General features: G+C 60.7%; 113 protein-coding genes and 2 tRNA genes (2 of these 115 cut by a window edge). 64 read left to right on the top strand and 51 right to left on the bottom strand.

The window, feature by feature from the left end; translation table 11 throughout:
* On the bottom strand, positions 1-410 hold the start of the coding sequence (locus tag ACMVPR_RS14390) for a porin (protein WP_416883436.1). The gene continues 574 nt to the left of window position 1, outside the view; 410 of the gene's 984 nt are visible here — the first part of the coding sequence; it begins with the start codon at positions 408-410; its stop codon lies beyond the left edge, outside the window.
* Positions 411-686: 276 nt separating this feature from the next.
* On the opposite strand from ACMVPR_RS14390, the gene ACMVPR_RS14385 reads away from it, so the two are divergent.
* Positions 687-1,196, top strand: coding sequence for a DUF3576 domain-containing protein (locus ACMVPR_RS14385; RefSeq protein WP_416883435.1), 510 nt, complete (start codon positions 687-689; stop codon positions 1,194-1,196).
* A 52-nt stretch (positions 1,197-1,248) separates the two neighbouring features.
* Here ACMVPR_RS14385 and ACMVPR_RS14380 read toward each other — a convergent pair whose 3' ends face one another.
* Positions 1,249-2,511: a glycosyltransferase gene (locus ACMVPR_RS14380; protein WP_416883434.1), complete on the bottom strand. Its 1,263-nt coding sequence runs from the start codon at positions 2,509-2,511 to the stop codon at positions 1,249-1,251.
* Between the two features lie 148 nt (positions 2,512-2,659).
* Between ACMVPR_RS14380 and leuS the strand changes: the two genes are divergently transcribed.
* From leuS to ACMVPR_RS14350, 6 genes are all read left to right on the top strand, one after another.
* Entirely contained in the window at positions 2,660-5,245 is a 2,586-nt protein-coding gene (gene leuS, locus ACMVPR_RS14375) for a leucine--tRNA ligase (protein ID WP_416883433.1), read from the top strand.
* A complete protein-coding gene (gene lptE, locus ACMVPR_RS14370) occupies positions 5,232-5,726 on the top strand; it encodes an LPS assembly lipoprotein LptE (RefSeq protein WP_416883432.1) in 495 nt (164 codons plus the stop codon). The genes leuS and lptE overlap by 14 nt, the downstream gene beginning before the upstream one ends.
* Entirely contained in the window at positions 5,723-6,748 is a 1,026-nt protein-coding gene (gene holA, locus ACMVPR_RS14365; RefSeq protein WP_416883431.1) for a DNA polymerase III subunit delta, read from the top strand. The genes lptE and holA overlap by 4 nt, the downstream gene beginning before the upstream one ends.
* Before the next feature lie 38 nt (positions 6,749-6,786).
* Positions 6,787-7,371, top strand: coding sequence for a glutathione S-transferase family protein (locus tag ACMVPR_RS14360; RefSeq protein WP_416883430.1), 585 nt, complete (start codon positions 6,787-6,789; stop codon positions 7,369-7,371).
* 226 nt (positions 7,372-7,597) lie between these two features.
* On the top strand, positions 7,598-10,366 hold the full coding sequence (gene fdhF / locus ACMVPR_RS14355; protein WP_416883429.1) for a formate dehydrogenase subunit alpha: 2,769 nt from the start codon (positions 7,598-7,600) through the stop codon (positions 10,364-10,366).
* 152 nt (positions 10,367-10,518) lie between these two features.
* Positions 10,519-11,718 (top strand): Zn-dependent hydrolase, encoded by a 1,200-nt coding sequence (locus ACMVPR_RS14350; RefSeq protein WP_416883428.1) that lies wholly within the window; start codon positions 10,519-10,521, stop codon positions 11,716-11,718.
* Between the two features lie 10 nt (positions 11,719-11,728).
* Here the strand turns inward: ACMVPR_RS14350 and ACMVPR_RS14345 are convergent, their stop codons facing one another.
* Complete coding sequence (locus ACMVPR_RS14345; RefSeq protein ID WP_416883427.1) at positions 11,729-12,979, bottom strand: PAS domain-containing protein; 1,251 nt, start codon at positions 12,977-12,979, stop codon at positions 11,729-11,731.
* A gap of 230 nt (positions 12,980-13,209) precedes the next feature.
* Here ACMVPR_RS14345 and ACMVPR_RS14340 point away from each other — a divergent pair, with 230 nt between their 5' ends.
* Complete coding sequence (locus tag ACMVPR_RS14340; RefSeq protein WP_416883426.1) at positions 13,210-13,371, top strand: hypothetical protein; 162 nt, start codon at positions 13,210-13,212, stop codon at positions 13,369-13,371.
* Positions 13,372-13,373: 2 nt separating this feature from the next.
* Here ACMVPR_RS14340 and ACMVPR_RS14335 read toward each other — a convergent pair whose 3' ends face one another.
* Genes ACMVPR_RS14335 through ACMVPR_RS14320 form a run of 4 tightly spaced genes read right to left on the bottom strand, consistent with a single transcriptional unit; the run spans position 13,374 to position 17,011 of the window.
* Positions 13,374-13,841, bottom strand: coding sequence for a GNAT family N-acetyltransferase (locus ACMVPR_RS14335; protein WP_416883425.1), 468 nt, complete (start codon positions 13,839-13,841; stop codon positions 13,374-13,376).
* The gene (locus ACMVPR_RS14330; RefSeq protein ID WP_292265665.1) at positions 13,832-14,533 is read right to left on the bottom strand and encodes a response regulator transcription factor; all 702 of its coding nucleotides are present in this window, start codon (positions 14,531-14,533) and stop codon (positions 13,832-13,834) included. Before ACMVPR_RS14330 ends, ACMVPR_RS14335 begins: the two co-directional genes overlap by 10 nt.
* Complete coding sequence (locus tag ACMVPR_RS14325) at positions 14,530-16,428, bottom strand: PAS-domain containing protein (RefSeq protein WP_416883424.1); 1,899 nt, start codon at positions 16,426-16,428, stop codon at positions 14,530-14,532. The genes ACMVPR_RS14330 and ACMVPR_RS14325 overlap by 4 nt, the downstream gene beginning before the upstream one ends.
* Positions 16,421-17,011: a 2-hydroxychromene-2-carboxylate isomerase gene (locus tag ACMVPR_RS14320; protein WP_416883423.1), complete on the bottom strand. Its 591-nt coding sequence runs from the start codon at positions 17,009-17,011 to the stop codon at positions 16,421-16,423. The genes ACMVPR_RS14325 and ACMVPR_RS14320 overlap by 8 nt, the downstream gene beginning before the upstream one ends.
* A gap of 215 nt (positions 17,012-17,226) precedes the next feature.
* Between ACMVPR_RS14320 and ACMVPR_RS14315 the strand changes: the two genes are divergently transcribed.
* The 9 genes from ACMVPR_RS14315 to ACMVPR_RS14275 all read left to right on the top strand — a co-directional run bounded on the left by ACMVPR_RS14315 (position 17,227) and on the right by ACMVPR_RS14275 (position 27,917).
* Complete coding sequence (locus tag ACMVPR_RS14315; RefSeq protein ID WP_416884659.1) at positions 17,227-19,191, top strand: AMP-binding protein; 1,965 nt, start codon at positions 17,227-17,229, stop codon at positions 19,189-19,191.
* Between the two features lie 136 nt (positions 19,192-19,327).
* On the top strand, positions 19,328-20,140 hold the full coding sequence (locus ACMVPR_RS14310; RefSeq protein ID WP_292265671.1) for an ABC transporter ATP-binding protein: 813 nt from the start codon (positions 19,328-19,330) through the stop codon (positions 20,138-20,140).
* Positions 20,141-20,150: 10 nt separating this feature from the next.
* Complete coding sequence (locus tag ACMVPR_RS14305; RefSeq protein ID WP_416883422.1) at positions 20,151-21,104, top strand: branched-chain amino acid ABC transporter permease; 954 nt, start codon at positions 20,151-20,153, stop codon at positions 21,102-21,104.
* Between the two features lie 76 nt (positions 21,105-21,180).
* Positions 21,181-21,420: a hypothetical protein gene (locus tag ACMVPR_RS14300; protein WP_416883421.1), complete on the top strand. Its 240-nt coding sequence runs from the start codon at positions 21,181-21,183 to the stop codon at positions 21,418-21,420.
* Positions 21,420-22,649: a branched-chain amino acid ABC transporter permease gene (locus ACMVPR_RS14295; RefSeq protein ID WP_416883420.1), complete on the top strand. Its 1,230-nt coding sequence runs from the start codon at positions 21,420-21,422 to the stop codon at positions 22,647-22,649. The genes ACMVPR_RS14300 and ACMVPR_RS14295 overlap by 1 nt, the downstream gene beginning before the upstream one ends.
* Before the next feature lie 61 nt (positions 22,650-22,710).
* Entirely contained in the window at positions 22,711-24,009 is a 1,299-nt protein-coding gene (locus ACMVPR_RS14290; protein WP_416883419.1) for an ABC transporter substrate-binding protein, read from the top strand.
* 72 nt (positions 24,010-24,081) lie between these two features.
* A complete protein-coding gene (locus ACMVPR_RS14285; protein WP_300588772.1) occupies positions 24,082-24,906 on the top strand; it encodes an ABC transporter ATP-binding protein in 825 nt (274 codons plus the stop codon).
* A 46-nt stretch (positions 24,907-24,952) separates the two neighbouring features.
* Positions 24,953-26,152: a phenylacetate--CoA ligase family protein gene (locus ACMVPR_RS14280; protein WP_416883418.1), complete on the top strand. Its 1,200-nt coding sequence runs from the start codon at positions 24,953-24,955 to the stop codon at positions 26,150-26,152.
* 100 nt (positions 26,153-26,252) lie between these two features.
* Positions 26,253-27,917: a peptidoglycan-binding protein gene (locus tag ACMVPR_RS14275; RefSeq protein ID WP_416883417.1), complete on the top strand. Its 1,665-nt coding sequence runs from the start codon at positions 26,253-26,255 to the stop codon at positions 27,915-27,917.
* A 10-nt stretch (positions 27,918-27,927) separates the two neighbouring features.
* Here ACMVPR_RS14275 and ACMVPR_RS14270 read toward each other — a convergent pair whose 3' ends face one another.
* Complete coding sequence (locus ACMVPR_RS14270; protein ID WP_416883416.1) at positions 27,928-28,236, bottom strand: DUF4389 domain-containing protein; 309 nt, start codon at positions 28,234-28,236, stop codon at positions 27,928-27,930.
* A 233-nt stretch (positions 28,237-28,469) separates the two neighbouring features.
* Between ACMVPR_RS14270 and ACMVPR_RS14265 the strand changes: the two genes are divergently transcribed.
* On the top strand, positions 28,470-29,219 hold the full coding sequence (locus ACMVPR_RS14265; protein WP_416883415.1) for a GNAT family N-acetyltransferase: 750 nt from the start codon (positions 28,470-28,472) through the stop codon (positions 29,217-29,219).
* Between the two features lie 202 nt (positions 29,220-29,421).
* Here the strand turns inward: ACMVPR_RS14265 and ykgO are convergent, their stop codons facing one another.
* Together ykgO and ACMVPR_RS14255 are read right to left on the bottom strand one after the other, a co-directional pair.
* Positions 29,422-29,547, bottom strand: a complete 126-nt coding sequence (ykgO, locus tag ACMVPR_RS14260) for a type B 50S ribosomal protein L36 (protein WP_109464916.1) — start codon at positions 29,545-29,547, stop codon at positions 29,422-29,424.
* 82 nt (positions 29,548-29,629) lie between these two features.
* Positions 29,630-29,704 (bottom strand) — tRNA-Val (locus tag ACMVPR_RS14255).
* A gap of 146 nt (positions 29,705-29,850) precedes the next feature.
* Here ACMVPR_RS14255 and ACMVPR_RS14250 point away from each other — a divergent pair.
* A complete protein-coding gene (locus tag ACMVPR_RS14250) occupies positions 29,851-30,714 on the top strand; it encodes an N-formylglutamate amidohydrolase (RefSeq protein WP_416883414.1) in 864 nt (287 codons plus the stop codon).
* A 3-nt stretch (positions 30,715-30,717) separates the two neighbouring features.
* Here the strand turns inward: ACMVPR_RS14250 and lpxK are convergent, their stop codons facing one another.
* From lpxK to ACMVPR_RS14225, 5 genes are all read right to left on the bottom strand, one after another.
* Entirely contained in the window at positions 30,718-31,710 is a 993-nt protein-coding gene (lpxK, locus tag ACMVPR_RS14245; protein ID WP_416883413.1) for a tetraacyldisaccharide 4'-kinase, read from the bottom strand.
* Complete coding sequence (locus ACMVPR_RS14240) at positions 31,707-32,933, bottom strand: 3-deoxy-D-manno-octulosonic acid transferase (protein WP_416883412.1); 1,227 nt, start codon at positions 32,931-32,933, stop codon at positions 31,707-31,709. The genes lpxK and ACMVPR_RS14240 overlap by 4 nt, the downstream gene beginning before the upstream one ends.
* A gap of 4 nt (positions 32,934-32,937) precedes the next feature.
* The gene (locus tag ACMVPR_RS14235) at positions 32,938-33,174 is read right to left on the bottom strand and encodes a DUF4170 domain-containing protein (RefSeq protein WP_292265689.1); all 237 of its coding nucleotides are present in this window, start codon (positions 33,172-33,174) and stop codon (positions 32,938-32,940) included.
* Positions 33,175-33,237: 63 nt separating this feature from the next.
* Positions 33,238-33,858: an enoyl-CoA hydratase/isomerase family protein gene (locus ACMVPR_RS14230; protein ID WP_416883411.1), complete on the bottom strand. Its 621-nt coding sequence runs from the start codon at positions 33,856-33,858 to the stop codon at positions 33,238-33,240.
* Positions 33,855-34,607 carry an SDR family oxidoreductase gene (locus ACMVPR_RS14225; protein ID WP_416883410.1) on the bottom strand — a complete coding sequence of 251 codons (753 nt, stop codon included), beginning with the start codon at positions 34,605-34,607 and terminating at the stop codon, positions 33,855-33,857. Before ACMVPR_RS14225 ends, ACMVPR_RS14230 begins: the two co-directional genes overlap by 4 nt.
* Positions 34,608-34,732: 125 nt before the next feature.
* Between ACMVPR_RS14225 and ACMVPR_RS14220 the strand changes: the two genes are divergently transcribed.
* Complete coding sequence (locus ACMVPR_RS14220) at positions 34,733-36,259, top strand: DUF2125 domain-containing protein (protein WP_416883409.1); 1,527 nt, start codon at positions 34,733-34,735, stop codon at positions 36,257-36,259.
* Positions 36,260-36,322: 63 nt separating this feature from the next.
* Here the strand turns inward: ACMVPR_RS14220 and ACMVPR_RS14215 are convergent, their stop codons facing one another.
* Together ACMVPR_RS14215 and ACMVPR_RS14210 are read right to left on the bottom strand one after the other, a co-directional pair.
* Positions 36,323-37,072 (bottom strand): SDR family NAD(P)-dependent oxidoreductase, encoded by a 750-nt coding sequence (locus ACMVPR_RS14215; RefSeq protein ID WP_416883408.1) that lies wholly within the window; start codon positions 37,070-37,072, stop codon positions 36,323-36,325.
* A gap of 67 nt (positions 37,073-37,139) precedes the next feature.
* The gene (locus ACMVPR_RS14210) at positions 37,140-38,357 is read right to left on the bottom strand and encodes a UbiH/UbiF/VisC/COQ6 family ubiquinone biosynthesis hydroxylase (RefSeq protein WP_416883407.1); all 1,218 of its coding nucleotides are present in this window, start codon (positions 38,355-38,357) and stop codon (positions 37,140-37,142) included.
* An 88-nt stretch (positions 38,358-38,445) separates the two neighbouring features.
* Here ACMVPR_RS14210 and ACMVPR_RS14205 point away from each other — a divergent pair, with 88 nt between their 5' ends.
* The 4 genes from ACMVPR_RS14205 (at position 38,446) to ACMVPR_RS14190 (ending at position 44,741) form a co-directional block, all read left to right on the top strand.
* Entirely contained in the window at positions 38,446-39,774 is a 1,329-nt protein-coding gene (locus ACMVPR_RS14205) for an amidase (protein WP_416883406.1), read from the top strand.
* 110 nt (positions 39,775-39,884) lie between these two features.
* Positions 39,885-41,075, top strand: a complete 1,191-nt coding sequence (locus ACMVPR_RS14200; RefSeq protein ID WP_416883405.1) for an aminotransferase class I/II-fold pyridoxal phosphate-dependent enzyme — start codon at positions 39,885-39,887, stop codon at positions 41,073-41,075.
* Positions 41,076-41,086: 11 nt separating this feature from the next.
* The gene (locus ACMVPR_RS14195; RefSeq protein WP_416883404.1) at positions 41,087-44,041 is read left to right on the top strand and encodes a DNA translocase FtsK 4TM domain-containing protein; all 2,955 of its coding nucleotides are present in this window, start codon (positions 41,087-41,089) and stop codon (positions 44,039-44,041) included.
* A gap of 103 nt (positions 44,042-44,144) precedes the next feature.
* The gene (locus ACMVPR_RS14190) at positions 44,145-44,741 is read left to right on the top strand and encodes a LolA family protein (RefSeq protein ID WP_416883403.1); all 597 of its coding nucleotides are present in this window, start codon (positions 44,145-44,147) and stop codon (positions 44,739-44,741) included.
* A gap of 39 nt (positions 44,742-44,780) precedes the next feature.
* Here ACMVPR_RS14190 and ACMVPR_RS14185 read toward each other — a convergent pair whose 3' ends face one another.
* A complete protein-coding gene (locus ACMVPR_RS14185) occupies positions 44,781-45,440 on the bottom strand; it encodes a hypothetical protein (protein WP_416883402.1) in 660 nt (219 codons plus the stop codon).
* Positions 45,441-45,617: 177 nt separating this feature from the next.
* On the opposite strand from ACMVPR_RS14185, the gene ACMVPR_RS14180 reads away from it, so the two are divergent.
* The gene (locus ACMVPR_RS14180) at positions 45,618-46,832 is read left to right on the top strand and encodes an FAD-dependent oxidoreductase (protein ID WP_416883401.1); all 1,215 of its coding nucleotides are present in this window, start codon (positions 45,618-45,620) and stop codon (positions 46,830-46,832) included.
* A gap of 88 nt (positions 46,833-46,920) precedes the next feature.
* On the opposite strand, the gene ACMVPR_RS14175 is transcribed toward ACMVPR_RS14180, so the two are convergent.
* Positions 46,921-47,511: a lytic transglycosylase gene (locus ACMVPR_RS14175; RefSeq protein ID WP_300588732.1), complete on the bottom strand. Its 591-nt coding sequence runs from the start codon at positions 47,509-47,511 to the stop codon at positions 46,921-46,923.
* 228 nt (positions 47,512-47,739) lie between these two features.
* Between ACMVPR_RS14175 and hspQ the strand changes: the two genes are divergently transcribed.
* Positions 47,740-48,066, top strand: a complete 327-nt coding sequence (gene hspQ, locus ACMVPR_RS14170) for a heat shock protein HspQ (RefSeq protein ID WP_292264555.1) — start codon at positions 47,740-47,742, stop codon at positions 48,064-48,066.
* A 61-nt stretch (positions 48,067-48,127) separates the two neighbouring features.
* Here hspQ and ACMVPR_RS14165 read toward each other — a convergent pair whose 3' ends face one another.
* From ACMVPR_RS14165 to ACMVPR_RS14125, 9 genes are all read right to left on the bottom strand, one after another.
* Positions 48,128-49,177: a threonine aldolase family protein gene (locus ACMVPR_RS14165; RefSeq protein WP_416883400.1), complete on the bottom strand. Its 1,050-nt coding sequence runs from the start codon at positions 49,175-49,177 to the stop codon at positions 48,128-48,130.
* Complete coding sequence (locus tag ACMVPR_RS14160; protein ID WP_416883399.1) at positions 49,177-49,650, bottom strand: YcgN family cysteine cluster protein; 474 nt, start codon at positions 49,648-49,650, stop codon at positions 49,177-49,179. Before ACMVPR_RS14160 ends, ACMVPR_RS14165 begins: the two co-directional genes overlap by 1 nt.
* Positions 49,647-50,579, bottom strand: a complete 933-nt coding sequence (locus ACMVPR_RS14155) for a bifunctional riboflavin kinase/FAD synthetase (RefSeq protein ID WP_416884658.1) — start codon at positions 50,577-50,579, stop codon at positions 49,647-49,649. The genes ACMVPR_RS14160 and ACMVPR_RS14155 overlap by 4 nt, the downstream gene beginning before the upstream one ends.
* A 114-nt stretch (positions 50,580-50,693) precedes the next feature.
* A complete protein-coding gene (locus tag ACMVPR_RS14150; RefSeq protein WP_292264551.1) occupies positions 50,694-51,137 on the bottom strand; it encodes a MaoC family dehydratase in 444 nt (147 codons plus the stop codon).
* 104 nt (positions 51,138-51,241) lie between these two features.
* The gene (locus tag ACMVPR_RS14145; protein WP_416883398.1) at positions 51,242-52,114 is read right to left on the bottom strand and encodes a TIGR01459 family HAD-type hydrolase; all 873 of its coding nucleotides are present in this window, start codon (positions 52,112-52,114) and stop codon (positions 51,242-51,244) included.
* Positions 52,115-52,193: 79 nt separating this feature from the next.
* Entirely contained in the window at positions 52,194-52,523 is a 330-nt protein-coding gene (locus tag ACMVPR_RS14140) for a DUF1294 domain-containing protein (RefSeq protein ID WP_416883397.1), read from the bottom strand.
* Positions 52,524-52,534: 11 nt separating this feature from the next.
* Positions 52,535-53,455: a manganese-dependent inorganic pyrophosphatase gene (locus ACMVPR_RS14135; protein WP_416883396.1), complete on the bottom strand. Its 921-nt coding sequence runs from the start codon at positions 53,453-53,455 to the stop codon at positions 52,535-52,537.
* 113 nt (positions 53,456-53,568) lie between these two features.
* Positions 53,569-55,032, bottom strand: coding sequence for a capsule biosynthesis protein (locus ACMVPR_RS14130; RefSeq protein WP_416883395.1), 1,464 nt, complete (start codon positions 55,030-55,032; stop codon positions 53,569-53,571).
* Positions 55,033-55,167: 135 nt separating this feature from the next.
* On the bottom strand, positions 55,168-55,827 hold the full coding sequence (locus tag ACMVPR_RS14125; protein WP_416883394.1) for an ABC transporter ATP-binding protein: 660 nt from the start codon (positions 55,825-55,827) through the stop codon (positions 55,168-55,170).
* 552 nt (positions 55,828-56,379) lie between these two features.
* On the opposite strand from ACMVPR_RS14125, the gene ACMVPR_RS14120 reads away from it, so the two are divergent.
* From ACMVPR_RS14120 to ACMVPR_RS14095, 6 genes are all read left to right on the top strand, one after another.
* The gene (locus tag ACMVPR_RS14120; RefSeq protein ID WP_300588718.1) at positions 56,380-57,489 is read left to right on the top strand and encodes an ABC transporter ATP-binding protein; all 1,110 of its coding nucleotides are present in this window, start codon (positions 56,380-56,382) and stop codon (positions 57,487-57,489) included.
* Between the two features lie 108 nt (positions 57,490-57,597).
* On the top strand, positions 57,598-58,710 hold the full coding sequence (locus ACMVPR_RS14115; RefSeq protein WP_416883393.1) for an extracellular solute-binding protein: 1,113 nt from the start codon (positions 57,598-57,600) through the stop codon (positions 58,708-58,710).
* Between the two features lie 58 nt (positions 58,711-58,768).
* Complete coding sequence (locus ACMVPR_RS14110; RefSeq protein ID WP_416883392.1) at positions 58,769-59,056, top strand: DUF1330 domain-containing protein; 288 nt, start codon at positions 58,769-58,771, stop codon at positions 59,054-59,056.
* Positions 59,057-59,059: 3 nt separating this feature from the next.
* Entirely contained in the window at positions 59,060-60,757 is a 1,698-nt protein-coding gene (locus tag ACMVPR_RS14105; RefSeq protein WP_416883391.1) for an ABC transporter permease, read from the top strand.
* A 3-nt stretch (positions 60,758-60,760) separates the two neighbouring features.
* The gene (locus ACMVPR_RS14100) at positions 60,761-61,951 is read left to right on the top strand and encodes an ABC transporter permease (protein WP_416883390.1); all 1,191 of its coding nucleotides are present in this window, start codon (positions 60,761-60,763) and stop codon (positions 61,949-61,951) included.
* A 432-nt stretch (positions 61,952-62,383) separates the two neighbouring features.
* Positions 62,384-63,199, top strand: coding sequence for a helix-turn-helix domain-containing protein (locus tag ACMVPR_RS14095; RefSeq protein WP_416883389.1), 816 nt, complete (start codon positions 62,384-62,386; stop codon positions 63,197-63,199).
* 12 nt (positions 63,200-63,211) lie between these two features.
* On the opposite strand, the gene ACMVPR_RS14090 is transcribed toward ACMVPR_RS14095, so the two are convergent.
* Positions 63,212-64,081 carry a branched-chain amino acid aminotransferase gene (locus ACMVPR_RS14090; RefSeq protein WP_300588711.1) on the bottom strand — a complete coding sequence of 290 codons (870 nt, stop codon included), beginning with the start codon at positions 64,079-64,081 and terminating at the stop codon, positions 63,212-63,214.
* Between the two features lie 162 nt (positions 64,082-64,243).
* Between ACMVPR_RS14090 and ACMVPR_RS14085 the strand changes: the two genes are divergently transcribed.
* Genes ACMVPR_RS14085 through dxs form a run of 6 tightly spaced genes read left to right on the top strand, consistent with a single transcriptional unit; the run spans position 64,244 to position 69,499 of the window.
* Complete coding sequence (locus tag ACMVPR_RS14085; protein WP_292264539.1) at positions 64,244-64,753, top strand: MarR family winged helix-turn-helix transcriptional regulator; 510 nt, start codon at positions 64,244-64,246, stop codon at positions 64,751-64,753.
* Between the two features lies 1 nt (position 64,754).
* Positions 64,755-65,456, top strand: a complete 702-nt coding sequence (locus tag ACMVPR_RS14080) for a response regulator (protein ID WP_300588710.1) — start codon at positions 64,755-64,757, stop codon at positions 65,454-65,456.
* 51 nt (positions 65,457-65,507) lie between these two features.
* Positions 65,508-66,434: a histone deacetylase family protein gene (locus ACMVPR_RS14075; RefSeq protein ID WP_416883388.1), complete on the top strand. Its 927-nt coding sequence runs from the start codon at positions 65,508-65,510 to the stop codon at positions 66,432-66,434.
* The gene (locus ACMVPR_RS14070; protein ID WP_292264536.1) at positions 66,431-66,673 is read left to right on the top strand and encodes an exodeoxyribonuclease VII small subunit; all 243 of its coding nucleotides are present in this window, start codon (positions 66,431-66,433) and stop codon (positions 66,671-66,673) included. The genes ACMVPR_RS14075 and ACMVPR_RS14070 overlap by 4 nt, the downstream gene beginning before the upstream one ends.
* A 9-nt stretch (positions 66,674-66,682) precedes the next feature.
* A complete protein-coding gene (locus ACMVPR_RS14065) occupies positions 66,683-67,552 on the top strand; it encodes a polyprenyl synthetase family protein (protein ID WP_416883387.1) in 870 nt (289 codons plus the stop codon).
* A 21-nt stretch (positions 67,553-67,573) separates the two neighbouring features.
* Positions 67,574-69,499: a 1-deoxy-D-xylulose-5-phosphate synthase gene (gene dxs, locus ACMVPR_RS14060; RefSeq protein WP_416883386.1), complete on the top strand. Its 1,926-nt coding sequence runs from the start codon at positions 67,574-67,576 to the stop codon at positions 69,497-69,499.
* On the opposite strand, the gene ACMVPR_RS14055 is transcribed toward dxs, so the two are convergent.
* From ACMVPR_RS14055 to ACMVPR_RS14040, 4 genes are all read right to left on the bottom strand, one after another.
* Entirely contained in the window at positions 69,496-70,128 is a 633-nt protein-coding gene (locus ACMVPR_RS14055; RefSeq protein WP_416883385.1) for an exopolysaccharide biosynthesis protein, read from the bottom strand. The two genes, dxs and ACMVPR_RS14055, sit on opposite strands and share 4 nt — an antisense overlap.
* Positions 70,125-70,988 carry an SDR family oxidoreductase gene (locus tag ACMVPR_RS14050; protein ID WP_416883384.1) on the bottom strand — a complete coding sequence of 288 codons (864 nt, stop codon included), beginning with the start codon at positions 70,986-70,988 and terminating at the stop codon, positions 70,125-70,127. The genes ACMVPR_RS14055 and ACMVPR_RS14050 overlap by 4 nt, the downstream gene beginning before the upstream one ends.
* Before the next feature lie 69 nt (positions 70,989-71,057).
* Complete coding sequence (locus ACMVPR_RS14045) at positions 71,058-71,813, bottom strand: class II aldolase and adducin N-terminal domain-containing protein (protein WP_416883383.1); 756 nt, start codon at positions 71,811-71,813, stop codon at positions 71,058-71,060.
* 68 nt (positions 71,814-71,881) lie between these two features.
* A complete protein-coding gene (locus ACMVPR_RS14040) occupies positions 71,882-72,301 on the bottom strand; it encodes a VOC family protein (protein ID WP_416883382.1) in 420 nt (139 codons plus the stop codon).
* A 100-nt stretch (positions 72,302-72,401) separates the two neighbouring features.
* Here ACMVPR_RS14040 and ACMVPR_RS14035 point away from each other — a divergent pair, with 100 nt between their 5' ends.
* Positions 72,402-73,886: an AMP nucleosidase gene (locus tag ACMVPR_RS14035; RefSeq protein WP_416883381.1), complete on the top strand. Its 1,485-nt coding sequence runs from the start codon at positions 72,402-72,404 to the stop codon at positions 73,884-73,886.
* A 185-nt stretch (positions 73,887-74,071) separates the two neighbouring features.
* Positions 74,072-74,359, top strand: a complete 288-nt coding sequence (locus tag ACMVPR_RS14030; protein ID WP_292264528.1) for an HU family DNA-binding protein — start codon at positions 74,072-74,074, stop codon at positions 74,357-74,359.
* A gap of 60 nt (positions 74,360-74,419) precedes the next feature.
* Here ACMVPR_RS14030 and mnhG read toward each other — a convergent pair whose 3' ends face one another.
* Genes mnhG through ACMVPR_RS13990 form a run of 8 tightly spaced genes read right to left on the bottom strand, consistent with a single transcriptional unit; the run spans position 74,420 to position 81,050 of the window.
* On the bottom strand, positions 74,420-74,785 hold the full coding sequence (gene mnhG / locus ACMVPR_RS14025) for a monovalent cation/H(+) antiporter subunit G (RefSeq protein ID WP_416883380.1): 366 nt from the start codon (positions 74,783-74,785) through the stop codon (positions 74,420-74,422).
* On the bottom strand, positions 74,778-75,077 hold the full coding sequence (locus ACMVPR_RS14020; RefSeq protein WP_416883379.1) for a monovalent cation/H+ antiporter complex subunit F: 300 nt from the start codon (positions 75,075-75,077) through the stop codon (positions 74,778-74,780). Before ACMVPR_RS14020 ends, mnhG begins: the two co-directional genes overlap by 8 nt.
* The gene (locus ACMVPR_RS14015) at positions 75,077-75,556 is read right to left on the bottom strand and encodes a Na+/H+ antiporter subunit E (protein WP_416883378.1); all 480 of its coding nucleotides are present in this window, start codon (positions 75,554-75,556) and stop codon (positions 75,077-75,079) included. Before ACMVPR_RS14015 ends, ACMVPR_RS14020 begins: the two co-directional genes overlap by 1 nt.
* Positions 75,553-77,049 carry a Na+/H+ antiporter subunit D gene (locus ACMVPR_RS14010; protein WP_416883377.1) on the bottom strand — a complete coding sequence of 499 codons (1,497 nt, stop codon included), beginning with the start codon at positions 77,047-77,049 and terminating at the stop codon, positions 75,553-75,555. Before ACMVPR_RS14010 ends, ACMVPR_RS14015 begins: the two co-directional genes overlap by 4 nt.
* On the bottom strand, positions 77,046-77,405 hold the full coding sequence (locus tag ACMVPR_RS14005; RefSeq protein WP_416883376.1) for a Na+/H+ antiporter subunit C: 360 nt from the start codon (positions 77,403-77,405) through the stop codon (positions 77,046-77,048). The genes ACMVPR_RS14010 and ACMVPR_RS14005 overlap by 4 nt, the downstream gene beginning before the upstream one ends.
* Positions 77,405-77,824, bottom strand: a complete 420-nt coding sequence (locus ACMVPR_RS14000; RefSeq protein WP_416883375.1) for an MnhB domain-containing protein — start codon at positions 77,822-77,824, stop codon at positions 77,405-77,407. The genes ACMVPR_RS14005 and ACMVPR_RS14000 overlap by 1 nt, the downstream gene beginning before the upstream one ends.
* On the bottom strand, positions 77,821-80,079 hold the full coding sequence (locus tag ACMVPR_RS13995; protein WP_416883374.1) for a putative monovalent cation/H+ antiporter subunit A: 2,259 nt from the start codon (positions 80,077-80,079) through the stop codon (positions 77,821-77,823). Before ACMVPR_RS13995 ends, ACMVPR_RS14000 begins: the two co-directional genes overlap by 4 nt.
* Entirely contained in the window at positions 80,079-81,050 is a 972-nt protein-coding gene (locus ACMVPR_RS13990; RefSeq protein ID WP_416883373.1) for a universal stress protein, read from the bottom strand. Before ACMVPR_RS13990 ends, ACMVPR_RS13995 begins: the two co-directional genes overlap by 1 nt.
* A gap of 105 nt (positions 81,051-81,155) precedes the next feature.
* Here ACMVPR_RS13990 and ACMVPR_RS13985 point away from each other — a divergent pair, with 105 nt between their 5' ends.
* Positions 81,156-82,088, top strand: coding sequence for a hydrogen peroxide-inducible genes activator (locus ACMVPR_RS13985; RefSeq protein WP_292264518.1), 933 nt, complete (start codon positions 81,156-81,158; stop codon positions 82,086-82,088).
* Between the two features lie 5 nt (positions 82,089-82,093).
* Here the strand turns inward: ACMVPR_RS13985 and ACMVPR_RS13980 are convergent, their stop codons facing one another.
* The 4 genes from ACMVPR_RS13980 to ACMVPR_RS13965 form a co-directional block, all read right to left on the bottom strand.
* Entirely contained in the window at positions 82,094-83,632 is a 1,539-nt protein-coding gene (locus ACMVPR_RS13980) for an asparagine synthase-related protein (protein ID WP_416883372.1), read from the bottom strand.
* A gap of 196 nt (positions 83,633-83,828) precedes the next feature.
* Positions 83,829-84,857 (bottom strand): hypothetical protein, encoded by a 1,029-nt coding sequence (locus ACMVPR_RS13975; protein ID WP_300588675.1) that lies wholly within the window; start codon positions 84,855-84,857, stop codon positions 83,829-83,831.
* 145 nt (positions 84,858-85,002) lie between these two features.
* Positions 85,003-85,078, bottom strand: a tRNA-Ala gene (locus ACMVPR_RS13970).
* A gap of 68 nt (positions 85,079-85,146) precedes the next feature.
* Positions 85,147-85,464 (bottom strand): TIGR02300 family protein, encoded by a 318-nt coding sequence (locus tag ACMVPR_RS13965; protein WP_292264228.1) that lies wholly within the window; start codon positions 85,462-85,464, stop codon positions 85,147-85,149.
* Between the two features lie 104 nt (positions 85,465-85,568).
* On the opposite strand from ACMVPR_RS13965, the gene ACMVPR_RS13960 reads away from it, so the two are divergent.
* Both ACMVPR_RS13960 and ACMVPR_RS13955 read left to right on the top strand, forming a co-directional pair.
* Positions 85,569-86,261: a M48 family metallopeptidase gene (locus ACMVPR_RS13960; protein WP_416883371.1), complete on the top strand. Its 693-nt coding sequence runs from the start codon at positions 85,569-85,571 to the stop codon at positions 86,259-86,261.
* 30 nt (positions 86,262-86,291) lie between these two features.
* Positions 86,292-86,942 (top strand): GntR family transcriptional regulator, encoded by a 651-nt coding sequence (locus tag ACMVPR_RS13955; RefSeq protein ID WP_085628340.1) that lies wholly within the window; start codon positions 86,292-86,294, stop codon positions 86,940-86,942.
* An 8-nt stretch (positions 86,943-86,950) separates the two neighbouring features.
* Here ACMVPR_RS13955 and ACMVPR_RS13950 read toward each other — a convergent pair whose 3' ends face one another.
* The gene (locus tag ACMVPR_RS13950) at positions 86,951-87,790 is read right to left on the bottom strand and encodes a universal stress protein (protein ID WP_300588669.1); all 840 of its coding nucleotides are present in this window, start codon (positions 87,788-87,790) and stop codon (positions 86,951-86,953) included.
* Positions 87,791-87,990: 200 nt separating this feature from the next.
* On the opposite strand from ACMVPR_RS13950, the gene ccoN reads away from it, so the two are divergent.
* Genes ccoN through ccoP form a run of 4 tightly spaced genes read left to right on the top strand, consistent with a single transcriptional unit; the run spans position 87,991 to position 91,406 of the window.
* Positions 87,991-89,601: a cytochrome-c oxidase, cbb3-type subunit I gene (gene ccoN, locus ACMVPR_RS13945; RefSeq protein WP_416883370.1), complete on the top strand. Its 1,611-nt coding sequence runs from the start codon at positions 87,991-87,993 to the stop codon at positions 89,599-89,601.
* A gap of 13 nt (positions 89,602-89,614) precedes the next feature.
* Positions 89,615-90,343 (top strand): cytochrome-c oxidase, cbb3-type subunit II, encoded by a 729-nt coding sequence (gene ccoO, locus ACMVPR_RS13940; RefSeq protein WP_416883369.1) that lies wholly within the window; start codon positions 89,615-89,617, stop codon positions 90,341-90,343.
* 11 nt (positions 90,344-90,354) lie between these two features.
* A complete protein-coding gene (locus ACMVPR_RS13935; RefSeq protein ID WP_292264233.1) occupies positions 90,355-90,540 on the top strand; it encodes a cbb3-type cytochrome c oxidase subunit 3 in 186 nt (61 codons plus the stop codon).
* On the top strand, positions 90,537-91,406 hold the full coding sequence (ccoP, locus tag ACMVPR_RS13930) for a cytochrome-c oxidase, cbb3-type subunit III (protein WP_416883368.1): 870 nt from the start codon (positions 90,537-90,539) through the stop codon (positions 91,404-91,406). The genes ACMVPR_RS13935 and ccoP overlap by 4 nt, the downstream gene beginning before the upstream one ends.
* A 201-nt stretch (positions 91,407-91,607) precedes the next feature.
* Here ccoP and ACMVPR_RS13925 read toward each other — a convergent pair whose 3' ends face one another.
* Positions 91,608-91,748 (bottom strand): hypothetical protein, encoded by a 141-nt coding sequence (locus tag ACMVPR_RS13925; RefSeq protein ID WP_416883367.1) that lies wholly within the window; start codon positions 91,746-91,748, stop codon positions 91,608-91,610.
* 98 nt (positions 91,749-91,846) lie between these two features.
* On the opposite strand from ACMVPR_RS13925, the gene ACMVPR_RS13920 reads away from it, so the two are divergent.
* From ACMVPR_RS13920 to ccoS, 5 genes are all read left to right on the top strand, one after another.
* A complete protein-coding gene (locus ACMVPR_RS13920) occupies positions 91,847-92,725 on the top strand; it encodes a LysR family transcriptional regulator (RefSeq protein WP_416883366.1) in 879 nt (292 codons plus the stop codon).
* 96 nt (positions 92,726-92,821) lie between these two features.
* Positions 92,822-94,258, top strand: a complete 1,437-nt coding sequence (gene ccoG, locus ACMVPR_RS13915; RefSeq protein ID WP_416883365.1) for a cytochrome c oxidase accessory protein CcoG — start codon at positions 92,822-92,824, stop codon at positions 94,256-94,258.
* Positions 94,258-94,719: a FixH family protein gene (locus ACMVPR_RS13910; protein ID WP_300588657.1), complete on the top strand. Its 462-nt coding sequence runs from the start codon at positions 94,258-94,260 to the stop codon at positions 94,717-94,719. The genes ccoG and ACMVPR_RS13910 overlap by 1 nt, the downstream gene beginning before the upstream one ends.
* Before the next feature lie 3 nt (positions 94,720-94,722).
* Entirely contained in the window at positions 94,723-96,909 is a 2,187-nt protein-coding gene (locus ACMVPR_RS13905; RefSeq protein WP_416883364.1) for a heavy metal translocating P-type ATPase, read from the top strand.
* 13 nt (positions 96,910-96,922) lie between these two features.
* A complete protein-coding gene (gene ccoS, locus ACMVPR_RS13900; protein WP_300588653.1) occupies positions 96,923-97,081 on the top strand; it encodes a cbb3-type cytochrome oxidase assembly protein CcoS in 159 nt (52 codons plus the stop codon).
* Between the two features lie 11 nt (positions 97,082-97,092).
* Here ccoS and ACMVPR_RS13895 read toward each other — a convergent pair whose 3' ends face one another.
* Both ACMVPR_RS13895 and ACMVPR_RS13890 read right to left on the bottom strand, forming a co-directional pair.
* Entirely contained in the window at positions 97,093-98,691 is a 1,599-nt protein-coding gene (locus ACMVPR_RS13895) for a serine hydrolase (protein WP_416883363.1), read from the bottom strand.
* A 157-nt stretch (positions 98,692-98,848) separates the two neighbouring features.
* The gene (locus tag ACMVPR_RS13890; protein WP_416883362.1) at positions 98,849-99,547 is read right to left on the bottom strand and encodes an HAD family hydrolase; all 699 of its coding nucleotides are present in this window, start codon (positions 99,545-99,547) and stop codon (positions 98,849-98,851) included.
* 85 nt (positions 99,548-99,632) lie between these two features.
* Between ACMVPR_RS13890 and clpS the strand changes: the two genes are divergently transcribed.
* The 5 genes from clpS (at position 99,633) to ACMVPR_RS13865 (ending at position 103,424) form a co-directional block, all read left to right on the top strand.
* The gene (gene clpS, locus ACMVPR_RS13885) at positions 99,633-99,992 is read left to right on the top strand and encodes an ATP-dependent Clp protease adapter ClpS (RefSeq protein ID WP_416883361.1); all 360 of its coding nucleotides are present in this window, start codon (positions 99,633-99,635) and stop codon (positions 99,990-99,992) included.
* A 24-nt stretch (positions 99,993-100,016) separates the two neighbouring features.
* Positions 100,017-101,030, top strand: a complete 1,014-nt coding sequence (locus tag ACMVPR_RS13880; protein ID WP_416883360.1) for a class I SAM-dependent methyltransferase — start codon at positions 100,017-100,019, stop codon at positions 101,028-101,030.
* A gap of 12 nt (positions 101,031-101,042) precedes the next feature.
* Positions 101,043-101,846 (top strand): SDR family NAD(P)-dependent oxidoreductase, encoded by an 804-nt coding sequence (locus ACMVPR_RS13875; protein WP_300588646.1) that lies wholly within the window; start codon positions 101,043-101,045, stop codon positions 101,844-101,846.
* A gap of 88 nt (positions 101,847-101,934) precedes the next feature.
* On the top strand, positions 101,935-102,828 hold the full coding sequence (hemF, locus tag ACMVPR_RS13870; protein ID WP_300588644.1) for an oxygen-dependent coproporphyrinogen oxidase: 894 nt from the start codon (positions 101,935-101,937) through the stop codon (positions 102,826-102,828).
* A 134-nt stretch (positions 102,829-102,962) separates the two neighbouring features.
* On the top strand, positions 102,963-103,424 hold the full coding sequence (locus ACMVPR_RS13865; protein ID WP_416883359.1) for an SRPBCC family protein: 462 nt from the start codon (positions 102,963-102,965) through the stop codon (positions 103,422-103,424).
* Between the two features lie 13 nt (positions 103,425-103,437).
* Here ACMVPR_RS13865 and ACMVPR_RS13860 read toward each other — a convergent pair whose 3' ends face one another.
* Positions 103,438-103,983: a pseudouridine synthase gene (locus ACMVPR_RS13860; RefSeq protein WP_300588640.1), complete on the bottom strand. Its 546-nt coding sequence runs from the start codon at positions 103,981-103,983 to the stop codon at positions 103,438-103,440.
* A complete protein-coding gene (locus tag ACMVPR_RS13855; protein WP_416883358.1) occupies positions 103,980-104,441 on the bottom strand; it encodes a nucleoside deaminase in 462 nt (153 codons plus the stop codon). The genes ACMVPR_RS13860 and ACMVPR_RS13855 overlap by 4 nt, the downstream gene beginning before the upstream one ends.
* Before the next feature lie 63 nt (positions 104,442-104,504).
* Here ACMVPR_RS13855 and ACMVPR_RS13850 point away from each other — a divergent pair, with 63 nt between their 5' ends.
* The 7 genes from ACMVPR_RS13850 to ACMVPR_RS13820 form a co-directional block, all read left to right on the top strand.
* Positions 104,505-105,329 carry a pseudouridine synthase gene (locus ACMVPR_RS13850; RefSeq protein ID WP_300588636.1) on the top strand — a complete coding sequence of 275 codons (825 nt, stop codon included), beginning with the start codon at positions 104,505-104,507 and terminating at the stop codon, positions 105,327-105,329.
* A gap of 53 nt (positions 105,330-105,382) precedes the next feature.
* Complete coding sequence (locus tag ACMVPR_RS13845; RefSeq protein WP_300588634.1) at positions 105,383-105,580, top strand: hypothetical protein; 198 nt, start codon at positions 105,383-105,385, stop codon at positions 105,578-105,580.
* Complete coding sequence (locus tag ACMVPR_RS13840) at positions 105,580-106,434, top strand: hypothetical protein (RefSeq protein ID WP_300588632.1); 855 nt, start codon at positions 105,580-105,582, stop codon at positions 106,432-106,434. Before ACMVPR_RS13845 ends, ACMVPR_RS13840 begins: the two co-directional genes overlap by 1 nt.
* 172 nt (positions 106,435-106,606) lie before the next feature.
* The gene (locus ACMVPR_RS13835; RefSeq protein ID WP_416883357.1) at positions 106,607-107,509 is read left to right on the top strand and encodes a 5-bromo-4-chloroindolyl phosphate hydrolysis family protein; all 903 of its coding nucleotides are present in this window, start codon (positions 106,607-106,609) and stop codon (positions 107,507-107,509) included.
* Between the two features lie 29 nt (positions 107,510-107,538).
* Entirely contained in the window at positions 107,539-108,738 is a 1,200-nt protein-coding gene (locus ACMVPR_RS13830; protein ID WP_300588628.1) for a toxic anion resistance protein, read from the top strand.
* 4 nt (positions 108,739-108,742) lie between these two features.
* Positions 108,743-109,714, top strand: coding sequence for a DUF2927 domain-containing protein (locus ACMVPR_RS13825; protein ID WP_416883356.1), 972 nt, complete (start codon positions 108,743-108,745; stop codon positions 109,712-109,714).
* Between the two features lie 17 nt (positions 109,715-109,731).
* On the top strand, positions 109,732-110,795 hold the 5' portion of the coding sequence (locus tag ACMVPR_RS13820; RefSeq protein ID WP_416883355.1) for an SPFH domain-containing protein. Its footprint extends 61 nt past the window's final position; the window shows 1,064 of its 1,125 coding nt (coding positions 1-1,064); the start codon lies at positions 109,732-109,734; the stop codon falls past the right edge of the window.

Raw genomic sequence — 110,795 nt, 5'->3', positions numbered from 1 at the left:
TGTACGGTGTGGTCGTCGTTGATCGCGCCGCCGATTGCGGTTTCGGTCAGACGTGCGTCGAATGCGGAGTCGGTGTCACCAACTGTCAGGCGCATCGGGCCGTATGCCATGAAGATGGTCGCGTCGGGCAGGCGTGCCGCGTCGTCGATGTTCGGATCGCCGATACCGACTTCGTCGATGTCGATGGACGCACCGAAGGACAGGCCACCGTCGGTTTCGCCGGACATCGAGAAGGTGATGTCGATGTCAGAGAAAACGCGGACTTTTTCGAGATCACCGGTCGAACCGTCGCCGGAAGCGTTTTCGTTCTGGAAGATACCCAGTTCAGCGGAGCCGGAGATCGAGACTTCTGCAGCTGCGATACCAGCGGTTGCGACCAGCGCTGTGGAAGCAAGAAGAAGAGTTTTCATTTTTTTCCCTCATGTGTTCGTAAGGCACGTACCAAACCGGATGGTCCGGATTAGCTGAAAACTCTATGCTCTTTGGCAGGGCGTGTTTGCAAGCCAAGCGGCCCAAGGGGCGGCAACTTCGCCATCTGTGATGCGCATTTGCCACAAGCCTTTCTACAGGTTTTTCAGAGTGGAAGATCACGGCGTTACGCCATCGGCTTCAAGTTCGGCTTGTCGTTGTGGGGATCGGCTTGTATGCAAAGCACAAGGCAAACAGGCATACGAGGGCAGTCTCACATGGACCTTACACGTTTCAGGACCGGTTTTGGCATTGCTCTTGTCGCCGCTTTTGTGTCGGGATGCGGGTTCTTCGGGGGAAATTCCAACCGGGCGCCTGTTGAAACACCTGCTGCCGAAGACATCGTTGACGAGATTTTGCTGGAGCGGAATCCCAACCGGCCGCAGTCGTCCATTTTCGACTTTTTCAGAAATCGCGGTGATGCAGGCGAGCTTGGCGCGGTCAACAAATACATCTGGAATGCTGCGCTTGAAACGCTTGATTTCCTGCCGGTCGAGTCGGTCGATCCGTTTACGGGTGTGATCACGACCGGGTTTGGCACGCCTCCGGGCGGTGGTCAGGCCTATCGCGCGACCATTCTGGTCAACGATCCGGCGCTTGATGCGCGGTCGCTGAACCTTGCCTTGATGACGCGCTCTGGCCCGGCCAGCGCCGCGACCGTGCGGGCGGTCGAGGATGCGATCCTCACGCGCGCCCGCCAGTTGCGTCAGCAGGACAGCCGTCTCTGATCAAAGGCTGATTTGCCGCCGTTTTATCTATCTGACTGGTTTTACGGCCGGTTCAGTCCCGCGGGGATCGCACCGGGTAGACTGCTGCAAGATCGTCGACCCATTTCAACTGTCTTGGCAAACAGACGCGTTTGAGGTCGTAGCGCTCGCGTGCGAATCGGCGGGCGTTTGACCCGAGAAAGTCGCGGCGCTCGGGCGAGTCGAGGAGGGCACAGGTTTCGCTGATGAGTTTCTCCTGATCGAAGAAATCGACCAAGACGCCGGTCTGCCCGCCAATGATCGCCTCTCGTACCGGGGCGGTGTCTGACGCGACGATGGCGCATTTCGCGCTCATGGCTTCGATCAGAGACCAGGACAGAACAAACGGGTAGGTCAGGTAGACGTGCACTGTGCTGACCTGAATCATCGACAGGAAGGTCGGGTAGGGGACACGGCCCATGAAGTGCACCCGCGCCCAGTCGGCATCTGGGATCTGGCCGCGCACTTCGTCGATGAAGATCTGTTTCCAGGTTTTGCCCGCCGGGGGTTTTGCGCCGTAGCTGGTTTCATCGCCGCCCAGAAGAACCACGTTCGCCTGCGGACGGCGGCGCAGCAATTCCGGGAGGGCGCGCATGAAGCGGTGATAGCCGCGATACGGTTCGAGGTTGCGGTTGATAAATGTGATCACCTCGTCCCGCGCGGTCAAAGTCTTGCCTTTGGGCAGGTCCAGCGTCGCATCAGGATTCGCGTTGATCGCATCAGTGTCGACGCCGTCATGGCTGATCGTGATGCGGGACTGATAACTGTCCGGGAACGTGCCCGCCTGGAAATGCGTCGGGCTGATCCCGGCATCCATGACCTCTTCATGCAGGCGGTTGTTGATGTTCTTGAGGCGCAGGCGCAGGGCGTCGCGGTCGGGTGTCGGGCTTGGGAATTCCGGATCGAACCCGGTCTCGGCCTTGCCGGAGCGATGGTAGAGTTCGCAATAAAGACCCAGTCGGGCGTCGGGCCAGACATCCTTGAGAAACAGGCTTTCACCCCAGCCATGATGGGCAAGGATCACGTCAGGATCAAAGCGCTTTTGCTTGAGCGCGAGCGCCGCATCATAACAGCTTGTCCCTCGGAAAATCTTGGTCTCGAAGTCGGCCAGCCACGGGTGAATGCCTTGTGTGGTTGATCCCTTGACGACGTAAGGAAGGATCGTGACGCCTTTCCACTTGGTCGCTTCCTTGACCTTGGGGGTCAGCACGACCACCTGATCGCCGCGTTCGGCCAGAGCCGGGCCAAGGTGCTTGAATTGTGCGGGAAAGTTCTGGTGGATCAGGAGTATTTTCATCTGCCCGGACGTATTGCCTTTGGTTTTACAGGGTATGACTGCAAAAATCCGGCATCACAATGGCGCAGATAGGGGCGGGACTGGACGATCCTGTGGCATCGGCCTATCACCCTGCCAACAGAAGATGCACACCCGAAGGACCCATTCCATGTCGCGTTACGACCCCTCTGTCATCGAACCCAAATGGCAGGCCGTCTGGGAAGAGAGTGAAACGTTCCGCGCCGTGCGGTCGGACGACAAGCCGAAATACTACGTGCTAGAGATGTTTCCCTACCCGTCGGGGCGCATCCATATCGGCCATGTGCGCAACTACACGATGGGCGACGTGATCGCGCGCTACAAGCTGTCTACCGGGCATAATGTGTTGCATCCCATGGGGTTCGACGCCTTCGGCATGCCGGCCGAGAACGCCGCGATGGCGTCGGGCGGGCATCCCAAGGATTGGACCTATTCCAACATCGACACGATGGTCAGCCAGATGAAGCCGCTGGGCTTTGGTCTGGACTGGAGCCGCATGTTCGCGACCTGCGATCCGGAATATTATGGTCAGCAGCAGGCGCTGTTCCTCGACATGCTGGAGGCCGGGCTTGTCTACCGCAAGAACGCGGTGGTGAACTGGGACCCGGTCGATATGACCGTGCTTGCGAACGAGCAGGTGATCGACGGCAAGGGCTGGCGGTCCGGTGCCGAGGTGGAGCGGCGCGAGCTGACGCAGTGGTTCTTCAAGATTTCGGATATGTCCGAAGAATTGCTCGACGCTTTGGACACGCTCGACGATTGGCCCGCCAAGGTGAAGCTGATGCAGGCCAACTGGATCGGCAAATCGCGGGGACTGCAATTTGCGTTCTCGACCATTGACGCGCCGGATGGGTTCGACCGGATCGAGGTGTATACGACCCGTCCCGACACGCTGATGGGGGCTTCCTTTGTCGGTATCTCGCCGGATCATCCGCTGGCCAAGCATCTGGAAAAGGACAACGCCGATCTCGCCGCGTTCAATGCCGAGTGTCGCAAGGGTGGCACCACGGAAGAGGCGCTAGAGAAGGCAGAGAAGAAGGGCTTTGACACCGGGCTGCGCGTGCGCCATCCCTTTGATACGGCGTGGGAATTGCCGGTCTATGTGGCGAACTTCATCCTGATGGATTACGGCACCGGCGCGATCTTTGGCTGCCCGGCGCATGACCAGCGCGACCTTGATTTCGCGCGGAAATACGACCTGCCTGTGCAGAGCACCTTTGTGCCCGCGATGGGTGAGGATGCGTTCATCCTGCCCGAAGACGGTGGCCCGGCTTATGTGCCGCCGAAACCCGAGACCGTCCGTTATATTCGTGGCTTCGCCGGAGAAGAAGCGCAGACTGGCAACGAGGCCATCGAAGCCGCCATCGACTTCTGTGAAGAGAACGGTGTCGGCCATGGCGTAACCAAGTTTCGCCTGCGCGACTGGGGTCTTTCGCGCCAGCGCTATTGGGGCTGTCCGATCCCGGTGGTGCATTGCGATGCCTGCGGCGTGGTGCCCGAGAAGAAAGAGAACCTGCCGATCGCGCTGCCATATGATGAGGACGGCAACGCGATTGATTTCTCGATCCCCGGCAACCCGCTGGATCGTCACCCAAGCTGGCGCAATTGCCCGTGCCCGTCTTGTGGTCAGCCTGCCAAGCGCGAGACCGACACGATGGACACATTTGTCGATTCGTCGTGGTACTTTGCCCGCTTCACCGCGCCGCGTGCGGACACGCCGACGGATATGGCGGATGCGGACTACTGGATGAACGTCGACCAGTATATCGGCGGCATCGAACACGCGATCCTGCACCTGCTTTATTCGCGCTTCTTTGCCCGCGCGATGCACATCACCGGGCATTTGCCGGAACGCTGCAAGGAGCCGTTTAACGCGCTCTTCACGCAAGGCATGGTAACGCACGCGATCTACAAAACCACCGGGCCGGATGGACGCCCGGTCTATCACTACCCGGAAACGGTGGAACTGCGGGACGGCAAGGGCTTCCTGAAAGACGGCACCGAGGTCGAAATCATCCCCTCGGCCAAGATGTCTAAGTCGAAGAACAACGTGGTCGATCCGGTCGCGATCATCCAGCAATACGGCGCCGACACTGCACGTTGGTTCGTGCTGTCCGACTCGCCCCCCGAACGCGACGTGGAATGGACTGCCTCGGGTGCCGAAGCGGCAGCGCGTCACTTGGGCCGGGTCTACCGCATCGCGGCCGAAGTGGCCGAGGCGAACGAGGCAGCTAATGCCGAGGATGAAGCGCTGCTGCGCGAGATGCACAAGGCGATCCACGACGTGACCGTGGGTGTTGAAAGCTTTGGCTTCAATGCCTCGATTGCGCGGCTGTACGCCTTCACCAATGCGCTGTCGAAATCCAAGGCTGGCTCTGATGCGAAACGTCAGGCGGCCAAGACGCTGGCGCAGCTCATGTCGCCGATGACCCCGCATTTGTCCGAGGAAATCTGGGCGCTTCTCGGCGGTGAGGGTCTGGTTGCCAATGCGCCCTGGCCTAAGGCGGATGAGGCGATGCTGGTCGAAGACACGGTTACCTTGCCCATTCAGGTGAATGGAAAGCGCCGGGACGAGATCACCGTGCCCAAGGACATGGACAAAGCCGAGGTTGAAAAGCTGGCGCTGGCGACCGATGGTGTGAAACGTGCGCTGGATGGCGCAAGCCCCAAGAAGGTGATCGTTGTGCCGGGTCGGATCGTGAATGTGGTTGCATAGACGCCAGACGCTTTTTGCGTTGTCCGCGCTTGTCGCGGGCGCGGCCTGCGGGTTCACGCCCGCCTATGGGCCGGAGGGTGGCGCGTCGGTGTTGCAGGACAACCTGCGCGTCGCGGCACCCGAGCGGCGGGACGGCTTCCTGATCGCGCAGCGGCTTGAGGACCGGTTTGGGCGGAATGACGGGGGGCGCTACGTGCTGACCGTGACGCCGACGATCCAACGTCAGGGGCTGGCGACCTCGGTCGAGGGGACGACAAACCGGTTCCAACTGACGGGCCGCGCGGATTACGCGCTGAAGGACACAGAGAGCGACAGCGTGGTGCGTCAGGGCCGCGTGATTGATTTCACCGGGTTTTCCGCAACGGGATCGACGGTGGCGACGCTCGCCGCCGAGCGGGATGCCGCCGCGCGGTTGATGGTGATTCTGGCCGATCAGATCGTGGACCGTCTGGTCATTTCGGCCAGCGGCCTGCCCGCATGAAGCTGCCCCCGCGCGAGGCGTCGGGGTATTTCGCCCGACCCGACCCCGCCAAGCTCGGCATCCTGATCTATGGCGAAGACGCGATGCGGGTCGCTTTGAAGCGGCAGGAGTTGATCGCGGCGTTGATCGGGCCGGAGGGCGAAGGCGAGATGCGGCTCACGCGCATTCAGGCCGCTGAGCTGCGCAAGGAACCCGCACTTCTGGGCGATGCGATCAAGGCGGTCGGGTTCTTTCCGGGGCCACGCGTGGCCTTTGTCGAGGACGCGAATGACACGGTGATCAAGCCCATCGAAGCGGCGGTCGAGGATTGGCTGCCGGGTGACGCGCAGATCGTTGTGACCGCCGGTCAGTTGCAAGCCAAGTCCGCGCTGCGCAAGCTGTTCGAGGGGCATCCGAATGCGTTTGCGGCGGCGCTCTACAACGAACCGCCCAGCCGCGCTGAGATCGAGGCGGAGCTGACCCGCGCAGGTCTTCCCCGTCCGGATGGGGCCGCGATGGAGATGCTGACAGCCTTGTCCAAGGAGTTGGACCCCGGCGATTTCCGACAGACGCTTGAGAAGATCGCGCTTTACAAGCTGGGGGATGCTGCGCCGCTGACGCCGGACGAGGTGACACTGTGCGCGCCCGGATCGACCGAGGCCGATCTGGACGACGTTCTCAACATCGTGGCCGAAGGGCGGACCGGAGAGATCGGCCCGGTGATGTCGCGGCTGGAGGCGCAGGGCACGGCGGCGGTGACGCTGTTGATCATGGCGACACGGCATTTCCGGGCGTTGCATACAGCGGCGTCCGATCCGGGCGGGGTGGGGCAAGGCATGGGGCGGTTGCGTCCGCCGGTCTTTGGCCCGCGCCGGGATCGCATGTCGCGTCAGGCCGCGGGCTGGGGGATGTACCGGCTGGAGCAGGCGTTGCAGATGCTGTTGGAGACCGATTTGTCGCTGCGCTCTGCCGGGCAGCACGGGCCAGCGCTGGCGATTGTGGAACGGGCGTTCATCCGGTTGGCGATGCTGGGGCGCAGGTAGGATTTGCCGGGCAGGTGCCCGGTTTTGGGAGGACGGATATGTACAAACTTGTGGGCAATCGCGCGACGCGGGCGTTCCGGCCCTTGTGGTTGTTGGAGGAATTGGGCGTGCCCTATGAGCATGTGCCCGCAGCGCCCCGGTCTGAAGAAGTGCGCGCGGTCAGCCCCTTGGGCAAGGTGCCGGTGCTGGTCGATGGCGATCATGTCATCGGAGACTCTATGGCCATTCTGACCTACCTGGCCGACAAGCATGGTGCGTTCACCCATCCGGCGGGCAGCGTGGCCCGGGCGCAGCAGGATGCGTGGACCTTCCGTGTGCTGGATGAGGTGGATTCGCTTCTCTGGACGGCAGCACGTCACAGTTTCGTGGTGCCTGAGGAAGAGCGCGTGCCCGAGATCAAGGACAGCCTGAAGGCCGAGTTCGGGCGCAATATCGTCCGGATCGCGGAGGATCTGAGCGGTGACTACCTTGCTGGTGACGCGCCCACCGTGCCGGATTTCCTTTTGGCGCATTGTCTGGGTTGGGCGCGGAACGCGAAGTTTCCTGATGCGCCGGACGTGTTGGTCGACTACCTCCGCCGGTTGCGGACGCGGCCTGCCTTCGAGCGGGCGGCGGCGCTCTGAGCCAAGGGCTTTCGAAAGCCCTTGGAGACGCGGTTTCGAAACCGCGTTTTGAAGCGCGTTCGAACGCGCTTGGGCAAGCCCTTTCGATAGGGCTTCCCGCGCCCCTTCCGAGAGAATTGTTCGCATCGGAAACCGGTCAGCCGCAAATCCGCGCCAAGGTGTCGGGATTGTTGATCCACGACAGGCCCGATTTGCGGTTAGACTGTCCCCGACAAGGGAGACCGCGATGACTGACACGATCCGCTTTACTCTGGACGGCACAGAGGTCGAGGCCCAGCCGGGCGAGACCATCTGGGAGGTTGCCAATGGCCGGGGTCTGGTGATCCCGCATCTGTGCCACAAGCCAGCACCCGGCTATCGCCCGGATGGCAATTGCCGCGCCTGTATGGTCGAGGTCGAGGGCGAGCGGACGCTGGTGGCGTCGTGCATTCGCGAACCCGTGGCGGGCATGGTGGTCACCACCGACTCCCACCGTGCCAAATCTGCACGCAAGATGGTGGTCGAGATGCTGCTGGCGGATCAGCCAGAGCGTGATGCCGCGCATGACAAGTCTTCGCATCTCTGGGACATGGCCGAATTGAACGGCGTGACGGAGAGCCGTTTGCCGACGCTGGAAGCGGAACGGATTCCGCTGCTTGACGACAGCCATGTCGCGATGCGCGTGAACCTCGATGCCTGCATCCAGTGTGGTCTCTGCGTGCGCGCCTGCCGCGAGGTTCAGGTGAACGACGTGATCGGTATGGCGGGACGCGGGCATGACGCCTACCCGGTGTTCGATTTCGACGACCCCATGGGGGCGTCGACCTGTGTGGCTTGCGGCGAATGTGTGCAGGCCTGCCCGACGGGCGCGCTGATGCCCGCGACCGTGCTGGACGACCAGCAGCAGGGCGACAGCAAGGATTACGACAAGGAGGTCGACAGCGTCTGCCCGTTCTGCGGTGTCGGCTGTCAGGTGTCGCTCAAGGTCAAGGACAACAAGGTTGTCTATGTCGAGGGGATCAACGGGCCTGCGAATGAGGGGCGTCTTTGTGTGAAGGGGCGGTTCGGCTTCGACTACATTCACCACAAGCACCGCCTGACCAAGCCGCTGATCCGGCGCGCCGATGCGCCAGCGAAGGGGCTGAATGTCGATCCGAACAACTGGCAGGAAGTCTTCCGCGAGGCGACGTGGGACGAGGCGCTGGACTTTGCCGCCAAGGGGCTGAAGGGCCGGGGGCGCGAAGTGGCAGGCTTTGGGTCGGCCAAATGTACGAACGAAGAGGCGTATCTTTTCCAGAAGTTCATCCGTCAGGGATTCGGCCACAACAACGTCGACCACTGCACGCGGCTGTGTCATGCATCATCCGTGGCGGCCTTGCTTGAGAACGTTGGATCGGGGGCTGTGACCGCCACGTTCAACGAGATCGAGAATGCCGATGTGGCCATCGTGATCGGGGCGAACCCGGTCGAGAACCACCCGGTTGCGGCGACCTATTTCAAGCAGTTCACCAAGCGCGGTGGCAAGTTGATCGTGATGGACCCGCGCGGTCAGGCGCTGAAACGTCACGCGACGCATATGCTGCAATTCCGGCCCGGCGCGGATGTGAGCATGCTTAACGCGATCATGCATGTGATCGTCGAGGAAGAGCTCTACGACCGCCAGTATATCGAGGCCTATACCGAGAACTGGGAGGCCGAAAAGGCGCATCTGGCGGATTTCGCCCCCGAGAAGATGGCAGATATCTGCGGCATTGACGCAGAGACCCTGCGCGCCGTGGCCCGTGATTTTGCCGGTGGCAAGGCCGGGATGATCTTCTGGGGGATGGGCGTCAGCCAGCACATCCACGGCACGGACAATTCGCGTTGCCTGATCTCTCTGGCGTTGATGACCGGGCATGTGGGCCGGCCGGGTGCGGGTCTGCATCCTCTGCGGGGACAGAACAACGTGCAGGGCGCGTCCGACGCGGGGCTGATCCCGATGTTCCTGCCGGATTACCAGTCGGTGATGGATGACGGTGTGCGGTCTGCCTTTACCGAAGTGTGGGGATCGGGGGACTTCTCGAACCAGAAGGGTCTGACCGTGACCGAGATCATGGATGCTGTCCACGAGGGGCACATCAAGGCGATGTATATCCTTGGTGAAAACCCGGCCATGTCTGACCCGGATGTGGAGCATGCACGCGATGCGTTGGCGAAGCTCGATCATCTGGTCGTGCAGGACATCTTCCTGACTGAGACCGCCAACTATGCCGATGTGATCCTGCCCGCGAGCGCCTTTGCCGAGAAGTCGGGGACGGTGACTAACACCAACCGTCAGGTGCAGATGGGCCGTCCTGCAGTCACACCTCCGGGTGAGGCGCGCGAGGATTGGGCCATCACAACGGAGCTTGCGCGGCGTTGCGGCATGGACTGGCAATACGACAGCCCGGCGGATGTGTTTGCCGAGATGAAGCTGAACATGCGGTCGCTGGAGAACATCACATGGGACCGCCTGGCGCGGGAAAACGCTGTGACCTACCCGTCGCTGTCGCCGGAAGATCCCGGTCAGGCGATTGTGTTTGGTGATGGCTTCCCACGTCCGCAGGGCCGTGCGCGTTTCACGCCTGCGTCGGTGATTGCGCCCGATGATGTGCCTGACGCGGACTATCCGATGATCCTGACCACGGGTCGGCAGCTCGAGCATTGGCACACCGGGTCGATGACGCGGCGGTCGGCGGTTCTGGATGCGGTGGAGCCGGAGGCGAACTGTTCGCTGCACCCCAGCACCCTGCGCAAGATGGGGGTGGAGCCCGGAGGCCATGTGCGTCTGACCACGAAACGCGGATCGGTTGTGGTGATGGCGCGGGCGGATCGGGCGGTGGCCCCGGACATGGTGTTCCTGCCCTTTGCCTATGTCGAGGCGGCGGCGAATATCCTGACCAATTCGGCTTTGGACCCTTATGGCAAGATCCCCGAATTCAAGTTCTCGGCGGTGCGGGTCGAAGCCGCTGACGCCGGTGCGGTGGCTGCGGAATAAGGTTTATTGAGCGCTGACGCGCGCAGGTTTTCTCGGCCACGGGCTTGCACCCCGTGGCCGATCTGCGTTTGGTGGCGTGACGCATTTGACCGTGTTGTCGCCTGTGTCACGGTCGGATTTGCATATTTGGAAAGAGAAGAAGGGACGGGGTCATGCTGCCTGTAAATGCGGAGCGATTCTTGGCGGACTTGCATGCCTTGCGGCAGTTCGGCGCGGCGGGTGTCGGCAAGGGTGTCGTGCGCCCGGCCTATTCCGACGCGGATATCGCTGCGCGGGACTGGCTGGCGGAGCGGATGCGCGAGGCGGGCCTGTCAGTGCATGTCGATCCCGTTGGGTCGGTGTTCGGGCTGGCAGAGGGTACATCGCTATTGCTGGGGTCGCATTCCGACAGCCAACCCGAAGGCGGTTGGCTGGACGGGGCGCTGGGTGTGATCGCGGCGCTGGAGGTGGCGCGGGCCTCGGCCGAGGCGAGTGGGCCACCGGTGTCGGTTGTGTCCTTTCAGGACGAGGAAGGCCGGTTTGGGGTGACCACCGGGTCGGCGGTCTGGTCGGGAAATCTGTCGCTTGAGAAGGCCGACGGGCTGACGGACCGGGACGGCGTGACCTTTGCCGACGCGCGGGCGCGGATGCCTGGGCGGTCAGAGGCGTTTGTCGACCCGTCGCGGTTCAGCGGGTTTCTGGAAATGCATATCGAACAAGGGCCTGTGCTCGACCGCGAGGGTGAGGCGATCGGGGTGGTCGATGCCATTGTGGGCATTCGCGACATGAAGATCACGCTGGTGGGTGAACAGAACCATGCGGGCACCACACCGATGCAAGGGCGGCGCGATGCGTTTCAGGCGCTGTCGCAGTTCAATACGTTGCTCGCCGAGCGGTTCGCCAATGTGGTGACACCCCATACGGTTTGGACCATCGGGCATGTGTCGTTGCACCCAAACGCGTCCTCCATCGTGCCGGGCAAGGTGACATTTTCAATGCAGTGGCGGGATGGCGACACGGACCGGCTGGGGCGGATGGAAGCGATCATCCGCGAGACTGTCGAAGAGGTGGCGGCGACGGGTGGGTTCGAATTGAGCTTTGGGCCGCTGTTGGGTCTGGAGCCGGTCGATATGGACCCGCGCCTGCGCGGCGCTTTGGAGACGTCTGCCGAGACAGATGTGCCGGGACGCTGGCGCAAGATGCCGTCGGGTGCGCTGCATGATGCGACCAACGTGTCGAAACTGATGCCGGTGGCGATGCTTTTCGTGCCGTCGATTGGCGGGATCAGCCACGCGTTCGGCGAAGACACCGCAGAGCCCGATCTGGTGACCGGGCTGCGGGTTCTGGCCGGTGCCGTTGAGGTGCTTGACTGAGGCGTCTGGTTCAGGACGCTGTGATTGCAGACGAAAAATGACTTGCGGTTTCGAACACCTGTTCCAAGTCATTCTGGACGCGCTGGTGACTTTGGTCGATTTCCGAGATCAAGCTGTCGAGGCCACGTGCCCTTTCGCCCAGTCGATTGGTTTCCACCCGCAGCGAAACACGGACGGCTGACAGGCCCAGCAAGGTCTGTCGCAAACTGTCCATGCGTCCAAGCACCTGGCGACATTCATCCATCATGGCCGATACGGACGCGGTCGATTTATTGGAGAACGCGGCGTGCAGGTTTCTCAGATAGGCAGATTCGCGTTCCCTTTCCTCGGTCGTCATGGGTTCGTCGCCTTGGTCGAAGTTTTGCAAGACCTCGGCCATGATGCTTGATGCACAGAGCAGGATCTGGCTTTCCTTGCGCGAGCTGAAATTCGATGTGGATGCATCTGACATGATGGATTTAAGGCGGGTGATGCCGCTTTTGATATCGCCAAGGATCAAGTCGTAATTGTTGGAAATCGCATCGATTGCGGCGCGATCCCGGCCAAGTTTCACGGCCTGAAGCTTCATGTTCAGAATGTAAATCGCGCCTTGTGCCAGTTCATCGGTGATGGAGGCGATCTTGTCGCAGATCATGCGTTCTGCCTCTGCGACCCGAATGGCGTTGGTGAGTGCGTTGAATGGTGTTCGCCCCAAAGCGTTCTCGCGGGCCTGAAACTCGGTCACGAGGGCATGCGCCTGGAAATCCATGTAATCGTCAAAGCCCATTGACTGAATTTCCTGCAGCAGGACGGCCGCGCTTTTCTCGGGCGACAGGCCATCCTCGCGTTCAAGTCTGAGAATTTTCTTGTACAGTTCCGCCACCGTGGCGAGCATGGGGCTGGTCGGTTTCATGCGGACCGAAAGGAACCCGCCATCAACTGGTGCGATCACGGCATAGACCCAGTAATACCGTCCCGATTTTGCACGATTCTTCACATAGCCGGTGATCGGTTTTCCGGCTTTCAGAGTATCCCAGATTAGCCAGAACACCGCTTTGGGCATGTCGCTGTGTCGGATGACCTTGTGTGGAGCGCCGCGCAGCGCATCATCCGCGTGTTCGGAAATCCGGGAAAACACGGAGTTGAATGCCTCGATCACTCCGCGTTTGTCGGTGCGGGAGAAAAAGAGTTCGTCGATTTTGAAAATGCTTTCCTGATTGAAATTGGCCGTTTTGGCCTCTGATTTCTCAATGCTGCGTTCTTGTTGAATGGAACGGGTCACGAGTTTCTTGGCTCCTGAAATGCGCGCCGCGGCGCTGACATTGAGGCTGCAAAAGTGGTGCCAATTCCCTGCTGCCGAAAAGCTTGGGGGCAGGAGCTGGCGTCTGTCGTTCAGTCGACGCTGGCGGGGCGCGACCGCGACGACGGTCGTCCATGGGCGCAGGATGTACGGGTTTTGGGTTTCGGCCTGATTTTGTGCTACTCTAAGTCAAGGGCAGCAAGGGGCACACTATGTATGTGACGGCAATGGCGTTTTACGCGATTGTGTGCGGTGGGCTGGGCGCATTGTCGCCCCGGTTGCCGTCTTTCTGGCAGCGGTTTGCGGTGGCGGCGCTGGTCGGCGTCATCGCGGCGGCGGTGTTGCCGGTGCTGCGCGGGGTGCTTGGGATCTGATCCTAGAGGCTGAGCCTGTAGGTGATTGACGTCGGGCGATCATAGCCTGCGTGGGCCGTGCGGCCGATTTCGCGAAAACCCAGCGCCTCGAAAGTCGCGTGGTTTTCGACCAGTTCGATCCGGGTTTGCAAGTCCACGCACGGCAGGCGCAGGTCTGCGGCGCGCGATCTTGCGAGGGCAATCAAGCGTCTTGCCAATCCCTGCCGCCGTGCATCCGGGGCGACAGCAAGCTTGCCCAGATAAAGGATGTCGGGTTTTGGCGTGAGAAAGACACAGGCCTGAACCGGATCGCCGATTCCCCAGACCTCGCCGGTTTCGGCTTGGGCCGACACGCTGCCCAAAGAGAGCCGGTGCATGGAAGACGGCGGGTCGATGCGCCCGTCCATGTCGGCAAAGGCGGTTCGGATCAGGGTCAGGACATCCCGGAGCGCGGCATCGCCGGGACCGAGACGAGCGGGTGTCAGCTCCATGTCACCTCGCCCAGAAAGATATAGCCCGCCCCATAGATCGTCTTGATCAGGCGGGGGTTCTTTGGGTCCTCGCGCAGCTTGGTGCGCAGGCGCGAGATGCGCACATCCATCGCTCGGTCAAAACTGTCGCCCGCGGCACCGCCCAGCGTGTCCTGCATGTAATCGCGGGTGATCAGGCGGTTGGGGCTTTCGAGGAAAAGCCGCAGCACCTCGCCCTCGGCATGGGAAAACGGCGTTTCCGTGCCGGTGTCGTCCTCCAGCGAATAGCGATCGAAATGCGCGGTCCAGCCGTTGAAGCGGGCGGTCTGGCCCGTGGGTGCCGGGGTCGCGCGAGTGCGCAGACGGGCGCGGACGCGGGCGACAACTTCGGCGGGATCAAAGGGTTTGATGATATAATCATCCGCCCCCAGTTCCAGCCCGGTGATCTTGTCCTGTACCTGTGCGCGGCCAGAGATGATGATCACCGTCGCACCCTGTTCCAGCGCCAGACGGTGCACAAGACTGAGGCCATCACGGTCGGGCAGTCCGAGATCGACGAGGCAGACATCCGGGGTTGTGCGGCGGAGCGCCGTTTCGAACTCTGCGGCGCGGGCAAAGCATTGGGTGTCGTAGCCGGCGTCTTCCAACGCTTCGGACAGCATGGTGCGGATCGCGGGTTCGTCGTCGAGGATGGTGATCAGGGGTTTGGTCATGTCGGGAGGGCCTCGTGGCCCAGAAACGCGGCCAGATCGGATTTGCTGAAGGGTTTGGGCAGAACAGCGGTTTTTGCAGCCGCGTTTTGGTGGCGCGGGTCAGACGCGGGCAGGGAAGTCATCAGGTAAACAGGTTTCTTCGGCAACGCTTCGACCAATTCGGTGCCAAGCGCCGGGCCTTCAAGAGAGATGTCGGACAAGACAAAAGCGATGTCGGGCACGCCTTGCGCGAGGGCAAGCGCTTCGTCGACCGAGGTCGCCTCGATCACGCTGTGGCCTAGGCTGGTGAGCATGTCACGGATCGTGGTGCGCAGATCGGGGCTGTCTTCGACCAGCAGAACCAGTTCGCTGCTCAGATGACGGGCGGCATGGCGCAGGGGCAGGCGCAGGGTCACCCGTGCGCCTGCATCGGTGTTGCCGACCTGAAGCTGCCCGCCCGCCAGTTTGGCCATGTCATAAACCATCGACAGGCCAAGACCCGAGCCGCCTTCGCCTTTGGTGGTGAAAAACGGATCAAGCGCGTGTTTTAGCGCCTCTTCCGAGAAACCGGCGCCGGTGTCCTCGACGGTGAAGTCGATCCAGGTGTCGCGCATTTCGGTGGCTTTCAACCGGATCGCGCCATGTTCGCCGCAGGCATCGCGGGCGTTCAGGATGAGGTTGAGAAGGCTGTCCTGAAGCTGACCGGGATCAAGCAGGGCGCGCTCCGTGATCGAGGTGCTGACATGCAGGGCGATGCTGTCGGGCAGTGACGGCGCTGCCAGAGTGTGCAGATCCGACAGGAAGCTTGCCACATCAAGCGGTTCAGGCCGCCATGCGCGATGGGCGGTGATGTCGGCGATCCGGTTGAGCAGATCACCGCCACGCCGGGCGGCCTGCAAGGTGGCCGTGATCAGAGGATCGGCGTCTGCGGGCAGGTCCATGCGGGCGAGTTTCGCCTGCATGCCAAGGATGATGGTCAGCAGGTTCGAGAAATCATGTGCGAGGCCCGACGTCAGTTGCGCTGCCATCTCGCGGCGGCGGGTTTGCTGGAGCGCCGCGCGGGCCTGCGTTTCCTCGGTCACGTCCATCGACAGGATATAGACGCCCTTCTCGGATTCGTCGGGGGTAAAGGCCACGCGGATGCGGCGGGAGCTGTGGATGTCGGTGAACTCAAAGGTCGAGGGATCGCCCGCCAGCGCCATCTGAAGATGCGGCAGAACGCGGGCATAGGCATCGTCGCCCAAGGCTTCGGAAATATGCAGCCCGACGATCTTGGAGGGACGGCCCGGCATGACATTCGACAGGCGTCGGTTGGAAAACGTATAGCGTCCTGCGCTGTCCACATGCGCGATATGGGCGGGCATCATTTCCGTGGTGAGGCGGGTGCGGGCCTCCATCTCGGTCAGTTCGCGCTGGGCTTCCTCCAGTGCGGATACTGTTGCGGCCAGTTTGCGGTTGGTGGCGGCCAGTTCCTCGGACCGGGCCAGCACTTCTTCGGACAAAAGCTCGGATCGGGTGCGCAGCAATTGCTCCTGCGATTTCACCTCGGTGATGTCTGTATAGACGGTGACCCAGCCGCCTTGGGGCAGCGGTGCGCCTTCGACACTGATCGTGCGGCCATTGGCGCGGGTGCGCTCCATGTAATGGGGCTGGAAGGCGCTGGCCTGTTCGACACGGGCGCGGATGAAGGTTTCGACATCGTCGATCTCTCCGTATTCGCCGCATTCGACAAGATGGCGGATCGTGGTCTCGAAATCCGCACCGGGGCGGGTCAGGGCATGAGGAAGATCGAACATTTCTGCAAACCGCGTGTTGCAGGCGGCGAGTCGCAGGTCGCTGTCATAGATCGACAGGGCCTGTCCGATGAGGTTTAAACCAGCCTGAACCAGAGCGTCGGTATTTGCGCGATCAGGCATCTCGCAAGGCCCAGTCAAGCGCGTCTTCCAGACGGTCATCGCCCCAGAATAGTTCGTCCCCGACGGTGAAAGAGGGCGCACCGAAGATGCCGCGCGCTTGAGCATCGGCGGTCGTGTTGCGCAAGACGGTCTTGACCTCGTCAGAGCCGGCGCGTTCGATCATCTTGTGATCCAGTCCCGCCTCGGCTGCGCATTCCGCGATCGTATCCGGGTCAGAGATATTGCGGCCGTGTTCGAATTCGGCCTGATACACCGTCTGACAAAACCGAATTGCGGCTGCTCCCGGCAAGGCTGCTGTCGCAACCCGAGCTGCGAGCAGACCGTTCTGCGGGAACGGATCAGGTTTCCGAAAGTTCAGGCCTCTTTCCTCTGCACGGCGCGCCATATCGCGCCACATGTAGCGCCCTTTCACGGGATACACATTGAACGGGGACGACGTCAGGCCCTGCGCGGCAAAGATCGGACCAAGCAGAAAGGGGCGCCACACGACGTCGATTCCACGCTGAGCAGCGATGCCGGGCAAACGCATGACACTGAGATAGGAATAGGTTGAGGCAAACTCGAACCAGAACTCGACCTTCATGTTCTGTCTCCCATCGTCATACGACGGCCCAAACTCCGGCTGCACCGCACCCATGTCAAGCGTGACGAAGCGCTGGTTACAATTCGTAAGGATTGAGAAAACTTCAGGAAAAAGTTGACCCCCACACTTCCTTCTGTCCAATCTTGAGACAGAGTTGCGAAAAGCGAACGGTTCGGGGAATTACCCGGGCAACGGGAGGAAAAGTTTTGGCACATATGACCATGGGCGCAGAGGGTCTGCGCTCTGTTCCGGCGTTATTGGCACGCAACGCTTCGCAGTTTGGCGGCTCGCCCGCCTATCGCGAAAAGGAATATGGCATTTGGCAAAGCTGGACCTGGGTCGAGACCGCCAAGGAGGTCGAGGCGCTTGCGCTGGGTCTCTTGAACCTGGGCGTGAACGAGGGCGATTTTGTCGCCATCATCGGGCGCAACCGTCCATATCTCTATTGGTCGATGGTAGCCGCGCAATCCGTGGGCGCGATCCCGGTTCCGCTCTATCAGGACGCGGTGGCCGAAGAGATGGAATACGTGCTTGACCATTGCGGTGCGCGTTTTGCCATCGTCAGCGATCAGGAGCAGGTGGACAAGGTGATCGAGGTGCAGGATCGCCTGCACCAGTTCGAGCACATGATCTATCTCGATCCGCGCGGTTTGCGGAAATACGACCACACCCGGCTGCATCAGTTCAGCCATGTGCAGGATCAGGGTCGTGCCGCCCATGATGAATACATCAAGGAGCTTCAGGCCCGGACCGCCAAGCTCGACTACGACAGCACCTGCGTGATGCTGTACACCTCCGGCACGACGGGCAAGCCCAAGGGTGTGGTGCTGTCGAACCGCAACATCATCGAGACCGCAAAAGCGTCATCGGAATTCGATCACCTGCGCGTCGATGACGAGGTGCTGGCCTACCTGCCCATGGCATGGGTGGGTGACTTCATCTTCTCGATCGGGCAGGCCTATTGGTCGGGGTTCTGTGTGAACTGCCCGGAAAGCCCGGACACCATGATGACGGATCTGCGCGAGATCGCGCCGTCCTATTATTTCGCCCCGCCGCGTGTCTTCGAGACGCAGCTGACGCAGATCATGATCCGGATGGAGGATGCGGGGGCGTTCAAGAAAAAGACCTTCGACTATTTCATGGCGCATGCCCGCAAGGTGGGTCCGTCCATTCTTGATGGGCATGAGGTCAGCACGCTTGACCGGCTGAAATACAAGCTGGGCGAGGTGATGGTCTACGGGCCGTTGAAGAACGCGCTGGGCTTTTCCAATGTGCGGGTCGGCTATACGGCGGGCGAGGCGATTGGCCCGGAAATTTTTGATTTCTATCGCTCTTTGGGCATCAACCTGAAACAGCTCTATGGTCAGACCGAGGCGTCGGTCTTTATCACTCAACAGCCCGATGGCGAAGTGCGGTCGGACACGGTGGGTGTGCCATCGCCGGGGGTGGAGATCCGCATCGCCGAGAATGGCGAAGTGTTCTATCGTTCGCCCGGTGTCTTTGTGGAGTACTACAAGAACGCGGAGTTGACTGCCGATACCAAGGATGCGGAGGGCTGGGTCGCCACGGGCGATGCGGGCTTCATCGAAGAAGCCACCGGCCATCTGCGCATCATCGACCGCGCCAAGGATGTGGGCGCCATGGCAGATGGTGCGATGTTCGCGCCGAAATATGTGGAGAACAAGCTCAAGTTCTATCCAAACATTCTCGAAGCTGTCGTGTTCGGCGCAGGGCGCGATCGCTGCTGTGCCTTCATCAACATCGACCTGACGGCGGTTGGCAACTGGGCGGAGCGCAACAACATCGCCTATGCGTCCTATCAGGAGCTCGCGGGGCACAAGCAGGTGCTCGACACGATTCAAGCGCATATCGAAGAGGTCAACGCGAGTGTCGCGCAGGACGAGATGCTCTCGGGATGTCAGGTCCACCGTTTCCTTGTGCTGCACAAGGAGCTGGATGCGGATGATGGGGAACTGACCCGCACGCGCAAGGTGCGTCGCAAGATCATCGGCGAGAAGTTCGAGGATCTGGTGACTGCGCTCTATGACGGATCGACCTCGGTCTACACCGAAACGGAAGTCACCTATGAGGACGGGCGCAAGGGCAAGATCAAGGCGACGCTGGAAATCCGTGACGCCAAGGTCGTCCCGGCCACACCGCAGCGGATGGCAGCGGAATGATGGCCCGGTTTGCAGCGCAATCCGGTGCCAACGCCCCCAGAATTTTATGGGCGGGCCCGAGAATCTTCGTACGAAGATTCTCGAATAACCTTAAGAAATCATGGAGCCACGCGGCACATGCCGGGGGAAGGGCGCAATGAAAGACACCGAAGGATACGTCACTGCAGACGGGCGTCAGATCGGCGGCACGCTCATGGAAATGCGCAACATCACCCTGCGTTTTGGTGGTGTGGTGGCCATTCAGGACATCAGCTTTGACATCCGCGAAGGCGAAGTGCGCGCCATCATCGGTCCCAACGGCGCGGGCAAATCGTCCATGCTCAACGTCATCTCGGGCTTCTACACGCCCTCGGAAGGCGAGGTCTGGTACCAGGGCGCCAAGCGCCCGCCGATGAAGCCGTTCGAGGTGGCCCGGCAGGGTGTGGCGCGGACCTTCCAGAACATTGCGCTCTTCGAAGGGATGACGGTGCTCGACAATGTCATGACCGGGCGTTTGACCCACATGAATGCCGGGATCGCGTCGCAGGCGCTCTGGTGGGGCAAGGCGCGGGACGAGGAAATGGAGAACCGCGAAAAGGTCGAGCGGGTGATCGACTTTCTCGAGATCCAGAACATCCGCAAGACGCCGGTGGGCCGACTGCCCTATGGCCTCAAGAAGCGGGTCGAACTGGCGCGGGCGCTGGCGGCGGAGCCGTCGCTTCTGCTGCTGGATGAACCGATGGCGGGGATGAACGTCGAAGAGAAAGAGGACATGAGCCGCTTCATCCTCGACGTGAACGACGAATTCGGCACGACGATCTGCCTGATCGAACATGACATGGGGGTCGTGATGGACCTCTCGGATCGCGTGGTCGTCATGGATTACGGCAAGAAGATCGGTGACGGCACCCCGGACGAGGTGCGCAACAATCAGGATGTGATCGACGCCTATCTTGGCGTGCCGCATTGAGGGAGCAGACATGCTGAACGACATTTTCATCGCGCCCTTCGTGGACATGGTCGAAGCGCCCGACTTCCTGATGCAGGTGCTCTGGGAAGGGCTGGTTTCGGGCATCCTCTATGCGCTGATTGCGCTTGGGTTTGTGCTGATCTTCCGATCGAGCCGCATCTTCAACTTCGCCCAAGGTATCATGGTGGTGTTCGCCGCGCTGACGCTGGTGGGCCTTTTTGCCTTGGGCATCCCGGCCTGGATCAGCGTGGGCCTGACATTAGGGGTTATGTTTGTTCTGGCCGTGGCCATCGAACGGGTGGTTCTGCGTCCGCTGGTGGGCCAGCCTGACATCATCCTCTTCATGGCGACCATTGGAATCACGCTGTTCCTCATCGGGCTGGGCGAGACGATTTTCGGCGGCGAAAACAAGGTGATGATCACCGAGGAACTGGGCATCCCGACGGGTGACACCGTACTCGAACCCTTCGGCGGCCTGCTGATCCTGCAGCATCTCGACATCACCGTGGTGGTCGTGGCGACGCTGCTGGTGCTCGCACTCCTGGCCTTCCTCAACTACACGCAGATGGGCCGCGCGATCCGCGCTTTGGGCGACGACCATCAGGCGGCTTTGTCGGTGGGGATCAGTCTTCAGACGATCTGGGTTCTGGTCTGGTTCATCGCAGGGATCATCGCGCTGGTGACGGGCATCGCCTGGGGGGCGCGCGCCGGTGTCAGCTTTGCGCTTGAGGTGATCGCCTACAAGGCGCTGCCGGTTCTGATGCTGGGTGGGCTTGAATCGATCACCGGGGCGATCGTCGGCGGGCTGATGATTGGCATTCTGGAAAAGCTGTTCGAGATCTACTGGGGCCAGCCTTTGCTGGGTGGCAACACCGAGACATGGTTTGCTTTTGTGCTTGCCCTCATCGTGCTGCTGTTCCGTCCGCAGGGGCTGTTCGGAGAACGGATCATCGAACGGGTCTAGGGCGGCGCGGGGCGCGCTGTTCGCAAGAAGCGCCGGGCAAAGGCCCGGCCTACGGAAAGATCGAAGGTACATTCACATGGCAAAGCTGATCGCAGTTCTGAACGTCATCGCCTGGTCCGGCTTCTGGGCCTTCGGATACCTTGCCCTGTCGAGCGGGTCAGAGGTGGGCAGCCAGACGGTTGTCGCCATCCTCTTGGCGGCTCTCGGCGGCGCGTTGGGTCTTTGGGCGTATTTCTGGCTGATCCGTCATTCCGAGGCGACCGGCTATGCCAAACCGCGCAACCGCGCTGTGATCAAGGAAGAGGAGACCGCCTGATGCTCTACCGCACGGCTGGCCAGTTCAAGACGAGCTACAACGCCGATCAGGCCCTGTTCCCGGTCAAGCAGGACGCGTTCCTTCTGGGGATCATTCTTATCCTTGCCTGGGTGGTGTTCCCGCTGACCGCATCGGAATTCACCTTTCAGACGCTGCTGATCCCGATCTTGATCTATGCGCTGGCCGCGATGGGGCTGAACATTCTCACCGGGTTTGCCGGTCAGCTCAGCCTTGGCACCGGGGCCTTCATGGGGGTGGGGGCCTATGCCTGCTACAAGATGGTCACGCTGTTCCCGTGGATGAACCCGATTGTCGCGATCCTGCTGTCGGGGGTGTTCAGCGCAGGCATCGGGGTCGCCTTCGGCATTCCCAGCCTGCGGATCAAGGGCTTTTACCTCGCCATCGCGACGCTTGCGGCGCAGTTCTTCCTCGTCTGGCTGTTCGAGAAATGGGCGTGGCTTTACAACTACAATGCCTCGGGCGCGATCCAGGTGCCGAACCTTGAAATGTTCGGGATGTTCATCACCGGCCCCCAAGCGGCGTCCGTCACCGAATATTACATCGTGCTCTTCGTGGTTTCGCTTTTGACTATGCTCTGCATCAACCTCACGCGGGGCAATCTGGGGCGGACGTGGAAGGCGACGCGCGACATGGACATCGCGGCGGAACTCATCGGGATCAACCTGATGAAGTCCAAGCTGACCGCCTTTGCCGTCTCGTCCTATGTCGTGGGCGTTGCGGGTGCGCTTTATGTCTTCATGTGGAAGGGCGCGGCAGAGCCAAACGTCTTCGACATTCCGCTGTCGTTCCAGGTGTTGTTCATCGCCATCATCGGTGGCCTTGGGTCGATCATGGGCAATTACCTTGGTGCCATCCTTATCGTCGGTTTGCCTGTGGTGCTCAACGTGATCGCGGGCACGCAGGTGTTCGAGATGTCCGGCATCAGCGCCATTCTCGCCATTGCGCTGGCAGCGGCGGTCGGCTTCCTGTTCTGGGTGGCGCGCAATGGATGGGGCATCGGTGCGGTGATCGGGTTTGTCGTTCTGACGCTGATCTATGGCTATGCCCAGACACAGGGTTTCCGTATCGATTCAGCGTTGATCGAGCATATCAACGTGATGATCATCGGGGCATTGATCATCTTCTTTCTGATTATCGAGCCGCACGGTCTGAACCAGCTTTGGCGCCTGATCCGTGAAAAACTGATTATCTGGCCATTTCCGCACTGACGCGGGGAGGCCCAAGACCAAGAACCAAATCAAACATGACAGTTCCAATGGGAGGACAACCATGAAACACTTTACCAAACTGGCCACGGCGGCTGCGCTGGGCACCGTGCTGGGCACGGCGACGATTGCGCAGGAACTCTACACGCCGAACCTCGCCTACCGGACCGGCCCCTTTGCGGCGACGGGTATTCCGCTGATGAACGGTCAGGCCGATTACATGACCCTTCTCAACGAGCGGGACGGCGGCATCGGCGGCGTGAAGATCAACTTCGAGGAATGTGAAACCGGCTATTCCACAGAAAAAGGTGTGGAATGCTATGAAAAAACCAAGGGCTCGGCCATCGTGACCCAGCCTTGGTCCACCGGCATCACGCTTCAGGTTCTGCCCAAGACCAACGTGGACGAGATCCCGATCCTCGCACCGGGCTACGGCTTTTCGCCGATGGCGGATGGCAAGGTGTTCCAGTGGGCATTCAACATGCCTGCCGGCTACTGGGACGGTGCAGACATGATCATCCAGTACCTCGAAGGCCAGGGATCGCTCGACGGGAAGAAAATCGCGTTCCTGCATCTGGACCACCCGTTCGGCAAGGAACCGCTTCCGGTTCTGGAAATGCACGCCGCCAACAAGGGCTTTGAGCTTCTGCCAATCCCGGTCGGTCTGAAAGAAATGCAGAACCAGTCCGCACAATGGCTGCAGATCCGGCGTGAACGTCCCGACTATGTCGTGATGTGGGGCTGGGGTGCCATGAACGCCGGTGCCATTACCGAAGCCGTCAAGACCAAGTTCCCGATGGAGAACTTTGTTGGCGTATGGTGGGCGGGTCACGATGCCGACCTCAAGCTCGTTGGTGATGACGGCAAAGGCTACAAGTCGATTTCGTGGTCGTTCCCGAACCCGGATGCGCCTGTGATGAAGCAGGTCAAGGAAATGGTCTTTGACAAAGGGCTGAGCCAGTCCAACGAAGAAGAGATGCAGGGCGTGTTCTACGGTCGCGGTCTCGTGATGTCGGCGATCCTCGCGGAAGGCATCAAGAATGCACAGGAAAACTTCGGCACCGGCCAGATCGACGCGACACAGCTGCGTTGGGGTCTGGAAAACATCAACCTGACCGACGAGCGGATTGTCGAGCTGGGCCTTGAGGGCATGGTGCCGCCGTTCTCGACCTCCTGCGGCAACCACACCGGTCATTCGGGTGGCTGGATGCTCGAATGGGACGGCGCCAAGTTCGTCAAGGCGTCTGACTTGCTCAAGCCGAATGTCGATGCCTATGCCGACCTGATCGCGACTTCGGCGGCAGAATACGCCACCTCGAACGCGCCTTGGGCGATGAACGAAGAGTGCTCGGCCACCAACTAAGGCCACGCTTTGCCATCGGCGGCGACCAGTGCCGCCGGTGGTTTCCCTGAAATTTTATCACTTGGTAAAATCATGCTGGACGCCACACGCACAGACGAGACCCTGCTTGAGGTCAACAACATCGAGGTGATCTACAATCACGTGATCCTCGTTCTGAAAGGTGTGAGCCTGACCGTGAAGAAAGGCGGCATCACCGCGCTTCTTGGTGGCAATGGCGCTGGCAAGACCACCACGCTCAAGGCGATCTCGAACCTGCTGCATTCCGAGCGCGGTGAGGTCACCAAGGGCTCGATCATCTACCAAGGCGAGCGCGTGCAGGATCTGGACCCGGCCGCACTGGTCAAACGCGGCGTGATCCAGGTGATGGAGGGCCGCCATTGTTTTGGCCACCTGACGGTCGAGGAAAACCTTCTGACCGGGGCCTACACCCGCAAGGATGGCAAGGGTGCCATCGAAGCCGACCTCCAGATGGTCTACGACTATTTTCCCCGCCTCAAGGAGCGCCGCAAATCGCAGGCTGGCTACACCTCGGGCGGTGAGCAACAGATGACCGCGATCGGTCGCGCGCTGATGTCGCGACCACAGACCGTCCTTCTGGACGAGCCGTCAATGGGCCTTGCGCCGCAGCTTGTGGAACAGATCTTCGAGATCGTGAAATCGGTGAACGAGAATGAAGGCGTGTCCTTCCTTCTGGCCGAACAGAACACCAACGTGGCCCTGCGCTATGCGCATTACGGTTACATCCTTGAAAACGGGCGCGTTGTGATGGACGGCCCCGCCGCCGAGCTGCGCGAAAACCCGGACGTCAAGGAATTTTACCTCGGAGTGTCCGACGAAGGCCGGAAATCCTTCCGCGATGTGCGCAGCTACCGCCGCCGCAAGCGTTGGTTGCAGTGACGCCGTTTCCCTTGCAATGAACTGAACAGACAAGGCTTGTGCTGCCATGACCACCCATTTCGACGATTTGGAAACCCGAAGTGCGGACGAACGCCGTGCCGCGCAAGAGACGGCATTTCTGCAGCAGGTGAAGCGCGCGATGTCCGCCGAAAGTTCCTGCCTCGTGGCGGATGGCGAGGTGTCGTCGCTGGATGACATCACCAAGCTGCCGGTGCTGCGGAAGTCGCAACTCGTGGCGTGGCAAAAGGAAAACCCGCCCTTCGGGGGCATGGCGATCAGCAACATGGCGCATGTGTTCCAGTCGCCCGGCCCGATTTATGAGCCCGGCGGCATCAGCCACGACTGGTGGCGCATGGGACGGTTTCTGCATGCCTGTGGGATTGGCAAGGGCGATATCGTCCAGAACTGTTTCGGCTATCACCTCACGCCAGCGGGAATGATCTTTGAAAGCGGGGCGCGGGCAGTGGGTGCAGCCGTGCTGCCTGCGGGCACGGGGCAGACCGAGCTTCAGGCGCAAGCGGCGCATGACATCGGTATCACGGCCTATGCCGGCACGCCGGATTACCTGAAGATCATCCTCGAAAAGGCGGATGAGATGGGATTGCCTCTCAAGATCACCCGCGCGGCTGTTGGCGGTGGGGCGCTGTTCCCGTCGTTGCGGGCCTGGTACGCTGATCGCGGCATCACCTGCCGTCAGTGCTATGCCACTGCGGATCTGGGCAACATCGCCTATGAGAGCGAGGCCGAAGAGGGCATGATCCTTGACGAAGGCGTCATCGTGGAAATCGTCACACCCGGTACGGGCGATCCGGTTCCGGCAGGTGAGGTTGGTGAAGTGGTCGTGACCACGCTCAACCCCGATTACCCGCTGATCCGATTTGCCACCGGCGACATGAGCGCCATCCTTCCCGGTCAAAGCCCGTGTGGCCGCACCAATACCCGCATCAAGGGCTGGATGGGCCGTGCCGACCAGACCACCAAGATCAAGGGGATGTTCGTGCGCCCCGAACAGGTGGCCGCCCTGGTCGCCAAACATGCCGAGATCGACCGCGCCCGTGTTGTCGCAAGCCGCGATGGCGAGATGGATGTGATGACTGTCCGGATTGAAACCGCGGCCAATGATGCGACACGCTTCGAGACGAGCATCGTCGAAACACTCAAGCTCAAGGGCCGGGTCGAACTGGTGCCGCCGGGGGCGTTGCCGCGCGACGGATTGGTGATCGAAGACGTGCGCAGCTACGATTGATCGGCACGGGCGGGGGATATCCCCCGCCAGAAAAACGCGGCGATATTGGATAACTTTTGGGTTTCGTGCGTTAGTCTTCCAACATGACGGAGGACCATCCATGAAACGACTCGCGTTTTCGATTTCGGCAGCTCTTGTTCTGGCCTCGCCGGGCCTCGCGCAAAGCAGTGATCTTCTGATCATCGGCAACAGCGCTCCGGGCATGGTGCAGCGCCTCACCGGCAGCGGTGACTTGGCGCGCTTGCGGTCGGCGTTTGAGGAACGCGGCGCAGAGGTGAGCCTTGCAACGGGTGCCGATGCGGATGCGATGCGCTCCGCCTTTCGCGCCTTTGCCGACGGGCTGGATGCGACAACCGACGATGTGGGGATTGTCCTGACCGGGCAGTTCGTGTCGACCATCGCGGGCACCTATTTGCTTCCTGCCGGGATGGAGCGCCTGTCCCTTGCCGCTGTCGTTGCTGACGGGTTTCCGCTTGATGCCGTTTACGCGGTCGCGGCCGAATATCCCGGCCGTGCGCTGATTGTTCTGGGCGAGGTGGAAGGCGAAGACGATATGCCTGCAGGGGTGTCGGTGGACCTGCCGTTTCAGGACATTCCGCAGGGTGTGACCCTTGCCATCGGACCCTCCGGGAATGCCGCCCGTTTTGCTGACCGATTGTCCGACGCGACTGGCGAAGATGTCCTGCCTTTGGCACGCGAAGCCGGGTTGAGCCTCTTGGGCTTTGTCCCCCGTGAATTGCCGCTTTTTGCCGGGACCGACATCACCCTGCCGCAGATCAGCCCGGACAGAAACACCCAAGCCCGCGAGGCCGCGGATCTGGCCGCGTGGGAGAAGGCGGTCTCGGCAAACACCGAAGCGGGGTACGACACCTACCTTGCTGCCTTTCCCGAAGGTCAGAACGCGGCAGAGGCGCGGCAACGCCTGACGGCCATCCGGTCCGAGCCGTTCTTCCGCGAGAAACAGACCGAAGAAAATCTGGCACTGTCCCGCGATGCCCGTCGCGAGATTCAGCGCGATCTGTCGCTCTTGGGGTATAACACGCGGGGCATTGATGGCATCTTCGGACGCGGCACGCGCGGGGCCGTGACGGCATGGCAGAACGCGAACAATTTGTCCGCGTCCGGCTATCTGGACGCCGATCAGATCGCGCGACTGGATGCGCAGGCCGAGCGCCGAGCGGCCGAGCTTGAGGAGGAGGCGCGTCAGAGGCAGGCACAACTGGAACGGCAGGACCGCACGTTCTGGTCCGAAACCGGCGCGCGGGGCGATGAGGCGGGCTTTCGCGCCTATCTCAAGCGGTTCCCTGACGGAATCTATGCCGAGGAAGCGCAAGGCAGATTGGATGCTATCGAAGACCAGCGCCGCTCCCAGGCCGAAGGTGAGGACCGCCGACGCTGGCAGATCGCGCGCCAGACCGACACCGAGGCGGGCTATCGCGCCTATCTGGCGGAGCGGCCCACCGGTGCCTTCGTCGAAGAAGCGCGGGCGCGGATCGAGTATTTCCAGAACAATGCCGAACAGATTGCCTTGCAGGAGCGGGCACAGGCAGATGAAGCGGCTTTGGGTCTGAACGACACCGCCCGCCGTCTGGCCGAAGCACGTCTGGCCGAATTGGGGCTGCAGCCGGGGGCTGTCGATGGCACGTTCGACGACGAGGCCCGCCGGGCGATCCGCCGCTATCAGGACGCGCGCAATCTGCGGGTTTCGGGGTATCTGGATCAAGCCACCGTGGTGCGACTGATGGCGGATTCGATCCTGCGCTAATCGCGCGGGATCAGTCGAGCTCGGTCCACGGCCACGGTTTCACGTTGCTTGCCGCGGTCTGGTAACGCGCTGCCTTGGCGATCCAGATGCCAAGGTCGGTGCCGAATTCGGCCAGCCGTTCATTGGGTTGCTTGTTGCTGACGAGCATGATCACGAACTGGATCACAGTCATGACGCCGAGCACGGTCTGCGCCACTGAAATCATGATCGCGATCAGGATCATGTAGATCAGCCGTTCCAGCAGGGTATCGGTCTTGTCCGGCTCGTGCTGTTCGCCGTGCAGGCGGCCTGCAACTTTGTCATCGTCAGAGGATGCCATTGCGATCCACCTTTCGTGTCTTATTGATTGGGCGCAGTGTAGGTTGTTTTGCGCAGAGTCGCCAACCCGGATCGGAAAGTTCGCATTGTCGGCACAGTCCGGAGCAGACGTGTTGTCTGCACGGAAGACCACCAACTTTGCATCCATAGACAACCAGCCATTCTTCGTTCATCGTGATCTGATACCGCAACTTTTGGGAAATGGTGGAGTGGCCAATGCATGGTGACTTGTCCATGGCGGATCGGCTGCTCCGCGACAAGGATTGGATCGCCCGAACACCCGGCCTCGCCAATGGCGGTATCGCCCTTGCAGTTGTTGAACCGGATACCGTCGGCTGGTCCAAGATTGCATCCCTTCTCGATGACTACGGGTTCATCGCCTTCGCGAGTGCCGATAAACAGACGGTGTTCGATCAGATCCGTAAGCGACTGGGCGACGAGGGCGATCTGCCGTACTGGGACTCGTTCACGGCCAGTGCATCGGTGGCATTGTCAGCCTCTGACGGCATCATTCAGTCCTCGGACAACGCATCTACCCTAGCAAGCGATCAGTTTCCGGATGCCGATACAATCAGAGAGGTCGTCAGCCTGAACCGAGAGGTCGGAGTTTCACCACTTCCGGCATGGTACATGCAAAGTGAAGGACCGCCGTCGTTGACCAGTTGGATCAGATCAATAGACGGCCGGATGATCGCCTGCGCCAACGGCAGCATGCGCTATCATTCAGATAGTCGGATGGCGGGAACCTACTACGTTGGGTCCGTCTCAGTATCGCCCTCCAATCGGGGCAAAGGGTTGGGAACGTTGGTTACTGCGTTGCTCATACGAGACGGGGTCAGAGCATTTTCTCCAACCACAGTGACCGGTGTTGCGCAACCGACCAACATGCCGTCCCGAGCGATGCTCACGAGATGCGGGCTTGTCCATGATCCGAGCCGGGCAACTGTTATCTACAATCGCTCGGGTGCATTCCATACACGCTGAGGCGATAGAATGACGGGGCCGGTGTAGCTTTCAGAACGAGGTGGAACAATTCAACCGAATTCTGCTCCGTCCGCATTGCGGACAGTCCGGCCAGCTCGGTTGCTCCGCTGAACTAATTCCTGTTGGACCACGCCATACAGCCGTCCCAAAAACAAAAAAACCATCCCGAAGGATGGCTTTTTCGCAATATCTGCGGGTCCGCTCAGCCCTGACGGGCTTTGTACCGACGCTGCGTCTTGTTGATCACGTAGACGCGGCCTTTACGGCGCACAACGCGGCAGTCGCGATGGCGGTTCTTCAGCGAACGAAGCGAGTTCTTGACCTTCATCGGGTCTCTCCTCTTATCGCGGCGCGCGAGCGCCTTGGTGGTTGCGGGTGCCCCGAGCCGAAGCCCGAGACGGCGAATTCAATGGTGGGCGATACAAGGTTCGAACTTGTGACCCCTTCGATGTCAACGAAGTGCTCTACCACTGAGCTAATCGCCCTTTGAACCGACCCGATTCACGTACCCCAAATAAAAGGGGCGCGTGAAGCCGCGCCGGTGGAGCGGTCTATAAAAGGAGTTGTAGCGGGGATCAAGGGCTTTGGTCACAGAAAAAATCGGTCTATGTATAGGGGATAGGGAGAGCATATGCCCAAAGTCGCGTACCACCTCGTTCAGCCGGAAGCGCACACCTCGAAAGTGGTGTTTGCATCGCCGCATTCCGGGCGCGACTACAGCTGGACCTTCCTGCGATACACCGTTCTTGACGAAGTGACGATCCGGTCTTCGGAAGATGCGTTTGTCGACCGCCTGTTCGATTGTGCCCCGCAATTCGGCGCACCGTTCATCAAGGCAGGGGCCCCCCGCGCCTATATCGACCTCAACCGTTCTGCCGAAGAACTTGACCCCGCGCTGATTGAAGGGGTGCGCCGTCAGACCCACAACCCGCGCGTTGCCTCGGGTCTGGGTGTTGTGCCGCGCGTCGTGGCCAATGGCCGTCCGATCTATCAGGGCAAGCTGCCGCTGGCCGAGGCGGAACGCCGCATCGCGCAGTTCTGGCACCCCTATCACGACCAGTTGCGCAAGCTGATGCAGCAGGCCCATACCCGCTTTGGCGAAGCGATTCTTGTCGACTGCCATTCAATGCCGCATGAGGCGTTGGACGGTGTTGCCAAATCCACCGCGCGGCGCCCGCAGATCGTGCTGGGTGACCGGTTCGGGGCCTCTGCCAGCCAGACGGTTGTGGACCAGATAGAAACGGCGTTTACCGACGCAGGGCTTGTCGTCGCCCGCAACACACCTTTTGCCGGGGCCTATATCACACAGGCTTATGGCCGCCCCTCGCGCAATCAGCACGCCGTCCAGATCGAGATCGACCGCTCCATCTACATGGACGAGCGCACGATCCGGCCGAATGCCAATTTCCACAACTTCCGCAAGCTTCTGCGCAGCGTCATCGCCGAGATCGCCGCCACGGGTCAGGCCAAGGACATGCCGCTCGCTGCGGAATAAGTCTCAGGCAAACAGCTTGCTCAGCTTGTTTTTCAGCTCTGTGTTGTCCGGAAGGACCAACCGGACAGGAACCGTGAGCACCTTCATCCGGTAGCTTTGTGGCAGGCGCACCGCGTCTTTTTCTGTTGTCACCAATTGCGCGCGGGCGGATTGCGCGTCTTTCTCCAGCCGTGCCAGAAGCGCGTTTGTCAGCGGTTGATGGTCGTCCAGTGCACGGGGCTCGACCAATTCCGCCCCAAGATCGCGCAGGGTGCGGAAAAACTTTTCCGGATGGCCAATTCCGGCAAAGGCCAGACAGCGCAGTCCCTCCCAATCCATCCCGGTTTGCAGAGGCAACAAGTGCCCGGTCAGATGGGGCAGGGAGATCTGCGACTGCCACGTTCTGGCGAAACTCTCTTGGGCCTCGTCTGACCCGATGGAGAGCACCAGTTCCGCGCGTGCCATCGCAGCCGCGACCGGTTCGCGCAGCGGACCTGCCGGGATGCAGCGCCCGTTGCCGAAACCCCGTGTGGCATCGACCACGATCAGCGACAGGTCCTTGGCAAGGCTGGGGTTCTGCAGCCCGTCATCCAGCAGGATCACCTCTGCTCCTGCGGCCTTGGCGGCCTGCGCACCAAGCGCCCGGTCCTTGGACACCCAGACAGTGCCAAACGCCGCCAGAAGCAGCGGCTCGTCGCCGACCTCCTCTGCCGTGTGGCGGCGCGGATCGACCTGCACAGGACCTTCCAGCGAGCCCCCAAAGCCGCGTGACACCACATGCGCGGTCTTGCCCATATCCGACAGCATCTGCATCAGTGCGATCACCGTTGGTGTCTTGCCGGTGCCGCCCGCGTTGACGTTGCCGACGCAGATCACGGGAATCCCGAGGCGCAGCGGCGTGCCGCGCTGCAACCGCCGCGCGGTCGCCGCTGCGTAAAGCGCACCAAGAGGTGCAAGAAGCCGCGGCCAGAGACCGGGGCGGTCGGGCGGCGCATCCCAGAACGCGGGAGATTTCATCGAGCCCCCTCCAGCGCATCAAGCCATTCGTTGATCTGCACGAGGATGAGATCCGCGGTCTCGGCCCCGGCGGACACCACGTTCCATCCCGCATGCGCCATCGCGGCTGCACGGTCCGGGGCGATCAGGTGCGACACGGCGGCGCTGAGCGATTCCATGTCCTTGACGATCCGTGCCGCGCCAGCGGCCACCAGCCGGGAATAGGAATCCAGATGACGACCGACATTCGGGCCATACAGGATGGCAGAGCCCAAGGCCGCAGCCATCATCGGGGATTGCCCCCCCGTTTTGCCAGCAAGCGAACCGCCAAGAAAACAAAGCGGTGCCAGCCGATACCAGAGACCGAGTTCACTGTCGTCGCCTGCAAGAAGAACCTGCGTGTTCTCGTCCGGCATGTCGCCGTTCTCCCAGCGCGCGAGACGCAGACCGATCTCCTGGCAATGTTCGGCGATGAAAGTTTCGTCTTCGGGGTTCGCAGGCACCACGACCAACAACAGGCGGTGCGCCAGACGCGCAGCGCGGCGGTGCGCCCGCAGAACGGCATCCGCCTCGTCGCGCTGGATATAGGCGCCCAGCCACACCGGCCGGCCCGCCAGAAGGGCGGTGAGTTCCTCGTGCAGACCGTCATGGCTCGACAGGGGAAAGACTTCCGGCTCAAGCGGGGAGGCGACCTCGATCCGGTCATCCGTCACCCCAAGTCGCCGCATCCGCATGGCGGCTTTCTTGTCCTGCGCGAGGATGCTGTGAAACAGGCTCAGCGTGCCCGCGGAGGCGTCGGGCAGAAACCGTTTTGATGGCTGCCGCCAAGGCGCATCGGCCGCGTCGGTCAACAGCAGATGTGCGCCCGACATCGCCGCCTCGTGGATCAGCGCGGGGCGCAGGCCGTTGCCCGCCCAGACAAGGATATTGGGCCGCCAATGATCCAGAAACCGGTGAACATCGCTTAGGGTTTCGGCAGGCGGCGGGCCAACACTATACCCTTCGATCGACAATCCTTCGGCCGGGATCGAGTCGCAGGTGAGCAGCAGAAAAAAATCTTCTCGCTGCAGACGGAGGCGCTTGATGAGGGTCAGCAAGGTCTCAAGCCGGGTGCGCGTGTCGCTGTGCAGCCAGAGAACCGGTCCGGTCGGGCGCGCGGGCCAAAGCGCGGCGTCAGCGGTCAGTCGATCCGACCCCCGCGCCAGCGCCAGATAGGCGGTCAGACTGAACGGCCTGCGCGCCAAATGGTCAGTCCTGTGCCTCGGGCGCTTGTGTGCTGGCGTCCATCAACTGCTGCAGATCCCCAAGGAAATAGCGCATATGTGCATTGTCCACGGTGCGCTGCGCTTCGGTTTTCCAGGCGTCGTAGGCGGATTTTCGATCAGCGAAAATCCCGACGATATGGATGGCCTTCGGGTCTTTGAACACGTTTTCCGACGGTGTCACCAGTTCTCCGCCAAAGACGATGTGCAGATGCTGCGCCATGCGGTGTTCCTTCCTTGCTGCGGTGCGGCCAACGTAAGAAGCTGGAGATGAGGGTCAAGGTGATTAGGGCAAACGCTGCGCAATCAGGCCCTTGATGGCGCGGGCATGCTCGGCGGTTGCGCCACAGACATCTTCGGTCAGGGCTTTGGCGCGGTCGATGAGCGCGTCAGGCTCTGTGATCTCGTCAATGAGGCCCCACGTCAGGGCTTGCTCGGTCGGGATCTTCTGTCCGGCCATCAGGATCATCTTGGCGCGCGAGGGTCCGACAAGGGCCGACAGGCGCGCCGGGTCGGACGGTTGCGGCAGGAATCCCAGCTTCATCACCGGGTAGAATACCTTTGTGCTCGGCACGGCGATCCGCAGGTCGCAGGCCAGAACCATGCCCATCGCACCCCCGGCAACCGTGCCGTTCAGCGCCGCAATAGTCAGGCCCGGATGGCGCGCGATGGCCCCCGACAGTCTTTCCCAAAGCGGGCTCAGCGCCAGACCGGCCTTGGCCGCCTCTAGATCGGCGCCGGCAGAGAAAACTTTGCCGACACCGGTCAGAATGACCGCCCGCGCGCTGCGGGCCTCTTCGACGCCGACGCACAGCGCCTCCAGCATCTCGCCGGTCAGCGAATTGGCCTTGTCTGGGCGGTTGATCGTCAGCACGCAAAGCGTGCCGTCATTCTGGACCTCGATCATACCAATCCCACCTTCTTGCGGATGTCCTCGTCCCGAAGCGAGATTTCCTCGCCCAGATAGACATCCGCCTCGGAGCTACACATCCACAATAGCGCCTTGGCGGGCCAGTCCGCCGGGATGTGCACAGACCAATCCAGCTGGCTCACCGGGTTGATCCCGCTTGCCTTGATCTCGCGCTGCATCTGGGTGGCGACGGTGCCCGGCGACAGACCTATGGCGCGGATGCCCTTGTCGGCCATTTCCTTGTGCAGGCTGCGCGTCAGCATCGCCGCGCCGGCCTTTGAGGCGCAATAATGCGACCATGCCTCAATCGGGTTGTGCGCAGCGCCTGAACTGACCGTCAGGATCGTCCCGCCACCTGCAGCCTCCATCACCGGAAGTGCGGCCCGCATCCCGTGGAACACGCCTTTGAGGTTGATGTCGATCACCTGTCCCCAAGCTTCGGGATCTGCTTCGTCCATCCGGGCAATGGGTTCGATGACACCGGCATTGTTGATCAGGATGTCCAGCCCGCCAAACGCGGTGACGCAGTTTTCGACCGCCTGCGCCACTTCCCAGTAGCGGCTGATGTCGCAGGGAATGGCCACGGCTTTTTGTCCGATTTCACCGGCCAGATCGGCGATGCTGTCGGCGGATCGTGCAACCAGCGCGACGTTCGCGCCCGCTTCGGCGAAAACCCGCGCAGCCTCGGCCCCGATGCCACGGCTGGCTCCGGTGATAAGAACTGTGCGTCCAGTTAGATCGGTCATGCGATGGCCTCCGTTACCCGTTCACAGCAGTGCTACTTCGGACGTGACGCGGGGTCCACCCACTTGACCCTTTCAATCAGGAGTCCGAAGTTGGAGGCGGGAATTTGATTTTTTAGGATATCACCATGCGCCGTATTGCTCGTTTTTCATCTTGCTCAATGCTGGCCCTTGCCGTTTCCGGCGGGCCCGGCTTTGCCGAAGTCACTGCACCACAAGTGTGGAACGGTCTCGAAGCCGCTTTGCAGGGGTTTGGCTACTCGGTCACGGCCACGGAAACGCCGACGGGCGACGGGCTGGATGTGACGGATGTCGTGATGCGCTTCGACGCGCCGGAAGACAATGCGACCGTCGAAATCAGCATCGAGTCCATTGATTTGGTCGAAAACGGCGATGGCACGGTCTCTATGACCTTTCCTGCCTCCATGCCGATTTCGATCGATGCCGCACCCGAGGGCGAAGAGGCGGTCATGATGGTGTTGGATTACGGCAACGAGGGTCTTGAACTTCTGGTGTCGGGCGAGCCTGGAAATATGACCTACACCTACAGCGCGGCGCAGCTGTCCTTGTCGCTGACCGAGTTCGAGATCGACGGCACGCCGGTGCCGCGCGAGGAGGCGCGATTCGACTTCATCCTGGATGACGTTGGGGGCAGCACTGTCGCGGTCACGACCAGCGGTACGGACCTGACCCAAAATGTTCAGGCCGCCGCGGCCCGCTACGATTTTGCCTTCAACGATCCGGAAAGTGACGATGCGGCGCTGGTATCGGGGTCGATGGACGGGCTCTTCGTGTCCAGCGCGACGGTTCTGCCGGAAGGCTTTGATCCGAACGATCCACAGTCCTTGGCGGCAGGCGGCTTTTCGGCCGAAGGGTCCATGGGATACACGGGCGGTGAAATGCAATTCGCCGCGACCGAAGAGGCCGGCACCACGTCAGGGACCACACGCACCGGGTCGGTGAGGGTGGACTTCGCGATGGATTCGTCGCGTCTGCGCTATGATGTACGGGCCACGGAACAGGCCTTCAGCCTGTCCGGACCGGAACTTCCGTTGCCGGTCGATGTGAGCATGGCGGAAAGCGCCTTCCGCATCACCGCGCCGATTGCCGAGGCTGAAGAACCGCAGGACATGGCCTTTGGCCTCACCCTTGGCGGTTTCGAGATGTCCGACCTTCTGTGGAATATCTTCGACCCCGGCGCGGCGCTTCCCCGCGATCCGGCAACCATCGCGCTGGACCTGACCGGGAAAGTGACACCCTTCATGAACCTGTTCGACCCCGAACAGATGGCTGCACTCGACGCGACCGGAGAGGTTCCGGGCGAATTGAATGCGCTCACGCTTAACAATCTGACGGTCGAGGCGGCTGGTGCCAAGCTTGGTGGCAGCGGATCGTTTACCTTCGACAATGATGACCTGCAGACGTTTGGCGGCTTCCCGCGTCCGAACGGTGAGGTTAACCTCACCTTGGACGGAGCGAATGCTCTTATCGACAAGCTGATCGCGATGGGACTGCTGACCAGCGATGACGCGATGGGCGCCCGCATGATGATGAGCATGTTCGCAGTTCCGGGCAGCGGACCCGACAGCCTGAAATCGACGCTGACGATCAATGATCAGGGGCATGTGCTGGCGAACGGGATGCGGATCCAGTAAGCCGCGCCAAAGGCCGCGTTTGCGTCAACGCAAACGCGGCGATGCGTCGACGCATCGCCCCCCTTACCGTCGGAGTGCAGGCAATCCCACACCAGTCAACTCGAACCCGCCATCCGCCGCGATCACCTGCCCCGTGACGTAAGACGCTCTGTCCGAGCACAGGAAGGTGATCACCTCGGCGATCTCCTGCTCCGACCCGTAGCGGTTCAGCGGGATCGCGTCGTGATAGGCGTCGATGATCTCTTGTGTGTGCACCGCCATCGCCAGCTTGGTTCGCACCGGGCCGGGGCAGACGCAGTTCACCCGGATGCCGTATTCGCCCAGTTCGGCTGCGTGCTGCTTGGTCAGATGGATCACAGCCGCCTTGGACGTGCCATACGCCACCCGCAGGGTCGAGGCGCGCAAGCCACTGATGGACCCGATGTTCACGACACTTCCGCGGCTGACCTTGAGCGCGCGCGTTGCCGCCTGGGTGCACAGGAACACGCCGTCCAGATTGGTCGCCATCACCCGGCGCCATCCCTCAAAATCAGTCTCTTCCACCGGTCCGAATTCCGCCACCCCTGCGTTGTTGACCAACGCGTCGATGCGCCCCGCCCAGTCGAGCGTGCGTGTCACCATCGCTTCGGTATCCTCGGGCCGGGACACATCCAAGGGTAGCAAGAGCGTATCTGCCAATCCGTCCTGTTTCGCCAGTTCCTCTGCATCGCGATCCAAGAGCGCCACGCGCCAGCCCTGATCGAGAAACAGCCGCGCCGTGGCCAAACCGATGCCGCGCGCGGCCCCTGTTACGATTGCGCATTTCTGGTCCATACAGTCCTCCCTTTTGGCCACGGTTCTGGCATGGAGAACGCCCCCTGTCACGCGGGAAGGCTTTGGGTCAGCCCGCCATCAGATCGGGCAGATCGCCGTTCAATCCGGCCGCCTCGCGGATGAAGGTCCGGCGCGCACCGGGGATCGCATTGATTGCCGCCATGCCAAGATCGCGACCTGCCCGGAGGAGTGGATTGTCGTTCGAGAACAGGCGGTTGAATACATCGGTCGCGGTCAGCAAAGTGGCAGTGTCGAACCGCCGCCATTGCTCGTAGCGTTCCAGAACGAAGGGACTTGCAAAATCCTCTCCGCGCCGCACGGCATGGCCGATCACATGCGCCAGCGCCGCGACATCGCGCAGCCCGGCGTTCAGCCCTTGCCCGGCAATCGGGTGCATCCCATGCGCGGCATCTCCGACCAGTGCCACACGGTCCGCGATGAACCGGTTGGCCAGGGTCAGCCCCAGCGGATAGGTGAACCGCTCTCCGGCCAGGGAAATCTCTCCCAGAAAATCGCCGAAACGCGGGCGCAGCACGGTCAGGTAGTCCTCTTCCGGCAGGGCGTTGATCTCTTCGGCCAACCCTTTGCGCTCACTCCAGACAATGGACGACCGATTGCCCGTCAGCGGCAGGATCGCCAGCGGCCCGGACGGCAGGAAGAGCTGATGCGCCACGCCGCCATGGGGCTTTTCATGTGCAATCGCGCAGACCAATGCGGTCTGATTGTAGTCCCACGCCGTGCGCCGGATGCCGGCACGTTGCCCGGTTCCGGTCTGACGGCCATCGGCTCCGACGATCATCTGCCCGGTCAGCATGTCGCCCGAAGCCAAAGTGACATTGGCCCCGGTCGCGGTCACGTTCTGATCCACAACGGTTTCGCCCGCCAGATGCGTGATCAGCGGCTCGGACGCCATCGCCTCAAGCAGCGACCGCCGCAGATACCGGTCTTCGAGCATGTGGCCCATCGGGCCTTCCTCGATCTCGGCGCTGTTGAAGTGCAGGCCAAGAAACACCTCGGCATCGCCCGCGCGCCCGTCGCTGACCTTGATCTCGGTCATCGGCTGCGCGTTCGCTTTCAGCCCGTCCCACAGCCCCAACGCGGTCAGCATCCGCACCGAGGCCAGCGCCAGCGCATAGGACCGCCCGTCGAAATTGTCGCTGCGCCGCGTGCCTTCGGGGCGTGTGTCGATGACGGTGCTGGACAGGCCCACCTTGGCGGCGGCAAGGGCCAGCGTCGGGCCGTTCAGCCCGCCGCCGACGATCAGGATATCTGAGGAAGTGTTCATGGGCTGAAATATGGAAGCCTTGCCGGGATTGTCCATGCGCTTCTCTGCCGCTACCGTCGCGCGAAACCACCGGTCAAGGGATGATCACATGAGCGAATGGCAGGCCATGACAGCCGCAGAGCTGGGGCGCGGCATCGACAAGGGCGAGATTGATCCGGTCGAACTGACCCGGTTCTTTCTGGATGCGATCGACGCAAACGAATATCGCGACCGCATTTATGCGCGGCTGACCCCGGATCGCGCCATGGCCGAGGCAACAGCCGCACAAGAGCGCGCGCGCCTCAAACTGCGCCGATCTCCGCTTGATGGTGTCCCGATTAGTTGGAAAGATCTGTTCGACACCGCTGGTGTGGCCACGGAGTCAGGCTCGCAGCTTCTCAAGGGTCGGACTCCTGCCGCAGACGCCGAGGTGTTGCAGAACGCGACCCATCAGGGCCTAGTCTGCTTGGGCAAAACGCACCAGACCGAACTGGCCTTTTCGGGGCTGGGGGTGAACCCCAAGACGGCGACACCGCCGAACATCCACGATCCCGACGCCGCCCCCGGCGGGTCGTCTTCTGGCGCGGCTGCATCGGTCGCATACGGGCTCGCACCTGCGGGCATTGGGTCGGATACCGGCGGGTCCGTGCGAATTCCCTCGGCATGGAACGACCTTGTTGGCCTCAAGACCACCTCTGGCGTGCTCAGCCTCAAGGGGGCCGTGCCGCTGGCTGCAAAGTTCGACACGGTTGGCCCGCTTTGCAAAACGGTCGAGGACGCGGCGCTTCTGTTTGCTGCCATGAAGGGGGACAAACCAATCGACCTTGAGATGACATCGCTCAAGGGTGTGCGGTTTGCCGTCCTGACCACAACCGCGTTCGACGACATCCGAGACGCCCCGCGCGCTGGTCTGGAAAAGGCGGTGCGCGCGTTGAAAGAGGCAGGAGCCGACATCGTCGAGATCGCCATTCCCGAAGTGGCCGAGGCGATGGCGCTGTCCGGTGTGCTGTTCGGGTGCGAAGCCTATGGCACGTGGAAAGATGTGATCGAAGCCAATCCCGAGCTTATGTACGAACCGGTACGCACCCGCTTCCGCTCGGGCAAGGACTTTTCCGGCGCCGATTACGTAGCCGCGTGGCATAAGCTCGACGCGCTGCGGGCGGCCTATCTCGAAGCAACGGCCAGCTTTGACGCGGTGCTTTGTGCAACCAGCCCGATCACCCCGCCCAATGTGCCGCGACTGCTTTCCGACGTGGGTTTCTTCACCTCCGAGAACCTGCTCGCTTTGCGCAACACCCGCATCGGCAACCTGATGGGGCTATGTGTGTTGACACTCCCCACCGGCGTTCCGTCCTGCGGTGTGTCCCTGATGGCGGCACCACGGGAAGAACGGCGGCTGTTGCGGCTGGGGCTTGCCGCCGAGGCCGCTCTGGCCTGAAAGCCACAACCGACTGATCTGTGCGCTCTTTTTCTGGACGCACAGGCCCATGCTATGTAATTTGGCTGCAACGAGGGCGCGAACGACCCTCATTCTGAGGCAGTATTGGCATGTTTCCCGAGCGGTTTTCGAACCTTCCGGCTTATGCGTTCCCGCGTCTGCGCGCCCTATTGGACGTGTTTGAACCGGGTGGGCCGGTCGTACACATGACGATCGGAGAGCCGAAACACGCGTTTCCGGCGTGGATTTCTGACATTCTTGCGCAGAACATCGCCGGGTTTAACAAATACCCGCCGAACGAAGGCACGCCCGAATTGCGCGGGGCGATCCGCGACTGGGTGCAGCGTCGTTACGGTGTTGCCCTTGATGCCGACACGCAGATCATGGCGCTCAACGGTACACGCGAGGGGCTGTACAATGTCGGGATGGCGTTGTGTCCCGAGACCAAAAACGGCGCGAAACCCGCTGTCCTGATGCCGAACCCGTTTTATCAGGTCTACCTGATCTCTGCGATTTCCGTGGCCGCAGATCCGGTCTTCGTGAATGCGACCGACGAGACCGGTCATCTACCCGATTTCGAAGGCCTGCCGGAAGACGTGCTCAACCGCACCGCGCTGGCCTATATCTGTTCCCCGGCCAATCCGCAGGGCACCGTAGCCGATCGGGACTATTGGGAACGGCTGATCACGCTGGCGGAAAAGCACGATTTCCAGATCCTTGCAGATGAGTGCTACTCCGAAATCTACCGCGACACGCCCCCGGTCGGCGCGTTGCAGGTTGCGCAAGAGATGGGTGCTGACCCTGAACGCGTGGTGATATTCCACTCGCTCTCCAAACGGTCGAACCTGCCGGGTCTGCGGTCCGGGTTCGTCGCCGGTGGGCCTGAATCGATCAAACGCATCCAGCAATTGCGCAACTATTCCGGTGCGCCGCTCCCTTTGCCGCTGCAGGCGGTGGCAGAGGCCGTCTGGAAAGACGAGGCGCATGTCGAGGAAAACCGGGCGCTCTACGCCGAGAAATACGATCTGGCCGACCGCATCTTCGGCAATGTGCCGGGCTACAGATCCCCACAGGCGGGGTTCTTTCTCTGGTTGCCGGTGGAAGACGGTGAAGCGGCAGCGCTCAAGCTCTGGAAAGACACCGGTGTGCGGGTGCTGCCCGGTGCGTACCTGTCGCAGGACACAGAGGCCGGAAACCCCGGCAAACACTATATCAGGGTCGCCATGGTGGCCCCAAAAGAAGAAACCGAACGCGGCCTGACGCAGATCAGGGACTGCCTTTACGGCGGTGAAGACCAATAAAGAGGCGAACGATGGCATATCAGGCGCGGGGGCGTGACCCCCTCTTTGACAGCAACATGCAGGCTGCGCTGGAAAAGCGCGGCAAAGAGCTTGGTGGCTTTGTGCTGATGGCGCTGGGGGCAATGGCCGCCGCGATGATCTATTCGTACTCGCCGCAGGACCCAAGCTGGCTGTCCGCCACAGATGCCCCGGTCCAGAACTGGTTGGGCCGGGCAGGGGCCTCGGTCGCTGCGCCTTTGTTCATGATCGTCGGCTGGGCGAGCTGGGGCCTCGCGATGGTTCTGCTGGTCTGGGGCGCACGGTTCGCCTTGCACCGGGGCGAAGAACGCGCGCTGTCCTGCCTGATCTTTGCACCGATCTGGGTCGCACTGGCCGCTGTCTACGCCGCTGGTGTGCCTGAATCCGCCGCATGGACCCACAGCTTTGGCTTGGGGGGTCTGTTCGGTGACATGATGATGGGGTCGATTCTGACCATCTTGCCTCTGGGCACGACACTGGCACTCAAGCTCATGATGTTGCTTCTGAGCGGGGTGGTGATCGTCATGGGCGCCTTCGTGCTGGGCTTCACCAAGACTGAGTTGACGCGCTTGGCGCGATTCCTTCTGGTCGGCGTGATCATGGTCTATGCCACGATCCTGAACCTGCTGGGCAAAGGCGCGTCCGGCGCGCTGGTCGCAGCCCGCCAGATGCAGGCCAAGAACGCCGAACGCCGCGCCATTCGCGCGCAGGAAGAGGCCGAAGCTGCCGAATGGGCCGCTGCGCAGGAGGCTGTCAAAGCCGAACCGCGCGTGACCCGTGTCGCGCCCAAGGCGCCGCCGGCGATCCATGCCGACGACAGCCTGATCGACACGCCCTATCCTGCACCCGCGCCGCAAAAGACGGGCTTCCTGTCCAAGATGCCGTCTCTCATGCGCCGTGCCGAGCCCGAACCGGAATGGGTCGAGACCTACCCGCATGGCGATTTGCCCGACGCGCTGCCGGGGGATGACCGCGTCCGTGCCAAGATCGCAGACGCCATCAAGTCCCGCGTGCGCCAGAACCCCGCTGTGACGTCGGCCATTGCAGCCCCGCTGACCAAGGGTCGCGGTCGTGGCCCCGATCCGTTGATCTTCAAACCCTCAGCCGGCCTGCCTCCAGAGCCGCCTGTCACCGCCCGCGCCGCAGCCCCGCTGCGTGCCGAACCTCCGGTCACCTCAGCGAGGCCCACCGCGTACCAGCCGCAGCCGCAGGTGCCCGCGTTCGAGGATGAACCGGACAACATCTTCGACGACATGACCGATTGGGACGATTACGGCGATGACACTCAGGCTTACGCGCCTGTGCCGCCCGCACCGATCCCGGTGCCGGAAGCGCGCAAGGTGGTCCAGCAGCCACAGCGCAAGCCGCTCCAGCCGTCCAAGCGCGCGCAGGAAGAAGCGCAGCCGCGTCTGCAATTCGAAGACAAGCAGGTGGAATACGACCTGCCGCCGCTCGGCCTTCTGATGGACCCGGCCAATATCGAACGCCACCACCTTAGCGACGAAGCGCTTGAAGAAAACGCCCGCATGTTGGAAGCGGTGCTGGATGACTATGGCGTCAAGGGTGAGATCGTCAGCGTCCGCCCCGGTCCCGTTGTCACCATGTACGAACTGGAGCCCGCACCGGGCCTCAAGGCGTCCCGCGTGATCGGTCTGGCCGACGACATCGCGCGCTCCATGTCCGCACTGTCTGCCCGTGTGTCCACCGTGCCGGGCCGCAGCGTGATCGGCATCGAACTCCCGAACGAAAAGCGCGAGATGGTCAGCTTCCGCGAGATCCTCTCGACCCGCGACTATGGCGACGGCACCCAGAAACTGCCGCTCGCGCTGGGCAAGGATATCGGCGGCGATCCGGTTGTCGCCAACCTTGCCAAGATGCCCCACCTGCTGATCGCAGGGACCACCGGATCGGGTAAATCCGTGGCGATCAACACCATGATCCTGTCGCTGCTCTACAAATTGACGCCAGCCGATCTGCGCCTCGTGATGATCGACCCCAAGATGCTTGAACTATCCGTCTATGACGGCATCCCGCACCTTCTGTCGCCGGTTGTGACCGACCCGAAAAAGGCGGTTGTCGCCCTGAAATGGGTGGTGGGCGAAATGGAAGACCGCTACCGCAAGATGTCCAAGATGGGCGTGCGGAACATCGACGGCTACAACAGCCGCGTCGCCGACGCGCTGAGCCGTGGCGAGATGTTCGAACGCACCGTCCAGACCGGCTTTGACGACGAAACCGGAGAACCGATCTTCGAGACCGAAGAAATCCAGCCCGTCAAAATGCCCTATATCGTCGTTATCGTCGACGAGATGGCCGACCTGATGATGGTCGCGGGCAAGGAAATCGAAGCCTGCATTCAGCGCCTCGCCCAGATGGCGCGTGCCTCGGGTATCCACCTCATCATGGCCACACAGCGCCCTTCGGTCGATGTCATCACCGGCACAATCAAGGCGAACTTCCCGACCCGGATCTCCTTCCAGGTCACCTCGAAAATCGACAGCCGCACCATCCTTGGTGAAATGGGGGCCGAACAGCTGCTGGGGCAGGGCGACATGCTCTACATGGCCGGTGGCTCCAAGATCATCCGCTGCCACGGCCCGTTCGTGTCCGACGAAGAGGTCGAGGAAATTGTCACCCATCTCAAGGCCTATGGCCCGCCGGAATATGTCAGCGGCGTTGTGCAAGGTCCGGATGACGAGAAGGCCGACAATATCGACGCCGTTCTGGGCCTTAACACCGGTGGCAACACCGACAGCGAAGACGCGCTTTACGATCAGGCCGTCGCCATCGTGGTTCGCGACCGCAAATGCTCGACCTCTTATATCCAGCGCAAACTGGCCATCGGCTACAACAAGGCAGCGCGGCTGGTCGAACAGATGGAAGAAGAAGGCGTCGTCACTGCGGCCAACCACGTCGGCAAACGCGAGATTCTGGTGCCCGAGCAGTAAAGTCTTGCCGATCCGGTCACAAAAGCGGGCGCTGCTATCGCATAACAGCGCCCGTTTCGCCATATAGAGGTCAAGAGATCCGAGCAGACAGGACCCCGACTCTATGCGACTTCGTTTCCTTGCCTTCCTGGCGGCCCTGACATGGATGTGGGCATTGCCCGCCGCCGCGCAGCAGCTTTCGCTGAACGCGCTGTCCAACTATCTCAACCAGCTCACCAGCGCCGAGGCGACTTTCACCCAGATCAATGGGGACGGGACCATTTCGACGGGGACGCTCTATATGCGCCGCCCCGGCAAGATGCGGTTCGAATACAATCCTCCGGAACAGGCATTGGTGATGGCCAACAATGGCGCGGTCTTCGTCTTCGACCGCAAGCTGGGGGGCGATCCGGAAACCTATCCGCTGGACCGCACACCGCTGGGCCTGATCCTTGCCCGCAATGTCGACCTCAGCCGCGCCAATATGGTCGTGGCCCATGGCTATGATGGCACGGCCACGACGGTCACGGCACAGGACCCCGAAAACCCGGAATATGGCAGTATCCAGCTGAAGTTCACGGACAGCCCCGTCGAGCTGCGCCAATGGATCATCACCGATGACGGCGGCGGTCAGACGACGGTCATCCTTGGGGCGCTGGAGCGCAAACAACTGGCCAACAGCCTGTTCAATGTCGAACGGGAGCGCCGTGCCAACCAATAAGACGGGTTCTGTCGGTCCGGGACCAGACCGACCATCCGGCTAGGTCGCTGTTTCATCCTTGGTCAAAACCTCGACCGAGGTCACGAGGATGATTTCGCAACCTCCGACCGCAGTACTATCATCCCGCCGCGTCGAAGACCGCCACGGTGTAATCCCATCGCCGGTGACGGTCACCAGATAGCCCCGCAGCCTGACCCGGTCTCCAATGCTCACCGCCATAAGTGCGTCGTTCACCCGGCTATCGGCTGGGATCAGGTGGTTATTGGTGACCTGTTCTTTCCACCGTTTCGGGAGATCGGCATCTGGAGCGTACGCCACCCAGATCTTCCGGTGCCCGGTACGGAACTCCAACCCGTCAGTGCCGCCGGGCGCTTCAAGATCGCCCCAGAGAATGCCCAAATCCAGAGGTGAGATCAGATCATTGCGGTATTCACGACGGGTCGCGACACGCCCCTCAAGCACGTAGCTGGCCATCAACTTGGCCTCAAACCCATGGCTAAGCGCGACCTGTATCCCCGGGACACGAGCCTGTGCCGGAGACCCGTCGGGTGCCGCTTTCAGCGGCAGAGGCGGAAGCTGGGAGTGATCGACGGCGGTCGCCAGATCGGCAGGCGGCTCAAGCTTGTTTGCGCTCAAGCCAAAGACCCACGCTGCCATCACAATGGCAAAAACCCCGATCTTGGTGCCATCATCGAACATCGTTGAGGCGCTCCTGTACACAGTGCGTTTGGCCCAGACTGTACCAATGCAAAATGGCAGGAATGGGTCGCTTGCGTGCAGCCCTCGGGACAAAGTGGGCTCTGCACCGCGCGCGATGCGGCGACGCATCGCACGTTTGCGTTGACGCAAACGCAGCTCCGCTCCAATGCTGCGCCTATGCGTCGCCGACAGATCCTTGCCCTTGCCGCAACCAGCCTTCTGATGCCCCGCGTTTCAGCGGCGCAAGGCGTGCGACCCCTCAACGGCTACCTGCGCACCAACTGGAGCCGCGATCCCTTCAGCTTTGGGTCCTATTCCTACATCGCGCAGACCGCATCCCGCGCCGATGTGACCGCGCTGTCCCGCCCGGTCGGAACCCATCTTTTCTTCGCCGGAGAGGCCACACATCCCGACTACAACAGCACGGTTCACGCCGCCTATGAAACCGGTCTCGACGTGGCAGAGAGCGTCGCCAACACAGGTGCCGAAACAGTCGCCATCATCGGTGCCGGGATCAGTGGCCTGACCGCCGCGCGCCGCCTCACCGCCAAGGGCGTCCGCGTGATCCTGTTCGAGGCCCGCGACCGCGTTGGCGGCCGTATCTGGACCGACACCAGCCTGGGTCTGCCTCTCGATCTGGGGGCAAGCTGGCTGCATGGCGACGATGGCAACCCTCTCGTTGCACTGGCGGCAGAGCGTGGCATGCGCAGCTTCGTCACCGATGACGATTATGTCCTGCGCGGCGCGGCGGGTCGTCGGTTGCGCGACCGCGATATGCCGGACTGGTTCGAGGACGTGGTGACGATCCAGCAAGACTACGGCGCCAGTACGACCGATATCAACTGGGACGCCTACGCGGACGATCCCGATTATGGTGGCGAAGACCTGCTCTTCCCGGTAGGCTATGCGCAGATCCTCGGTATGCCTGAGCAGTTGCTCGACATCCGGCTTGGCACCGAGGTGCGGCAGGTCACACTCAGGGATGATGGCGTGCATCTGGCCTCCGCCGACGATGATCTGGGCCGGTTCGATGCGGTCATCATCACCGTTCCGCTTGGGGTGCTCAAGGCAGAGCGCATCGCGTTTTCGCCCGCATTGCCCGAAGACAAGCAGACCGCGATCCGCCGCCTTGGCTTTGGCCTTCTGGACAAGCTTTATCTGCGGTTCGATGACGTGTTCTGGGATGCGGATGCCACCTGGATCCTGACGCCAGAGACCGGATTGCCGCCGGGACAATTCAATCAATGGCTCAACCTCGCGCCGGTGCTGGACACGCCGCTGCTGCTTGGATTCAACGGTGCCGGACCCGCACGCGACCTTGCCGGTCTGTCTGACAGCGATGTTCTGGCGCGGGCCATGCAGGTGCTGGAGAGGGCCTATCCCCTCCCTTAGAGGCAGGTCTCGATTATTAACAAAAGGTTAAAGGGTCAGCGTTCTTGCCCCATTGTTTCGCGTGCGAAACATCGGGGCCGTTCCGGACCTATCTGCGGACCGGGCAGCGCGCCAACTGACCTTGGTATGTCACCGACCGCACCGCGACCTCGTCCGCGACCCGCAACAGCCATGCCTTGCTGTTGTAAGTTCCACGCGCAAAGCCGGTGCGGCCTTCGTGGTAGGCCAGATACTGGTTGCGCGCATCAGCGAGCGAAATGCCAAGGCGGCGGTTCGATTCCGACATGTACCACCCCATGAAATCGGCAGCATCGTTGATGTCGTTGCGTTTCGCGCGGAATTTGCGCTGATCCTGCTGATATTCTTCCCAAGTGCCGTTCAACGCCTGGCTGTAGCCGAAGGCCGAGCTTTGCCGGCCCATCGGGATCACCCCCAGAGTGTAGCGGAACGGCGTCCGCGCGTCCGACTTGAACTTGCTCTCCTGATACATCGACGCCATTTGCACATGCACCGGTACGCCCCATTTTCGCTCTGCCGCGCGGAAGGCGCGCAGGTATCCCGGGCGCTGTTGCAGAATGGAACAAGCATCGTCGAGGTTACGGGGCGCCGATGTGCCGCCGCCGCCTCCGCATGAGGCCGCCAACAGGACAATCACAAGGGCGCGAAAGAATCTGCTCATGGGCCTCTCGCTTTTTGTTCGAAAGCGGTTGCTCCGCCTTTCGGATTTCCTGCAGTCTAGCGCAAAGGGACCGCAGGGGAAATCACAATTGCTCGGGCCGGCAAACCCTTGCCACGACACGAAAAAGCCTTGTGTCGAAATGCATCACAGACTGTTTCCAGAAAAAACGCCTCGAGAATTGGACAATTTGTCAAAAATCAGGCAGGTATGTGGCAACGGACAGGACTCATGATCAAGCAACGCGCAAAATATAACATCGGCCAGGTCGTTCGCCACCGCCGCCACCCGTTTCGGGGCGTGGTGTTTGATGTGGACCCGGAATTCAACAACACCGAAGAATGGTACGAGGCCATTCCAGAGGACAGCCGCCCTGCGAAGAAGCAGCCGTTCTACCACCTGCTCGCAGAGAATGAACAAAGCTTCTACGTTGCTTATGTTTCGGAACAGAACCTGATCGCCGACTATTCGGGTGAACCTGTCGAACATCCCGACGTGCCCGACCTTTTCGGCGCATTCGAGGATGGCAGCTACGAGCTGCAATTCCAGTACAACTGAACGATCTCTCTCTAGTTTGCCACGATTAACAAGTAAGGGCTCCCAAGTGGGAGCCCTTTTCTTAATCAGCGTTCAGCAACGAAACGAAGCGGTCGATTTCGGTGTCGGGCAGCGACCAGTCGCAGACAAGCCGCCCGGTCAACACCCCGTCCGCGTGCCCGTCACTCAGATCGCCACCAGACAGGTGATACCGCGCACCGCTTTTCTGGAGCGTCTGATGCAACGCGCGGGGAGCGCGGAAAAAGATCATGTTGGCGGTGACATCATTCACGATTTCAACGTCATTGCGTTTGCGCAGACCGTCCAGCAGATGCGCTGTCTTGGCATTGGCCTTTTGCGCAAGGTCTTTCCATAGGTCATTCCGCAGATACGCGGCCATCTGCGCCGACAGGTAGCGATGCTTGGAAAACAGGTGCCCGCCCCGTTTGCGACGCAGCTCGAATTCCCAGACTTTGCTCGGGTCGAAGAACACCACCGCCTCGACCCCCATCAGACCGTTCTTCGTGCCACCGAACACGGCAACGTCAACGCCCAGCTTCCACGACATCTGGGCCGGGGTACAGCCCAAGGCCACCGCCGCATTTGCGAACCGCGCGCCGTCCAGATGAACCGGCAGGCCATAAGATTTCGCGATGTCGCACAGCGCTTTCAGCTCGGCCAATGTATAGACGTTCCCCATCTCGGTGACCTGCGTGATCGACACCGCCCCCCGGCGCGGACCATGCACACCGCGATTGCCCTGGCTCTCGATCGCGCGGGTCAGGCCGTCCGGCGTCATCCGGTCCGACCCCTGCACCAGCGTCAGCTTTGCACCACCCGTGTAGAACTCGGGCGCGTTGCATTCGTCTTCCTCGATGTGGGCCATCGGGGTGCAGAACACCGTGTCGAACGGTTCAACCAACGTGGCCAGCGCAAGTGCATTGGCCGCGGTTCCTGTGGCAGCGAGGTACACCGCCGCGTCGGGCGCTTCGAACAGATCGCGGATGCGCTGGCGCACCTCGTCCATCATGGGATCGGCGCCATAGCCCATCATGTGGCCCTGGTTGACCTCGGCCAGAACGTCCAGAACGGCCTGTGGCACGGGCCCGCTGTTGTCGGAGGCAAAAAACATCAGATCGGCTCCTCGATGATGTGGTCTTCCCAATCGTCTTCATCAACTTCAAATTCGGCCACGGTGCGGTTTCGCATCGAAACGCCTGCGTCGTGAACGGTGTCTGGCGTGCCCGAGATCAGAGGGTGCCAGTCGTAAAGCGGCTTTCCCTCCCACAGCAGCCGATAGGCGCAGGTCTTGGGCATCCAGTAGGCGTGGTCATCGATATTCGATGGCTTCAGCACGATACATTCTGGCACGAACTGGTGACGGATCTCGTATTGCGCGCAACGGCAGGTGGTGTCGTCGAAGAGGCGGCAGGCGACGCGGGTCAGCTCCACATGGCCGGTGTCTTCGTCCTCAAGCTTGTTGAGGCAGCACTTGCCGCAGCCATCGCACAGCGCTTCCCATTCCTGCGGATTAAGGTCGGTGAGCGCCTTGCGTTCCCAGAATCGGAGGGCAAGTCCTGTGCGGTCAATCGGGTCCTTGCTCATAGCGCGGTCAGGATGGCGCGCGCTTGGGCGCAGTCGGCATCCATCTGCGTGATGAGCACCTCAAGGCTGTCGAACTTCAACTCGGGCCGCAGGAAATCTACCAAAGCGACCGAGACCGTTGCGCCGTAAAGGTCGCCGGTGAAGTCGAAAATGAAGGTCTCAAGGTTTGCGCGGTTTTCACCGAACATCGGACGCACACCGATGGACGCGGCGCCATGGTAGGATCCGGCATGCGGCCCATCGAGCACATCGACCAAGACGGCATAGACCCCGAACCTTGGTGGGTGCAGCCCGTCGATGGACATGTTGGCGGTGGGATAGCCCAGTTCGCGCCCGCGTTGTTCGCCGCCGATCACTTCGCCTTCGATACGGTGCCAATGCCCCAGCATATCAGCGGCAAGGCGCGGCGTTCCGTCGGACAGGGCGGCGCGGATTGCGGTTGACGAAACGGCACCGGACTCGGCCGTGACGAGGTCCGCCACGGTGACGCCGAACCCCATCTCTGCTCCAAAGCGTTGGAGGTCGTCCACAGTGCCTGCGCGGCCCTTGCCGAAACAGAAATCTGCCCCAACGACGACATGGCGCAGCCCAAGACCCTTGGAAATCACGTTCGCTGCGAAACCTTCAGGGGTCAGTTCGGCCAATTGGGTGTTGAAGTTCAGCTCGTAGAGCACATCGACGCCAAGCTTGCGCAGCCGCGTCGCCCGCGCAGAGGCGTTCATCAGCCGGAACGGAGGGGCATCGGGGGCGAAGTATTCGCGGGGGTGCGGCTCGAACGTGACGACACCCAAGGGCGCATCCGGCATCGCGTCGCGCGCCAGTTTGATCACGGCCTGATGGCCGGAATGCACGCCGTCGAAATTGCCGATGGCCACAGTCGCGCCCTTGTCGGCGCCTGCTACGAATTGATAATCCCGCACGATCTTCATGCGCAGAGGACTAGCCGTGGCGTTGGGGGGTTGCAATCCCCGCTGCGGGTTGGCGGGAATTTTCCGTCGACGGAAAATCGCGGATGCGTCGACGCATCCGCGCCCGTGGCTGGGTCAGTCGAACTTGCGGGAGGGGGCGAGCACCTTGGCTTCGCCGATCAGCACCTTCTTGCCATCGACCGAGCAATGGCAATCCAGCGTCACACGTCGTTTGGCAATGTCGATATCGACCACTTTCACTTCGGCATAGACCACGTCGCCGGGGCGCACGGGGGCGAGAAACTTGAGCGTCTGGCCCATATAGACTGTGCCATGGCCGGGCAGCTGTTCGCCGATCACGGCTGAGATGAGGCCGGCGGTCAGCATCCCGTGCGCAATGCGACCCTCAAAAATCGTGTCCTGTGCGTAATCGTCGTCCAGATGCACCGGGTTCCGGTCGGTAGAGATCTGCGCAAACATCTCGATGTCCTGATCGGTCACCTGTTTGCGCAGGTGACGGGACATTCCCATTTCGATGTCTTCGATGCAGATCGTTCCGCGCGGCAGGTTGTCCAACATATCTCACTCCACTGGCAGGCGACAAAGTAATAAATAGCTAAGTCAGATGCCTGATTTGGCAACTTTATTACTTTGCGACTGCAGAATAGCAAGCAAAATCTGCCTCAGCGGAGTTGTCCAATCGTATAGGTTGGCGACGCGTTTTCCTTTTCCAGATAGGTACTTAGCGCCTCTGGATCGGGTTGGTGCGACGTTTTTGTTTCAGCGGCGGCAAGTCCGCCGGAAATGAAGAGGGAATCGATGTCCTCACCCATTGCTCCGTCGATGTCGGTGTGCACCCCGTCGCCGATGGCCAGAATGCGGGTCGGATCGACATCTACGCCCAGTGCGGCAATCCGGCGGCGCGCCAGATCATAGATCGGCGGATGCGGTTTTCCGAAGTAGAGGCTCTCGCCCCCCATTTCGGTATAAAGCGCGGCCAGCGCCCCGGCGCACCATTCGCGCTTTTCACCGCGATCCACCACGATGTCCGGGTTGGCGCAGAGCAGTTTGAGGCCCTTCTGTTTTGCATACAGGAACTGCGGACGGTTCACCGCCGGATCGGCATAAGGATCGAACGGGCCGCAGCAGACTATGCCGTCTGCGTCTTCCAGCTCGACGCGCTGGATGGTGACCGGATCGTCGATCAACTCCATCGGGTCAAAGAAGGTCTCGTCAAAGGGCTGGCCCATGAACCAGACCTTTTCCCCCACCGCCCCCCGGAACATAGCGGCGCGGGCGCTGTCGCCGCTGGTGGCGATGCTGTCGTAGCAATCCTCGGGCACCTTCAGCCGCTTGAGTTGCTTGGCCACCTCGTGGCGCGACCGAGGCGCGTTGGTGAGCAAGACCACCGTACCGCCGCCCTGTTTGAACCCACGCAATGCCGCGACCGCTTCTTCATGTGCAGTGACCCCATTGTGTACGCATCCCCAAAGATCGACGAGCAGCACGTCGTAGCGGTTTGCGATGTCGGCGAGGGAGTTGATGATCTGGGTCATGAAGGCACCTGATTGACGCGGGTTGAGCCACGTATCGCCCGAACCGGGAATGATTGCCAGCCGAGGCGGGCAAACTTCATTATTGAGATGCGAAGAAACTTCTCAGGTTCATGAGGTCGGTTTCGTAGGCGAACGCGAAACCGAGGATCCCCCATAGAAACGGGATCAGGTTGAGAAATGTCCGGAACGGTTGCTTGCGCGTTTTGTGTCGAAACCGCCGCTGCGCCGCTTTTGCGCCGAACCACCCACCAAGAAAGGCGAGCGTCAGAAGCGTGGTTTCGGAAATACGCCACTCGCCCCGGATGGCGCGTTCTTTATCAAGGTAGAACATCCAGAAGGCGACGCCGTTGACGAATGCGACGACGCCGCCTGCTAGAAGAAGCCCGGTGGTGAGCGGTGTGACCGTCACGCAGAGCGAGGTCAGAGTTTGAGGTTCGGGATGATCTGCTTTTTCCGGCTGACAACGCCGGGCAGAACCACGGTGTCACCCGACACGGTTGCGCCAAAGCTCTTTTCGGCCAGTGTCTTGACCAGATCGTTCGGCACCAGAAGGGTCGATTCCTCGTTCAGGATGTCGACGACAAAGAGGATCACCTGATCGACGCCGTCTTCCTTGGCGACATCAACCATGGACGCCATCAGGCTGTCCTTGCGGTCGAGCACGATCTTGGGCGAGGTGGTTTCCAGAACCGACACGCGGAACTTCGTGCCCTCGACCAGGTATTCCTTGCTGTCCATGCGCAGCAGTTCTGCGTCGGAGAAGGCAGATACGTCGGATTTCGCAGCGAACATTTCGGCGGCGAAGTCGGGGATCGACACGCCGAGGTCGTCGGCCAGCGCATGGGCGATGGCCTTGTCTTCCTGTGTGGTCGTCGGCGAGCGGAATTCCAGCGTGTCGCTGAGGATGCAGGACAGCATCGCACCCTTGATACCACGCGGGGCCTGGGCGAGATCGTCACCGATCATCTTCCACATGATGGTTGCGGTGCAGGCGACGGGTTCGATGCGGATGTCGATCGGGCCCTTGGTTTCCAGACCGCCGACCAGTTTGTGGTGGTCGATGATCGCGCGGATGTCGGCGCTGTTGATCGCATCCGGCAGTTCGGCCGGGTTGTTGGTGTCGACGATGACGACGGGCTGGTCGGCATCGACGGTCGAGATGATCTCGGGCTTGTCGAGCTTCCAGTGGTCGAGCACGAAGGCGGCTTCGGTATTGGGCTCGCCCAGCAGGACGGGCTTGGCCTCTTCGCCCTTGATCTGGGTGAGATACCACGCCCAGATGATCGGGCTGCCGGTGCTGTCGGTGTCGGGGGATTTGTGTCCGAAAACGAGGGTTGTCATGTCGGGCCTCTGCTCTGCCAAAATCAAGTCGCGCGCCTTATAGGGCGCGCGACTGGGCTTGTCACCTGTGGCAGTTTGCACTTGCAGCATTCAGGCGAGCGCTGCCCTGTGCGTCAGTTCGAGACCTGTTCTCTGAGGATCGAGGCGGTCAACGAGATCAGCAGGTAGATGCCGGAGAAGACGAGGAAGGTGAGGAGCGTGTTCTCGAAGGCGCGGGGGTAGCTTGGGTCCTGGGAGGGCAGGGGGTAGACCGAGGTGGTGAGATACCGCGCCTGGCTGTCGGCGTCGCGGCGGGCCTGGTCGAGCCGTTCGAGGGCGGCGGACAGCATCATGTCGCGGGTGGCGAGATCCGCCTCGGCCAGCTGGATCTGCACCGCGGTTTCCGCCAGCGATCCGGCGCCGGCGCTTTGCGCGGTCATCTCGGCGTTGATTTCGGCCTTGAGCGCCTCCAGGCGGCGGATGTCGGCCTCCACCCCTTCGACGCGGCTGCGGTTGGGGCGGGCGTTGTCCATCAGCGCCTGCAATTGCAGGTTCTTTTCCTGGATTTCCGTCTCCACCGTCTCGACGCGCGCCTGCAGCGCCCCGATCCGCGCCCTCGGGTCGAGAACCGCGCTGTCCTGTTGCATGCGCACCAGCTTTTCCTGTGCGTCGCGGCGGGCCTGTTCGGCCTCGGCCAGACCCAGCTCGGCATCCTTGACCGCGTTTTCGCGCTTGCGGGCGGTCAGGTTGTCGACCCGTTCCTCGGCATAGCCGATGAGGGCGGTGGAGAAATCGGCGGCCACCTGCGGATCGGCGGCGGCCACCTCCATGCGGATCACGCCTTCGGTCGGGTCATAGCCGATCTGGACGTATTTCTTGTAGAGCTTGTACATGTCCTCGGCAGAGGCGTCGGGCTCCAGCCGGTGCAGCGGGTCGATCTCGGGCTGCGAGAAATGCGCCTTGAAGCCCTCATCCTCGCTCAGGCGCAGCATGGCGTCCTTGGAGGTCAGGTAGCTCTGGACCGCGATGGCGTCCTGGTTGGTGGCGAATTGCGTGCCCGAGAAGAGCCCGCCGATGCCGCCGCTGCTGGTCTCGGCCTTGAGGATGAGAAATTCGGATTTCGAGGCGTACATCGGCGTGGCGAGGGTGAAGAAATACCAGCCGGCGACGAGTGTGGGCAGCAGCACGAAGACCGCAAGCCGGGCAAAGAGCATGCGCATCCGGCGATTGCGGCGGCGGGCCATGTCCTTCTGGATCGCCATGATCTCCTGCTGGCGCCGCTCCGCCGGGCTGCGCGTGTCCGTGGCGGGGAGGTTCTTGGTGTCCGGCTTGGCCGTCTGCGGCAGCTGCGGTTGAACCGCCAAGGGCTGATCGGCGGCGGGGGCCTTGGACCGCGCCTGTCCGGCGCTTTCGGCGGGCACCATCAAATCAAGCGCGTTTTCGCGCTGGAACGGATCGATGCCTTTGAGGCGCAGCAGATAAACCGCTTCGTAATCGGTGTTTGGATCCAGCCCGTGTTTCTGAGCGATGCGCCGCGCCATACGCAACTGGCGCCCCGTCAGACCTTCGTCCCGAATGGCCAGAAGCGCTTGCTCCACGCCACCATCGGCCGGGCGCTGAATACGCGGCTGCGGTGCTGCCGCTGCGGACGCTCCGGAGGACGGGGCAGGGTGCCCGGCCGGAGCCAAATGGCCTGAGTCGGTGCCCATTCGCTGCGGCGGATGCGAAAACGCTTAGCTGTGGGTTTCGTAGTCATAGAGCTGTTTCGCTTCTTCCAGGCTGTCGAACATGTGCAGCTTGCCATCCCTCAGAACGGCGGCCTTGCTGACAAATCGCGCCAGCGTTTCGGGTTGGTGGGACACCATGATCATGGTGGTGGTGCGGAGCCGCTCGGCCAGGATGTCGCCCGCCTTGCGGTTGAATTCCACATCCGTGTAGGTCGGCATCCCTTCGTCCACGAGATAGATGTCGAAATCGAGCGCCAGGAGCAGCGCAAAGGTGAAGCGCGCCCGCATGCCCGAGGAATAGGTGCCCAGCGGCTGGTCGAAATATTCGCCCAGATCGCAGAGCCAGCGGCAATAGGCCTCCACGTAATCGGGATCGAGCCCGTAAAGCCGGGCAATGAAGCGCGAGTTTTCCATCGCCGTGTGCCGCGTGACGACCCCGCCCATGAAGCCCAGCGGGAACGACACCCGGCAGGTCTTGCGGATCTCGCCCTCATCAGGCTTTTCCAGCCCCGCCATCATCTTGACCAGCGTCGTCTTGCCGGTGCCATTGGGCGCCAGAATCCCCAGCGACTGCCCCAGTTCGACACGGAACGACGCCCGGTCCAGAATCACCTTGCGATGCGATCCCGTCCAGAACGATTTGCTCACATTGTCGAATTCAAGCATCGAAACCCCAATCACCTCCGTACAGAGATTGCACGGGTTGGTTTCCAAAGGGTTTAGATGTCGAGTTTGACTGGATTGTGGCCAATCCATAGCAAAAACCGGGTATTGTCTCCGGGTCATGTTCTGCAGCTTGCTCTGGCGGCCAGGTACAGCTTGGCCCGCATGACGACGGAATCGGCGCGTGTATGACTACGACTTGGCAGAGAACTGCGCGCCGGATGGGGCAGGAATCATTCGCGAGGACATATTCAGTTCATAAAGCGTCGCGAATCGCCAATCGAAAACTCTGCGACTCTGGCTTGGTCCGTACGAGTTAGGCGTGTTTCGGGCGAAAAGGGGCGGGAGTGACAAAATTTGTCGTGAGCAAATGTACTGCCGTGTCTCGCTACAGAGACGTTTTTCCCGCCAAATATCTCTTCAACTGCCGAAATTTCCTGCAAACCCTCTTGAGGGCGCGAAACTTGGGCAACCGTGTTGCAATGCGGAGCCTAACGCGATTTATTTCGACCAGACACGTGGAACCAATCCACGGACAACACAGGGAGTTCGTTTTTGCCCGACACGTCAAACAGTGACGCGTTCGTCGAATTTGAACGAGTGCAAAAGAGTTACGACGGCGTACAGCTTGTCGTGAAAGACCTTAACCTTACCATGCCGAAGGGCGAGTTTCTGACGATGCTCGGACCGTCGGGATCGGGCAAGACCACCTGCCTCATGATGCTTGCCGGGTTCGAGACCGCAACCCATGGCGACATCCGGCTGAATGGTCGTCCGATCAACAACATCCCGCCGCACAAACGCGGGATCGGCATGGTGTTCCAGAACTACGCCTTGTTCCCGCACATGACCATTGCGGAGAACCTCAGCTTTCCGCTCGAGGTGCGGAAGATCGGCAAGTCCGACCGGGAAGCCAAGGTGAAGCGGGCGCTGGACATGGTCGAGATGGGGGCCTTCGGGGGTCGTCGTCCGGCGCAACTGTCCGGTGGTCAGCAGCAGCGGATCGCGTTGGCGCGGGCGCTGGTCTTCGAACCGGAGCTGGTGCTGATGGACGAACCGCTGGGCGCGCTGGACAAGCAACTGCGCGAGAAGATGCAGTTCGAGATCACGCATCTGGCGCACCGTTTGGGAATCACCGTCGTCTACGTGACTCACGACCAGACCGAGGCCTTGACCATGTCGGACCGCGTTGCGGTGTTCGACGATGGCCGTATCCAGCAATTGGCACCGCCGGACGAGCTGTACGAAAAGCCGCAGAACAGTTTCGTGGCGCAGTTCATCGGCGAGAACAACACGCTGGAGGGCACCATCCGCGAGATCAAGGGCGACCGTTGCGTTGTGCAGCTGGATGCGGGCGACCTGATTGACGCGCGGCCGGTCAATGTCAGCAAGGTTGGCGAACGGACCCGTGTCTCGATCCGCCCCGAGCGTGTCGAGATCAACAAGGACCGTCTGCAGGAGGGTGCACACACGCTCAAGGCAGAGGTTCTGGAGTTCATCTACATGGGCGACATTTTCCGCACCCGGCTCAAGGTGGCGGGCAATGACGAGTTCGTCATCAAGACGCGGAACGCGCCGGACCAGGTGCGACTCCAGCCGGGCACGCAGATCGACATCGGGTGGTTGCCCGATGACTGCCGCGCTCTGGATGCGCCGAAATCGTAAGAATTGCCGCGGGGATCGCAACACATCCCCGTGTCATCACAGGCGTTGCCGGTTCGACCCGACCGTTGGCGCCACATGTCAAAAGCGGGTCGAAACGGGAGAATATGAATGAAACTGTCTAAAACACTTTTGGCGACCAGCGCGATCACCGTTGCCGCCGTGGGTGCTCATGCTGCCGGCCATGGTATGGCAGACAGCATGACTCTGGTCAGCTGGGGCGGTGCCTATCAGAACAGCCAAATCAAGGCCTATGCCGAGCCCTATCTTGCAATGCACCCCGACGTTTCCATTTCGTGGGACGAAAGCTCGGCCGAGGCCGTGGCGAAGCTGCGCGCGATGAACGAAGCGGGCAACATCACATGGGACCTGGTGGACGTTGAAGGTGCTGATGCGATCCGTCTTTGCGACGAAGGTCTGGCGATGGAAATCGACCATGACGCGGTACTCGCTGCAGCCCCTGATGGCACGCCGGCCAGCGAAGATTTCGGCGAAGCCATCGTCAGCGATTGCTTCATCCCGCAGATCGTTTTCTCGACGACAGTGGGCTACCGCACCGATATGGTGGGGGATACCCCGCCGACAGACATCTGTGCGCTCTTTGATCTGGAAACATATCCGGGCAAGCGTTCGCTGAACAAGCGTCCGCTGGCAAACGTCGAGTGGGCTCTTCTCTGCGACGGCGTGCCGAAGGACGAGATCTATGAAGCGCTTGCAACTGAGGAAGGTCAGGACCGTGCGCTTGCCAAGTTGGATACCATCAAGGATCAGGTGATCTGGTGGACCGCCGGTGCCGATACACCGCAGCTTCTGGCAGACGGCGAAATCGTGATGGGCTCGACCTATAACGGTCGTCTGTTCTCTGCAATTGCCGAACAGGGTCAGCCCATTGGCATGCTCTGGGACGCTCAGATGTTCGACAACGACGGCTGGATCATTCCCGAGGGTCTTCCGGAGGATCGTCTCGCACGTGTGCTCGATTTCGTGAAGTTCGCAACCGACACCCAGCGTCTTGCAGATCAGGCGGCGTTCATTTCCTACGGTCCGGCACGTGCCTCCTCGGCACCGCTGGTGGGCAAGCACGCCGAACTGGGCATCGAGATGGCTCCGCATATGCCGACCGATCCGGCAAACTCGCAGAACATCTTTGTCACCCAGTACGAGTTCTGGGCTGACTATCGCGACGATATCGACGCGAAGTTCCAGGCGTGGCTCGCACAATAAGCCTTTGAAGGCTTTGGGATGGGCCGTTTGGCCCATCCCGCATTGGAAGGACGGTCCCATGCCCAAAGGCTATATCATCGGTCATATCACGGTGAATGACCCCGACGCCTACAAGGAATATATCGAGCGCGACACGCCGATCCTTGAGAGCTTTGGCACCAAGTTCATCGTGCGGGGCGGACAGTCCGAGACGATGGAGGGCGAAACGCAAAACCGCCATGTCGTCATTGAATTCGACGATTGCGAAACCGCAAAGCGCGCGTATCACGACCCTGCCTATCAGGAGGTCGCCGAGATTCGCCGACGCACCGCGACAAGCACAATCATACTAGTCGAGGGCACCTGAGCCATGACCGACGCCGCAACAGAACCCGACAAGATCGCGGGCCCGACGCCCGACAATGCGCTGCGTGCTGCCGACAAAGCCGAGACTGGGCCGGTTCTTGCGGCTGACGGTACACCGCTCAAACGATCTTTGAACCGTGCGCTTCGGGCGCAGAAAATCCGCGCGTTGATGCTCATCGCGCCGCTTTTGCTGTTTGTTCTGATCAGTTTCATTGCCCCGATTGGTGACATGCTGTTCCGTTCGGTGGAAAACCAGATCGTGCGCGATACGATGCCGCGCACCGTCGCCGCGCTGGCCGATTATGACGCTGCTGCCGGTGGACTGCCGCGCGACGAAGTGTTCGAGGCGGCCTATTACGACGTGTTCTACGCAGCGGAACGCAAGCTGCACACACGGCTTGGGTCACGTTTGAACTACGAGCAGACCGGCGCGTCATCACTGTTCCGCAAGTCAGGTCGCGGGATCGACGACATCGGCGAGGTTTATCAGGACCAGTTCAAGGATCTGGACCGCGATTGGGACAAGGCGCGCCCCTGGGCGGAGTTGATGGGCGATCCCGACTGGATTGCGGCGCAAGACGCATGGGATGGCGAAGGCCGGATGCCCGTCTTCGAGTTGCGGTCCGACATCGCCGAGATTCTGCCACGCACTGCAGCCTCCTATCAGATTTTTGCCCGCTTCATGCAGACCGAAGAAGGCGACAACCCGATTGAGAAAAAGCCTTGGACCGTGGTGCATACCGCGCTCTATCAGGATCTCGCCGCAGGTGACGTGCGTGGCTACACCGGCCCGCGCGCCGATATGCTGCAGGCCGCAGATGCGTTGGTCGCCAGCCCGGATTTCGAAACCATCGCGTTCCGCGACGGATTCGAGGAAATCGACGAAGACTGGGTCAAGCCCGAGATCTGGCAGACCATCAAGACCTACAGCCCGGATTATACGTCTGGGTACTTCCTGAACGCCGTCGACATGCAGAAAACGCCGGAAGGTCCGATGCTGCGCGATGAGGACGAGCGGATCTACGGTCTGCTGTTCCAGCGCACCATGTTCATGAGCCTTGTGATTACGCTGAGCTGCATCATGCTCGGTTATCCGATCGCCTACCTGCTGTCGAACCTGCCGTCGAGCAAGGCAAACCTGCTGATGATCCTCGTGCTGCTGCCGTTCTGGACGTCGCTTCTGGTGCGGACCTCGGCGTGGAAGGTGATGCTGCAACAGCAGGGGGTGATCAACGATACGCTGGTCTGGCTTGGGCTTGTGGCGGATGATGCGCGTCTGACAATGATCAATAACCAGTTCGGCACCATTGTGGCGATGACGCATATCCTGCTGCCGTTCATGATCCTGCCGATGTATTCGGTGATGTCGACCATCCCGCAATCCTATGTTCGCGCTGCAAAGTCGCTGGGCGCGACCAACTGGACGACCTTCTGGCGGGTCTATTTCCCGCAATCGGTGCCCGGCATCGGCGCGGGGTCGATCCTCGTGTTCATCCTGTCCATCGGCTACTACATCACGCCGGAAATCGTGGGTGGCACCTCGGGTATCTTCATCTCGAACCGGATTGCGTACCACATCTCAAGCTCGCTCAACTGGGGCCTTGCGGCCGCGTTGGGGACGATCCTGCTGGTGGTGGTTCTGGTGCTCTACTGGGCCTACGACCGGATCGTCGGCATCGACAACGTGAAGCTGGGGGGCTGATCCATGGCTGAAGCCATTCTCACACCGATCGAGAAAAAGCCCATCGGGTTCACCGCAGGCGTTCTGGCCGCAGCCGGCGGCTTCGCCGGGCTTTTCATCGGCACAGCGCAAGGCTCGGGCCTGCTGGGTATCCTTGTCGGTGCCGCGCTGATGGCGGCATTGGCCTTCGTTGCGATGCAAGTGCTGGGCGAAGCGCTGGAAAAGCCGGTACGCTGGGGGCTGTTCGCGGTTGCGGCGGTCGGTGGCTATTTGTTCAACGCCATTCCCGGTCTGATCATGGGGGGGCTGTTTGGCTGGTTCTTCGGCTGGTTCATCTACTGGATCGGCATGGGGCGCTATCGGGCGCATCTGGTGCCTTACCTCACGCCTGGCCAGGTGCTGTGGCACTACAGTTTCCGCGTGCTCTGCGGCGCGATCTTCGTCTTTCTGATCACGCCGATCATCGTGGTGATGCCGCTGTCCTTCAACGCGCAGGATTTCTTTACCTTCACGCCGGAAATGCTGGCCTTCGATCCGGCAGGCTACAGCCTCAAGCACTACCGGGACTTCCTGACCAACCCGGAATGGACCAATGCGGTCAAGAACTCCCTTATGGTGGCGCCGGTTGCGACTTTGATCTCGGTTTCGCTGGGAACGCTGGCAGCCATCGGCCTGAGCCAGAGCCACGTGCCGGGCAAACGGGCGATCATGGCGATCCTGATCTCGCCGATGATCGTGCCGCTGATCATCTCGGCCACGGGCATGTATTTCTTCTACTCCAAGATTGGTCTGGTCGGCACCTATTGGGGCATCGTTCTGGCGCACGCGGTGCTGGGCATTCCCTTTGTCATCATCACTGTGACGGCGACGCTGGTCGGCTTTGACCGGTCGCTGACACGGGCGGCGGCAAATATGGGCGCGAACCCGGTGACCACCTTCTTCAAGGTACAGATGCCGCTGATCCTGCCGGGCGTGATCTCGGGGGGCTTGTTCGCCTTCATCACGTCCTTTGACGAAGTGGTTGTGGTGCTGTTCATCGGCTCGGCCGAATTGCAGACGCTGCCGTGGCAGATGTTCACCGGTCTGCGCGAGCAGATTTCGCCGACGATCCTTGCCGCTGCGACCATCCTTGTGGGGATTTCGATCTGCCTTCTGACGGCAGTCGAGATCCTGCGCCGTAGGTCCGAGAAATTGCGGGGCATGTCGCCGGGGTAAAGATGTAATTTCTTATTGAAAGTCAGAGACAGATGCGGGCCTCGTAATCATACGGGGCCCGTTTTTTGTCAGCTAGAGTGATAAGGCTAATACTAGATTTAGTGGTTTTCCTTGTGAACAAAAATAGAACATGTCAAAATGCTGTGGACATGAAATTATGCCTGTCTATCAAGTAACTGATCTAAAATACTTTTTTTGACATAATTTCTTGCCTTTAGTTGAATTTGGGCATATATTTATGCCTAAGCACGTTAGATGCTGGAATAATGGTTGAGGCAGGCTTGATAGAAACGCCAATTGGAAAGGGCGCATCATGTCTGATTTTTCGGATGATCCAAAGTGTGGCTGGGTCTGTAAAGCTTGCCGGATAATCGTCTTGGTTGCTGCGATTGTATGCGCGGCAGCGGCTGTAGCTCAACTAGGGGGGTTCTGATGAGAAATACCCATGCTAGCAGCGCCGAGCTTCATACGTTGCCAGATCAAAATCTAAAACCAAACCCACTTTTTCGTCAGGTTTTGGAAGAGTTAATGCACATCAAGCGCATTAATCAGCGCGAACTCGCAGCGAGAACTGGCTTCAGCCAACCTCACATAAGCCGAGTGGAGCGTGGTGCAAAACCCTTGACTGAGAAGTTGGCCAAAAAGCTTTCAGAGGTGCTCTGCGGAACGCCAGATGCTTGGATGGAGGTATACGAACTAACGAGTCGTACTGAGGAAGGTGAAATTAATCAGTTTTTGAATATTCTAGGCTTGGAAGTCAAAACGGATGATCAGCTTGGATCTGTCGTTAGAAAACTTCAATCAAAGGATATAATTGATCTATTTGGAATGTCGTCGGTTGAAAACCGAGATTACGTTCCGGATGAGGATCTCTGCGAAATAACACATTTCTCCGAAGGGATTGTTCGCGCGACGAGCTACGACCTTACACTGGGTCATGTCGCGTACGAGCAAACAAAAGATGGAGAGTGGATCAAAGAACCTCTGTACGAGAATTTTGCCTTGCGAAAAAATTCTGGAGTTAGGTTAGGATCGCTCCAGCATATAAAGCTGCCGAACTGGTTGGAGGCGGAAATCAATCCACCTGCAAGCCTTGCGCTCAAGGGCCTGTTAGTAAGCCATGGTCCGATAATCGACCCCGGTTGGGATGGAATTCCTCTAGTGTTTGTCCACAATCCAACCGAGGAAGAAATCACAATTAGCTTGGATGAGCCTTTTTTGACCCTGCGATTCTGGCAGTCGCGATAGCGACTACGCAATTCAACTGCGGACGAGCTTTTCGTAGCCTTCCGCGATCTCGCGGGTGAGCGATCCAACTTCGAAGTTGTAATCACCGATCTGGCCAACGGGGGTCACTTCGGCGGCCGTCCCGGTGAGCCAGCACTGCTCGAAGCCTTCAAGCTCTTCCGGCATGATATGGCGCTCATGCACCTTGACCTGGCGCTCTTTGAGCATGCCGATCACGGTCTGGCGCGTCAGGCCGTTGAGGAAGCAGTCGGGTGTCGGCGTGTGCACTTCGCCGTCCTTGACGAAGAAGATGTTCGCGCCTGTCGCTTCGGCCACATAGCCACGATAGTCAAACATCATCGCGTCAGAGCAGCCTTTGGCCTCGGCCGCGTGCTTGGACATGGTGCAGATCATGTAGAGACCGGCCGCCTTGGCATGGCTCGGGATGGTTTCGGGCGACGGGCGCTTCCACTTGGAAATGTCGAGCTTGGCTCCCTTCATCTTGGCATCGCCGTAATAGGCACCCCATTCCCAGCTGGCGATCGCCATACGGACCGGGTTGCGCGCGGACGCGACACCCATGTCCTGACCCACGCCGCGCCACGCAACAGCCCGCACATAGGCGTCGGACTGCCCGTTGGCTTCGAGAACCGCTTTCTTGGCCGCTTCGATTTCGTCCACGGTGTAAGGGATCTCGAAGTCGATCATCTGCGCCGAGCGCTTGAGCCGTTCCGAATGCTCGCGCGATTTGAAGATCTTGCCGTTATACGCACGCTCGCCCTCGAAGACCGAACTTGCGTAATGCATGGCATGTGTCAGGATGTGGACATTCGCGTCGCGCCAATCGATGAGCTGGCCATCCATCCAGATCTTTCCATCGCGGTCGTCATAGGTTCCGGCCATTTCAATTCTCCTCGCCCGGATTTTCATAAATTGCGCAGATTAGGTCCGCATCGGACATAATGTTGCGCTAAAACTGAGATTCGCTACCATTCGAGGCTTGGAATGTCAACAAGACTGACGTATTTTCGAGACCAACAAAAAAGACGGATTGGACGACCGACCATGGCGGAAGGGCACACGCAAAACACATCGAGCGGGCAGTCCCTGCTGTATCTGACAGACGAGCAGTTGCGGCAGGGGATCGAAGCGATGTTCTTTGCCTATCGTGGGTTCACTGCGGATCCGGATCGCATTCTTGAAGGGCTGTCCTACGGGCGAGCCCATCACCGCGCCATCCATTTCATTCATTGTGCCCCCGGCACCACCGTGAACAACCTGCTGGCCATTCTGGGGGTGACCAAGCAATCTCTGAACCGTGTGTTGCGCACCTTGATCGAAGATGGTCTTGTCACAAGCCATGTGGGACGCAGCGACAAGAGAGAGCGGCATTTGACACTGACCGAAGCCGGCGAAGCGCTTGAACAGCAATTGTCCGACGCACAACGTGCCCGGATGCGCGACGCCTATCGCAAGGCTGGCCCCGACGCGGTGGCCGGTTTCAAAACAGTATTGGAAGCGATGATGGATGACGACATGAAGCGCGCCTATCATGCGCTGCGGGACGGACGCTGACATGGCTGATCCTGACGCCCACCTGCTGATTGTCGATGATGACGAGCGTATTCGCGGTTTGTTGCAGAAATTTCTGATCCGCAACGGCTTTCTTGTCAGCGCGGCCCGCGATGCCGCTCATGCCCGACGCATTCTGTCCGGGTTGGACTTCGACCTGATCGTTCTGGACGTGATGATGCCGGGCGAAGACGGGATCAGCCTGACGCGCGGCATCCGGGAACGCTCGACCACACCGATCCTTCTGCTGACGGCGCGGGCTGAAACCGAGGACCGGATTGCAGGGCTTGAGGCCGGGGCAGATGATTACCTTGCCAAGCCGTTCGAGCCCAAGGAACTGCTGCTTCGCATCAACGCGATCCTGCGCCGCATGCCGGAACAGGTCACGGCGGACAGTACCCCGAAATATCTGAACCTTGGCCCTATCCGCTATGACACGGAACGCGCCGAGATGTGGCGGGGGGAAAACCTTGTTCGTCTGACGTCGACCGAGATCCAGCTGATGAAGATCTTTGCGGCCAAGCCAGGCGTTGCCCTGAGCCGCACGCAACTGGTCGAAGAACTGGGCCGCGACCGGGGGCAGAGCCAGGAGCGGGCGGTGGACGTGCAAATCACCCGACTGCGCCGCAAGCTCGAAGACAATCCGAAACAGCCGCGCTACCTGCAAACGGTGCGTGGTGCCGGGTATATGCTTGCACCCGATTGACGGGTTTGGTCTTTGCGTATTTGAAAAGAGAAGAAGCAGGGGGACGCGCCCATGGCGACGGCATTGATCACACATGCGGAGTGTCTGGAGCATGTGACTCCGAATGGACATCCCGAGCGGGTGGCGCGGTTGGAGCATGTGTTGCACGCGTTGGAAGGTTTGGATTTGCGGCGCGAGACAGCGCCGTTGGTTGACCCCGCGCATCTGGCCTATGTGCATCCGCAAGCGCATGTAGATGCCATTGTCGCGGCGCAACCTGCCGAAGGGTTTCACCAGTTGGACGCCGATACATGGATTTCACCGGGCAGCGTAAACGCCGCTTTCCGGGCGGCGGGGGCTGTGGTCAAGGCGGTTGATCTGGTGCTGGACGATGAGGTTGGCAATGCGTTCTGTGCCATCCGTCCGCCTGGGCACCATGCGGAAACGTCTACGCCCATGGGGTTTTGCCTGTTCGGCAACGCGGCCATCGGGGCCAAGCATGCGCTTGAGGCGCATGGCCTGTCCCGTGTGGCGGTGGTGGATTTCGACGTGCATCATGGCAATGGCACGCAGGATCTGTTGTGGAACGAAGCGCGGGCGCTGACCATCACCAGCCAGCAGATGCCGCTGTGGCCGGGCACCGGTGATCCGTCGGAACGGGGCGCGCATGACAATGTGCTGAACGTGCCCTTGGCACCGCGATCAGGCGGGGCCGAGATGCGCGCGGCGTATGAGGCGCAGGTGTTCCCGCGTCTGCGGGCGTTCAAGCCAGAGTTGATCATACTCTCTGCTGGGTTTGACGCGCATCAGGATGATCCGCTTGCGGAATTGCAGTGGTCGACCGAAGATTTCCGCTGGCTCACCCGTCAGCTGTGCGCATTGGCGGCAGACCTGTGTGAGGGGCGCATCGTCTCGACTCTGGAAGGTGGCTATGATTTGTCTGCGCTCGCGGAAAGTGCGCGTGCGCATGTGGAAGAACTGATGGAGGCCGCGTCATGAGCGACACACCTGTGGACCAGATGAGCTTTGAGGCGGCGATGGCCGAACTTGAAAAGGTCGTGGGCCAGTTGGAACGCGGCGATGTGGCGCTGGAGGAATCCATTGCGCTTTACGAACGCGGGGCGGCGCTCAAGAAGCGCTGCGAGGCCAAGCTGAACGAAGCGCAGGAAAAGGTCGCGGCAATCACGCTGGACGCCGATGGCAAACCTACGGGCACCGCGCCCTTCGATCCCGAGTAAGCTGGTCCGATGTTTTCCGACGCGCTGCGCCGCGATGCTGCCCGGATCGGCGCACATCTCGACAAGGTTCTTGAGGGGCAGCCTGACCTGCCGGTGATCGAGGGCATGCGCTATGCTGTGGCGGGCGGCAAACGGCTGCGCGGGTTCCTTGTGCTTGAGGGCGCGCGTCTGCATAGCGTTCCCGAAGAGCAGGCCATCTGGCCTGCCGCCGCGATTGAGGCGATCCACGCCTACAGCCTTGTGCATGATGACCTGCCGTGCATGGATGATGACGATCTGCGGCGGGGTCTGCCGACCGTGCATCGCAAATGGGATGATGGGACAGCGGTTCTGGTGGGGGATGCGTTGCAGACCCTTGGGTTCGAACTGGTGCTGGACCCGGCCTGCCATGGCGACGGTGCGGTGCGGGCCGATCTGGCCCTGAGCCTTGCGCGGGCGTCGGGCCACAAGGGGATGGTGCTGGGGCAGGCGTTGGACATTCTCGCGGAAACCGCCGAGACGCCATTGACGCTGGACCAGATCACCGAGTTGCAGGCAGGAAAGACCGGAGCGCTGATCGTCTGGTCGGCGCAGGCGGGAGCGCGGCTGGCGCAGGCCGACCTCAAGCCTTTGACTGATTATGCCACTGCCCTCGGCCTCGCGTTCCAGATTGCCGACGATATTCTGGACGTTGAAGGCGACGAGACTACCGTTGGCAAGGCGGTGGGCAAAGACGCGGATCGGGGCAAGGCCACGTTTGTCTCTTTGCTGGGTCTCGACGGCGCAAAGCAGCGTGCCTCTCAACTGGTCGAAGCCGCCTGTGATGCCTTGTCGCCCTATGGCGCGCGGGCGCAAACCTTGAATGAGGCGGCGCAGTTCGTTATCTCGCGCGACACCTGATGCGACCCGGAGGCGCGGCATATGTCCTTTTCCACAGAGACCCCGCTTCTTGATACGGTCTCTTCCCCGGCCGACCTGAAACGGTTTTCCGATGCGCAGCTTGAGCAGGTGGCGGATGAGTTGCGGCGCGAGACCATCTCGGCGGTGTCGAAGACGGGTGGGCATTTGGGGGCGGGACTTGGCGTGGTCGAGTTGACCGTTGCCCTGCACGCGATTTTCGATGCGCCGCGCGACAAGATCATCTGGGACGTGTCGCACCAGTGTTATCCGCACAAGATCCTGACCGGGCGGCGCGATCGCATGGGCACGCTGCGGCAAGAGAACGGTCTGTCCGGTTTTACCAAACGGTCAGAATCTCCCTATGACCCCTTTGGCGCGGCACACAGTTCGACCTCGATCTCTGCGGCTTTGGGCTTCGCCGTGGCGCGCGATCTGGGCGGAAACTGCGACACCGGGCATGGGGATGCGATTGCGGTGATCGGCGATGGCGCGATGAGCGCGGGCATGGCCTATGAGGCGATGAACAACGCGGGCCATCTGAAGAAACGTCTGATCGTCATTCTGAACGACAACGAGATGAGCATCGCGCCGCCTGTGGGCGCGCTGTCCTCCTACCTCTCGCAGCTTTATGCGGGTGCGCCTTTTCAGGATTTGAAAGAGGCCGCGAAGGGGGCTGTAAGCTTTCTGCCCGAACCGTTCCGGGAAGGGGCGAAGCGGGCCAAGGATCTGCTCAAGGGTATGGCCGTGGGCGGTACTCTGTTCGAGGCTTTGGGTTTTTCATACCTCGGTCCGATTGACGGGCACGATCTGGGGCAGCTCCTGCCGGTGCTGCGGACGGTCAAGGACCGGGCGCATGGGCCTATCCTCATCCACGTCGTCACCAAGAAAGGCAAGGGCTATGGCCCGGCCGAGGAGTTTGCGGATCGCGGGCACGCGCGCGCCAAGTTTGACGTGATCACCGGAGAGCAGAAGAAAGCGCCGTCAAACGCGCCAAGCTACACCAAGGTGTTCGCAGATGCGCTGTTGCAGGAAGCGGCGGACGATCCGCTGGTCTGTGCGGTGACGGCTGCGATGCCCGATGGCACAGGGTTGGACCTGTTTGCCGAACGCTATCCGTCGCGGACGTTTGACGTGGGCATCGCTGAACAGCATGGCGTCACCTTCTGCGCCGGGCTGGCGGCAGGCGGAATGAAGCCGTTTTGCGCAATGTATTCGACCTTCCTGCAACGCGGGTATGACCAGGTGGTGCACGACGTGGCCATTCAGCGGCTTCCGGTGCGCTTTGCCATCGATCGGGCGGGTTTGGTCGGTGCCGATGGGGCGACCCATGCAGGCACCTACGACGTGGCCTATCTGGCGAACCTTCCGGGGTTTGTCGTCATGGCAGCGGCCGATGAGGCGGAGCTGAAGCATATGGTTGCGACAGCGGTGGCGCATAATGACGGCCCCATCGCGTTCCGCTATCCGCGCGGCGAGGGGCGCGGGGTGGATATGCCCGAGCGGGGCGAAATTTTACCGATTGGTAAAGGGCGGATGATCCGTGAAGGCAGCCGCGTCGCGATCCTGTCTTTCGGCACCCGTCTGGGCGAAGTCCTGACTGCGTGTGAGGCGCTTGAGGCCAAGGGGATCAGCCCGACTGTTGCCGATGCCCGTTTTGCCAAGCCGCTGGATCGTGACCTCATCCTGAAACTGGCGGCGGATCATGAGGCGCTCATCACCATCGAGGAAGGCGCGATCGGTGGCTTTGGCAGTCACGTCGCGCAGTTGCTGGCCGACGAAGAGGTGTTCGACCACGGGCTCAAGTTCCGGTCGATGGTGCTGCCCGATATCTTCATCGATCAGGCCAGCCCGCAGGCGATGTACGATGTCGCCGGGATGAACGCCGAACATATCGAGAAGAAGGTTCTCGACGTGCTTGGCGTGGCATCGATTGGCAAGCGGGCCTAGAAAATCCCCGTAATCAGGGCGACGACGACGGCAAGCGACAATCCAAGGACTGCATATCCGCCGATCAGAACATAGCCATCGCGCACCATGAGCGCGAAGGCGATCAGCGCAACGCCCGTTGCGCTGACCGAGGTGAACATCGGCAGGATTTCGAGGAACGGCCAGGTCGCTGCGACGACCATAACGGCCAGCAACGCAATCCTGTCCATCGGTGCTGCAGTCAGAAAGCGCAGCCGGTGACGGCTGTTCCGGTCCAGCCAGGCGGCGGGCTTGCGGAGATAGTTGACCGCACGTTTCAGTTGCGAGCCACTGAGCCGCCGGCTTGCAAGAAACCTGGGCAGCCAGAGATGGTCACGACCAAAGAACGACTGAATCGAGATCGTGAGGATGACCAGCCCGCCAATGGTGGGCATGAGCGGAATGATCGAAAGGGGCGACACAAGGATCAGCGCTGGCACCAGAAGGGCTGCGCCGAAAGACCGTGCGCCGACCCGGTCGAGCATCTCTTGAATCGTCAGCCCCTCATGGGCGTCATGATGCTGGGTCTCGGCCCCGGTGGCGGGGTTTTCGGGATCAAGCGTGTCAAGAAGGGTGGTCAGGGATCGTGGAGCGCCCTCGTTGGGAGTCACGGTCCAGCCTGCTCTTCTGCAAGAATTGCCGCGAGACCGGCTTTGTAATCCGGGTATTTCAGCGCGACACCAAGGTCCGCTTTGATCCGGTCGTTCCGAACCCGTTTACTTTCGGCGTAGAAACTGCGCGCCATCGGCGACAGCTCGGCTTCGTCGAACGGCAATTCCGGGGGCGCATCGACACCCAGCAGCGTCGCGGCATGGAGGATCACGTCCTGCGGCGGGGCAGGGTCGTCATCGCACAGGTTGTACGCCGTGCCCGGTTTGGTGTGCAGCATCGATGCTTCTAGCACCTGCGCGATGTCTTCGACATGGATGCGGCTGAACACCTGACCGGGTTTGATGATGCGGCGGGCGGTTCCGTCGCGGACCTTGGAGAACGGGCCGCGTCCGGGGCCGTAGATGCCAGCAAGCCGGAAGATATGCAGCGGCAGGTCTGGAATTGCGGCCCATGCCGCCTCGGCACGTACGCGGCGGCGGCCACGTTCAGTGGCCGGGGTCAAGGGCGCGCTTTCATCCACCCAATCACCTTGCGCATCCCCGTAAACGCCCGTGGTCGAGAGGTAGCCGACCCAATCAAGCCGCTTGGCCTGTGCGGCGATATCCGCCCTGAGCAGAGCCAGCGTCGGGTCGCCATCTTCGGTCGGGCCAGCGGACACAAGCACATGGCTCGCGTTTTCGAGCCATGGCAGGATCGCATCACGGTCCCACAGAAGAGGTGTGATCCCTTGGGCATGAAAGTCTTTGAATTTGTCGAGGTCGCGCGTTGTCCCCGCGATTTTCCAGCCCTTCGGCAGGAGACGCCGGGCGAGGAATGCCGCGCTGTACCCGTGACCAAGAGAAAGTAATGTGTAATCCATGAAGTGAAATTGGTACAGATAAACCCAAAACCAAGTGGGTCAGCCGCCGACCCACACAAATTTTAACGTTCAAGACGCGTAATCGGATCCCTCGGCATCCAGAATTTTTTTCAGCTCGGATAGATGGCGCGCATCCTGCTCGGGGTAGCCCTCAAGTTCCCGAGCGGTTTTTTCCGCGATTTCATCGGACAGAACCTTGAGCGGCTGTCCGGTTTGAAGCGCGCGAATGTACGTTTCGGCGGCGCGTTCGAAATAGTAGAGCCGGTTGAACGTATCGGCCACGCTGTCGCCGATCACCATGACGCCATGGTTGCCCATGATCATCACCTTCTGTTTCGGATCGGTGAAGAGCTGTGCGCAGCGTTCGCCCTCGTCCTCGAAGGCAAGGCCGCCATACTGCGTGTCGATCACATAGCGGTTGAAGAAGGTGGCGCAATTCTGGTCGATGGGCGGCAGACGCGGGTCTTGCAAACAGGCCAGCACGGTTGCGTGGATCGAATGCACATGCATGGCGCAGCGCGCATGCGGACAATGGCGGTGCAATCCGCCATGCAGGCCCCAGGCGGTCGGGTCGGGAGCGTTCGGCCCGTTGAGCGTTTCGGGATCGTTGGCATCCACGACCAGCAGGTCGCTCGCCTTGATGCGCGAAAAGTGCATCTGGTTCGGGTTCATTAGGAACCGGGTGCCGTCATCATTGATCGAAAGGCTGAAATGGTTGGCAACGCCCTCGTGCATGTTGAGCCGCGCCGTCCACCGGAAAGAGGCTGCAAGATCAACGCGTTCCTGCCAATGCTCGATATTGGGGGCGAGTTGCGTGACAGACATGTGGGCCTCCTGTTGTTGCGGCCAGAGCATGCGTTTCACAGTCTAAAGTCAAGCGGTCTATGCGATTGTCAGAGCGGGCGCGATGGCACCCATGCGTATCCATCGGCACAGAGCAAATAACATTCGCGCAGGCCGTGAGGTTTGTCTGTCGGTGGCTGGAGCACTGTGAAACCGTTCTCTTCGGCCATTTCAGCGGCGCGATCCGGGTCGGTGTCGTAGAGCCGGATTTCCAGACCTGCGCCCCGCGGCGGCAGTTCCGGCAGAAGGCCAAGCAGAGGGTTGCTGCCGTAAGTGGCATCGGAATGGACCTGAAACACCTGATCGCCATAGCGCAGGATAGCGAAGTCATCGGACAGCCGGTGTGCTGTCATTCCGAACACAGTGCAAAGCTGCGTCACCATGCGGCGAACATCCCGTGTCAGCAGATTGAGGCCGATCCCGCGAAGGCTGGCGCCGAAGGCACCGGCGGACACTGTTTCGTAGTCCATCCGTACTTTCCAAATTCCGGTGATTGCGGGCAGCTTGATCCCGTGCCATTGACCTGTCAACCTGCGCCCAAGGCAGGACAAGACCCAAGAAAGGCTGTGCATGCAGGACCGTTCGATCAATCTCGACATTCTGACACCGGACGTCCCGGCACCCCGAAGGTTCGAAGATGCCAAGGCCGCGGTCGATCGACTTTGCGAGCTGTATGATATGTCCACGCGGTTCCTGTGCGACAGTTTTCGGACCGCGATGCAGCAGGGTCATCCCGGTGTGCGCTATCGTGCGTTTTACCCCGAAGTTCGGATCACGACGACGACCTTTGCCAAGGTGGACAGCCGTTTGAGCTTTGGCCATGTTGCACATCCGGGGACTTATGCCGCGACGATCACGCGCCCCGATCTGTTCCGGCATTACCTTGAACAGCAATTGTCCCTGTTGATGGAAAATCACAATGTTCCGGTCGAGGTTGGGGTGTCCGACACGCCGATGCCGGTGCATTTCGCGGTGGCCAATGACGCAGCCATCTCGGTGCCGCAGGAGGGTGCAGCCGACTTCATCCTGCGCGACGTGTTTGACGTGCCGGATTTGGCGACGACGAACGACGATATCGTCAACGGCGTGGCCAAACCCGCGCCGGACGGTACGGAACCGTTGGCGCCCTTCACCGCGCAGCGAGTGGATTATTCGCTCGCGCGCCTGTCGCATTACACGGCGACCGATCCGCATCATTTCCAGAACCATGTTCTGTTCACCAACTACCAGTTCTACGTGGCCGAGTTCGAAGCCTATGCGCGGGCTCAGTTGGCCGATCCGAACAGCGGCTACACAAGTTTCGTCAGCACCGGGAATGCCGAGATTTTCGACGCGGACGCACCGTTGCCTGCGGTCGACAAGATGCCCCAGATGCCGACCTATCACCTGAAGCGCAAAGGCGGGGCCGGGATCACTTTGGTGAATATCGGGGTGGGGCCATCGAACGCCAAGACGGCGACCGACCATATCGCGGTGTTGCGACCCCATGCGTGGCTGATGGTTGGCCATTGCGCGGGTCTGCGCAATTCGCAAAGCTTGGGCGACTTCGTGCTGGCTCATGCCTATCTGCGTGAAGATCGGGTGCTGGATGACGATCTGCCCGTCTGGGTGCCGATCCCGGCGCTGGCTGAAATCCAGATCGCATTGGAGCGCGCGGTTGCCGCGGAAACGCAGCTCGAAGGCTATGACCTCAAACGCATCATGCGGACGGGGACGGTGGCCAGCGTGGACAACCGCAACTGGGAACTGCGTGACCAGCGCGGCCCTGTGCAGCGTTTGAGCCAGAGCCGGGCGATTGCGCTCGACATGGAAAGCGCCACGATTGCTGCCAATGGGTTCCGGTTCCGCGTGCCCTATGGCACGCTGCTTTGCGTCAGCGACAAGCCGTTGCATGGCGAATTGAAGCTGCCCGGCATGGCGTCGGATTTCTACAAGACGCAGGTGGCGCGGCACCTGATGATCGGCATTCACGCCATGGAACACCTGCGCGAGATGCCCCTGGAACGCATCCACAGCCGGAAGCTGCGCAGCTTTGAGGAAACCGCGTTCCTCTAGGCGATTCTGTCTTTCCGACGCCGAATGTCGGTTTTGCCCTGATGCAGGGTCAATAAACCTGCGGAAATCGGCCAAAAAAGCTGAAAAACGTGAGGGAAAGCCCTACCAACCGTTGTGTTTCCCCTCAATATACGGTTAGTTTTTGCACACGAGGCCCAAGATCGGGCAGTTAAGGAGACCACGAAATGGCGAAACCAATGACCAAGACCCAGCTTGTGGCCGCTCTGGCCGAAGAAATGGGCAGCGACAAGAAAACAGCCGGAGCCGCACTGGACGCAGTAACCAGCATCATCACCAAGGAAGTTGCAGGCGGCGGTGCCGTCACAATCCCGGGTGTTGGCAAGATCTACTGCCGCGAGCGCCCCGAGCGCATGGTCCGCAACCCGGCCACCGGCGAGCAGTTCAAGAAAGAAGCCGACAAAGTGGTCAAGATGACCATTGCGAAGGCCCTCAAGGACAGCGTGAACGGCTGATCCGACCTCCGGACTTACCTGAAAGGCCGCTCGTTCGAGCGGCCTTTTGCGTTCTTGTTATCAGGTTCTCGGCTCGCCTGGCGCGCTGTGCTCCTGGTGCAGGGCAGCGTCGAGTTCGGACTGCTCGATCCCGTCGTTCTTCCAGAGCGGCACTCCTGTGGACACCACCGACCTGCCGATCATATGCGCACCGATGGGCGCGGTCAGCAGAAGGAACAGCACCACGGCGATCGCCCGGATGATGATGTCCGATGTTCCGAAGAACACCGCGCAGCAGACCATGATCATTCCGCAGGCCAGCGTGCCGATCTTGGTCGAGGCGTGCATCCGCAAGAGCACGTCCGGCAGGCGCACAAGTCCAATCGCGCCAATCACGGCGAAGAACCCGCCGAGGATAATCAGGGACCCGGTTATGATCTCAATCATCGGATGTCCTTTCTCTGGACCGCTCGGTGTTGCGTTCGGCAAAGCGCGCCAGTGCAACGGTGGCAAGGAAACCGACCAAGGCCAGGACCAAGGCGACGTCAAGGAACGCGCTTGTGCCGTAGCGTATGGCGGCCAGACCGCAAAAGGCGACGATCGCGACGGTCATGAAGTCGAGTGCAACGACGCGGTCTTGAAGGCTTGGCCCCTTGATCAGGCGGACAAAAGCCAGCACGACCGAGAACACGACGCACATGAAGCCGATCTCAAGGCTGATTTCGAGAAACCCATCCATCACGCGCCCTCCACGGCATCAATCACCCAACGCTCCATCCCGTCTTTGAGACTTTTGCGCAGGGCATCGGGGTCATCGGCAAACATCGCATGCACCAGCAGCGTCTTGCGGTCCTCGCTCACATCAAGGCTGAGTGTGCCGGGCGTCAGCGAGATCAGGTTCGTGACAAGCAGAATGCCGGTGTCGGTTTTCACATCCAATGGCACCTCGATGATTGCGGGGCGCGCGCGGTGTTTTGGCGTCAGCACGTCCATGGCGACGGCAAAGCTCGACACGATCAGTTCATAGTGGAACATGATCACCAGTTTGACCCATGCGGTAACACGCCGGAAATAGGTGCTTGTTCCAATCAGGGGTTGGATCAGCCAGAGCGCGCCGTAGCCGATCACGAACCCGGTGATCAGACCGACAAGGGACACAGAGCCGGTGAAGGCGACCCACGCGATGGCGAGGATGATGTTCAGTCCAAAGGTGTTCATGGCTGCTCTCCCAAAACGGCCGTGATGTAGGCTGTCGGGTCAAGAAGTTGCGCGGCAGAAGCTTCGGCGAATTGCACGAAAGGTTCAGGCATGACGCCGATCATCACGGTCAGCACAGCGAGCCCCGCAATCGGGATCAGCATCGCGGCGCGGTCGCGGTTGCTGAGCGATGACAGTTTCGGCTCGATCCCGTCGGGATGCGGTTCCCAGAACGCCTGCGCCCAGATCTTGGTCATCGAATAGATGGTGAGGAGGCCAACGGCAAGCGCGATGCCCGCGATGATCCAGCCCTGCACGTCGAGCGCCGCCTTCACCAGCAGGAACTTGGCCCAGAAGCCCGAGAGCGGCGGGAAGCCCGCGAGTGAGAATGCTGGGACCACGAAGAGCACGGCCAGAAGGGGCGCGGATTTGTACAGGCCGCCGATCCGCGACAGCTCGGTTCCGCCTGCGATGCGCTGGGCGACGCCCGCGATCAGGAACAGGTTCGCCTTCACCACGATGTGGTGCACGAGGTAGAACACCGCACCAACGATGGCGAGCGGGGTCAGCAGCGCTAGGCCAAGGATCATGTAGCCGATCTGGCTCACGATGTGGAACGACAGGATCTTGCGCATGTCGGATTGTGCGGCCGCGCCCAGAACGCCAACGACCATGGTCAAGCCCGCGACCCAGAGCAGGATCGTGTGCGTAAAGGCGGTGTCATGGTCGAACACCAGCGTGAACATCCGCAAGAGGGCGTAGACGCCGACCTTGGTCAGCAGTCCTGCGAACACCGCAGAGACCGAAAACGCGGGGGTGTGGTAGGAGGCCGGCAGCCAGAAGAAAAGCGGAAACACCGCTGCCTTTACGCCGAATGCGATCATGAACAGCACGGCGACGATGGTCAGCAGGCGCTGGTCAGCGCCGTCCACGGCACTGGCGAGGTCGGCCATGTTGAGCGTGCCGGTCATGCCGTAAAGCAGGCCAATGCCGGTCAGGAACATGATCGTGGACACAAGGTTCAAAGCCACGTATTTCACGCCACCGTCGATCTGCTCGGGCCGTCCGCCCAGCACCAGAAGGCCGAAGGACGCGATCAGCATCACTTCGAACCAGACATAGAGGTTGAAAAGGTCACCGGTGATGAACGCGCCGACCACACCTGCGATCAGCATGTTGAAGAGGGCGTGATAACCCAGACGCTCCATCCCTTCGTCGACATCGGCGATGGCGTAGATCGACACGGCCACTGCGACGATGGCGGTGATCAGGACCATCACGGCGGACAGAAGATCGGCCACCAGCGTGATCCCGAACGGCGCGGGCCAGTTGCCCATCTGCCCGGCGATCACGCCTTCGCGCAGAACCGTCGCCATCAGGACGATGGAGGCCACCAGCAGGACAGTCGATCCCGCCACGGAAATCCAGCGACCCAAGGGGCTTTGCCGCGTCAGGAAGGCAAGGACGGCCGTCAGGAACGGGATGACGACGGGAAGTGCAAGAAGCCAGCTCACTTAGGTGCCTCTTCGGGTTCGGCCAGGCGCATGTCGTCTGGCGTCAGGGAATTCAGGGTGGTCCACGCGCGGAAGACCAGCACGATGGCAAAGGCAAAAAGGCCAAAGCCAATCACGATGGCAGTCAGCACAAGCGCCTGTGGCAGGGCGTTGGCCGCGATTGCAGGGGCATCCGCGCCTTCAGGGATCAAGGGCGGTGCGCCATCGGTGAGGCGGCCCGAGACAAAGATCGTCAGGTTCGCCGCGTTCGAGATCAGCACAAGGCCGAAGATGAACCGCAGGAGGTGGTTCGACAGCATCAGATAGACCGCTGATGCGACCAGAACGCCGATGGTGATGGCAAAGAGAAACTCCATCAGATTTCCTCCTCCATGGCGAAGACAAGGGTGAGGATCGACCCGAAAACCACAAGATAGACGCCGATGTCGAAGACCAGCACAGACGACAGGGGCAGACCCTTGTCGGTCTCGGTTGCGCCGATGAACAGCCATTGCCCGGTGAAGAGCGCATCGCCGAAGAGCGCTGCAAACAACCCGGCGGCAAGGGCGATGCCCAGTCCCCAGATCGCGATGGTCTGTGGCATCACACGCAGCGCCGCGCGGGCGTCTTGTGTGCCGCAGGCGATGGCGTAGAGGACAAAGCCGGTGGCCCCGGTCAGCCCGCCGATGAAGCCGCCACCGGGTTCGTTATGGCCGCGCAGCATCATGTAGAACGAGAACACAAGCAGCAGACCGGCAAGGTAACGCGTGCCGACGCGCAGGATGACGGAATTCATTTCTGGTCTCCTTTGCGTGTTGTGCGCAGCAGCGCGTAAGCCGACAGGGCGGCGATGACGACCACCGCGATTTCGCCGAACGTGTCGAGCGCGCGGAAGTCGACGAGGATGACGTTGACGATGTTGCGGCCATAGGCTTCGGGCCAGCTTGTCGCTTCGAAATAGTCGGTCAGGCGCAGGTCAAGCGGGCTGGACACCACCGCGATCAGGATCAGCGAGACAGACGCACCGACAGCCACGGACAGCGCCGCGTGGTTCAAGCGGAACTCGGCTTTGGGCATCGACGGCAGGCGCAGCATCACCACAGCCACCAGCACCACCACCAGCGTTTCGACCAGAAGCTGCGTGATCGCCACGTCAGGTGCGCTGAACACGATAAAGATCATCGCGATCCCGATGCCGACCACGCCAAGGGCAGCGATGCCTGCGATGCGCGAGTTGGTGACCAGCGCGAGCAGCGCACCGGAGATGGTCAAAAGGGCGATGGATGTGTGCTTCCATTCCACATCAGACAGATCGACGGCGATCATCGGCATACCCGTGTAAACCAGCGTCAGCAGGATACCTGCCGCGATGGTCAGGAACGTGCCGAAGAGATAGGTCGAGAGTTTGCCGTTTTGCACAAGCTGGGTTTGCCATTTTGCAAATCCCTTGAGCCCGTCCAGGAAGCTGTCCCATCCCTTGTCGAGGTTTGGAATGGATTGGAACCCCCGCTCCAGCAGCGCGCGCAGTTGAACGTGACGCCAGTAGAACAGCAGGCCAAGCACAAAGGTCGCGATGCTGAGGAACAAGGGGATATTGATCCCAGCCCAAAGCTTCAGTTCTTTCGCCTCACCGATTTCGCCGGTCAGCGAAATCACGGTCGGGTTGATCAGCGCGACTTGCAGCAGGTCGGGGTAGATGCCGAAGATCGCGCCAAGGCTGGCAAGGATGATCGGACCAACCCACATCTGCCAAGGTGCCTCGCGGGGGGATTGTCCGGAGGGCACGCTGCCCTGCCAGAACGGGCGGAAGGCAACGACACCGGCCACGGCGAGCATGAGCGCGTTCGACAGGAGCGCCGCACCGGCCACAAACAGAGGCTCGGAAGCCACAGCGATTGCGCCTGCGTATTTCAGTTCCTTGCCGATGAAGCCAAGGAACGGCGGGAAGCCTGCCATCGACAAGGCGGCCAAGGCTGCGGCGACAGCGGTGATCGGCATGATCCGTCCCAAACCGCCCAATTGGTCGGTCTCGCGCGTGCCGGTGGAGAGGTCAATGCAGCCGACAACAAGGAAGAGCGACGCCTTATAGAGCGAATGCACGATCAGGAAGGTCGCGAAGGCGGTCATGGCGTAGCCAAACTCCTGCCCCAGAAAGAGCGTGAGTGTGCCGAGCGCCATGAGTGTCGTGTAAGCCAGCGCCTGCTTGAGGTCGGTTTGGCGCAGCGCAAGCAGGCTGGCAAAGACGGCCGTCACCGCACCGAGGATCGTCAGCGTCCAGAGCCAGACATCTGTGCCGGACATCGCCGGGTGCATCCGCGCCATGACATAGACGCCTGCCTTAACCATCGTGGCCGAGTGCAGGAACGCGCTGACGGGCGTGGGTGCTGCCATCGCGTTGGGCAGCCAGAAGTGGAACGGCACCTGCGCGGATTTGGTGAAGGTGCCCGCCAGCAGCAGGATCAGGATCGGCAGGTACATGGCGTGCTCTTTGAGCGCGCTGCCCTGTGCGATGATGCCGGAAATGCTGGTTGTGCCGGACGCTGCGGCCAAAAGGATCAACCCGGCGAGGAAGGCCAGCCCGCCCGCGCCAGTGACAAACAGCGCTTGCAACGCGTTGCGACGGCTTTTCTCGGTCTCGTGCGAAAAGCCGATCAGCATGTAGGAGGTGAGCGTGGTCAGTTCCCAGAAGACGAACAGCAGGATCAGGTCATCGGCCAGCACTAGCCCGAGCATCGACACCATGAAGGCGGTCAGAAACAACGCGAACCGGGCATATTGCGGGTGCCCGGCGAGGTAGGTGTTGGAATAGAGCAGCACGAGCGTGCCGATGCCCGAAATGAGCAACGAGAAGGTGAGGCTGAGTCCGTCCACCAAGAAGGCCAGTTCGATGCCCAAAGAAGGGACCCATGGGATCGAGACCCGAATGATCTCGGTCGCGGCGATGGTTGGCACCATGGACGCGAACCAGGCAAAGAGCGCCGCCGCAAAGATGACCGGGACAATCCCGGTCAGCCCGTTGCCGCGCGTGTCGGTTGGAAATCCGCCAGCCATCAGTGGAGTCCTCCTGCGGGTCCAGCGCCGATCGGAGTGACGAAGCCGGGGGCTTTCGCGGTCAGGACCGAGCAACTGACATGGTTTAGAATGGTTTCTGCGGTGTCGCCGATGAACAATCCGGCAACCCCTGTTCGGGTCAGCGTGCCCATGACGATGGTGTCGATGCTTTCGGCGGTCACATGTTCGGGGATCACGTCGCCCGCAACCCCCTTGATGTGCAGAACGCGCATGATGTCGTCATAGTCCGAGAAGCCAGCGACAAGGTCCTGCAACCTTGATTTGCTGTCGTCCTGTGCCTTGGCGACAAGGCGGTCGATGTCTTCCTCGGGGATATTGGCCAATCCATGTCGCAGCGTGGCTTCTTCCTGGAGGCGCCAGACATTCATCACGTCAAGCTTGGCTCCGTCATTGCGGGCCAAAGACGTGGCAAGCTCCATGATCATGCGGTTCAGGCTGTCGCGGTTCGGGTCGGTCGGATCAGGGTCAACGGCAACCAGAATGCGTTTGGCTTGTGGTTCAGAGGCTGCGTTCAGCACCCAGATCGGACAGGGGCATTTGCGCAAGAGATGCATATCTGCGCCGGGCAGGAACCGCCGCCCCGCAGCGCGATGCGCCCCCTTGATGACGATGTCATGCCCGTGCCGCAGGACTTGCCGGATGATTTCGATGAACGGCGTGCCGATCAGAAGCTTCGTTTCGACCGCGATCCCATGATTGCGCAGGGCTTGGGCACGGTCTTCAAGCTTCATGCGATGAACGGCAATCACCGTTTCACCGATCTCTGAATTGCCGAGGCCGGGGATCATGGCAAACAGGCGCGACACGTCATTTGAGCCACCGCTGTCAATGGTGGAGACCATCGTGACACGGGCCTCATTGAGGGCCGCAAGCCAAATCACGCGCTCCAACGCAAGTTCATATGCGCTGTGTTCATCACACACGAAAAGAATGTTCTCGAACCTGTGCACGTCTGCGCGCTCCCTCACCCATGGAACGAGATAGGGCGCGTTTCTCATTGACCAAATCGAAAATAATCGCCTAATTGATAGAAATTAACTATCAAGAGCGATGACGTGCCGAGCCTGCAGCAACTTCGATATCTCGTGGCGGTCGCGGACCAGCTCCATTTCAGACGTGCGGCGGAATCCTGCAATGTGACCCAGCCGACGCTGAGTGCTCAGATCAAAGAGCTGGAGATGCGATTGGGTACGAGCCTTGTTGAACGCAGTCGGTCGAAAGTGATGATGACCCCGGCGGGCAAGGAGATCGCAGAGCGTGGGCGGCGCATCCTGCGGGAAGTGGCCGAAATCCACACCATCGCCAAATCTGGGCAAAGCGTGTTGAGTTCGGTTATCCGGATTGGTGTGGTTCAGACAGTCGGATCGTACTTCCTGCCGCTGGTGATCCCGGATTTGCATCAGGAATACCCAAAACTTGGCCTTTATATCCGGGAAGGCTTGCCGGATGTTCTGTTGCGCAGTCTGGAGGATGGCGCGCTGGACCTGCTCTTCTTTCCATTGCCGGTCAACCGGGTTGAACTTGATAGCCTTTCCCTGTTCCGTGAACCGATCCAAGTGGTGATGCCGTGGGACCACCGCTTGGCGCAAGAGCCCGAAATCGACCCTGTCATGCTGCGCGGAGAGACCATTCTTTCGCTGGAACCGGGACACAGGCTGCACGAACTGGTGCGATCCATCTCGGAAGACTATGGTGTGGACCTGTCGCATGATTACGAAGGCACCAGCCTTGATACGCTTCGGCAGATGGTGGCGACAGGCATGGGATTGTCACTGATGCCCGCGCTCTACGTGAAATCCGAAGTGGCGCATCAGGATATCGTTGTCGCGCGGCCGTTCCGCGGAACCGCACCGTCGCGCACCATCGGGATGGTCTGGCGCAAGGGAACCTCGCGCGAAAAGGAATTCCGGCTGTTGTCGGCTTTCATCTGTCGATCGCTCACGGCACGCGCACCCGAGATCACCGTCTTGGGTGACGTGTCGCGTTGATCAGCTCAGGCGTATTTCAGCAGCTTTTCGACCGTCTTGTTCCGTCGTTTCTGTGTCGACTGGGCATTTGTGCCCCATTCCTGCTTGTCCCCCAGCGAGGCGGGTGCTTCGAAATCGAACGGAACCTTGGATAAATCCTTGTTCATCATCTCGATCAATTCAAACACCGGCTCGGATGCGCGGCGGCGCTTTTCCGAGAACTGAAGAGACAAGGCGATCAATCGGCGACTGTTGTACGGCGACATGTAGAAGTTTCGCCAGAGTGCCGGGAAGGACGAGCCAATCGAGGCGTTGGAAAAAACCTCAAGGAACATGAAGTCTGCGGCCTTTTCCATGGCGGCATCCGGCAAAGTCGATTGCCACGCGACGAAATCTTCGCGGAACCGATCCGCGATCGTGCTGCTGAAGTCAGAGCGCGGCACGATAAACAAGCGTTCGATTTGCCAATCCGGATCACGCCATTCGGATTCCGGACGGAAGACATAGACCGCCCGAAGCAGGTCAGTCTGATGTCCGCGCAGGATCACGTTGCCTTCTGGGACGCCATGGATCACGCCATTCTGGTACTCTTTGGGCGGTGACGCAGGTGCCCCGAATGTGAGTTCGTAGGCATGCCGATTCAGGCGGACTTCGCGGCGTGCGATGCCGAAATCCCGTTTGTCGTGGATTTCATGTTCGACATTGCAGACGCGGCACAACTCTGCCGCGATGGCGGCATCGCGCCGGGTCGCGTAGTTGTTGATGTGGGTGTAGAACTGCTTGATCTTGCTTCGATGTTCCCCTGCGAAGGCGAGTATCAACCGACTGTCCATGCCGCCGGAAACAGGCAGGGAGCAGGGATAAGCCTCTGCAATCGCGCCAATATTGGCGCGGGCGGTTTCGATGATTTCGCGGTAGACCGTGGTCGGGTCTTCGGCTTCGGGTGTGAAGCTGACATCGCGCGGCCAGAAGCGTTTGGATTCGAGCGTCGTCAGATCAAGGTAATGGTTCGGGTTCAGCCGGTGCACGTCTTTGTCGGCGGTGTGAAACAGCGTCAGCCTGCCGCCAAGGTCGCGGATCACGTCGAAATCGTATTTCGGGTGAGGCCGCAGCGGCCTCTTGATGGCGAGCATCGTCGACGAGGCAACATATCCGTCTTCAGGATTGTAGACCGCGCCGATCATACCGACAGGGTCGGTGTAAAGCCGCGGACCACCCGATGCATCGACGACAAATGCATAGCGGCCTGCCGCATCATTGAGCCATGTCTCGAAACGGGTCCAGAAGCTCTTGGTGGTTTTCCTGAAGGGCAGTTTGAGCGTTTCCGGCGTCTCCAGCGCGTCCATTCCGACAGCGATACCAAGCACATAACCGATCTTCGAGCCAGCTGCGTCGCGCAGTTCGCGCAGCGGTAAATCCCTGCCGGTATACAGTTTCAGATCGCCGATCGTGCTTTCTTCAAAGCCCTCAATCGCCTCAGTTGATCGCGAAATGACGTATTGGTACCGGAACCGCTCGGCAAATTGCCCATACCGATAGCTCCACAGTTCTTGTGCCTGAAACATAGCCTGCTGCCGCCAATATTATTTTTCTTGAATAGTGGCACAGTGATTCGTTTGGCGAAACAGTATTTTCGATGGCACAGGTCAATGCTGAGGAGCTGTGCATTTTCTCCCACGAAGTTAGTGCTCTCGAGTGATATGCTGCCAACCTCAACAACATCTGAAAAGTGTCGAGCACTTAGCTATAGCCGGCGAAGGTTCAATATCTCCAACCGCTGTTCTGTGTCACTGTGCTGATTGCACCGTTGCCCGCTGTACAAAGCTTGGCGGACTCATAGCTTTCCCAAACAAGTTGATCCTCGAATCGGATGGCGAGCCCCAAATCGACTGTAGATTCGGCTGGGATCGGTGTAAGCGAGCCGAGGAAATCTCGCACAGCCCCAAGGCTTCTAATCGACAGGTTTATGCCACCGCCCGGCGGAGCCACGCCACGGCCTTTCTGGAAGGCGGGGTCTTCTTGCAGTCTGTTGTTTTCGATGATTCCTGTAGTTTGGCTTCGAAACCGCTGCACAGCTCCTTTGGTATGCGCAAACCCATCGGGCTCCATGAAGTGGACGACGCCGTCAACGCCCCACGAAAATTGTTTGCCAAGTACTGTAATCTTACTTCCGTTCTTTGCGGGGATGTCCTTAATTTGAAGCCAAAGGCCGCCGTTGAAGTTGACAAAGCGCCAAGAGAGCGGGACGCAGGCCCAAGCTGACATCGCCCCTACTTCGTAAACTTCCTGCCATTCGTACCAGATGCCAGCGCCAATACCCGCACCGACGGGCGTGCCGAACATAAATAGAGACGGAGTGGAATTTGATGGTGCGAAATCGCCAGTGATCGAGTTGATGAAGACTTTCCCGCGCTCGGTACCAAGAAAGGCTTTTAAATCTACTATGGTTTGAATCTTGTTCAACGAAGCAACGCCGTTTGCCACAGCTTCCCCGGCGCGACCGCCTAGTTTCGCGAGTTCTCCAAAACGACCGCCAAGATCGGCGGCAAAGTCGAAACCGCTTCCCGTCACTGCCTCAAGATCTTTTGGGGATCCAACCCCGGTCATCAAAGCAAAAGAGACGCCGCAACTGGCGTGAAGCGCTGCCCCCATTCGCACCCCGCCTACCGCGCAAGATACCGAATTGTTCAAGTGTTCAAGGTTCAAGAATTGTAGGATGTATCCTGCTTTTCCGTAAAGAACGGAGGCACCACCGCCGATAGCGATGCCCAGCCACGTCTTATTCAACATCAATATCTCGCCTTGGAAAAATTCGATAAAACACCAAAAAGCTAACGAGAGCGTGTTATCGAGTCCAGTCCCTATTTAGGGCACCGAAATAAGGTTTGAAATACCAATGGCCGGAGATGGCTGAAATCAAACATATGTTGGAATTTGGTGGAGCCTAGGGGGATCGAACCCCTGACCTCTTGCATGCCATGCAAGCGCTCTCCCAGCTGAGCTAAGGCCCCGTTAGTGCGCGTTCAATTACGCAAAGCCGGGGGCGGGATCAAGCGTGATTCCGCCCCTTTTGCAGAAATTAATCGTCGTCGTTACCTGCGACATCCGCGATGTCGTCAAGTGAGACGTTGTCGTCTTCATCGTCCTCGAGAACGTCATCGTCATCGAGATCGACATCAACATCGTCATCTTCCAGAACATCGACGTCATCGGTGTCGTCCAGGTTGGACTTGCTCTGGCGGTCTTCGGCGTCTGCCGCGATCATGCGGGTCTTGCCTGTGTCAATCTCGACCACTTCGCCGGTATACGGGCTGATGATCGGAGTGGCGTTCAGGTCATAAAAGCGTTTGCCGGTGGTCGGGCAAACACGTTTGACGCCCCATTCTTCCTTGGGCATGGGTCATCCCCTTTATTGCGTGGTCATATCGACAATCTGCGCCAACTGCCATAACACCGAACCGGTGTCAAAGGCTTTAGGGCGCAGAGGTCATCGAGCGGCATATGGGCGTCACAACCTTTCCCGGCAACCCCGAAATTCCCTTGAAACTTCGGAAGAACGCGCGTGCCCGCCGCATGACGCTGCGGATCTCCAGAGTCGATGGGGGAGTGACCCTGACCGTGCCGCGTGGTGTTTCAGAACGCGAGGCTTTGGCCTTTGCCGCAGAAAAGCGCGACTGGGTCATGGGGCATCTATCGAAACGGGCCGGCCCCGCGCTTGTCGGGCCCGGTGACCGGCTGGATGTAGGCGGGCAATCGTTTGAAATTGTTGCGGGGTCGGCACGGCGTCTGCTGGTGGCGGATGGCAGGATCACCCTGCCTGCCCCGGTCGAGACCGGGCGTATTCACCTGCAAGCGTGGCTCAAGGAGCAGGCGCGGATCGCGCTGACCCGAGCGTCCGATCACTATTCCGAGCGGTTGGGCCTTCGGTACACCCGGCTGACGCTGCGCGACACGCGGTCCCGTTGGGGCTCGTGTTCGTCAGCAGGCGCACTGATGTATTCTTGGCGTTTGATCCTCGCGCCGAGATTCGTGCTTGATTATGTGGCGGCGCATGAAGTTGCGCATTTGAAGGAAATGAACCACTCGGCCAATTTCTGGCGCGTGGTCGATCAGCTTTATGGCCCACATCACGATGCGCGTGCATGGCTGCGGCAAGACGGCCCGAAGCTGCATCGCTTCCGGTTTGGTGCTTGACCCATTCCACAGCTGTGATCACAGTTCAGTATGAGCGTCCTGACCCGCCCCACGGAACCAACCCTGTCCGCACATGACCGCGTCTATCGCGGTCTGCGGAACCGGATCATGTTTGGTCAGATGTCTCCTGGTGAACAGCTGACCCTGCGCGGCGTTGCGCGGGAGTTCGATGTGTCGATGACGCCCGCGCGTGAAGCGTTTCAGCGGCTGGTCGCGGAAGGAGCCTTGTCGATGTCGGCTTCGGGGCGGGTGTCGACGCCTGAACTGTCGAACGACAGGATCGAGGAACTTGCCGCGTTGCGCGCCCTGATCGAAGTGGAACTGGCGAGCCGCGCCCTGCCGCGCGCCCATCTGGCCCTGATCGACCGGTTGCAGGCGATCAACGGGACGATTTCGGACGCGATCTCGAACCGGGATGCCGTGGGCTACATCCGGACAAATCTGGACTTTCACCGGACCTTGTATCTGCGGGCGCAAGCCCCGGCGATGCTGGCCATGGCCGAACAGGTCTGGTTGCAGCTTGGCCCCACGATGCGGGCGCTTTATGGGCGGTTGCGGCGGACGGAAGCGCCACAATATCACAGGTTGATCGTAGCGGCGCTGAAGGCCGGGGATGAACCCGGCCTTCGCTTGGCGGTTCGGTCAGACGTGACCCAAGGTCTGCGCCTACTGACCGGATAACCCGACGTTTAATGTGCCATGAAAACCGGCACTTCGCTGGTTTCGAGCATATTGCGCGTTGCGCCACCAAGAATGGCCTCGCGGAACCGGGAATGCCCATAGGCACCCATCACGACCATGTCGGCATTGATGTCCATCACATGACGCCGCATCACATCGGATACCCGTGGCATGGTCTTGGACAACACGTCGATTTCCACCTTTACCCCGTGACGGGCAAGATATTGCGACACTTGCCCACCCGGATCGGACCGGGTCGGCCCGTGTTTTGGTGGGTCGATCACGACGATATGCACAGTGTGCGCGCTGCTCAGAAATGGCAGCGCACTGCGCACGGCCCGAAGCGCCTCGGCGCTTTCGTTCCAGCCAATCGCGATCTTGCCGGGTAACTTCAGTTCAAGACCGCCGTCAGGCAGCACGATCACTGGAGACTGCCCCTCGAACAGCGCACCTTCGACGACGGGTTCAAGTTCAATGCCCCGATCATCGCCATAGGGCCGTGGCACGATCGCCAGATCGGCAAATCGGGCATGAGAGGCGACAAACCGTGCGACATCGGCAAGTTGACACACCGCTTCGGTCACACCCCAGCGCAGCTCTGACAGACCCATCTGCTTTTTCGCAGCGGCTGCCAGTCCCGATGCATCTTCGCGCGCCTGGTTCAGAGTTTCCTGCAGGATGGCCGCGTTCATGCCGGCATAATAGTAGCCGGTTTGGGTGCGATCGACGCCAACACATAGAACATCAAGATGGGCGTCCAGCGCGCTGGCCATGGAAATGGCCTGCGAAAGTGTCTCGGTCAGATGGGCGTGATCGGTGACGACGGCCAGGATCGTTTTGAAAGACATGGTTGGCTCCCTTGGTTGATTTCCCACTGGAACCATCTTCGACCGAAGTCGCATGAGGCGCTTTGACACCCATCAAACAAGTCCCGCAATTCTATTGATGCAGATCAAGGATAGGTTTGGCCAAGTTTCGCATTAAGGGCCCAGTCTGAAAACCGCCCGCGCGGCAGCCGAATCGCGCAGGTAAGACGAAGGGACAAAAAATGTTGAACTATATCAAGCTAATCGCGCTTGGTTTGATCACGCTCTTTGCGATGATTGCAGCAAGTTATGCACGCGATTTGGCCTATCAGGTTCACGCCATTCTGATCATGGCGATATCTGCCGGGCTCTTCCTTTGGGTGCTGCGCAACACCGATGAACCGGTGCCAGCAGCCGTTCTTGAAACAAGCTATATGGACGGTGTGATCCGCTACGGCGTGATCGCAACGGCCTTTTGGGGCGTCGTCGGTTTCCTTGTGGGAACCTTCATCGCGTTCCAGTTGGCCTTTCCGGCGCTCAATTTCGATTGGGCCCAGGGCTATGCGAATTTCGGGCGTCTGCGCCCGCTGCACACCTCTGCGGTGATCTTCGCCTTTGGTGGCAACGCCCTGATCGCGACATCGTTCTATGTGGTGCAGCGCACCAGCGCCGCGCGCCTGTGGGGTGGGAACCTCGGCTGGTTCGTGTTCTGGGGCTATAACCTGTTCATCGTGCTGGCCGCGACCGGCTACTTGCTGGGGGCAACTCAGTCCAAGGAATACGCGGAACCCGAGTGGTATATCGATCTGTGGCTGACCATCGTTTGGCTGGCCTATCTGGCGGTTTTCCTCGGCACGATCATCAAGCGCAAAGAACCTCATATTTATGTAGCCAACTGGTTCTTCCTGTCCTTCATCGTCACGGTCGCGATGCTGCATGTGTTCAACAACCTGAGCATCCCGGTCTCGATCTTCGGCTCAAAGTCGGTTCAGGTTTTCGCAGGTGTGCAGGACGCGATGGTTCAGTGGTGGTATGGCCACAACGCCGTGGGCTTCTTCCTGACCGCAGGCTTCCTTGGCATGATGTATTACTTCATCCCCAAGCAGGCCGAACGTCCGGTCTTCAGCTACAAGTTGTCGATCATTCACTTCTGGGCGCTGATCTTCCTTTATATCTGGGCCGGTCCGCACCACCTGCATTACACCGCTCTGCCGGATTGGGCCTCGACCCTTGGCATGGTGTTCTCGATCGTGCTCTGGATGCCCAGCTGGGGCGGCATGATCAACGGTCTGATGACGCTGAGCGGCGCATGGGACAAGCTGCGCACCGACCCGGTGATCCGGATGATGGTGATCTCGCTTGGCTTCTACGGCATGTCGACCTTTGAAGGTCCGATGATGTCGATCCGCGCGGTCAATTCGCTGTCGCACTACACCGACTGGACCATTGGTCACGTCCACTCCGGCGCGCTTGGCTGGAACGGCATGATCACCTTCGGGGCTCTGTACTTCCTGGTGCCCAAGCTCTGGAACCGTCAGCGGCTCTATAGCCTGAGCATGGTCAGCTGGCACTTCTGGCTCGCCACCATCGGCATCATTCTCTACGCGGCCTCGATGTGGGTCACCGGGATCATGGAAGGCCTGATGTGGCGCGAAGTCGATGCAAACGGGTTCCTCGTGAACAGTTTTGCCGACACCGTGAGTGCGAAGTTCCCGATGTACGTCGTGCGTGCTCTGGGCGGTGTGATGTATCTCACTGGTGCCTTGATCATGTGCTACAACCTTTGGATGACTGTGAAGCGCAGCCCGGCAAAAGACGCCGCGGTTTCGCCCGCAGCCGTCCCGGCCGAATAAGGAGGCTTGGACAATGGGTATTCTTGACAAACACAAGATTATCGAAACCAACGCGACATTGTTGCTGGTTTTCAGCTTTCTGGTCGTGACCGTCGGCGGACTGGTGCAGATCGTGCCGCTCTTCTATCTCGAAAACACAATTGAAGAGGTCGAGGGTGTGCGCCCCTACACGCCTCTCGAACTGGCGGGTCGGAACGTCTATCTGCGCGAAGGCTGCTATGTGTGCCACAGCCAGATGATCCGTCCGATGCGCGACGAGGTCGAACGCTATGGCCACTACAGCCTTGCAGCCGAGTCGATGTACGACCACCCGTTCCAGTGGGGGTCCAAGCGGACCGGGCCTGACCTCGCCCGCGTCGGTGGCCGCTACTCGGACGACTGGCATGTCGATCACCTGCGGGATCCGCAGTCGGTTGTGCCGGAATCGGTGATGCCGAAATACGGCTTCCTCGAAGCGACACTGCTGGAAGGCGAACATATCGGCGACGTCATGGCGACCAACGCCTTTGTCGGTGTCCCGTACACCAGCGAGATGATCGAAGCGGCGCGCGAAGACTTCCGGGCGCAAGCCGATCCGGACAGCGATTTCGACGGTCTGCTCGAACGCTACGGCGAAGGCGTCAACGTGCGCAACTTTGACGGCCAGCCGGGCGTTTCCGAAGCAGATGCCTTGATCGCCTACCTGCAGGTTCTGGGCACAATGGTTGACTTCTCGACCTTCACCCCAGACGCAAGCCGCTAAGGAGGAATGACATGGAAACCTATTCGTTTCTCCGGGAATTCGCAGACAGCTGGATGCTGCTTGTCCTGTTCCTGTTCTTTGTCGGGGTGATCCTCTGGGCCATTCGCCCCGGCAGCAACAAAACACATCGCGACACAGCCAACATCCCGTTTCGCAATGAAGACAAACCCGCCGCATCCAAGGAGGCGAGGACATGAGTAAGAAAGACGACGATCTTGATTATGAAACCACCGGTCACGAGTGGGACGGGATCAAGGAATACAACAAACCCCTGCCGCGCTGGTGGCTGTGGACTTTCTACGCGACCATCGTCTGGGGTGTGCTCTACACCATCGCCTATCCCGCATGGCCGGGCATCAAGGAAGCCACACCCGGTATCCTTGGGTTCTCCACACGGGCGCAGGTGGCGGAAGAGATCGCGCGGTTCGAAGATGCCAATGCGGGGATCAACGCACAGCTTGCGTCGGTTGAACTGACCGAGATCGCGCAGGATGCCGACCTCAACCAGTACGCCCAGAACGCGGGAGCTGCGGTGTTCCGTACATGGTGCGCCCAGTGTCACGGCTCTGGCGCGGCCGGCGCCAAGGGGTATCCCAACCTGCTGGACGACGACTGGCTTTGGGGAGGGGATATCGAGGCAATCCACACCACGATCACGCACGGGATCCGCAACGAAGAAGACCCGGACGCCCGTTGGTCGCAGATGCCTGCATTTGGCGAAATGCTTGCCGAAGAAGAGATCAGCCAGGTGGTCAACTACGTGATGTCGCTCTCAGGTGAACCGAACGATGCCTCAATGGTCGCGGCTGGTGAGACGGTGTTCCTCGACAATTGCGCGGCCTGCCACATGGACGACGGAACAGGTGACCGCTTTCAAGGTGCGCCGAACCTGACGGACGCGATCTGGCTCTACGGTGGCGACTACGCGACCCTGACGGAGACAGTGACCTATTCGCGCTTTGGCGTGATGCCGCCTTGGACGGATCGCCTGAGTGAAGCCGAAATCCGTGCCGTGGCCTCCTATGTGCATGGCTTGGGTGGCGGCGAAGCCTCGGTCGAGTGACCTGATACCAGAATACCCTTTGGCCTTCGGGCCAGAGGGGAAAGCGCCGGTTCCTCTTTCTGTTCGCGCGTTTCGAGGCACCGGCGCTTTTGATTGGATCTGGCTATTGCCATCTGCGACCGCGCCACGGCCACCGCCTGGCGCGGTCATTGTTTGGCGGGTCCTGCCAAATCCGGGGCGGCAGGTAGATCACCGGGTCGATCATCTCCAGTCCTCCCAACGCTTGGGCTCGGGCTGGCCGCGCAGGTCTTCACGGTACCATGAATGCGGCGTGGCGTTAAGCCAGCTGGTCGGGGATACGCCGCTTGCGCGGAACAATGTTTTTGCAAATGTAGTGAACATGTCGGTCTCCTTTGATCGCTGTGGTTCTGCGCTCATACTTGCGTTTTGGTGCTGCAAATGCGACTCAGGGATAAATTCGAAATGTAAGGTGAGATTACATGGTTGATTGGTCCCGACTGCCCTCCCTGTCCGCGCTGCGGGCGTTTTGCGCATTTGTCCAGACGGGGTCCGTGACCGACGCCGGGGTGGCATTGAATGTCAGCCATGCGGCGATTTCCCAGCAATTGCGCAGTCTTGAGACCCATCTCGGCACGCCGCTCTTTGATCGGAAAAGTCGGGCATTGGAATTGACGGATGTTGGGCGCGATCTGGCCCGTGCCTTGGACGATGGGTTCGGGCGCATTGCGGCCGGGGTCGAAGCGCTGACAAATGCCGATGCGCAAAGACCGTTGAACGTGGGCTGCACGCCAACCTTTGCCAGCGCGTGGCTGATGCCGCGCCTTGGCAGTTTCCAGATGGAACATCCGGGGATCGACATGATCGTCACCCCAAGCCCGGTACTGACAGACCCGTCCCCGGGCGGCATCGACGTGGCGATCCGTTATGGTTCGGGCGGATGGGCAGGGCTTGAGAGTGAACGCCTGCTGGACTCACCGCTGGTGGTCATCGGTGCGCCATCGCTTTTCAAAGGCAAGCCGCCGACCGAGCCGCGGGATTTGATCGACTACCCTTGGCTGGAAGAGCTTGGGACAACCGAATCCTCTGCTTGGTTGACCCAGCATGGTCTGGCCCATGCCAAGGTCCTGTCGCGCACCCATGTGCCGGGCAACCTGATGCTCGACGGGGCGCGGAACGGACAGGGGGTGGCTGTCTCGACCCGAATCGCGGTGGCCGAGGACCTCGCTGCAGGACGCCTGATTGCCGTTTTCGAGGACCGGTTGGAGGCAGGATACAATCTGGTCACGAAACCTGGTGTCCAGCGTGCACCGCTGAAAGCGTTTCTGCGCTGGATCCGCAGGGAAGCGGCAAAAACCTGAATTAAAGATACAGTATTTGATGCAAGTCAAAGTCTGGCGCGGCGCACCCTGAGAAAAGTCGATCAAGCCAATCCGTCTTTGGGAGCCAATTCTCTCGTGTCTCAAGCAGAAAACCAAACGCCGCCGAACCTTTACGCTGCGCGCGAACCGATCTTTCCGAAGCGTGTGAAGGGGAACTTCCGCAGCTTCAAATGGATCATCATGATTTTCACGTTGGGCATTTACTATGTCACACCGTGGATTCGTTGGGACCGTGGGCCGCAACTGCCAGATCAGGCGGTTCTGATCGACCTTGCCAATCGGCGGTTCTTCTTCTTCTGGATCGAGATTTGGCCGCATGAGTTCTATTTCGTCGCGGGGTTGCTGATCATGGCGGGCCTGGGCCTGTTTCTGTTCACATCCGCTCTGGGCCGGGTCTGGTGTGGCTATGCCTGCCCGCAGACCGTGTGGACGGACCTCTTCATCCTTGTCGAACGCTGGATCGAAGGCGACCGCAACGCGCGTTTGCGCCTGCACCGTCAGGAAAAGATGGATTTCCGCAAAGCCCGTCTACGGCTGACAAAGTGGGTGTCGTGGTTCATCATCGGTCTCGCAACCGGCGGGGCGTGGGTGTTCTACTTTGCAGACGCGCCGACATTGCTACGCGATCTGGTGACAGGTCAGGCGCATCCTGTTGCTTACACCACGATGCTGATTCTGACCGCGACCACGTTCTTCTTTGGTGGCTTCGCGCGCGAACAGATCTGTATCTATGCCTGCCCATGGCCGCGCATTCAGGCAGCGATGATGGATGAGGATACCCTGACCATCGGCTACCGCGAATGGCGGGGTGAGCCGCGCGGCAAGCACCGCAAAGGCGATGGGGCCGAACAACTGGGCGACTGCATCGACTGCATGGCCTGCGTCAACGTCTGCCCGATGGGCATCGACATCCGCGACGGGCAACAGATGGAGTGCATCACCTGCGGCCTTTGCATCGATGCCTGCGACGACATCATGGAAAAGATCGGCAAGCCCCGTGGTCTGATCGACTATCTGGCGCTGTCGGACGAACCGCGCGAACGGGCCGGGGAAAAGCCGCGCACAGCGTGGTTCCACATCTTCCGCGTCCGCACGATGATGTACACCACGCTTTGGGCGCTTGTGGGCATCGGCCTTGTTTTCGCACTCTTCATCCGGCCCGAGATCGACATGACCGTGGCGCCGGTGCGGAACCCGACCTTTGTCACGCTGTCTGACGGGTCCATCCGCAACACCTACGACGTGCGCCTGCTCAACAAGCATGGTGAGGACCGTCCGTTCCGCATGTCTGTCGTCGGTCACCCAGCCCTGCGGGTGCAGCTTGAGGGCACGCCCTATGAAACGGTGGATGTTCCCGCCAACGAAACCTTCCTGCAACGCGTTTATGTCGTCGCCGCACCGGGGTCTGATCCGGCCGAGGACGAACGCACCGATATCCGGTTCTGGGTCGAAGACCTGACCAATGGCGACCGCGCCTATACCGACACGATCTTTAACGGGAGAAGCAACTGATGGCCAAGGAACGCAAACTTACCGGCTGGCATGCTCTGGCCATTTTTGGCGGCTGTTTTGCTGTCATCATTTCCGTCAATCTTGTTCTGGCCTATTCGGCGGTGAAGACCTTTCCCGGACTTGAGGTGAAGAACTCTTATGTCGCGTCGCAGGAATTCGACGTGCGGCGGGCCGAACAGGAGGCCTTGGGATGGAATGTCTATGCCGAGGCAAAGGGCGGTTTACTAATTCTGAGCATCAAGGACGACCAAGGAAAGCCCGTGCAGGCCGGAAGTCTGGATGCCGTTCTCGGTCGGGCGACCCATGTGCAGGATGACCGTACACCAGATTTCGCATTTGACGGACGGGCCTATGTCGCGCGCGAAACGCTTGCGCCGGGTAACTGGAACATCCGCATGAAGGCCACGTCGCTGGATGGCGTTCCCTTCGAACAGCGCGTTGTCCTTCACGTCGAAAGCTGAGCCATGACCCTCGCAATGCGCCCTCCCGCCTCGGCCTGTCCCGCTTGTTCTGCGGCACCCGCAGCCGAGGCATTGGCAGAAGCGGCTTTGCCGAAGGATGTAAACATCGTCCTGTCCCTGCCGTCGATCCACTGCGCGGCCTGCATCTCGGGCGTTGAGCGCATCCTCGCAGCGACCGAGGGCGTAAAAGGCGCGCGTGTGAACCTGACGCTGAAGCGGGCGCAGATCGAGGCGGCATCCGACGTTACAGCGGATGACCTGATCGGTGTGTTGGAGCGTGCGGGATACGAAGCGCACGAGTTGGACACCACCGCCTTGCGCGCGACGGACACGGACAAGGCTGGGCGCGATCTGCTGATGCGCCTTGCCGTATCCTTCTTTGCAGCGATGAACATCATGCTCTTGTCCATTGCCGTGTGGTCGGGCGCCGATGGTCCGACGCGGGACATGTTCCACTGGATTTCCGCCGCCATCGCTTTGCCGACCATCGCATTTTCCGCGCAGCCGTTCTTCAAGCATGCCTGGACGGCCTTGCGGGCCGGGCGGCTCAACATGGATGTACCGATCTCGCTGGCGATTGCGCTGGCGGTGGCCACGTCGCTTTGGGAAACCTCCCTGTCCGGCGAACACGCCTATTTCGATGCCGCGATCACGCTGACCTTTTTCCTGCTGGCAGGGCGGTATCTGGATCACCGCACGCGCGCGGCTGCCCGTTCGGCTGCGGAGGAATTGGCCGCGCTGGAAGTGCCGCGCGTCTGGCGTGTGACGGATGCAGGTGAAGAACAGATCGCCATGTCCGAACTGATCGTAGGCGAGCTGATCCGCGTGCGTCCCGGTGGACGGATGCCCGTGGATGGAGAGATTCTCGAAGGTCAGTCGGAACTGGATCGATCCCTGCTGACCGGCGAAACCCGCCCCATCTATGCCGGTGTGGGTTCGATAGTAAGTGCGGGAGAGGTCAACCTGACCGGCCCTCTGACCATCCGCGCCAGCGCCGTGGGCCGCGACACCTCGCTGCATCGCATGGCCGATCTTGTCGCCATCGCCGAATCCGGGCGGTCGCGGTATACCTCGCTCGCCGACAAGGCGGCCAAGTTATACGCGCCGGGGGTTCATATCCTGTCGGCGCTCGCGTTCCTGGGTTGGTATTTCTACACCTTTGATCTGCGCACCGCGCTCAATATCGCGGCGGCGGTTCTGATCATCACCTGCCCCTGTGCCTTGGGGCTGGCGGTGCCTGCTGTGACCACGGCGGCGTCTGGCCGTCTGTTCCGCAAGGGATTGCTGATCAAGGACGCGACCGCGTTGGAACGCATGGCGCAGGTGGACACCGTGGTGTTCGACAAGACCGGGACCCTGACCGCAGGCACACCCGAAGTGGTGAACCTTGGCGATCACTCGCGCCGCGATCTTGGGATCACGCTGGCACTGGCAGACGGGTCGTCGCATCCGCTGTCGCAATCCTTGGCCAAGGCGATCCGCGATGCGGGTGTTGCTGCTGCAAAAGTCACCAATCTCTCCGAGGTTCCGGGCCATGGCACCGAAGGCACATGGATGGGTCAGACCGTGCGTCTGGGCCGGGCTGCTTGGGTCGGCGGGGGCGAAAGCGCAGAGACCTGCGCGTGGCTGCGCGTTGGCGATACGGTTGCCGATCCCTTCCGTTTTGCTGACCAAATCCGCGATGGGGCCGAGGCGCTTGTGACCAAGCTGCAAGACGACGGGTACGAGGTGATCCTGATGTCCGGCGACACCACACCGGCAGTCGAAGCTTTTGCCGCGCGTCTTGGGATCGCCAAATGGGTGGCCGAGGCACTGCCGCAAGACAAGGCCGCACGTATTGCCCAGCTGAGTGACAGCGGCAAACATGTTCTTATGGTTGGCGATGGTTTGAACGACACTGCAGCCCTTGCCGGCGCTCATGCGTCAATCTCTCCGGCCACAGCGCTGGATGCGGCGCGCGTGGCGTCAGACGTGGTGCTGCTTGGTAAATCGCTAGAGCCGATTGCCGATGCCCTGTCCACCTCGCGGGTGGCCATCAAACGCATCCGCCAGAACTTCACCATTGCGACGTGGTACAACATCATTGCTGTGCCGCTGGCGGTGGCCGGTCTGTGTTCGCCTCTGATCGCCGCGTTGGCGATGTCCACCTCTTCGATTACGGTGTCTTTGAACGCCCTGCGCCTCAAGTAACCCGGAGCATTCCATGAACGTTCTTGCCTATCTGATCCCCGTATCGCTGATCCTTGGCGGCATCGGGCTTGTGGCGTTTGTGTTCACGGTCCGGTCAAGGCAATACGAAGACCCGGAAGGGGCGGCGCAGCGGATATTGTCAGACGATTACGACGATCATCCCAAAACCTGATCCGCTGAGAGTCAGCTTGGCCCGATCATGAAGCAGGTGACCTGCCGTGCCTGAAGGCGGCGGCACGCAAGGTCCGCCGCATCGCGTGTCAGACCCATGAAGTTCGCATCAAAGCCACGTGCCCCGTTCACCACTTTGCGCAGCGATCCGTCCAACGTCGCCATTTCGGCCAGGGCTGTTGTGAGCAGCGCCTTCTCGGCAGCATGACGGCTTGAGAAGCGCCCGACATTGATGCCCCAATGCCGGCCGCCGGAGGTCGAAATCCGGGTCACCACTTCGGCTTCGCGCTTTACGACTGGCTGTGCGGGTGCGGCCTGCGGCGTCTTTGCAGACGCCAGAACCAATGTGCGCGGTCGCACGACCGGTTTGACCGACGCGCTGGGCGCGGTTTTCTGTTCCGCGATCACAGCTTCGACGGCGGCGTTCGAGGCTGGGGCCGCGATCGCCACTTGCGCCGAAGTTGCTGCGATTTCGCGCACTTCGGCGGTCTGCACCTCTTCGAGGACTGACTGGATGTCTTGCTTGAGTTCGGCCACCAGTGCATCCGGCAAGACCGGTTCCGCCACGGGACGCGCGGTGGGGCGGAGGCTTGTCTTGACGGCGGCTGCCACCACGCGGATCGATTTGGCGCGCGTGTTCGTCGACGGTGTCTGGCTGCTTGCAATAACGGTTTCCGCGGGTGCGGACGTGTCCGGGCCAAGGTATGGCGGCTTGCGTGGGGTCCGCAGCGCCATGCGGCTGGGTGCCTTGTTGAATCCCAGATCCATCAGCTTTGCCACCTGCGCATTGCGCGACGCGGTGGAATTGCCGCCGAACACGGTCACGATGATCCGTTCGCTGCCGCGTTCGGCAGAGGCGACAAGGTTGAAACCGGCTGCGCGGGTATAGCCTGTCTTGATCCCGTCGGCCCCTTGATAGGAATCGAGAAACCGACGGTTGGTGTTGGACACGGCCTTGACGCCCGCATCGGTGCTGCGGCGCTGGAAGAGGTTGTAGTACTGCGGGTAGTCATACAGCAAATGGCGTCCAAGGATCGTCATGTCCCGCGCGCTCGACAGATGGCCGTTTTCCGTCAGGCCATGTGCGTTCTTGAAGGTGGTTCGGCTCATCCCCAGCGCCTTGGCCGTGCGGTTCATACGGCGGGCAAAGGCCGCTTCAGAGCCTGAGATTGCTTCTGCAAGCGCGGTTGCCGCATCGTTGGCGGATTTGATCGCCGCCGCGCGGACGAGGTAGCGCAGCTGAATCGTGGACCCTGCGCGCAAGCCAAGTTTCGATGGCGGTTCGGCCGCAGCTTTTTGGGAAATGCGAACGGCCGTGTCCATGCTGATCTCGCCGTTCTGAACGGCTTCGAACACGATATAGAGCGTCATCATCTTGGTCAGAGAAGCCGGATGCAGGCGCGTGTCCGCGTTTTCCGAATGGATCACTTCGCCGTTCCGGGCATCCATCACCATAGCGGCATAGGGCGCGGCCATGGCGCTCATCGGCAGCAGGACTGCCAACCAAAGTGCGGTGATAAAATACAGGCCAATTCGGCCCGGCTTCATGCGCCGTCCCGTCACGATATCTGCCTTCTCTGCCTCAAGCCGCCGGATTTTTCCGGTCAGCATTATTATTGACACAAGGGTACCACACGAGAGGAAGGCGATAAAGGCCTTATTTTTATATCTTTTTTCCCAATTTCGTGATGTACGGGCGCAAGATGTTGGGGGCTGCGCTTATCTGCTTACTAGGTCAGCCATTGTGGCAAGAATGTGGCGAAGCCGATCAGCCGATATCCGCCACCAAAGGCGGCAAATCACCCAGATCGGCAATCTCGCGGTAACGCGCGCTCTGCGGTGGATCCGCCTTTTCGAGATCCCATTCAAGGTCATGTGGAACGAACACGCCCCAGCTTCCTGCGGCAACGGCAGGCACCACGTCGGACTTCATGGAATTGCCGACCATCATCGCGGCCTCGACCCCGCCTGCATGCCGACCGAAGACGGTGTGATAGGTCGAAACCGATTTTTCCGACACGATGGCCACGTCTTGAAAGAGGTCGCCCAACCCGGATTGCGCCAGCTTGCGTTCCTGATGCAGCAGGTCACCCTTGGTGATCAGAACTAGCCGATGCGTCTGCGCCAAAGTTTCCACAGTGGCGCGGACATGCGGCAGCAATTCGATGGGATGGGCCAGCATATCCTGCCCCGCATCTAGGATATTGCGGATCACATGGCCCGGAACAGCGCCGTCGGTCACGTCGATGGCGGTTTCGATCATCAACAGAACAAAGCCTTTCACGCCGAACCCATAGTGGCCGATATTGCGGCGTTCGGCTGCGATCAGACGGTCATGCAGCAGGGATTTGTCCGTATAATCAGACAGTAACTCTTCGAAACGGTCCTGCGTGAGTTTGAAAAACCGCTCGTTGTGCCACAGCGTGTCGTCGGCATCGAACCCGATTGTTTGCAGCTTTCGCATCATGGCAGGGCTCACGCCTCTTTTCTCGCAGACACGACACGTTATATAGAGCCATCTAGGATATGGAACCCGAGGTCCTGACCCAAGCATGAGACAGCTGTCGGCCAACATTCTGTCGTCCCGCCCCAAGGCAGGACCACCGTCGAACGATGACAACGATACGGGTGTCGTCGTTGAAACGCGTGCAAAGACGAAACGACCGCCGCTCTACAAGGTGATGCTCCTGAACGACGACTACACCCCGATGGAATTCGTGGTGCATGTTCTGGAACGGTTCTTCGGCATGACGCATGCGCGGGCGTTCGAGATCATGTTGACCGTTCACAAAAAGGGTGTGGCAGTTGTCGGTGTGTTCAGCCACGAGATCGCGGAAACCAAGGTGGGGCAGGTGATGGATTTCGCCCGTCGCCATCAGCACCCGCTGCAATGCACCATGGAAAAGGAATAGCCGGGGCGCTGTCCCGGGTCTCCGATGACGTTAGCAAGATTAGACCATGCGCGCGAGACAGGCGCACTGACCCTGTCCGAAGGAACGCGGCTTGCTCTGCTTGAACCTGCGCCTGACGCGGATCTTGGAACGCTGTCCGGCTTCGACATCGTCATTCAGCAGAATTTCAAACCCGCCTACGACCTGTTCGAAGCGATGGGCTATCCAGTCACGACCTATGCCACCGGGCCTGCCGATGCGGTGCTTGTCACGCTGCCACGCAGCCGCGATCTGGCGCGTGGATTGCTGGCGCAGGCCGAAGCGATTACACCCGGCGGAATGGTGATCGTCGATGGTGCCAAGACCGATGGCGTCGACGCGATGCTGAAATTCGCGCGGGAGAGAGTGTCTGTCGCGGGCCAGATCTCCAAGGCGCATGGCAAGGTTTTCTGGTTCACCGCAAGCCACGCGTTTCAGGACTGCGCGCTTCCTGACCCTGCGCCTGTACCCTCCGGCTGGATCACGCAACCCGGCGTTTTTTCGGCGGATGGTCCCGATGCCGGATCAGAGGCGCTGATCGAGGCCCTGCCAAAGTCGCTCAAGGGGCGTGGTGCGGATCTTGGCGGGGGATGGGGTTACCTGACGCGGCACCTTCTGGAATTGCCGGGTGTCACCCATGTCGATCTGGTCGAGGCGGACCGGCGTGCTTTGACCTGTGCCGAGAAGAACATAATCGACGACCGGGTCAGTTTTCATTGGGCCGACGCCACGAAATGGGGTGTTGCGGGCAGTCTGGATTGGGTGGTGATGAATCCGCCGTTCCACACAAGCCGAACGCCTGATGCATCTCTTGGGCAGGACTTCATCCGTTCTGCCGCGCGTTTGCTGCGACCGAAAGGAACGCTGGTTCTCGTCGCAAACCGGCACTTGCCATACGAAACAACGCTCGCGACCTGCTTCGCACAGACGCAGGAACTGGACGGGGACAGCCGGTTCAAGGTACTTCAGGCAGACCAACCGCGCACCCCCGACAAACCCGGTCGCACAAAACGGCGCTGAGGGAGAGCCAGAATGTCATTCTCTATCGAAGGCAAGACCGCCATCGTTACCGGAGCCGCCAACGGGGTCGGCCTCGCGATTGCACGCCATTTCGTCGATCAGGGCGCCAATGTCATGTTTGCCGACATGGACGAGGCGCGCCTGTCCCACGAATGCGGCGAAATCGTCGAAGAAGAGGGTAACATCCGCTACTTTGCTGGCGACCTTCGCGAACGTCTGACACTGGCCAACCTGCTGTCCGCGACACTCGATGCGTTCGACCGTGTCGATATCCTTGTGAATGGCAGCCGACAGGTCCTGCCCTCCGACCCGCTCGACCTGGATGACACCACGCTTGAAGCGTTGATGTTGCAGAACGTCACCAACACGTTCCGCCTGTCGCAGATGGTGGCCAAGCGCATGATCAAGCAGGCCGCCGACAAGCAAGACGGTCAGGCCGGTGCTATCGTCAACCTGTCCTCTATCGCAGCGCGGCGGACACAGCCGGAACTTCTCGGGTTTTCCGTCTCCATGGCGGCTCTTGATCAATTGACCCGGTCTTTGGCTGTGTCTTTGGCAGACCACCGCATCCGCGTGAATTCGGTTGCGCTGGGATCGGTGATGTCGGCCAGCCTTGCGCAGGCACTCAAGGATCATGACGAGTACCGCAAGGAAATCGAAAGCAATACACCTCTGTCCCGGATTGCCAGCCCGGCTGAACTGGCACAGGCGGTGCAATTTCTTGCCTCTGAAAGCTCTGGCTTCATCACAGGTCAGATCATGACGATTGATGGCGGGCGTACGTTGATCGACCCGGTCAGCGCCCCGGCACACTGACCGTTTTCGCCTCAAACTCAAGCCTTTGGAGTGGCTTGTGATTCCCGTGATGCGTTGTAGTGTCCTGTCAGAACTATAGGACAGTGACATGACGGAAAACTTTGACACCGAAAAAGCCCGCGCTTCTGCGTGGTTCCGCGAATTGCGCGATCAGATCGTTGCGGCCTTCGAAGGTCTTGAGGACAGCCACGACACCGGACCGATGAGCGATGCCGCTCCGGGGCGGTTCGAGGTGACTGAAACCAAACGCCATTCCGACGATGGATCGGACGCCGGCGGCGGTTTGATGAGCGTCATGCGCGGCGGTCGGGTGTTCGAAAAGATCGGCGTCAATGTCTCGACCGTCTATGGCACTCTGGGCGAACGGGCGCAGCACGCAATGGCCGCGCGCAAGGGTATTCCCGGCATGAAGGACGATCCGCGCTTCTGGGCGTCTGGGATCAGCCTTGTCGCGCATATGCAGAACCCGCATTGCCCCGCTGTGCATATGAACACCCGCATGTTCTGGACACCGCATGCCTGGTGGTTCGGCGGCGGGTCCGACCTTAACCCCTGCATCGAGTATGCCGAGGACACCCAGCATTTCCACGACACCCAGAAACAGCACCTCGATCCGCATGGCGGCGAGTACTATCCCAAGCTCAAGGAATGGGCTGACGAGTATTTCTACGTGCCACACCGGGGACGGGCGCGGGGCGTCGGTGGCATTTTCATGGATGATCACAACACCGGCGACTGGGAAACCGATTTCAGTCTGACGCAGGATATCGGACGGGCGTTTCTCCCGGCCTATGTGCCGCTGGTCGAAAAACGCCGTGTGCAGGACTGGTCAGACACGGACAAGGACGCACAACTGGTGCATCGCGGGCTCTATGCTGAATACAACCTTGTCTATGACCGTGGGACCAAGTTTGGGCTTGAAACCGGGCATGACGCCAACGCCGTTCTGATGAGCCTGCCGCCCCTCGCCAAGTGGGTTTAAATTATTTTTTTTTGTGTCGATGAGTGGGCTTGATACAGCTTGGCCGCATACGCATCTGCTAGGGGCCGGTCGCCGCGTCGCCGGATGGTCCGGCGCGCCAAGCCCCCGGCGTCCCGGTAGTATGGACGCCAACAATGTCTCTTTTCGACATCGATCTCACCACCCGTGCCAAGGCACGGGCCTCCATCATCATTGCCGCATCGCAAGAAGCGATCTGGGCGCGGATCGCGGATCCTGAAACTTGGCCGAACTGGAACAGCGGCGTCGAATGGGTCGGCGCGGTTGGGCGCCTGACAGTCGGCACCAAATTCGAATGGCGCGCCGGAGGGATGACCATCCGTAGCACCGTTCAGGCGTTGGAGGCGCCAAACTTCATCGGCTGGACGGGTACGACAACGGTGATTTCTGCCCGGCATGTCTGGCACTTGAGCGCCGATGGGGCGAACACGCGGGTCGACACTGCGGAATCGTTTCGAGGAGCTTACGCGACGCTTCTGCCAGGCCATGCAAGGCGAACAATTCAAAGTGCGCTGGAGCAGGGGCTAGCTGACCTGAAGGCCGAATGTGAGGGTCGCCGTCCCCGCCGGGCTGCCTGAAAGACGCCCGGGCCTAGGCATCGCGCCATGTCCCCGGCGCGATGCCGTCCAGTGACCATTCGCCAACCGACCACCGCACCAGTCGCAAGCAAGGCAGGCCGACATGCGCCGTCATCCGGCGCACTTGCCGGTTGCGTCCTTCGGTGATGGTCAGGCGCAGCCACGCATCCGGAACCGTCTTGCGGTAGCGCACGGGAGGATCGCGCTCCCACAGGTCCGGGGGCGCGATCTGCTCGACTTGCGCCGGTCGGGTTGGGCCATCCTTGAGAACAACGCCTGCGCGCAACTGCTCAAGCTGGTCCTCGGTCGGTGTTCCTTCGACCTGCGCGAGGTAGGTCTTGGGTGACCGGAACTTGGGGTTACTGATCTTCGCCTGCAATTTTCCGTTGTCGGTCAGCACCATAAGCCCTTCGCTGTCCCGGTCCAGTCGCCCTGCCGGATAGACGCCCGGTACGGTGATGAACTCTGACAAGGTGCGCCGCGCCGTGCCTTCGGTGCCTTTGTCGGTGAATTGCGACAGAACATCGAAGGGTTTGTTGAACAGGATGATACGGGTCATACGCCGGTCCCCCGTTTGGCGGCAAAGAAATCGACCAGCAATTGCTCGGCCTCCGACGCGCTCACACCGTCATAGATCTCGGGCATGTGATGGCATTGCGGATGCGAAAACACCCGCGCGCCATGGGCAACGCCACCGGACTTGGCATCCTGCGCGCCATAGTACAGTCGCCGGATGCGGGCGTTCGCGATGGCACCGGCACACATCGGGCAAGGCTCCAACGTCACGTAAAGATCGTGGTCGGTCAGACGTTCGACACCCAAGAGCGCACAGGCATCACGGATCGCCAGCATCTCGGCATGGGCGGTGGGGTCATTCAATTCGCGCGTGCGGTTGCCAGCCGCAGCCACCACCGTGCCATCGGCCGCCACGACAACGGCACCCACAGGCACTTCCCCCCGCGCGGCGGCCTCGCGCGCCTGATCCAGCGCCAGCGACATATTTGATCGGAACACCATCCGCCTGTCATAGACCGCGCATTCACCTTTCCCAAGGGGTGGAATTGGACTAAGCCGCTTGCCATGACACAGAACACGCCCCCCGGTGATCGCATCGCCAAAGTCATTGCCCGCGCCGGTTTGGCCAGCCGCCGCGAAGCCGAGCAGCTGATCCTGGAGGGGCGCGTCTCCGTCAATGGCAAAGTGATCAACAGCCCTGCGCTGAACGTTACTGCGTCGGACAAGGTCGTGGTCAACGGCAAGGTGGTAGGCACCCCGGACGAGCCGCGCCTGTGGCTCTATCACAAGCCGGTGGGTCTTGTGACGACAACCAAGGACGAACAGGGCCGCCCGACGATCTTTGACAAGCTGCCCGAGGACATGCCCCGCGTAATGAGCGTTGGACGGTTGGACCTCAATTCCGAAGGCTTGCTGCTGCTGACCAACGATGGCGGCATCAAGCGCAAGCTGGAACTGCCTTCAACGGGGTGGCTCCGCAAATACCGCGTCCGGATCAAGGGAACGCCCAGCGACGAAACACTCGAACCCTTGCGCAAGGGCATGGTCATCGACGGCGAGCGGTTTCAGCCGATGATCGTGACGCTTGATCGACAGCAGGGCGCAAATGCCTGGCTGACCGTCGCGCTGCGCGAAGGCAAGAACCGCGAGATTCGCCGCGCCATGGCGGACCTTGGCCTGACGGTAAATCGCCTGATCCGGGTGTCCTATGGTCCTTTCCAATTGGGGCAACTGAAACCGGGTGCCGTTGAAGAACTGCGCCGCAAGGTGGTCAGAGATCAACTCGGACTTGAGATGCCGACCGAGGCGAAGCCAGCCAAGTCCGCGAAACCAAAGGCAAACGCGGTTCGGCGCAAGCCGCGCCCGGCAGGGCCCCGAAAGACTCCCTGATCTTTCCCTTTTAACGCCCATATTCCGCCCGGATTGCTGTCGACAAAGGCGGCATGTTGATCACCTTCATCACCTCTGCTGTGCTTGTGACGTCTGTGCTGCTGGTTCTGTCGAACCTTGGCACGGTTGCCGATGACACATCCAAGGCGCTCCGCGGTGCGGTGCAACAAATCCGCACGCATGGCGCGATGGCATCCTGGGTGGCGTTCGCAATCCTCTGGCTGACCATCTTCGCTCTGGGGCTCCTCTGATGACGCTCCAGTTCAAGAACCTGTTGAATGACGACCGCAGCGCCTCGCTTGGCAAGGCTGCCCCGGCCGAAGACGTGCCGGTGGGCTTCATGGTGTTGGCGACCTGTCCGCTGATTCTCTGGTTGCTGGATGGAACAGTTGCCGGCTTCGCCTCGGCCATCCTCATCATTTCGTTGTTTGGAGTTGGTCTGCTGTTTCTGTCCATCGGGCAGAAGGCGCACATCGCTTATGATTCCTGCGAAATCGCCGCGCGCCCGAGGATTCCTTTCAAGCTGATCGGCAGCACGATCGTCGCTTTGGTTGTCGGCCTTTTGGCGACCACCAAGATTGATCTGCCCGCGATTCCCCTCGTGATCGGCATCTCGATCTTCATTCTGTGTCTCATCGCGTTTGGCCTTGATCCGATGCGCGACAAAGGCATGGACAATCCGGCAATGAAGCATCGGATCATCAACACGCAGCTCTACCAGAATTTCGATGATCGCTGCGAAGACCTGCTTCTGTCACTGGCGCGGCTTGAAGATGACGATCTTTTCGAGCGCACGCGCATTGCCGTAAACACCATTATGGGGCTCTTGGGCACCATTGATGTCGCTACACCGACGCTGCAACGGATCGCGCCCTCGGTGAACAAATTGCTCGACAAGATGCAGCTTGAGGTCGCGACGTTGCTTGCGGCGCCGGAAGGCAAAGTGACTCCGTTCCAGCGCCGCAAATTTCTGATCAAGATCCAGACACTTGTCGATACGTTCGAGACACGCGCGCGCCAGCGAGGGATCGGTCAGGGGCGCGACAATTTCGAGCTTCAGACCGATCTTCTGTTCAACCGGATGCACCGTTACCAAGCAGCATGAGCAGAACTGTGCCGACTTCCCCCTAGTAAGCCATTGGCACATCCCCTAAGTTTCTAAAGACACTTGGGAAAGGGGATCTCATGTCCGGTGCCGGCCTGCAAAAAGTCAGCTACGCCTTGTTGCTTGTCGTGTTGTTTGGGGTGACCAGCGGCTGGCTTGGGGGGCTGTAACCATGGCCCAACGCTTTGGCGGCAAGTACAGCCCGGACGGGGCAACGCAGCAATCGTCGAAAGGTGGCCCGTCGAACGCGTTCAAAGGGGCAACCGTTGATCCTGTCGGTGCGCGATCCAACGTCCTGTTTATTCCACCTATCGTTCTTGCCTTCACCTCGATCAACGAAGGTGCGATTGGCATGGGGCTCGGGCTTGTCGGCGCAGGGGTACTGCTGCTGGGCGCGTGGCTGTTGCGGGGCGGTCTGACCGCCGAGGCAGCGTATAATGCCCGCAAGGTGGCGCGACGTCCGGCCTTTCCGCGCAAGATCGCTGCTGCCGTGCTGACGGGTATCGGCGTCGGTATTGCGGCTTTCGCCAATGAACCCGGGTTGATTGCGCCGATCATCTACGGAGCGGCAGCCGCCGCGCTGCATCTGGGCGCATTCGGGATCGACCCGATGCGGGACAAGGGGATGGAAGGGATCGACACTTTCCAGCAGGATCGCGTAGCGCGTGCCGTCGATGAAGCCGAGGCCCATCTTGCGGCAATGCGGGACGCCATCAAGCGCTCTGGTGATCGCAGCATGATCGCGCGTGTTGAACGGTTCGAGACGACGGCAAAGGACCTGTTCCGAACGGTTGAGGAAGACCCAAGGGATCTCACATCGGCCCGCAAGTATCTCAGCGTGTACCTGATGGGCGCACGCGACGCGACGATCAAGTTTGCGGATGTCTATGCCCGGACACAGGACGCGCAGGCACGCACCGATTACGAAGCCTTGCTGGACGATCTGGAACAGAATTTCTCCGCGCGCACGCGCAAGATGCTGCTGGATGACCGCTCTGACCTCACGGTCGAGATCGACGTTCTTCGGGACCGCTTGCAGCGCGAAGGTGTCCGAATTGATCGGGACGTGAAATAGAATAGAAATGTTTTGTAAAGGGAACCTCGATGTCTGAAACAACCCGCGCCAAAGCCCAGGACACATTGGCCCTGGTCGAAGAAGTGAACGCCGTGATTCTGCCTGAACCCAAAGCCGTGGACGCCATTGTCCCGCTGGCACAAGCCGACCCGGTTCTGAGCGACGAAATCCGCTCGCGCATGGCCGAGATCGACATGACGGATACCCAGTCCATCGTGTCCTTCGGTTCGAACGCACAGGCGGAATTGCAGGAGATCTCGCAGGCCATGCTGGCCGATGTCCGCAACAAGGATGTTGGTCCGGCAGGCGACAGCCTGCGCGGCATCGTCAGTACAATCCGCGGGTTTTCGGTTTCCGAACTCGACGTGCGCCGCGAACGGTCGTGGTGGGAAAAGCTGTTGGGTCGCGCTGCGCCCTTTGCCAAGTTCACTGCCCAGTTCGAAAAGGTGCAGGCCCAGATCGACAAGATCACCGACGATCTTCTCAAGCACGAGCACACGCTGCTCAAGGACATCAAGTCGCTTGATCTGCTCTATGACAAGACGCTGCAATTCTACGATGAACTGGCGCTTTACATCGCGGCGGGTGAGGAAAAGCTGAAAGACCTCGACACCACGGACATCCCTGCCAAAGAAGCCGAAGTGCAGGCCGCACCCGAAAACGATCAGGTGATGAAGGCGCAGGAACTGCGCGACCTGCGCGCTGCGCGTGATGATCTGGAACGCCGTGTGCATGACCTCAAGCTGACGCGCCAGGTCACGATGCAATCGCTGCCGTCGATCCGACTGGTGCAGGAAAACGACAAGTCGCTGGTCACCAAGATCAACTCAACGCTCGTCAACACCGTGCCGCTTTGGGAAACCCAATTGGCGCAGGCGGTCACCATCCAGCGCTCTGCCGAAGCGGCCGCTGCGGTGCGCGATGCCAATGATCTGACCAACGAATTGCTGACCTCCAACGCCAAGAACCTGCGCGATAGCAACAAGCTGATCCGTGAAGAGATGGAACGCGGCGTGTTCGACATCGAGGCGGTGAAACAGGCCAATGCCGACCTGATCGGCACCATTCAGGAAAGCCTGCAGATCGCGGATGAAGGCAAGGCCAAACGCGCCGCCGCCGAAGCCGAGCTCAAGAAGATGGAAGCGGAATTGCGGGATACATTGGCTTCAGCCAAGGCGCGCAAGGACGGAATCGGCTCGAACACAGCCGCGTCCATGCCGGATCAGTAACCACGTGAAGCGGCGTTGGTCTCATATTTTGTGGTCCTGCGCCGCCCTCGCGGCCCTGTCTGCCTGCGATCCGTTCAGCACGGCTCCCGTGCGGACGGACACCAAGCCGCAGGCACGGCCCCAAACTCAGGTTGCCGTTGCGCCGCCTGAGGTCAAAACACCTTCGCCACAGGCGCAGGAACTGCGCCGCTACTATGCCCGCGTTCAGGAAGACCTGCTTGCCCAAGGGTTGCTGCGTGTCGACGGTGGCGGTGTGGATACGCCCTATACCGACCAGATGCTGGCACGGAATTTCGAACGTATCGCCCTGGCCGAGGAATACACCCGCGGCGCCGGTCTGCAGCCCTCAAGCGGTGCTCTTGGTGAGATCAAGAAATGGACTGTGCCAGTGCGTGTCGGCGTGACCTTCGGTAACAGCCTGTCCGCCCAAGATCAGGTCAAGGACCGTGAGATCCTCGGCAGCTACACCCGGCGCCTTGCCCGCGTTACGGGTCATCCGATTTCGCTCGTGTCATCTCAGCCCAATTTCCATGTTCTGGTGATGGGAGAGGACGACAAGGCGCAACTTCGCGACACGCTTGACCGCATCGCGCCGGGGATGGAGGCGTCAAGTCGGGCGATCTTCCTGAATCTCCCGCGCTCGATCCATTGCCTCGTCGTGGCGTTTGCCGACAGCAATGCCAGCAGCGCCTACCGTCAGGCAGTGGCTCTGGTGCGGACAGAACACCCCGAACTCACCCGCCGCGCCTGCTTCCACGAAGAACTGGCCCAAGGTCTTGGCCTTGCCAATGACGACCAGAACGCACGCCCGTCGATCTTTAACGATGACGAGGAATTTGCGCTTCTGACCAGCCATGACGAACTGCTTTTGAAGATCCTTTATGACCCCCGCCTGCAACCCGGCATGTCCGCTGACGAGGCCCGACCCATCGTGTGGAGCCTTGCACAAGAGCTTGTCGAAGGCGGCCCAAGCTGACTGAACGGAGACCCCAGATGCCGATTTTCGATTTCCTGAGTGGCCAATTCATCGATGTCATCCATTGGACGGATGACACGCGCGACACGATGGTCTGGCGGTTCGAACGCGAGGGCCACGAGATCAAATATGGTGCCAAGCTGACTGTGCGCGAAGGGCAGGCGGCGGTGTTTGTGCATGAAGGCCAACTGGCCGATGTGTTCACGCCCGGGCTTTACATGCTCGAAACCAACAACATGCCGATCCTGACCTCGTTGCAGCATTGGGATCACGGCTTCCGCTCTCCCTTCAAATCCGAGGTCTATTTCGTCAACACCACCCGGTTCCAAGACCTAAAATGGGGCACGAAGAACCCGATCATCTGCCGCGATCCCGAATTCGGGCCGGTGCGGTTGCGGGCGTTCGGCACCTACTCAGTGAGGGTCACCGATCCCGCACGGTTCCTGAGCGAAATCGTCGGCACCGACGGCGAATTCACCATGGACGAGATCAGCTTCCAGATCCGCAACATCATCGTTCAGGAGTTTTCGCGCACCATCGCCCGGTCTGCGATTCCTGTGCTCGACATGGCGGCAAACACGCGCGAGCTGGGCAAGCTGCTGGGCAAGGAAATCGCGCCCATGCTGGCGGAATACGGTCTTGAACTGCCGGAGCTGTATATTGAGAACATCTCGCTGCCGCCTGCGGTGGAAGAGGTGCTCGACAAGCGGTCGTCGATGGGGGTCATCGGCAACCTGAACCAGTACATGCAATTTCAGGCCGCCGAAGCGCTGGGCAAGGATGGGGCTGGCGCTGCCGCCATTCAGGCGGGTCTGGGTGCCGGGCTGGGTATGCAGATCGGGCAGGCCGCAGCACAGGCAGGTCCCTGGGGCGCTGCACCCCAGGTGCAAAGCGCCGCTGTTCCACCGGCACACCAGATGCCCCCGCCGCCGCCGGTGGAGCATGTCTGGCACGTGGCCGAGAATGGCGAAACCAAGGGGCCGTTTTCCAAGGCTGCCATGGGCCGGATGGCCAGCGACGGTGCGTTGACCCGCGACAGCTATGTCTGGACTGCGGGTCAGGACGGCTGGAAAAAGGCCGA

This window comes from Marivita sp. (genome assembly GCF_048006345.1).
Classification (GTDB): Bacteria; Pseudomonadota; Alphaproteobacteria; order Rhodobacterales; family Rhodobacteraceae; genus Marivita.
The sequence above is the reverse complement of the archived record's forward strand: the minus strand, read 5'-3'. Positions and strand labels throughout refer to the sequence as shown.

Coding starts and splice junctions, on each gene's coding strand:
- ACMVPR_RS14385 (WP_416883435.1), top strand. CDS start 687: ATGGACCTTACACGTTTCAGGACCGGTTTTGGCATTGCTCTTGTCGCC.
- ACMVPR_RS14380 (WP_416883434.1), bottom strand. CDS start 2,511: ATGAAAATACTCCTGATCCACCAGAACTTTCCCGCACAATTCAAGCAC.
- leuS (WP_416883433.1), top strand. CDS start 2,660: ATGTCGCGTTACGACCCCTCTGTCATCGAACCCAAATGGCAGGCCGTC.
- lptE (WP_416883432.1), top strand. CDS start 5,232: ATGTGGTTGCATAGACGCCAGACGCTTTTTGCGTTGTCCGCGCTTGTC.
- holA (WP_416883431.1), top strand. CDS start 5,723: ATGAAGCTGCCCCCGCGCGAGGCGTCGGGGTATTTCGCCCGACCCGAC.
- ACMVPR_RS14360 (WP_416883430.1), top strand. CDS start 6,787: ATGTACAAACTTGTGGGCAATCGCGCGACGCGGGCGTTCCGGCCCTTG.
- fdhF (WP_416883429.1), top strand. CDS start 7,598: ATGACTGACACGATCCGCTTTACTCTGGACGGCACAGAGGTCGAGGCC.
- ACMVPR_RS14350 (WP_416883428.1), top strand. CDS start 10,519: ATGCTGCCTGTAAATGCGGAGCGATTCTTGGCGGACTTGCATGCCTTG.
- ACMVPR_RS14340 (WP_416883426.1), top strand. CDS start 13,210: ATGTATGTGACGGCAATGGCGTTTTACGCGATTGTGTGCGGTGGGCTG.
- ACMVPR_RS14335 (WP_416883425.1), bottom strand. CDS start 13,841: ATGGAGCTGACACCCGCTCGTCTCGGTCCCGGCGATGCCGCGCTCCGG.
- ACMVPR_RS14330 (WP_292265665.1), bottom strand. CDS start 14,533: ATGACCAAACCCCTGATCACCATCCTCGACGACGAACCCGCGATCCGC.
- ACMVPR_RS14325 (WP_416883424.1), bottom strand. CDS start 16,428: ATGCCTGATCGCGCAAATACCGACGCTCTGGTTCAGGCTGGTTTAAAC.
- ACMVPR_RS14320 (WP_416883423.1), bottom strand. CDS start 17,011: ATGAAGGTCGAGTTCTGGTTCGAGTTTGCCTCAACCTATTCCTATCTC.
- ACMVPR_RS14315 (WP_416884659.1), top strand. CDS start 17,227: ATGACCATGGGCGCAGAGGGTCTGCGCTCTGTTCCGGCGTTATTGGCA.
- ACMVPR_RS14310 (WP_292265671.1), top strand. CDS start 19,328: ATGAAAGACACCGAAGGATACGTCACTGCAGACGGGCGTCAGATCGGC.
- ACMVPR_RS14305 (WP_416883422.1), top strand. CDS start 20,151: ATGCTGAACGACATTTTCATCGCGCCCTTCGTGGACATGGTCGAAGCG.
- ACMVPR_RS14300 (WP_416883421.1), top strand. CDS start 21,181: ATGGCAAAGCTGATCGCAGTTCTGAACGTCATCGCCTGGTCCGGCTTC.
- ACMVPR_RS14295 (WP_416883420.1), top strand. CDS start 21,420: ATGCTCTACCGCACGGCTGGCCAGTTCAAGACGAGCTACAACGCCGAT.
- ACMVPR_RS14290 (WP_416883419.1), top strand. CDS start 22,711: ATGAAACACTTTACCAAACTGGCCACGGCGGCTGCGCTGGGCACCGTG.
- ACMVPR_RS14285 (WP_300588772.1), top strand. CDS start 24,082: ATGCTGGACGCCACACGCACAGACGAGACCCTGCTTGAGGTCAACAAC.
- ACMVPR_RS14280 (WP_416883418.1), top strand. CDS start 24,953: ATGACCACCCATTTCGACGATTTGGAAACCCGAAGTGCGGACGAACGC.
- ACMVPR_RS14275 (WP_416883417.1), top strand. CDS start 26,253: ATGAAACGACTCGCGTTTTCGATTTCGGCAGCTCTTGTTCTGGCCTCG.
- ACMVPR_RS14270 (WP_416883416.1), bottom strand. CDS start 28,236: ATGGCATCCTCTGACGATGACAAAGTTGCAGGCCGCCTGCACGGCGAA.
- ACMVPR_RS14265 (WP_416883415.1), top strand. CDS start 28,470: ATGGCGGATCGGCTGCTCCGCGACAAGGATTGGATCGCCCGAACACCC.
- ykgO (WP_109464916.1), bottom strand. CDS start 29,547: ATGAAGGTCAAGAACTCGCTTCGTTCGCTGAAGAACCGCCATCGCGAC.
- ACMVPR_RS14250 (WP_416883414.1), top strand. CDS start 29,851: ATGCCCAAAGTCGCGTACCACCTCGTTCAGCCGGAAGCGCACACCTCG.
- lpxK (WP_416883413.1), bottom strand. CDS start 31,710: ATGAAATCTCCCGCGTTCTGGGATGCGCCGCCCGACCGCCCCGGTCTC.
- ACMVPR_RS14235 (WP_292265689.1), bottom strand. CDS start 33,174: ATGGCGCAGCATCTGCACATCGTCTTTGGCGGAGAACTGGTGACACCG.
- ACMVPR_RS14230 (WP_416883411.1), bottom strand. CDS start 33,858: ATGATCGAGGTCCAGAATGACGGCACGCTTTGCGTGCTGACGATCAAC.
- ACMVPR_RS14225 (WP_416883410.1), bottom strand. CDS start 34,607: ATGACCGATCTAACTGGACGCACAGTTCTTATCACCGGAGCCAGCCGT.
- ACMVPR_RS14220 (WP_416883409.1), top strand. CDS start 34,733: ATGCGCCGTATTGCTCGTTTTTCATCTTGCTCAATGCTGGCCCTTGCC.
- ACMVPR_RS14215 (WP_416883408.1), bottom strand. CDS start 37,072: ATGGACCAGAAATGCGCAATCGTAACAGGGGCCGCGCGCGGCATCGGT.
- ACMVPR_RS14210 (WP_416883407.1), bottom strand. CDS start 38,357: ATGAACACTTCCTCAGATATCCTGATCGTCGGCGGCGGGCTGAACGGC.
- ACMVPR_RS14205 (WP_416883406.1), top strand. CDS start 38,446: ATGAGCGAATGGCAGGCCATGACAGCCGCAGAGCTGGGGCGCGGCATC.
- ACMVPR_RS14200 (WP_416883405.1), top strand. CDS start 39,885: ATGTTTCCCGAGCGGTTTTCGAACCTTCCGGCTTATGCGTTCCCGCGT.
- ACMVPR_RS14195 (WP_416883404.1), top strand. CDS start 41,087: ATGGCATATCAGGCGCGGGGGCGTGACCCCCTCTTTGACAGCAACATG.
- ACMVPR_RS14190 (WP_416883403.1), top strand. CDS start 44,145: ATGCGACTTCGTTTCCTTGCCTTCCTGGCGGCCCTGACATGGATGTGG.
- ACMVPR_RS14185 (WP_416883402.1), bottom strand. CDS start 45,440: ATGTTCGATGATGGCACCAAGATCGGGGTTTTTGCCATTGTGATGGCA.
- ACMVPR_RS14180 (WP_416883401.1), top strand. CDS start 45,618: ATGCGTCGCCGACAGATCCTTGCCCTTGCCGCAACCAGCCTTCTGATG.
- ACMVPR_RS14175 (WP_300588732.1), bottom strand. CDS start 47,511: ATGAGCAGATTCTTTCGCGCCCTTGTGATTGTCCTGTTGGCGGCCTCA.
- hspQ (WP_292264555.1), top strand. CDS start 47,740: ATGATCAAGCAACGCGCAAAATATAACATCGGCCAGGTCGTTCGCCAC.
- ACMVPR_RS14165 (WP_416883400.1), bottom strand. CDS start 49,177: ATGTTTTTTGCCTCCGACAACAGCGGGCCCGTGCCACAGGCCGTTCTG.
- ACMVPR_RS14160 (WP_416883399.1), bottom strand. CDS start 49,650: ATGAGCAAGGACCCGATTGACCGCACAGGACTTGCCCTCCGATTCTGG.
- ACMVPR_RS14155 (WP_416884658.1), bottom strand. CDS start 50,579: ATGAAGATCGTGCGGGATTATCAATTCGTAGCAGGCGCCGACAAGGGC.
- ACMVPR_RS14150 (WP_292264551.1), bottom strand. CDS start 51,137: ATGTTGGACAACCTGCCGCGCGGAACGATCTGCATCGAAGACATCGAA.
- ACMVPR_RS14145 (WP_416883398.1), bottom strand. CDS start 52,114: ATGACCCAGATCATCAACTCCCTCGCCGACATCGCAAACCGCTACGAC.
- ACMVPR_RS14135 (WP_416883396.1), bottom strand. CDS start 53,455: ATGACAACCCTCGTTTTCGGACACAAATCCCCCGACACCGACAGCACC.
- ACMVPR_RS14125 (WP_416883394.1), bottom strand. CDS start 55,827: ATGCTTGAATTCGACAATGTGAGCAAATCGTTCTGGACGGGATCGCAT.
- ACMVPR_RS14115 (WP_416883393.1), top strand. CDS start 57,598: ATGAAACTGTCTAAAACACTTTTGGCGACCAGCGCGATCACCGTTGCC.
- ACMVPR_RS14110 (WP_416883392.1), top strand. CDS start 58,769: ATGCCCAAAGGCTATATCATCGGTCATATCACGGTGAATGACCCCGAC.
- ACMVPR_RS14105 (WP_416883391.1), top strand. CDS start 59,060: ATGACCGACGCCGCAACAGAACCCGACAAGATCGCGGGCCCGACGCCC.
- ACMVPR_RS14100 (WP_416883390.1), top strand. CDS start 60,761: ATGGCTGAAGCCATTCTCACACCGATCGAGAAAAAGCCCATCGGGTTC.
- ACMVPR_RS14095 (WP_416883389.1), top strand. CDS start 62,384: ATGAGAAATACCCATGCTAGCAGCGCCGAGCTTCATACGTTGCCAGAT.
- ACMVPR_RS14090 (WP_300588711.1), bottom strand. CDS start 64,081: ATGGCCGGAACCTATGACGACCGCGATGGAAAGATCTGGATGGATGGC.
- ACMVPR_RS14085 (WP_292264539.1), top strand. CDS start 64,244: ATGGCGGAAGGGCACACGCAAAACACATCGAGCGGGCAGTCCCTGCTG.
- ACMVPR_RS14080 (WP_300588710.1), top strand. CDS start 64,755: ATGGCTGATCCTGACGCCCACCTGCTGATTGTCGATGATGACGAGCGT.
- ACMVPR_RS14075 (WP_416883388.1), top strand. CDS start 65,508: ATGGCGACGGCATTGATCACACATGCGGAGTGTCTGGAGCATGTGACT.
- ACMVPR_RS14070 (WP_292264536.1), top strand. CDS start 66,431: ATGAGCGACACACCTGTGGACCAGATGAGCTTTGAGGCGGCGATGGCC.
- ACMVPR_RS14065 (WP_416883387.1), top strand. CDS start 66,683: ATGTTTTCCGACGCGCTGCGCCGCGATGCTGCCCGGATCGGCGCACAT.
- dxs (WP_416883386.1), top strand. CDS start 67,574: ATGTCCTTTTCCACAGAGACCCCGCTTCTTGATACGGTCTCTTCCCCG.
- ACMVPR_RS14050 (WP_416883384.1), bottom strand. CDS start 70,988: ATGGATTACACATTACTTTCTCTTGGTCACGGGTACAGCGCGGCATTC.
- ACMVPR_RS14045 (WP_416883383.1), bottom strand. CDS start 71,813: ATGTCTGTCACGCAACTCGCCCCCAATATCGAGCATTGGCAGGAACGC.
- ACMVPR_RS14040 (WP_416883382.1), bottom strand. CDS start 72,301: ATGGACTACGAAACAGTGTCCGCCGGTGCCTTCGGCGCCAGCCTTCGC.
- ACMVPR_RS14035 (WP_416883381.1), top strand. CDS start 72,402: ATGCAGGACCGTTCGATCAATCTCGACATTCTGACACCGGACGTCCCG.
- ACMVPR_RS14030 (WP_292264528.1), top strand. CDS start 74,072: ATGGCGAAACCAATGACCAAGACCCAGCTTGTGGCCGCTCTGGCCGAA.
- mnhG (WP_416883380.1), bottom strand. CDS start 74,785: ATGATTGAGATCATAACCGGGTCCCTGATTATCCTCGGCGGGTTCTTC.
- ACMVPR_RS14020 (WP_416883379.1), bottom strand. CDS start 75,077: ATGGATGGGTTTCTCGAAATCAGCCTTGAGATCGGCTTCATGTGCGTC.
- ACMVPR_RS14015 (WP_416883378.1), bottom strand. CDS start 75,556: ATGAACACCTTTGGACTGAACATCATCCTCGCCATCGCGTGGGTCGCC.
- ACMVPR_RS14005 (WP_416883376.1), bottom strand. CDS start 77,405: ATGGAGTTTCTCTTTGCCATCACCATCGGCGTTCTGGTCGCATCAGCG.
- ACMVPR_RS14000 (WP_416883375.1), bottom strand. CDS start 77,824: ATGAATTCCGTCATCCTGCGCGTCGGCACGCGTTACCTTGCCGGTCTG.
- ACMVPR_RS13995 (WP_416883374.1), bottom strand. CDS start 80,079: ATGGCTGGCGGATTTCCAACCGACACGCGCGGCAACGGGCTGACCGGG.
- ACMVPR_RS13980 (WP_416883372.1), bottom strand. CDS start 83,632: ATGTTTCAGGCACAAGAACTGTGGAGCTATCGGTATGGGCAATTTGCC.
- ACMVPR_RS13975 (WP_300588675.1), bottom strand. CDS start 84,857: ATGTTGAATAAGACGTGGCTGGGCATCGCTATCGGCGGTGGTGCCTCC.
- ACMVPR_RS13965 (WP_292264228.1), bottom strand. CDS start 85,464: ATGCCCAAGGAAGAATGGGGCGTCAAACGTGTTTGCCCGACCACCGGC.
- ACMVPR_RS13960 (WP_416883371.1), top strand. CDS start 85,569: ATGGGCGTCACAACCTTTCCCGGCAACCCCGAAATTCCCTTGAAACTT.
- ACMVPR_RS13955 (WP_085628340.1), top strand. CDS start 86,292: ATGAGCGTCCTGACCCGCCCCACGGAACCAACCCTGTCCGCACATGAC.
- ACMVPR_RS13950 (WP_300588669.1), bottom strand. CDS start 87,790: ATGTCTTTCAAAACGATCCTGGCCGTCGTCACCGATCACGCCCATCTG.
- ccoN (WP_416883370.1), top strand. CDS start 87,991: ATGTTGAACTATATCAAGCTAATCGCGCTTGGTTTGATCACGCTCTTT.
- ccoO (WP_416883369.1), top strand. CDS start 89,615: ATGGGTATTCTTGACAAACACAAGATTATCGAAACCAACGCGACATTG.
- ACMVPR_RS13935 (WP_292264233.1), top strand. CDS start 90,355: ATGGAAACCTATTCGTTTCTCCGGGAATTCGCAGACAGCTGGATGCTG.
- ccoP (WP_416883368.1), top strand. CDS start 90,537: ATGAGTAAGAAAGACGACGATCTTGATTATGAAACCACCGGTCACGAG.
- ACMVPR_RS13925 (WP_416883367.1), bottom strand. CDS start 91,748: ATGTTCACTACATTTGCAAAAACATTGTTCCGCGCAAGCGGCGTATCC.
- ACMVPR_RS13920 (WP_416883366.1), top strand. CDS start 91,847: ATGGTTGATTGGTCCCGACTGCCCTCCCTGTCCGCGCTGCGGGCGTTT.
- ACMVPR_RS13910 (WP_300588657.1), top strand. CDS start 94,258: ATGGCCAAGGAACGCAAACTTACCGGCTGGCATGCTCTGGCCATTTTT.
- ACMVPR_RS13905 (WP_416883364.1), top strand. CDS start 94,723: ATGACCCTCGCAATGCGCCCTCCCGCCTCGGCCTGTCCCGCTTGTTCT.
- ccoS (WP_300588653.1), top strand. CDS start 96,923: ATGAACGTTCTTGCCTATCTGATCCCCGTATCGCTGATCCTTGGCGGC.
- ACMVPR_RS13895 (WP_416883363.1), bottom strand. CDS start 98,691: ATGCTGACCGGAAAAATCCGGCGGCTTGAGGCAGAGAAGGCAGATATC.
- ACMVPR_RS13890 (WP_416883362.1), bottom strand. CDS start 99,547: ATGATGCGAAAGCTGCAAACAATCGGGTTCGATGCCGACGACACGCTG.
- clpS (WP_416883361.1), top strand. CDS start 99,633: ATGAGACAGCTGTCGGCCAACATTCTGTCGTCCCGCCCCAAGGCAGGA.
- ACMVPR_RS13880 (WP_416883360.1), top strand. CDS start 100,017: ATGACGTTAGCAAGATTAGACCATGCGCGCGAGACAGGCGCACTGACC.
- ACMVPR_RS13875 (WP_300588646.1), top strand. CDS start 101,043: ATGTCATTCTCTATCGAAGGCAAGACCGCCATCGTTACCGGAGCCGCC.
- hemF (WP_300588644.1), top strand. CDS start 101,935: ATGACGGAAAACTTTGACACCGAAAAAGCCCGCGCTTCTGCGTGGTTC.
- ACMVPR_RS13865 (WP_416883359.1), top strand. CDS start 102,963: ATGTCTCTTTTCGACATCGATCTCACCACCCGTGCCAAGGCACGGGCC.
- ACMVPR_RS13860 (WP_300588640.1), bottom strand. CDS start 103,983: ATGACCCGTATCATCCTGTTCAACAAACCCTTCGATGTTCTGTCGCAA.
- ACMVPR_RS13855 (WP_416883358.1), bottom strand. CDS start 104,441: ATGGTGTTCCGATCAAATATGTCGCTGGCGCTGGATCAGGCGCGCGAG.
- ACMVPR_RS13850 (WP_300588636.1), top strand. CDS start 104,505: ATGACACAGAACACGCCCCCCGGTGATCGCATCGCCAAAGTCATTGCC.
- ACMVPR_RS13845 (WP_300588634.1), top strand. CDS start 105,383: ATGTTGATCACCTTCATCACCTCTGCTGTGCTTGTGACGTCTGTGCTG.
- ACMVPR_RS13840 (WP_300588632.1), top strand. CDS start 105,580: ATGACGCTCCAGTTCAAGAACCTGTTGAATGACGACCGCAGCGCCTCG.
- ACMVPR_RS13835 (WP_416883357.1), top strand. CDS start 106,607: ATGGCCCAACGCTTTGGCGGCAAGTACAGCCCGGACGGGGCAACGCAG.
- ACMVPR_RS13830 (WP_300588628.1), top strand. CDS start 107,539: ATGTCTGAAACAACCCGCGCCAAAGCCCAGGACACATTGGCCCTGGTC.